87 protein-coding genes, 21 tRNA genes, 1 rRNA gene, 1 riboswitch and 1 other annotated feature are annotated in these 88,701 nt (G+C 43.0%); of the genes, 17 read left to right on the forward strand and 92 right to left on the reverse strand.

What is annotated here, in order from left to right; genetic code table 11:
• Nucleotides 1–135: 135 nt before the first annotated feature.
• The 12 genes from JI665_RS25250 to JI665_RS25305 all read right to left on the reverse strand — a co-directional run bounded on the left by JI665_RS25250 (nt 136) and on the right by JI665_RS25305 (nt 1,992).
• Nucleotides 136–209: transfer RNA gene (locus tag JI665_RS25250), tRNA-Gly, on the reverse strand.
• A gap of 23 nt (nt 210–232) precedes the next feature.
• Nucleotides 233–309 (reverse strand) — tRNA-Pro (locus tag JI665_RS25255).
• A gap of 5 nt (nt 310–314) precedes the next feature.
• Nucleotides 315–391 (reverse strand) — tRNA-Arg (locus JI665_RS25260).
• Nucleotides 392–450: 59 nt separating this feature from the next.
• Nucleotides 451–536: transfer RNA gene (locus JI665_RS25265), tRNA-Leu, on the reverse strand.
• A gap of 59 nt (nt 537–595) precedes the next feature.
• Nucleotides 596–680, reverse strand: a tRNA-Leu gene (locus JI665_RS25270).
• A 15-nt stretch (nt 681–695) separates the two neighbouring features.
• Nucleotides 696–771: transfer RNA gene (locus tag JI665_RS25275), tRNA-Lys, on the reverse strand.
• 146 nt (nt 772–917) lie between these two features.
• Nucleotides 918–992: transfer RNA gene (locus JI665_RS25280), tRNA-Gln, on the reverse strand.
• An 8-nt stretch (nt 993–1,000) separates the two neighbouring features.
• Nucleotides 1,001–1,076, reverse strand: a tRNA-Asp gene (locus tag JI665_RS25285).
• 32 nt (nt 1,077–1,108) lie between these two features.
• Nucleotides 1,109–1,180: transfer RNA gene (locus JI665_RS25290), tRNA-Glu, on the reverse strand.
• Nucleotides 1,181–1,195: 15 nt separating this feature from the next.
• Nucleotides 1,196–1,286 (reverse strand) — tRNA-Ser (locus JI665_RS25295).
• Between the two features lie 5 nt (nt 1,287–1,291).
• A tRNA-Asn gene (locus tag JI665_RS25300) sits at nt 1,292–1,366 on the reverse strand.
• A 164-nt stretch (nt 1,367–1,530) separates the two neighbouring features.
• Nucleotides 1,531–1,992 (reverse strand): SprT family protein, encoded by a 462-nt coding sequence (locus JI665_RS25305; protein ID WP_206845431.1) that lies wholly within the window; start codon nt 1,990–1,992, stop codon nt 1,531–1,533.
• Nucleotides 1,993–2,127: 135 nt separating this feature from the next.
• Between JI665_RS25305 and cmpA the strand changes: the two genes are divergently transcribed.
• On the forward strand, nt 2,128–2,241 hold the full coding sequence (gene cmpA / locus JI665_RS25310; protein WP_009336300.1) for a cortex morphogenetic protein CmpA: 114 nt from the start codon (nt 2,128–2,130) through the stop codon (nt 2,239–2,241).
• Between the two features lie 228 nt (nt 2,242–2,469).
• Here cmpA and JI665_RS25315 read toward each other — a convergent pair whose 3' ends face one another.
• From JI665_RS25315 to acpS, 14 genes are all read right to left on the reverse strand, one after another.
• Nucleotides 2,470–4,653, reverse strand: a complete 2,184-nt coding sequence (locus tag JI665_RS25315) for a Tex family protein (RefSeq protein ID WP_206845433.1) — start codon at nt 4,651–4,653, stop codon at nt 2,470–2,472.
• 63 nt (nt 4,654–4,716) lie between these two features.
• The gene (locus tag JI665_RS25320; RefSeq protein WP_206845435.1) at nt 4,717–5,313 is read right to left on the reverse strand and encodes a PP2C family serine/threonine-protein phosphatase; all 597 of its coding nucleotides are present in this window, start codon (nt 5,311–5,313) and stop codon (nt 4,717–4,719) included.
• The gene (sigB, locus tag JI665_RS25325) at nt 5,310–6,104 is read right to left on the reverse strand and encodes an RNA polymerase sigma factor SigB (RefSeq protein WP_206845436.1); all 795 of its coding nucleotides are present in this window, start codon (nt 6,102–6,104) and stop codon (nt 5,310–5,312) included. The genes JI665_RS25320 and sigB overlap by 4 nt, the downstream gene beginning before the upstream one ends.
• A complete protein-coding gene (gene rsbW / locus JI665_RS25330; protein ID WP_009336304.1) occupies nt 6,082–6,555 on the reverse strand; it encodes an anti-sigma B factor RsbW in 474 nt (157 codons plus the stop codon). Before rsbW ends, sigB begins: the two co-directional genes overlap by 23 nt.
• Nucleotides 6,552–6,884 carry an anti-sigma factor antagonist gene (locus JI665_RS25335; RefSeq protein WP_009336305.1) on the reverse strand — a complete coding sequence of 111 codons (333 nt, stop codon included), beginning with the start codon at nt 6,882–6,884 and terminating at the stop codon, nt 6,552–6,554. The genes rsbW and JI665_RS25335 overlap by 4 nt, the downstream gene beginning before the upstream one ends.
• A gap of 60 nt (nt 6,885–6,944) precedes the next feature.
• Nucleotides 6,945–7,955, reverse strand: a complete 1,011-nt coding sequence (locus JI665_RS25340; RefSeq protein WP_206845437.1) for a PP2C family protein-serine/threonine phosphatase — start codon at nt 7,953–7,955, stop codon at nt 6,945–6,947.
• Nucleotides 7,956–7,966: 11 nt separating this feature from the next.
• Nucleotides 7,967–8,368 carry an anti-sigma regulatory factor gene (locus JI665_RS25345; protein ID WP_026580738.1) on the reverse strand — a complete coding sequence of 134 codons (402 nt, stop codon included), beginning with the start codon at nt 8,366–8,368 and terminating at the stop codon, nt 7,967–7,969.
• A gap of 4 nt (nt 8,369–8,372) precedes the next feature.
• On the reverse strand, nt 8,373–8,735 hold the full coding sequence (locus tag JI665_RS25350; protein WP_009336309.1) for an STAS domain-containing protein: 363 nt from the start codon (nt 8,733–8,735) through the stop codon (nt 8,373–8,375).
• A complete protein-coding gene (locus tag JI665_RS25355; protein ID WP_206845439.1) occupies nt 8,732–9,565 on the reverse strand; it encodes an RsbT co-antagonist protein RsbRA in 834 nt (277 codons plus the stop codon). Before JI665_RS25355 ends, JI665_RS25350 begins: the two co-directional genes overlap by 4 nt.
• A 377-nt stretch (nt 9,566–9,942) precedes the next feature.
• Nucleotides 9,943–10,293: a type II toxin-antitoxin system endoribonuclease NdoA gene (gene ndoA, locus JI665_RS25360; RefSeq protein ID WP_009336311.1), complete on the reverse strand. Its 351-nt coding sequence runs from the start codon at nt 10,291–10,293 to the stop codon at nt 9,943–9,945.
• A gap of 4 nt (nt 10,294–10,297) precedes the next feature.
• The gene (locus tag JI665_RS25365; protein ID WP_206845441.1) at nt 10,298–10,579 is read right to left on the reverse strand and encodes a CopG family ribbon-helix-helix protein; all 282 of its coding nucleotides are present in this window, start codon (nt 10,577–10,579) and stop codon (nt 10,298–10,300) included.
• A gap of 363 nt (nt 10,580–10,942) precedes the next feature.
• Nucleotides 10,943–12,100 carry an alanine racemase gene (alr, locus tag JI665_RS25370; RefSeq protein ID WP_206845443.1) on the reverse strand — a complete coding sequence of 386 codons (1,158 nt, stop codon included), beginning with the start codon at nt 12,098–12,100 and terminating at the stop codon, nt 10,943–10,945.
• 177 nt (nt 12,101–12,277) lie between these two features.
• Nucleotides 12,278–13,291 (reverse strand): LolA family protein, encoded by a 1,014-nt coding sequence (locus JI665_RS25375; protein WP_206845444.1) that lies wholly within the window; start codon nt 13,289–13,291, stop codon nt 12,278–12,280.
• Between the two features lie 145 nt (nt 13,292–13,436).
• Nucleotides 13,437–13,790 carry a holo-ACP synthase gene (gene acpS, locus JI665_RS25380; protein WP_206845445.1) on the reverse strand — a complete coding sequence of 118 codons (354 nt, stop codon included), beginning with the start codon at nt 13,788–13,790 and terminating at the stop codon, nt 13,437–13,439.
• Between the two features lie 164 nt (nt 13,791–13,954).
• Between acpS and JI665_RS25385 the strand changes: the two genes are divergently transcribed.
• On the forward strand, nt 13,955–14,680 hold the full coding sequence (locus JI665_RS25385) for a rhomboid family intramembrane serine protease (RefSeq protein ID WP_206845446.1): 726 nt from the start codon (nt 13,955–13,957) through the stop codon (nt 14,678–14,680).
• A 15-nt stretch (nt 14,681–14,695) separates the two neighbouring features.
• Here JI665_RS25385 and JI665_RS25390 read toward each other — a convergent pair whose 3' ends face one another.
• From JI665_RS25390 to JI665_RS25420, 7 genes are all read right to left on the reverse strand, one after another.
• Nucleotides 14,696–16,165 (reverse strand): PH domain-containing protein, encoded by a 1,470-nt coding sequence (locus JI665_RS25390; RefSeq protein ID WP_414635284.1) that lies wholly within the window; start codon nt 16,163–16,165, stop codon nt 14,696–14,698.
• The gene (locus JI665_RS25395; protein ID WP_206845447.1) at nt 16,152–16,631 is read right to left on the reverse strand and encodes a PH domain-containing protein; all 480 of its coding nucleotides are present in this window, start codon (nt 16,629–16,631) and stop codon (nt 16,152–16,154) included. Before JI665_RS25395 ends, JI665_RS25390 begins: the two co-directional genes overlap by 14 nt.
• Before the next feature lie 173 nt (nt 16,632–16,804).
• Entirely contained in the window at nt 16,805–17,767 is a 963-nt protein-coding gene (gene uvsE / locus JI665_RS25400) for a UV DNA damage repair endonuclease UvsE (protein ID WP_206845449.1), read from the reverse strand.
• A 115-nt stretch (nt 17,768–17,882) separates the two neighbouring features.
• Nucleotides 17,883–19,358, reverse strand: coding sequence for a DEAD/DEAH box helicase (locus tag JI665_RS25405; protein ID WP_280516132.1), 1,476 nt, complete (start codon nt 19,356–19,358; stop codon nt 17,883–17,885).
• 505 nt (nt 19,359–19,863) lie between these two features.
• Nucleotides 19,864–20,559 (reverse strand): alpha/beta hydrolase, encoded by a 696-nt coding sequence (locus JI665_RS25410; RefSeq protein ID WP_206845452.1) that lies wholly within the window; start codon nt 20,557–20,559, stop codon nt 19,864–19,866.
• A 312-nt stretch (nt 20,560–20,871) separates the two neighbouring features.
• Nucleotides 20,872–22,245, reverse strand: a complete 1,374-nt coding sequence (locus JI665_RS25415) for a UDP-N-acetylmuramoyl-tripeptide--D-alanyl-D-alanine ligase (RefSeq protein ID WP_206845453.1) — start codon at nt 22,243–22,245, stop codon at nt 20,872–20,874.
• A 102-nt stretch (nt 22,246–22,347) separates the two neighbouring features.
• Nucleotides 22,348–23,424, reverse strand: a complete 1,077-nt coding sequence (locus JI665_RS25420; RefSeq protein WP_206845454.1) for a D-alanine--D-alanine ligase — start codon at nt 23,422–23,424, stop codon at nt 22,348–22,350.
• Nucleotides 23,425–23,894: 470 nt separating this feature from the next.
• Here JI665_RS25420 and JI665_RS25425 point away from each other — a divergent pair, with 470 nt between their 5' ends.
• Nucleotides 23,895–25,085, forward strand: coding sequence for a dicarboxylate/amino acid:cation symporter (locus tag JI665_RS25425; RefSeq protein ID WP_206845455.1), 1,191 nt, complete (start codon nt 23,895–23,897; stop codon nt 25,083–25,085).
• Nucleotides 25,086–25,332: 247 nt separating this feature from the next.
• Here the strand turns inward: JI665_RS25425 and JI665_RS25430 are convergent, their stop codons facing one another.
• From JI665_RS25430 to JI665_RS25440, 3 genes are all read right to left on the reverse strand, one after another.
• Nucleotides 25,333–25,752: a universal stress protein gene (locus JI665_RS25430; protein ID WP_206845456.1), complete on the reverse strand. Its 420-nt coding sequence runs from the start codon at nt 25,750–25,752 to the stop codon at nt 25,333–25,335.
• Nucleotides 25,753–25,826: 74 nt separating this feature from the next.
• Nucleotides 25,827–27,293 (reverse strand): SulP family inorganic anion transporter, encoded by a 1,467-nt coding sequence (locus tag JI665_RS25435; RefSeq protein WP_206845457.1) that lies wholly within the window; start codon nt 27,291–27,293, stop codon nt 25,827–25,829.
• Nucleotides 27,294–27,519: 226 nt separating this feature from the next.
• Complete coding sequence (locus JI665_RS25440; RefSeq protein WP_206845458.1) at nt 27,520–27,903, reverse strand: VOC family protein; 384 nt, start codon at nt 27,901–27,903, stop codon at nt 27,520–27,522.
• A gap of 113 nt (nt 27,904–28,016) precedes the next feature.
• On the opposite strand from JI665_RS25440, the gene JI665_RS25445 reads away from it, so the two are divergent.
• Together JI665_RS25445 and JI665_RS25450 are read left to right on the forward strand one after the other, a co-directional pair.
• Nucleotides 28,017–28,505 (forward strand): 8-oxo-dGTP diphosphatase, encoded by a 489-nt coding sequence (locus JI665_RS25445; RefSeq protein ID WP_206845459.1) that lies wholly within the window; start codon nt 28,017–28,019, stop codon nt 28,503–28,505.
• Nucleotides 28,506–28,521: 16 nt separating this feature from the next.
• The gene (locus JI665_RS25450) at nt 28,522–29,082 is read left to right on the forward strand and encodes a GNAT family N-acetyltransferase (protein WP_206845461.1); all 561 of its coding nucleotides are present in this window, start codon (nt 28,522–28,524) and stop codon (nt 29,080–29,082) included.
• Between the two features lie 25 nt (nt 29,083–29,107).
• Here the strand turns inward: JI665_RS25450 and JI665_RS25455 are convergent, their stop codons facing one another.
• The 15 genes from JI665_RS25455 to JI665_RS25525 form a co-directional block, all read right to left on the reverse strand.
• The gene (locus tag JI665_RS25455; RefSeq protein WP_244671323.1) at nt 29,108–29,716 is read right to left on the reverse strand and encodes a histidine phosphatase family protein; all 609 of its coding nucleotides are present in this window, start codon (nt 29,714–29,716) and stop codon (nt 29,108–29,110) included.
• Nucleotides 29,717–29,724: 8 nt separating this feature from the next.
• A complete protein-coding gene (locus JI665_RS25460; protein WP_206845467.1) occupies nt 29,725–30,444 on the reverse strand; it encodes an ATP-binding protein in 720 nt (239 codons plus the stop codon).
• Nucleotides 30,441–30,935, reverse strand: a complete 495-nt coding sequence (locus tag JI665_RS25465; RefSeq protein ID WP_206845469.1) for an ECF transporter S component — start codon at nt 30,933–30,935, stop codon at nt 30,441–30,443. Before JI665_RS25465 ends, JI665_RS25460 begins: the two co-directional genes overlap by 4 nt.
• Complete coding sequence (locus JI665_RS25470) at nt 30,932–31,519, reverse strand: cob(I)yrinic acid a,c-diamide adenosyltransferase (protein ID WP_206845471.1); 588 nt, start codon at nt 31,517–31,519, stop codon at nt 30,932–30,934. The genes JI665_RS25465 and JI665_RS25470 overlap by 4 nt, the downstream gene beginning before the upstream one ends.
• A gap of 15 nt (nt 31,520–31,534) precedes the next feature.
• The gene (locus tag JI665_RS25475; RefSeq protein ID WP_206845473.1) at nt 31,535–31,960 is read right to left on the reverse strand and encodes a bifunctional adenosylcobinamide kinase/adenosylcobinamide-phosphate guanylyltransferase; all 426 of its coding nucleotides are present in this window, start codon (nt 31,958–31,960) and stop codon (nt 31,535–31,537) included.
• Nucleotides 31,912–32,529: a histidine phosphatase family protein gene (locus tag JI665_RS25480; RefSeq protein WP_206845477.1), complete on the reverse strand. Its 618-nt coding sequence runs from the start codon at nt 32,527–32,529 to the stop codon at nt 31,912–31,914. Before JI665_RS25480 ends, JI665_RS25475 begins: the two co-directional genes overlap by 49 nt.
• Nucleotides 32,487–33,278, reverse strand: a complete 792-nt coding sequence (gene cobS, locus JI665_RS25485) for an adenosylcobinamide-GDP ribazoletransferase (RefSeq protein WP_206845479.1) — start codon at nt 33,276–33,278, stop codon at nt 32,487–32,489. Before cobS ends, JI665_RS25480 begins: the two co-directional genes overlap by 43 nt.
• Nucleotides 33,265–34,788 (reverse strand): cobyric acid synthase, encoded by a 1,524-nt coding sequence (locus JI665_RS25490; RefSeq protein WP_206845481.1) that lies wholly within the window; start codon nt 34,786–34,788, stop codon nt 33,265–33,267. The genes cobS and JI665_RS25490 overlap by 14 nt, the downstream gene beginning before the upstream one ends.
• Nucleotides 34,785–35,360, reverse strand: coding sequence for a bifunctional adenosylcobinamide kinase/adenosylcobinamide-phosphate guanylyltransferase (locus JI665_RS25495; RefSeq protein ID WP_206845483.1), 576 nt, complete (start codon nt 35,358–35,360; stop codon nt 34,785–34,787). Before JI665_RS25495 ends, JI665_RS25490 begins: the two co-directional genes overlap by 4 nt.
• A complete protein-coding gene (cobD, locus tag JI665_RS25500) occupies nt 35,342–36,418 on the reverse strand; it encodes a threonine-phosphate decarboxylase CobD (protein WP_206845486.1) in 1,077 nt (358 codons plus the stop codon). The genes JI665_RS25495 and cobD overlap by 19 nt, the downstream gene beginning before the upstream one ends.
• Entirely contained in the window at nt 36,393–37,358 is a 966-nt protein-coding gene (gene cbiB, locus JI665_RS25505; RefSeq protein WP_206845488.1) for an adenosylcobinamide-phosphate synthase CbiB, read from the reverse strand. Before cbiB ends, cobD begins: the two co-directional genes overlap by 26 nt.
• The gene (locus tag JI665_RS25510) at nt 37,355–38,827 is read right to left on the reverse strand and encodes an adenosylcobinamide amidohydrolase (protein ID WP_206845491.1); all 1,473 of its coding nucleotides are present in this window, start codon (nt 38,825–38,827) and stop codon (nt 37,355–37,357) included. Before JI665_RS25510 ends, cbiB begins: the two co-directional genes overlap by 4 nt.
• A 127-nt stretch (nt 38,828–38,954) precedes the next feature.
• Nucleotides 38,955–40,007 carry a FecCD family ABC transporter permease gene (locus JI665_RS25515; RefSeq protein ID WP_206845493.1) on the reverse strand — a complete coding sequence of 351 codons (1,053 nt, stop codon included), beginning with the start codon at nt 40,005–40,007 and terminating at the stop codon, nt 38,955–38,957.
• Nucleotides 39,973–40,947 carry an ABC transporter substrate-binding protein gene (locus tag JI665_RS25520; RefSeq protein ID WP_206845496.1) on the reverse strand — a complete coding sequence of 325 codons (975 nt, stop codon included), beginning with the start codon at nt 40,945–40,947 and terminating at the stop codon, nt 39,973–39,975. The genes JI665_RS25515 and JI665_RS25520 overlap by 35 nt, the downstream gene beginning before the upstream one ends.
• 166 nt (nt 40,948–41,113) lie before the next feature.
• Nucleotides 41,114–41,318: riboswitch (cobalamin riboswitch) on the reverse strand.
• 80 nt (nt 41,319–41,398) lie between these two features.
• Complete coding sequence (locus JI665_RS25525) at nt 41,399–42,175, reverse strand: hypothetical protein (protein ID WP_206845499.1); 777 nt, start codon at nt 42,173–42,175, stop codon at nt 41,399–41,401.
• Between the two features lie 363 nt (nt 42,176–42,538).
• Between JI665_RS25525 and JI665_RS25530 the strand changes: the two genes are divergently transcribed.
• Complete coding sequence (locus tag JI665_RS25530) at nt 42,539–43,723, forward strand: FtsW/RodA/SpoVE family cell cycle protein (RefSeq protein ID WP_206845501.1); 1,185 nt, start codon at nt 42,539–42,541, stop codon at nt 43,721–43,723.
• A gap of 30 nt (nt 43,724–43,753) precedes the next feature.
• Nucleotides 43,754–44,008: a binding site (T-box leader), on the forward strand.
• Between the two features lie 45 nt (nt 44,009–44,053).
• Nucleotides 44,054–45,739: an arginine--tRNA ligase gene (argS, locus tag JI665_RS25535; RefSeq protein ID WP_206845574.1), complete on the forward strand. Its 1,686-nt coding sequence runs from the start codon at nt 44,054–44,056 to the stop codon at nt 45,737–45,739.
• Between the two features lie 12 nt (nt 45,740–45,751).
• Here argS and JI665_RS25540 read toward each other — a convergent pair whose 3' ends face one another.
• The gene (locus JI665_RS25540) at nt 45,752–46,636 is read right to left on the reverse strand and encodes a sulfite exporter TauE/SafE family protein (protein ID WP_206845502.1); all 885 of its coding nucleotides are present in this window, start codon (nt 46,634–46,636) and stop codon (nt 45,752–45,754) included.
• Between the two features lie 183 nt (nt 46,637–46,819).
• Between JI665_RS25540 and JI665_RS25545 the strand changes: the two genes are divergently transcribed.
• The 5 genes from JI665_RS25545 (at nt 46,820) to JI665_RS25565 (ending at nt 51,827) form a co-directional block, all read left to right on the forward strand.
• Nucleotides 46,820–47,257: a Dps family protein gene (locus tag JI665_RS25545; protein WP_206845503.1), complete on the forward strand. Its 438-nt coding sequence runs from the start codon at nt 46,820–46,822 to the stop codon at nt 47,255–47,257.
• A 134-nt stretch (nt 47,258–47,391) separates the two neighbouring features.
• Entirely contained in the window at nt 47,392–48,285 is an 894-nt protein-coding gene (locus JI665_RS25550; protein ID WP_206845504.1) for an EamA family transporter, read from the forward strand.
• Between the two features lie 465 nt (nt 48,286–48,750).
• Nucleotides 48,751–50,436, forward strand: coding sequence for a mechanosensitive ion channel (locus JI665_RS25555; protein WP_206845505.1), 1,686 nt, complete (start codon nt 48,751–48,753; stop codon nt 50,434–50,436).
• A 121-nt stretch (nt 50,437–50,557) separates the two neighbouring features.
• Nucleotides 50,558–50,989: a DUF4395 domain-containing protein gene (locus JI665_RS25560; RefSeq protein ID WP_206845506.1), complete on the forward strand. Its 432-nt coding sequence runs from the start codon at nt 50,558–50,560 to the stop codon at nt 50,987–50,989.
• A 112-nt stretch (nt 50,990–51,101) separates the two neighbouring features.
• Nucleotides 51,102–51,827: a YqcI/YcgG family protein gene (locus JI665_RS25565; protein WP_206845508.1), complete on the forward strand. Its 726-nt coding sequence runs from the start codon at nt 51,102–51,104 to the stop codon at nt 51,825–51,827.
• A 118-nt stretch (nt 51,828–51,945) separates the two neighbouring features.
• Here JI665_RS25565 and JI665_RS25570 read toward each other — a convergent pair whose 3' ends face one another.
• The 12 genes from JI665_RS25570 to JI665_RS25625 form a co-directional block, all read right to left on the reverse strand.
• On the reverse strand, nt 51,946–52,731 hold the full coding sequence (locus JI665_RS25570; protein WP_206845509.1) for a serine hydrolase: 786 nt from the start codon (nt 52,729–52,731) through the stop codon (nt 51,946–51,948).
• A gap of 1 nt (nt 52,732) precedes the next feature.
• The gene (locus tag JI665_RS25575) at nt 52,733–53,743 is read right to left on the reverse strand and encodes an ABC transporter ATP-binding protein (protein WP_206845511.1); all 1,011 of its coding nucleotides are present in this window, start codon (nt 53,741–53,743) and stop codon (nt 52,733–52,735) included.
• A 2-nt stretch (nt 53,744–53,745) separates the two neighbouring features.
• On the reverse strand, nt 53,746–54,675 hold the full coding sequence (locus JI665_RS25580; protein ID WP_206845513.1) for a C40 family peptidase: 930 nt from the start codon (nt 54,673–54,675) through the stop codon (nt 53,746–53,748).
• Nucleotides 54,676–54,708: 33 nt separating this feature from the next.
• Nucleotides 54,709–55,815 carry a dipeptide epimerase gene (locus tag JI665_RS25585; RefSeq protein WP_206845514.1) on the reverse strand — a complete coding sequence of 369 codons (1,107 nt, stop codon included), beginning with the start codon at nt 55,813–55,815 and terminating at the stop codon, nt 54,709–54,711.
• Between the two features lie 13 nt (nt 55,816–55,828).
• The gene (locus JI665_RS25590; RefSeq protein ID WP_206845516.1) at nt 55,829–56,749 is read right to left on the reverse strand and encodes a S66 peptidase family protein; all 921 of its coding nucleotides are present in this window, start codon (nt 56,747–56,749) and stop codon (nt 55,829–55,831) included.
• A gap of 210 nt (nt 56,750–56,959) precedes the next feature.
• Nucleotides 56,960–58,588: a peptide ABC transporter substrate-binding protein gene (locus JI665_RS25595; RefSeq protein ID WP_206845517.1), complete on the reverse strand. Its 1,629-nt coding sequence runs from the start codon at nt 58,586–58,588 to the stop codon at nt 56,960–56,962.
• 108 nt (nt 58,589–58,696) lie between these two features.
• The gene (locus JI665_RS25600; protein WP_206845518.1) at nt 58,697–59,695 is read right to left on the reverse strand and encodes an ABC transporter ATP-binding protein; all 999 of its coding nucleotides are present in this window, start codon (nt 59,693–59,695) and stop codon (nt 58,697–58,699) included.
• A gap of 4 nt (nt 59,696–59,699) precedes the next feature.
• The gene (locus JI665_RS25605) at nt 59,700–60,656 is read right to left on the reverse strand and encodes an ABC transporter permease (RefSeq protein ID WP_206845519.1); all 957 of its coding nucleotides are present in this window, start codon (nt 60,654–60,656) and stop codon (nt 59,700–59,702) included.
• The gene (locus JI665_RS25610; RefSeq protein ID WP_206845521.1) at nt 60,656–61,588 is read right to left on the reverse strand and encodes an ABC transporter permease; all 933 of its coding nucleotides are present in this window, start codon (nt 61,586–61,588) and stop codon (nt 60,656–60,658) included. The genes JI665_RS25605 and JI665_RS25610 overlap by 1 nt, the downstream gene beginning before the upstream one ends.
• A gap of 13 nt (nt 61,589–61,601) precedes the next feature.
• The gene (locus JI665_RS25615; protein WP_206845524.1) at nt 61,602–62,426 is read right to left on the reverse strand and encodes a M55 family metallopeptidase; all 825 of its coding nucleotides are present in this window, start codon (nt 62,424–62,426) and stop codon (nt 61,602–61,604) included.
• 178 nt (nt 62,427–62,604) lie between these two features.
• Nucleotides 62,605–62,922 (reverse strand): DUF3870 domain-containing protein, encoded by a 318-nt coding sequence (locus JI665_RS25620; protein WP_206845526.1) that lies wholly within the window; start codon nt 62,920–62,922, stop codon nt 62,605–62,607.
• A 180-nt stretch (nt 62,923–63,102) separates the two neighbouring features.
• Nucleotides 63,103–64,305, reverse strand: a complete 1,203-nt coding sequence (locus JI665_RS25625; protein ID WP_206845529.1) for an alanyl-tRNA editing protein — start codon at nt 64,303–64,305, stop codon at nt 63,103–63,105.
• Nucleotides 64,306–64,485: 180 nt separating this feature from the next.
• On the opposite strand from JI665_RS25625, the gene JI665_RS25630 reads away from it, so the two are divergent.
• Together JI665_RS25630 and JI665_RS25635 are read left to right on the forward strand one after the other, a co-directional pair.
• Nucleotides 64,486–65,259: a general stress protein gene (locus JI665_RS25630; protein ID WP_206845532.1), complete on the forward strand. Its 774-nt coding sequence runs from the start codon at nt 64,486–64,488 to the stop codon at nt 65,257–65,259.
• Between the two features lie 197 nt (nt 65,260–65,456).
• Nucleotides 65,457–66,146: a hypothetical protein gene (locus tag JI665_RS25635; RefSeq protein WP_206845535.1), complete on the forward strand. Its 690-nt coding sequence runs from the start codon at nt 65,457–65,459 to the stop codon at nt 66,144–66,146.
• 45 nt (nt 66,147–66,191) lie between these two features.
• On the opposite strand, the gene JI665_RS25640 is transcribed toward JI665_RS25635, so the two are convergent.
• A complete protein-coding gene (locus JI665_RS25640) occupies nt 66,192–66,332 on the reverse strand; it encodes a BA3454 family stress response protein (protein ID WP_206845537.1) in 141 nt (46 codons plus the stop codon).
• Nucleotides 66,333–66,397: 65 nt separating this feature from the next.
• Nucleotides 66,398–66,964 (reverse strand): hypothetical protein, encoded by a 567-nt coding sequence (locus tag JI665_RS25645; RefSeq protein WP_206845540.1) that lies wholly within the window; start codon nt 66,962–66,964, stop codon nt 66,398–66,400.
• Between the two features lie 189 nt (nt 66,965–67,153).
• Between JI665_RS25645 and JI665_RS25650 the strand changes: the two genes are divergently transcribed.
• Nucleotides 67,154–68,377: an MFS transporter gene (locus tag JI665_RS25650; RefSeq protein WP_206845542.1), complete on the forward strand. Its 1,224-nt coding sequence runs from the start codon at nt 67,154–67,156 to the stop codon at nt 68,375–68,377.
• Between the two features lie 335 nt (nt 68,378–68,712).
• On the opposite strand, the gene JI665_RS25655 is transcribed toward JI665_RS25650, so the two are convergent.
• Entirely contained in the window at nt 68,713–71,796 is a 3,084-nt protein-coding gene (locus JI665_RS25655) for an efflux RND transporter permease subunit (protein ID WP_206845543.1), read from the reverse strand.
• A 94-nt stretch (nt 71,797–71,890) separates the two neighbouring features.
• On the opposite strand from JI665_RS25655, the gene JI665_RS25660 reads away from it, so the two are divergent.
• Nucleotides 71,891–72,727, forward strand: coding sequence for a TetR/AcrR family transcriptional regulator (locus JI665_RS25660; RefSeq protein ID WP_206845544.1), 837 nt, complete (start codon nt 71,891–71,893; stop codon nt 72,725–72,727).
• A gap of 65 nt (nt 72,728–72,792) precedes the next feature.
• Here the strand turns inward: JI665_RS25660 and JI665_RS25665 are convergent, their stop codons facing one another.
• The 13 genes from JI665_RS25665 to sigW all read right to left on the reverse strand — a co-directional run bounded on the left by JI665_RS25665 (nt 72,793) and on the right by sigW (nt 85,979).
• Entirely contained in the window at nt 72,793–73,431 is a 639-nt protein-coding gene (locus JI665_RS25665) for an O-methyltransferase (protein WP_206845545.1), read from the reverse strand.
• 130 nt (nt 73,432–73,561) lie between these two features.
• Nucleotides 73,562–74,599 carry a siderophore ABC transporter substrate-binding protein gene (locus tag JI665_RS25670; RefSeq protein WP_206845546.1) on the reverse strand — a complete coding sequence of 346 codons (1,038 nt, stop codon included), beginning with the start codon at nt 74,597–74,599 and terminating at the stop codon, nt 73,562–73,564.
• A gap of 210 nt (nt 74,600–74,809) precedes the next feature.
• Nucleotides 74,810–75,577, reverse strand: a complete 768-nt coding sequence (locus JI665_RS25675) for an ABC transporter ATP-binding protein (RefSeq protein ID WP_206845547.1) — start codon at nt 75,575–75,577, stop codon at nt 74,810–74,812.
• Nucleotides 75,574–76,527 (reverse strand): iron chelate uptake ABC transporter family permease subunit, encoded by a 954-nt coding sequence (locus JI665_RS25680; protein ID WP_206845549.1) that lies wholly within the window; start codon nt 76,525–76,527, stop codon nt 75,574–75,576. The genes JI665_RS25675 and JI665_RS25680 overlap by 4 nt, the downstream gene beginning before the upstream one ends.
• On the reverse strand, nt 76,517–77,470 hold the full coding sequence (locus JI665_RS25685; RefSeq protein WP_206845551.1) for an ABC transporter permease: 954 nt from the start codon (nt 77,468–77,470) through the stop codon (nt 76,517–76,519). Before JI665_RS25685 ends, JI665_RS25680 begins: the two co-directional genes overlap by 11 nt.
• Before the next feature lie 335 nt (nt 77,471–77,805).
• Entirely contained in the window at nt 77,806–78,195 is a 390-nt protein-coding gene (locus JI665_RS25690; RefSeq protein ID WP_206845553.1) for a ribbon-helix-helix protein, CopG family, read from the reverse strand.
• Between the two features lie 596 nt (nt 78,196–78,791).
• Nucleotides 78,792–80,594 (reverse strand): glutamine--fructose-6-phosphate transaminase (isomerizing), encoded by a 1,803-nt coding sequence (gene glmS / locus JI665_RS25695; protein ID WP_206845555.1) that lies wholly within the window; start codon nt 80,592–80,594, stop codon nt 78,792–78,794.
• A gap of 95 nt (nt 80,595–80,689) precedes the next feature.
• Nucleotides 80,690–80,815, reverse strand: coding sequence for a hypothetical protein (locus JI665_RS29060; protein WP_275724031.1), 126 nt, complete (start codon nt 80,813–80,815; stop codon nt 80,690–80,692).
• A 257-nt stretch (nt 80,816–81,072) separates the two neighbouring features.
• Entirely contained in the window at nt 81,073–82,422 is a 1,350-nt protein-coding gene (gene glmM, locus JI665_RS25700) for a phosphoglucosamine mutase (RefSeq protein WP_206845557.1), read from the reverse strand.
• 34 nt (nt 82,423–82,456) lie between these two features.
• Entirely contained in the window at nt 82,457–83,767 is a 1,311-nt protein-coding gene (locus tag JI665_RS25705) for a CdaR family protein (RefSeq protein WP_206845559.1), read from the reverse strand.
• Nucleotides 83,760–84,587 (reverse strand): diadenylate cyclase CdaA, encoded by an 828-nt coding sequence (gene cdaA / locus JI665_RS25710; protein ID WP_206845561.1) that lies wholly within the window; start codon nt 84,585–84,587, stop codon nt 83,760–83,762. The genes JI665_RS25705 and cdaA overlap by 8 nt, the downstream gene beginning before the upstream one ends.
• 176 nt (nt 84,588–84,763) lie before the next feature.
• Nucleotides 84,764–85,399, reverse strand: a complete 636-nt coding sequence (locus JI665_RS25715) for an anti-sigma factor family protein (protein ID WP_206845564.1) — start codon at nt 85,397–85,399, stop codon at nt 84,764–84,766.
• A 16-nt stretch (nt 85,400–85,415) separates the two neighbouring features.
• A complete protein-coding gene (gene sigW / locus JI665_RS25720; RefSeq protein ID WP_206845567.1) occupies nt 85,416–85,979 on the reverse strand; it encodes an RNA polymerase sigma factor SigW in 564 nt (187 codons plus the stop codon).
• A gap of 173 nt (nt 85,980–86,152) precedes the next feature.
• On the opposite strand from sigW, the gene JI665_RS28760 reads away from it, so the two are divergent.
• The gene (locus tag JI665_RS28760) at nt 86,153–86,311 is read left to right on the forward strand and encodes a Spo0E family sporulation regulatory protein-aspartic acid phosphatase (RefSeq protein WP_206845568.1); all 159 of its coding nucleotides are present in this window, start codon (nt 86,153–86,155) and stop codon (nt 86,309–86,311) included.
• A 38-nt stretch (nt 86,312–86,349) separates the two neighbouring features.
• Here JI665_RS28760 and rocF read toward each other — a convergent pair whose 3' ends face one another.
• The 12 genes from rocF to rrf all read right to left on the reverse strand — a co-directional run.
• On the reverse strand, nt 86,350–87,255 hold the full coding sequence (gene rocF / locus JI665_RS25730; protein WP_206845569.1) for an arginase: 906 nt from the start codon (nt 87,253–87,255) through the stop codon (nt 86,350–86,352).
• A 195-nt stretch (nt 87,256–87,450) separates the two neighbouring features.
• A tRNA-Ala gene (locus tag JI665_RS25735) sits at nt 87,451–87,526 on the reverse strand.
• 4 nt (nt 87,527–87,530) lie between these two features.
• Nucleotides 87,531–87,605 (reverse strand) — tRNA-Gly (locus JI665_RS25740).
• Between the two features lie 68 nt (nt 87,606–87,673).
• Nucleotides 87,674–87,746 (reverse strand) — tRNA-Lys (locus JI665_RS25745).
• A 155-nt stretch (nt 87,747–87,901) separates the two neighbouring features.
• A tRNA-Gln gene (locus JI665_RS25750) sits at nt 87,902–87,976 on the reverse strand.
• Between the two features lie 64 nt (nt 87,977–88,040).
• Nucleotides 88,041–88,124: transfer RNA gene (locus JI665_RS25755), tRNA-Tyr, on the reverse strand.
• A gap of 15 nt (nt 88,125–88,139) precedes the next feature.
• Nucleotides 88,140–88,215, reverse strand: a tRNA-Thr gene (locus JI665_RS25760).
• A gap of 5 nt (nt 88,216–88,220) precedes the next feature.
• A tRNA-Val gene (locus JI665_RS25765) sits at nt 88,221–88,296 on the reverse strand.
• 4 nt (nt 88,297–88,300) lie between these two features.
• A tRNA-Glu gene (locus tag JI665_RS25770) sits at nt 88,301–88,375 on the reverse strand.
• Nucleotides 88,376–88,402: 27 nt separating this feature from the next.
• A tRNA-Thr gene (locus JI665_RS25775) sits at nt 88,403–88,475 on the reverse strand.
• 36 nt (nt 88,476–88,511) lie between these two features.
• Nucleotides 88,512–88,586, reverse strand: a tRNA-Asn gene (locus JI665_RS25780).
• 21 nt (nt 88,587–88,607) lie between these two features.
• Nucleotides 88,608–88,701, reverse strand: a 5S ribosomal RNA gene (gene rrf, locus JI665_RS25785); the annotation flags it as partial.

Here is an 88,701-nt window from a genome sequence, read left to right on the forward strand (position 1 = left end):
AGCGTTCGTCCTGAGCCAGGATCAAACTCTCCATATAAGAGTTGATTAAGCTCATAAGTTGTCTTTTCAAAAAAGACTAAAGAATTAACGTTGACGTTTTTGTTCGTTCAGTTTTCAAAGATCAATCAGTAAGTTTGGAGCGGGTGAAGGGAATCGAACCCTCATCATCAGCTTGGAAGGCTGAGGTTTTACCACTAAACTACACCCGCATATAATATTATTGTTTCCCGAATGGTCGGGAAGACAGGATTCGAACCTGCGACCCCTTGGTCCCAAACCAAGTGCTCTACCAAGCTGAGCTACTCCCCGTAATATGGCGCGCCCGAGAGGAGTCGAACCCCTAACCTTTTGATCCGTAGTCAAACGCTCTATCCAATTGAGCTACGGGCGCATCTTTTAAAGCAACTCTTATATTATAACGACCTAAAATCAAAATGTCAACAACTTTTTTGGTGCGGCCGAGAGGACTTGAACCTCCACGGGGTTGCCCCCACTAGGCCCTCAACCTAGCGCGTCTGCCATTCCGCCACGACCGCTTAATGAAGCGACAAGTAACATCATACCAAAACGTGGTACTCATCTCAATGGTAATTAATGGTGCGGGTGAAGGGAGTCGAACCCCCACGCCTTGCGGCGCCAGATCCTAAGTCTGGTGCGTCTGCCAATTCCGCCACACCCGCAATTTGAAATTGAAATGGTGAGCCATGAAGGACTCGAACCTTCGACCCTCTGATTAAAAGTCAGATGCTCTACCGACTGAGCTAATGGCTCATACTTTTATGAGACTTCCTAAAGCCTGATAAGTGCAGTCAGATGTTCCAAAGCTAAACCGCTTTGTCACAGATTGCTATTCGGATGAAGAAATTCACTGATGCTGCAATCTGCTCTACCGACTGAGCTAATGGCTCATTTAAAAATGGCTGGGCTAGCAGGATTCGAACCTGCGAGTGACGGAGTCAAAGTCCGGTGCCTTACCGCTTGGCTATAGCCCAATAACAAATGGCGGTCCCGACGGGAATCGAACCCGCGATCTCCTGCGTGACAGGCAGGCATGTTAACCGCTACACCACGGGACCATCCATATAAATACCGTCGGAAACAAAAAAAGTGACCCGTACGGGATTCGAACCCGTGTTACCGCCGTGAAAGGGCGGTGTCTTAACCGCTTGACCAACGGGCCATTGTCAGAATTTTCTGGCGGAGAAGGAGGGATTTGAACCCTCGCGCCGCTTACGCGACCTACACCCTTAGCAGGGGCGCCTCTTCAGCCACTTGAGTACTTCCCCAAATATGGCTCCGCAGGCAGGATTCGAACCTGCGACCGTTCGGTTAACAGCCGAATGCTCTACCACTGAGCTACTGCGGAATAATAATGAACTTTATCGATAAAACAGTTAACACCTTATCGACTCTTCATATTATAAGGACGCTGACTATAAAAGTCAAGCTTGTTTTTTAGAAGAATTTATTAGCTGTTTGTCCTGTTTGTCCTGCGACAATTATTAAATATAATGCGTATTTAATCTATTGTCAATTCTTTTTAAATACTAATTTCCCCTTACATTTACCGCAGACATATTTATTCGTATCAACTATTCTTTTTCTTTGATAGGTTTGGCCGCATTCTTTACACATATAAACAAGAATCTTAGCAGCTTTATTTGTTTTTGGACGATCAGGCAAGGCAGAACAATATCGAGGTGCTCCCACTTTTTTCATTAGCATTCTGAAATCCTGATCACGATGTTTATACCCTTTACCTTCTAAATGCAAGTGATAATGACAGAGTTCGTGCTTAATAATCCCCTCTAATTCTTCGGCCCCAAGTTGTTCATAATACTTTTTATTTATTTCAACATGGTGTGAACTCAGCATATATCTTCCGCCAGTCGATCTAAGACGCAAATTAAAATAAGCCTGATGGCGAAAGGGCTTGCCGAAGCTTTCTAATGATATCTTTTCAACAAGTGTCTGAAGCTCCTGGTCATTCATAGCAATGTTTTTCCTCTCTTATCGTAAACATGACAACCTATTATAGCATACATTATATATACCTTTTATAGCTCTGAACTCCCTTAGCAGTCCAAGGGAGAATCATCAGATTCCAATACACGGGAGGTAAAACATATGCCTGTTTGGTTTCAAAATCAAATCCAGCGTGCCTTTTATGAAAAAGACCGCTATCAGATCAAACTGCTGAATCAGTGCTGGTTTTTCTATAGAAAGAAACACTGCTCATAAAATGCTGAGAGCCTGAGATGAATACCAGCTAATATCAGCCACAACCTCCACCCGGAACCGCAGTCGACACTTTGCTGACTGAAATTGCATAGTCCAGCAGAACACATTCTCTGCAAACCTTAAAAGAATAGGCCAAATCACGCTAGAAATATTGATTTCCGATGTGATTTGGCTTATGACTCGAGAAGTCAATCTTTGAAGACAGTAAAACAAAGCAATATTTTTCAGTTAATTAGAGTGTTCAAGCATAGTTAAGGCGACTCTTCCCTTGTGCTTATCAACTGAGTCAACCCAGACTGTTACTACATCCCCAACAGACACGACATCCAGCGGGTGTTTAACAAATTGGCGGCTAAGTTTGGAAATATGAACAAGGCCATCCTGTTTGACTCCGATATCAACAAATGCACCAAAGTCTACTACATTTCTCACTGTACCTTGAAGCTCCATCCCTTCCTGCAGATCTTCAAGTTTCAGCACTTCTTTCTTTAGCAGCGGCTTTGGCAGCTCATCACGCGGATCTCTTTCCGGTCTCATTAAAGCATCAATAATATCTTTCAGTGTAAGTTCACCAATTTCAAGCTCCCGCGCTGTCTGGCTGATATTTATGCCTTTTAGTGCTTCCCTCAATGATTGCGTTCCAAGGTCACTGGATTTAAAGCCGAGATTAGCAAGCAATTTATTTACTTCTGCATATGTTTCCGGGTGTATTCCAGTCCGGTCCAGAGGTTCTTTTCCATCGTTAATCCGCAGGAAGCCTATCGCCTGTTCATAAGTTTTGGCCCCAAGGCGCGGAATCTTTTTCAACTGCTTGCGGTCTGTAAATTTCCCTTCTTCTTCCCGTTTCTTGATTATATTAGCGGCAACTGTTTTCGAAAGGCCAGCTACATGCTGCAGCAATGAAGATGACGCTGTATTCACATTAACACCCACTTGGTTTACCGCTGTCTCAACAACAAAAGAGAGTGATTCTGACAGTTTTTTCTGGGATACGTCATGCTGATATTGACCAACCCCCACGGACTTGGGATCAATCTTAACCAATTCTGCAAGAGGATCCTGGAGTCGGCGGGCGATGGATACGGCACTTCTTTCCTCTACCTGAAGATCAGGAAACTCTTCTCTGGCAAGATCTGAGGCAGAGTATACGCTCGCCCCTGCTTCATTGACAATTAGGTAGAATATTTCCTCTTTCATGTCCTTTAAAATGTCAGCGATGAACTGCTCGGTTTCCCTTGAGGCGGTTCCATTGCCGATGGCAACCATTTCTACTTTAAAGGTGTTTAGAATATGCACTACTTTCTCTCGTGCTTGTTTCGTTTTGGAAACAGGCGGATGCGGATATATGACACCGATATCAAGTACTTTTCCTGTCTCATTTACCACAGCCAGCTTGCAGCCAGTTCTGTAGGCAGGGTCTACACCAAGTACCATCTTGCCTTTTAATGGGGGCTGAAGCAGCAATTTTCTGAGATTTTCAGAAAAAATCATGATTGCCTGTTCTTCTGCTTTTTCAGTTAGTTCATTGCGGATTTCACGTTCAATCGAAGGCATAATCAGACGCTTGTATCCATCTTCAATAGCTTCCTTTACAATTGGCCCTGCAGAGGAGCGTTCATCCTTCACCCACTTTTTATATAAGTATTTTAAAATCAATTCGGTATTTGGCTTAATGTTAATCCTTAAAACTTCTTCTTTTTCACCGCGGTTTAATGCAAGTGTGCGGTGTGGAACAATCTTGCTCACTGGTTCCTCATACTCGTAATACATTTCATAAACGCCTTTTTCATCAATCTCTTTATTCTTCACAGAAGACTCAATGGTTCCCTTTTTGACTGTTTCCATACGGATCCATTTTCTGCTTTCTGCTTCATCTGATACCCATTCTGCGATAATATCTTTGGCTCCGGCAATTGCCTCTTCGGCTGTAGTTACTTCCTTTTCATCAGATAAAAATTCTTTTGCCTTTGCAGCCAGGGTTTCATTAAGGGGAAAAGTGAGAAGCCATTCAGCAAACGGTTCAAGCCCTTTTTCCTTTGCTGCAGTTGCTTTTGTGCGGCGCTTTTGCTTATACGGCCGGTATAAGTCTTCTACCTCCTGCAGCTTCACCGCTTTTTCAATTTTGGATTTTAGCCCTTCTGTCAACTTGCCCTGTTCTTCAACTAGGCGGACTACCTCTTCTTTACGCTGATTGAGATTTTGTATGTATTGCCAGCGCTCCATAATATCCCGGATTTGCACTTCATCCAGTGCGCCTGTCTGTTCCTTTCTGTATCGGGCAATGAACGGGACTGTGTTCCCTTCTTCCAGTAAGCTGATTGTGTTTTTTACTTGTTTAATGGCTATTGATAATTCCCCAGCGATTAGGTTTAGTACTTGATTTTGTCTATCCAAAGTTTTTTCCAAGATCATTCCTCCATCATAGAGTCTCACTTTTCATTTTATCAAAAAGAAAAACAAAAAGCTTACCCTGTTCTAGAGTAAGCTTCCAAGTATGAAAGTAGCATCATCTGAGGTAGATGGATACTGCTTTTTTATATCTTCCGAGATAAGATCAATAGGGAGAAATGCTTTCAGCAAAGATTTAACCCCTTGAATATTTAAGCCATCTGAATATATCAAAAACTTAGATTCCGCTTCATACGTAAACCGCTGGGTATGAAACACCTGCGGCCTTCCTGACAGATATCCAGTTACAGGCAGGGGATAAGTGAGTTTTCCAGTAGATGAATAAAGGAAAAACCGAATATTCCCTACACAGCTGTATACAAATTCCCTGGAGGCAAAATGAACTTTAAACAGCGCAACTGCTGCTCCTCTTTTTTGTAAAAGAACATCGTTGCAAAGCTTCATGAGTGTATCTACATCCTTCTCATGATGCTGCTCTACGACAGTAACAACAGCAGAAGAAGCTTCATACGCGAATTCCCCGCTTCCAAGGCCATCTGCCAGCACACATACAAAGTATTCATCAGTTGCGGTGAAGTAATATCCATCACCGCAAAAAGCTTTACCATCTTTAGCTGTCTGGTGAGCAATCACTTCGATGTTATCTCCAACCAATTTGGTCATGAAAGGCACTCCGAGTTATTTGTTTCAGAGTGGATCGCTTCCTGAAGCTTTTTGATTGCACGGCGCTGAAGTCTCGAGACATGCATCTGGGAAATCCCCAGTTTATCTCCAGCTTCTTTTTGGCTCATATTCTCAAGATATGTGTATTGTATAATTAATTTCTCTCTCTCAGACAGGACATGCAGGACTTTTTCAAGAACAAGCATTTGGTTTACTTTTTCATAGCCCTCGTCTACATTTCCGACGATATCCAGCAATGTAACTGTTCCGCCATCAGAATCGGCCTCGATTGAATGGTCAACAGAAAGCGCCTGATAGCTTTTTCCCATTTCCATTGCTTCGAGCACTTCTTCTTCTGATACACCCAGCACATCGGCTATTTCGTCCACTCTTGGAGACCTATGAAGTTCTGTTGTGAGCTCTTCAACGGTCGCTTTAATTTTTGGGCCCAATTCCTTTATGCGGCGCGGAACATGAACGCTCCAAGTTTTATCCCTTAAAAAGCGCTTAATTTCGCCGATAACCGTAGGAACAGCAAAAGCCTCAAACGTTTTGCCGAAAGACTCATCATAGCGGCGGATAGCCCCTAATAAGCCTATAATGCCTACCTGGACAATATCCTCATGATAAGATCTTCCTTTTGAGTACTTACGGGCAATGGCTTCGACTAAATTCTGATATTGAAGGACCAGGGCGTTTTGAGCTTCTTCATCCTGGTGAAGCTGGTAGGCTTTAATTAAAGCATTTGTTTCTTCTTTGGATTTTTGATTAGGTTGAGATTGTTTTTGCATCCCTCTCCACCTGCTCTCCCTCTAGGTATTTGGTCATAAAGACCGTAACACCCTCTTTATGATGAATTCTTACTTCATCCATCAATGTTTCAATTAGGTATAGACCCAAGCCTCCTTCACGCAGGAATTCCACAGAATCAGTCTGGTCGTATGGCCCAATGCCTTGTCTTGCAGATTGGAAGTCAAAACTTTTTCCGCTGTCTGCGACCATTACCTCTAGACGGTCAGTGTATAAACCGAACCCGATGACTACTTCTCCTTGCTCATTCTGTTTGTATGCGTGTTGGACTGCATTGGTGCAAGCTTCACTTGTAGCGATTTTAAGATCTTCAATTTCTTCATATGCAAATCCCATTCTGCTGGCAATCCCTGATAGCGTCAGGCGGATTACCCCGACAAATTCCGGCTTAGCCGGAATTTTCACCTCTATATAATCAAATGGCTCGTTCATTGTACTCCACCTTCAATCCCGCTGTTAATATCAATAATATCGGCTAGGCCTGTAATTTCGAAAAGTCTCTTTAAACGGTCCGACAAGCCAACAATCTGAAATTTGCCGTTATTGGCGCGGACATTTTTAAATACACCAACAAATACACCTAAGCCGGTACTATCCATATAAGAGACTTCAGATAGGTTGACCACCATTTCTACGCCCTCTTTTTCTGTTAAAGGAAACAGCTCTTCACGGAGTTTAGGAGCTGTATACGCATCAATTTCTCCGCTTACCATTGCTTCAATCAGCATATCATTTTCTTTTACATCTATTGTAATATTCATAACTGACCCACCTCTTTACATGTCAACTGCTTTTTAATAGTTACCCGCTTTTAAAACCCATTAAACATTTCTTTTTAAAATAATTAAGGTAAAATCGTCCCGCAATTGAAAATGCTGAAGTTTTTCAAGTTCTTTATATACGTTATTAACAATTTCCTGTGCACTTAAATGAATGTATTTCTTGATTAATTCCAGCAATGATTCCTTTTCTATAAACCCTTCTTCTGTACGGCATTCAGTAACCCCATCTGACATTAATATAATCATATCTCCGGGATTTACTCCTTTTTCATACTGGCGGTATTTAGTTTTTTTATCAATGCCGAGAAGGAGGCCTTTCGCTGTCAGTTCGGTAAATTCACCCGTCTCAGCAGCAAAGAATAGTCCAGGTTCGTGTCCGGCAGAACCGTAAGAGAACATATGGCTGTTCGTATCATATATTCCATAAAACATAGTAATGAACATTGTTAAATCTACGTTCTGTTCTACGACCCGATTCAGATTTTCCAGAACCGTTTTAGGGTCATTACGGTTTTCAGGCAAACTGTCCATGGCATATTTAATCATGGACATACACAAGGCCGCCGGCAGCCCTTTACCGATTACATCAGCAATGGCTATGCTGATTGTGCTGTTTTCATCCTGAACAAAATGGAAATAATCACCGTTCATATGCTTGGCAGGAACACTTATGGCGCCAATATCCAAACCTTCAACAGAAGGAACCTGTGTTCCCAGCAAGGTCTGCTGGACATTCGCAGCTATTTCCATTTCTGTCCTGAGTTCCTGCTGAATATGCTTTAAGTTCTGGTGTTCCCGATAGGCAAAACCATAGCCTATCATGACTTCCAGAAGGATATCAAAAGAATGGTGAACATACTCAGGCAAGTCAGGATAAAGTTCGCCCATCAGACTTTTATGAACGCTGATAATCTCTTCAGGAGAGATTTTGTGCTCGATCGACTTCCTGCTGAACTTTTGGCCCTGATACAAAGCCTGTTCAGATTGTTCCTTAATATAATTCTCAAGAATATCCCGATACTTTGATTCCATCATTTCTCGGAAATCCATACCGCTTCCCCCTAACGAAGCCACTTAGTTGCTTTTATATCTGTTCCGGTTCCAGGATTGGAGTCAATTAAGAACTCATCCATTAACCGCTTCACACCCGGCAGGCCGGCTCCTAATCCCCCTGATGTAGAGAATCCATCTTCCATTACTTGGCGTAAATCATTGATTCCAGGGCCGCTGTCTACCGCAACTATACGCAATCCCGCTTTTCCGCCGTCGTATATTTTTTCAATACAGATTTGCCCTTGTCCGGCGTATAAGTATATATTCCGGGCAAGTTCACTAATGGCTGTAGTGATTCTAGCCTGGTCAACTGTACCAAAACCAAGCTCTTTAGCAACATTCCGCCCAAGCTGGCGGGCTGCAACGATGTCCCATTCGTTTATGATTTTAACGCAGGATTGGTTTTCCATACAGTTACTCCCCCAATTCCTGTTGTAATTTCTCCAAACCTTTTTCTAGATCTAATGCAGTAAGGACATCATCTAACCCAATACCTAACTCAATAAGCGTAATTGCTACGGCAGGCTGTATCCCGGTTATGACTACTTTTGCACCCATCAGTTTGGACATATTTATTACGTCGCCGAGAACTTTAGCGATGAATGAATCAATAAAGTCAATGGATGTTAAATCAATCACGACTCCATTTGCGCTGGTCTCATGGATTTTATGGAGCAGATCCTCCTGAAACTGCAAAGCAGTCTGGTCATCCAATTCCCACTGGATGGAGACTAATAGGCAATCGTTCAGCTTTAAAATTGGGATTCTCACTCTCATTCCGCTCCCTCCACACTCACAATTTTGCGGCTGGTTAACTCAAGCGCCGCTTCTACACCCTTTTTCAAGGTATTCTTTGTAGTAAACTGATTTAAATCAATTCCCAAGTTTACAATGGTTTGGGCAATTTCCGGACGGATGCCTACAAGCATGCATTTCGCTCCGACAAGCCTTACAGCATCTGCTGCCTGTATGATATGATGGGCTACCATCGTATCAACAACCGGCACACCTGTTATATCAATAAGCACCACTTCTGAACGGTGTTTTACTACTCCATTCAAAAGGTTCTCCATAATCTGTTTCGCCCGCTCTGTATCAATTGTTCCGACAAGAGGCATGACTGTAATTCCTTCGAATACTGGAATCAGCGGCGCAGATAGTTCCTGAAGCGCAATTTTTTGGAGAGATACAGTTCTTTCCCAAGTGGTTGAATACATATTTACCACTTCATTGACCATGGGAGTCATCCAGCTGTCAAACTCGTAAATGACTTTCATCTGGTTTTCCTGGGTAACAACCCCGGCTTCCTGCATGTCCTCAAATACAATCTTTCCGAATGTTTGGAGCCCTTTTGTCACAAAACTGAGAGGCCAGCCCAAACGTACGATTTTCTCAGAGAAGTCACTCAATTTTGAAGTGAATTCCTCATTTGAACTTTTTATATTAGAGATAATCAGGTCAATGAATTCCCGGCTTGTTCCGATAAATACCTGATCAGATACTACCTTCGTAACCCTTTCATCCGCATTTTCCTTTGTGGCCTCAAGCCACTCATTGAATATGGAATCTTTGTTGTTTTGTATATAATTCAATATTGTGGAATTCATTTGTTCCTCCCTATCTTAGCATATATCTATTATTAGCCTTCCAATTCTCCTTTATTGTAAAGAAGATAAAAAATCTTCCTGTCCCGTATATATCAATTAAATGATAACAGTGAATGCCAGTCAAATGATACCTATATGATGCGTAATGAATAAACTCCCATCGTTGGTTAATTCGACAATTTTTAATTAAATCCCTTTTTTCACTTCACATCTCAGCTGATTACCATCGAACATTGAAGTGTATTCTCATATGAAACGGGTATATTTACAATACCAGATAATTTTATATATTAAATGACTCTCTTTTTTACCCTCTTTATAAGGAACTAAACCTCTTTCCTGATAAAATAAAAAAACGCCCTTCAAAAGAGCGTTTGTTAAAATTCGATGAGGCCTAAGCTGATTTGCACGGCTTCATCCACTTTTTCCATCATTTCGTCATCGAGATGGGTTATTTTATCGGTTAAGCGTTGTTTATCAATTGTACGAATCTGTTCTAATAAGATGACCGAATCCCTTTCAAAACCATAACGCTTCGCATCAATTTCAACGTGAGTAGGCAGCTTCGCTTTTTGAATCTGAGCTGTGATTGCTGCAACAATTACTGTGGGACTAAACCGATTCCCGATGTCGTTTTGGATGACAAGCACTGGACGGACGCCGCCTTGTTCTGAACCAACAACTGGGGATAGGTCTGCAAAATAAACGTCACCACGTTTGACAATCAAAGGATTATCCTCCGCTTACTAGACGTTCAACTGTGTGTTCTGCCTCATATTCCGCTTGAAATGCTTCAGATGCAATCGTCAAATTTATTTTCGCCATCTCCATGTAGCCTCGTCTCATGGACTCGCGAATTTGTCTCTTTCTGCGTTCGCGCAAATACATTTTGGTTGCCTGATAAATGAATTCGCTCCGGTTAACGTTTTCCTGTTTTGCAAATCCGTCTAACTCGGTTAAAAGATGCTGCGGTAATTTCACCATTATCTCTGTTGTTGTGCTGGAATCAGACACAAACATACACCTCCACCATCACTACACACCATTTTTATATCTACCATTTTCAATATTACCATTAATAAAGCCCAATGCAAAGGGGATTCTTTAATTCTTCTGTATTATCGTCCAAAAAAATAGTATTTTATGCATGATTCCAGAAAAGCGGAAGCGCCTTGCTCACGATTGAACGCAGACTAAAAACGCAACGTCCTGTGGCAACGTCTGCATGACCCGCATCCTCCCAAATGCTCTCCTTTTGATCGTGCGATGTTTATGCTGACGAAGCCTTACATGTTTATCTTATCAGTATGCCTCATCGCTTATTCCATTTCTTTTTCCGGACGATAGCTCAACTGGGCAGCAAATAAAATTTACGCGTTATAGCAGATAATTAATTCCCCCGATAATTTTACCATCTCTTTTATATATGCGCGGAACCCGGGAAGATACCATGCAGGTTACTTCATAGTTGATGGTTTCAAGTTTTCCGGCGATTTCGTCAACCGGAATCTTTTCTTTCCCCTGCTCACCGATCAGGGTTACTTTTGTACCAACAGGCATTTCATGCGGAAGCTTAATCATGCATTGATCCATGCAAATTCTTCCAACAATTAGAACTCTCAATCCTTCAGCAATAACCTCCTGTCCCTGCAGCTTTCGGATCCAGCCATCTGCATAGCCAATCGGCAATGTCGCAATCCATTCATCTTCCTGTGCCTCATAAGTTGCACCATAGCTGACTTTCTCGCCTTTATGAAGCTTTTTCACATGCACAATAGAGGTATGGAGAGAAAAAGCTTCTTTCAGCTGGAAAGGAAGTTCAGGCTTAATTTCCATGGAAGGAGCCAGCCCGTACATACTGATCCCCATTCTGACAGCATTGAAGTGGGCTTTGGGGAATCTAAGGCCGGCCGCGCTGTTGCTGGTATGGATGCACTTCGGCAAAATCTCCAGCCAGCCGGTCATTTCCTCAAATCTGCTCAGCTGGTTTTCAAAATAAGCATTCTCCAATGAATCCGCTGTTGCGAAATGTGTAAACACTCCTTCAAGCAGAAAGCGCTTGTCCTTTTTAATAACGCTCTCAATTCCCTTAAGCTCATCAAAGCTTCGAATACCCAGGCGGCCCATTCCTGTATCAAACTTTATATGAATATTTAAGACTTCTCCCTCTTCCACATATTCTTTTGCTTGAGTGAGCCACTCCTTTTGAAAAACGGTCAGAGAAATATTCTTTGCCGCTGCTTCGCCTGCATGCTCCGGGCGGCTCGCTCCCATTACTAAAATCGGAGCTGCAATCTTTTTATTTCTCAAAGCCATCGCCTCATCCAGTGTGGCAACAGCCAGAGAGGATGCGCCCGCTTCCAGAGCAGCTTCGGCCACCGCAACATCTCCATGCCCGTACCCATTTGCCTTCACAACCGCAATGAGGTTTGTTCCTTCTTCTGCATGTTTTTTCATTGACTCTACATTATATGAAATATGATCCAGATTTATCTCTGCCCAAGTGTCCCTGTACATTTTTGTTTGTTCATACATCGATGTCTTCACGTCCTTTAGCCGTTGCTTCTCTACATGTCGATTATTAAACTCGGGCAGAGGGTTTGTCAAATGGTTATTTTTTATCAAAAAGCTTTGAAAGCTGATTTCCGATGCAGGCCAATCATCTCCATCAAAAAAACAGGCCCCCTATGAGACCTGCTTTTTGCCGGTGATTTATTTCACCATTTCCCCCTGTACAGAGCGGGCAATTTCGGACATTTCTTCAGGTGATAAATCGTTGGATGCAATCATATAATCCACACCCAGGTAGGTCCAGGAAATGGTGTTGTCAGAAAGTGCACCAATGGTAAAGCCAAGGTCAACAGGCTCGCCTTTAACTGAAGTAACGACGGATGATGTCGGCATGACAGCGGCCTTTTCCTGCACAAGAGTGAAGGATTTTTCTCCATCGTATGTCAATACAACACGTTTGCCATCTTCTGTTTGCACTTCCTGCTCATCAACCAGCTTTACATCTGCCATTTCCATCTGCGGATATTTAACCGCGAATTCCTGATCCTCCACCTCTGCCATCACCGGCACTTCGAGCTGGGCGCCTGTCATGTTCTTCTGCATGTCAAAATCTTTCTTATCGAAGCTTGCATTAAACTTTACATTTGAAAAATCTACTGTTACAAGTGCATTTTTATCAGGATCCATAACCTTTACACTGACTGGGGATAAATCTGACTTCTTGAGCTTGATTTCCTGGATAGGGAGCATCTGGTTATTTTGATAGCGTGTTTTTGTTTCAAACACATAATGATCTTTTGTAGCGGAGAACTTAGCTTCTTTATCCTCCATAATATCCTTGACTAATGATTCATATAAATAAGCCTGGCTGCTGTTTTGCGGCCAATCGCTCTGGAAACGGAAGCTCTTGTTCAGCGCAGGAGTAAGGACAAATACACCGTCATCGTTACGCAGAATCATTTGACTTTGTTCCTTTTGGGCGTTTTTCAGATTCACCCGGTAAAAGTCAGGCTCCTTATGCCATACTTCAATTTCGTAAGTTTGCGGGTCAGTCCCCATCTGCAGAGTCATCTTGGCCTCTGCCTTGTATCCTTTAATGTCTTCAAGCTTATTGTTAAGATCCTTTACGACATCTTCCTGTGACTTAGTTCCACAGGCAGACAATGCAAGAACTACCAAAAGCCCGGCAAGCAGCATGAACCACTTTTTCTTCATTCCTTCAGCCCCTTTGTCTCATTTCAGTGAGATCGGCCCAAACTTCCGGCCTGTCTCTCCTATCGCATTATGAATATATGAGACAACCTTAGGGAATATGCTAGGAGGAATGACAAGCATTTGAAATTCTTCAGCTTGCCAAATATCAAGTTTTTTCTATAACCACCTGAGCCACCGCATATTCTCTGCTATGGGAAATCGACAAGTGTATCCCATCTTTAAATGGCTTCGAAATATAAGGCTTTCCCTTTTCATCCTTTTCAATTTCAATATCCTGAAAGGAAAGTTCTTCCCCAATTCCAGTACCCCATGCCTTTGAAAAAGCTTCTTTTGCTGCGAACCTCCCGGCAAGATATTCAGCCCGTCTCTTTTCCGGCAAGCAGCGATAGCCTGCCTGCTCTTTTGGTGTCAAAATCCGTTCAGGAAACCGCTCCTGCCTGGCGATAATTTTTCGTATACGCTCCAGATCTGCAATATCAATCCCAATACCGGAAATCATCTCTCATCTTCCTTCTATTTATATTATTCGCTGCATAAAGAATACAGTAGAAGCAGTATTATGTACACATTATAAGATGAATAAGTGTTTTGGCATGCTGAAAAACCGCTTTTCAGGCTATGATGTAGATACACGGTCCAACAATTCAAGCACGGAGGAGAGCCATGTTTACAAGAACGGAAAGTTTTAAGGAATTTATCCGCTACTATCCTGTTGTTTCTGCTATCATTTGTATCCATATTATCATCTATCTATTAACAGTCATTCCCCTATTTCCAAATACACTTATTTTCGAAAAGCTTGCAGGTGTCAATTTATATATTGTTCAAGGTGAATACTGGCGGCTTCTGAGCCCAATCATACTGCACAGCGGTTTCCCCCATGTTTTGTTTAACAGCTTTTCTCTCGTTCTCTTTGGCCCTGTCCTGGAACGGCTGCTCGGAAAAACCAGATTCATCCTGCTTTACATCACAGCTGGGGCAGCAGCGAATATTGCAACACTGCTTCTTGAACCATTGACATATATTCATGTGGGTGCCAGTGGTGCGATTTTTGGCCTTTTCGGATACTTTGCGGCAATCATCGTATTCCGAAAAGAACTTTTATCCAGGGAAAACTCACAAATCATTCTGACCATTACGATAATCGGCGTAGTTATGACCTTTCTGCAGCCAAACATCAATATTACAGCCCATTTATTCGGCCTCCTTGCAGGTTTTCTGATTGGTGCGGCATCACTGGCCAAAGGCCGTACATCTTCTCCATCCAGCACAATACAGCCCGGACGACTTTCTGGCATCAGACCTACATTAAAAGGGGTCCCAGCCTCAAAGCTTGTTCTCTGGGGAATCATTATCATTTTGGCTGTACTGGGGTTTTTAGCCAGATAATTCAAAAAAAAGCGCTCATGGGCGCTTTTCCTTTTTCAAATAACTTCTGTTTAATCCAGTATAAGAGTACCACTTATAAATAGCATAAACTTCTTTCCGGTCAAGATCAGGGACCGTTCCTCCTGTCCCCCCAATCCCTGACATGGCCACAGCTTCTATGGTAGCCAGACTGCGCTTTTTCTGAAAATAACTTTCACTAATGGTGAGGGACTGTATTCTATTTCTTTTCATAAAGACCGTAGTCCTGACAATCCCGCGATATCTGAGAGCAAGCTGCTGAGGGCTGATATCCCAGCCTGCATCCCTGTATTTGAGATACGACCACCCCAATGAAAGGATCAGCAGCACTAAAGAAAAGTATCCCCATGGCCTGAAAAAGAGAAGCGGAACAGCCACAAAAGGCAGCACCCACATAAACCCTCTCCATAAATAGCGGTTAAGCGCCCTTTTCGGAGCTTTAAAGAATCCGGGCTGCAGTTCATAGTGCAACAAGTGGGGCTTTAACAGCCCGGCAATCCGTGTTTTTTTCACAATCGGCAGGATCATTAGGCGGGCGCTTTCATTATCCTCAATAGAGCCTCCTGCACTTTCAATATAGACAGTCGCCAGGCCAAGCGGCTGCCTAAGCAGATTTTCCCTGAACTGGATAGCCTGAATGCGATTCAGCGGAATCGTCATCTGCCTTTTCTCAAGCAGGCCTCTTGTGACAATTAATTCCTTCTCTGTCTTTATTAATGTAAAATCAGCATATTTCAGCATACTGCCTATAAGGGCTATCAGCCATGCAATAAAAAAGACGATGAAGACGAGGATACTTACAAATATAATTCCGTTGGCAATAAATCCTTCAAGCCCGGCAAACACCTTTTCATAGGGAATGATTTCTTCAAATTGAAAAACAAAAGCAAATACAGCCGAAATAACGACACCAGCCCCGCCTGAAGTTGATGCCAGAAGGAGCAGCTCGCCAGGAGAAATTTTATAAATCACTTCCCGGTTCTGCAATGCTGCTTCCATTTCGGAAGGATTCTTTTTAGCGGCTGAAAATGCCTGCTGAATTAACTCTGCCTCTTTTTTAGAAATAGCCGTCAATACCGCTTCTGCCTCACCAGCACCGCTTGATCCGGCTGTCTCCACTTTCATCTTTACAAGGCCAAATGGCCTTTGCAGCAAACCTTCCGATAAGTCAAGACTTTGAATTCTTTCAAGCGGAATATATCTCTTCTTCCTGATCAGAACACCATACTCGATTCGAAGCTCGCCTTCCTCCAGTCTATAGGTATATCTCCACCAGGTAAGGACCCCAATCAAAAAAACCGCGATTATGACCCCTAAAGACAGGACAAGCTGAACAATTTCCCCATTTCCTCCTCTGCTTCCAAAGACGACAAAAACAAGAAAAGGCACCAGCATTTCCTTAAGGTGTTTCAGGAAGTTCGCCACCGCTGATATTGGGTGCAGCCGTTTAGGATTATACATCCTCATCTGCAGCCCTTGCCAGCATGGAAATGCAAAAACGCAATTCCTCTGCTTCGTCCACATCCAATGCCGGTATTTCATGAACTGTCGCAGCTGTCGAGATGGTGACAGTTGCAAGACGATATTTACGCAATATCGGCCCTTGCTTGGTATCCACATGCTGCACCCGAATCATGGGAACAAGGGTCCTTTTAATCACAAATATCCCATGTTTAAGCTCTATTTCATTTTCCCGGACCTCATACCTCCATCTTTTCCACCTTAAAGAGGGGAAAGTCATAATGACCAGGTAGGCATAAGCGGAATAAAACATTAAGGAAGCTCCAATAACCCAAATAGGCCAATTAAACAGGAAAGCAGCAGCAATAGCGCCCCCTGATAACACAAAAGGAAAAACAGAGTGGATTGTGCCGGAGATTCTCCATGCAAGCAGCCCCCTTGCCGGTATCCTTTTATGCGGCTCTGTAATCATGCAGTACCCCCCGCAATTCCATAAAATTAATAGTATTCAAAAAGCCCAGAGTCAGTTCCTCGCTCAAAACCTCTTCAGTATATGGCGTTTTGAATCAGCTCTTTCACTTCTATAAGTATACATGACAGAAAAAAGAAGTGTCTCCCTTTTATGAAAAAAGTGGGGGGTGCTTCTTAGATTTCAAAGCTGGAAGAATCAATAAAAGTCAAATTGGGGTTCATTCTCAAATCTTCAGCAAGTTTAAATAATGCGCTGTCCTTCATTTTCGCTTCGATCATACAATGGATCTCAGGCACTGACCCCTTAATGTTCTGAAGAAACTCCATGAACATATCAGCATTAATATAATCGGCATGCGCTCTGAAATCTTTGTCTGATCTTGGACTGGAAATATGCATTTTCACAGGCAGTTCTGAATGGTCCCATGTCGCTGCGACCCTTTCCCATTGCCCCGTCCAGTTATCATTCTCAAAGTTGGCAAGGTGATGGTGGTAATCAAACACAAGCGGAATCCCAAGTTTTTCACAAAGGTAGAGTGTATCACCAAGTGTAAAGGTGGTATCGTCATTCTCGAGGATCATCATTTGCTGGATTCCTGAAGGTGTAAAGCCCCAATTATGGATAAATTGTTCGAGAGCCTTCTCTTTATCATCATATCCTCCGCCCACATGCAGAACACAGCGATGAGCAGGATTCAGCCTCATGCCTTTCAGCAGGGCTTCATGCATTGCCAGCGTTTTAATGGAAATATTCAATGTATCAACTTTCGGTGTATTAAGGAGCACAAAATGGTCCGGATGAAAATCCACCCGCATGGGATGTTCATCCAGAAAGTCCCCGATTTTGGATAGAGCTTCTTTAAGAGGGCGCATATACTTCCAATAAGAGAGTTCCTCATGATTGGCTAGAGGAATCAGCCGGGAACTAAAGCGGAAAAAGTGGATATCATGGGCTGCATTGTGCTTGAGAAGTCTCAGGCAGTTTTCAAGATTTGATACGGCGATCCGCTCCAGTCTTGCTATAGCTGCCTCGCGGTCTTTAATGGCCGAGAATTGCTTGAACGTCATCGTTTGCGATGGTGACGCGTTTTTCAGATTCATACTCATCGCTACATACCCAAGGCGTACAATCGTCATGTCGGTTCCTCCCGTACAGCATTTCCCTTAGTATGTACGGCTGCCGCTGAGAAATTGCAGCTCTTAATATTGAGGCCAAATAAAAAGAGAGCAGAATCTCTGCTCTCCAAATTTATTAACGATAGCTGCTGCTATTCGAACGATTATTGTGGCTTTGACGTTTTCCAGTGTGGCCTTGACGGGATTTGTATGCTCCCTTCTGGCCTCCTTGTCTACCTTTTCCGTTATAGCCTCCACGGCTGCGGTCATTCGGCTTTCTGTCACGCTTAGATGGAAGCGGCTTTTCCTCTGTTAATTTAACCGGAGTTGTATCCGGTTCTTTTGTCAGCATTTTCAGCACTGCCTGGACCACTGTTGAAGCGTCCTTTTGTGCCAGAAGCTCATCTGCTGCTTCTTTATAGCTGTCAAGATTGTTTTCCTCAATGGTTTGCATGATTTTTTCCATGACTGCTTTTTGCTGGCCTTCAAGCGCCTCATCCAGTGTTGGAGCATCCATGCGTTCCATTTTTCTCTTGGTTGTACGTTCTACGACATGCAGATACGATTTTTCGCGCGGATTGATGAATGTCATCGCAACGCCCGTTTTTCCAGCACGTCCTGTACGGCCGATGCGGTGAACATAGCTTTCAGGATCCTGCGGAATATCGAAATTGTACACATGTGTGACGCCGGAAATATCCAATCCGCGCGCAGCAACATCTGTTGCAACTAGGACGTCAATGCTTCCCTCTTTGAACTTGCGAAGAACAGAAATCCTCTTAGCCTGGCTTAAGTCACCGTGGATTCCTTCAGCCATGTATCCGCGAAGGTTCAAGGCTTCAGCCAGTTCATCGACACGGCGCTTTGTACGTCCGAACACAATTGCCAATTCAGGTGATTGTATATCGAGAAGTCTTGTCAGCACATCAAATTTATTCTTTTCATGCACTTCAATATAGTATTGTTCAATCGATGACACAGTCATTTCCTTTGCTTTTACACGGACAATTTGAGGGTCTTTCATGAAGCGTTCTGCCATTCTGCGGATTGGAGCAGGCATTGTAGCAGAGAAAAGCAGCGTCTGGCGTTCTTCAGGAATTTGTGCAAGGATCGCTTCAATATCGTCAATGAATCCCATGTTAAGCATTTCATCCGCTTCGTCAAGAATAGCAGTATGGACATGGTCAAGACGCAATGTTTTGCGGTTTATGTGGTCCAAAATACGTCCTGGCGTTCCAACGATGATATGAGGCTTGTTCTTCAAAGCGCGGATTTGGCGATTAATATCCTGGCCGCCATAAATAGATAGGACTTTCGTTCTTTTGCCGTAGCCGATTTTATACAATTCTTCCGATACTTGAATTGCCAGCTCACGAGTTGGAGCAATCACAATTCCCTGAATGAAATCCTTTGTGTTATCGATTTTATCAATCATCGGGATTCCGAATGCAGCAGTTTTTCCTGTTCCTGTCTGCGCCTGCCCGATCAGGTCTTTATTCTCTAAACTCAACGGAATGGTCTGGGTCTGAATAGGAGTCGCTTCTTCAAATCCCATTCGCTTCAGTGATTTCATTGTTTCCGGGCTGATGCCCAAGTCTTGAAACTTTGTCAATGTATTCATTCTCCTTCTAATCATAGAAAAATTTTGTCCCTGCAAACCTGCAGGCAGGAATTCTCCTGAAAATTGGCCTATGAGTCACTCTTCCGGACGATTATAAGAAAAGTTAGGGCACCCCGTAAGGAGCCTTTTAACCGGCAGTACCCGGTCTCTAGATGCTGTAACTTCTTATTTTTATAAAAAGTGCGGTTATGTTTCGTTAAGAAGAGTCCCACTCACTATGAAACCCGCTTGAGGAAAGGATGAGGGTAAATTCTATCCAAATTGTTCACGGACAATCAGGTCTCTAAAGATGAGTTCTAACATCGAGAAAGCACTCATCTATTTTGGCCATACTGAAGTATGACATTCTCAGCAATACCTCTGTATTTAATGAAAAAAGACATTCTCCTGCTGGAGCATGTCCGGGTTCTCAAAAGAAGTTCCTGTTGGCACTTTGGTGTTTATATTACCATTTTCAAGTAAGCATTGCAAACTTGAAGGCTGGCTGAAAACCTTATCATTCCGGCTTTTTTTGAAGAAAACCAAGGATCTCCCGAAAGAGGCGTTCCCCTTCCCCGCAATGGCAGATAAGATGTTTCGAGTCCTTTATAAAAATTAATTTTTTGGCAGATGAACTTATATTATTGTATAAATATCTGGCACTTCGCGGAGGCACAACTCCATCACTTTCCCCTTGCGCAATCAATGTCGGAACAGTGATCTGGTTTAAGATAGGTTTGATAGAGGCCACAAGCCTGCGGAATTGAAGAGTTGCCGTAATCGGTGTCGCACTTATTTTCCGCTTATACCTGACGAACATCTCATTGTCGGCCAGGTTTCCCTTGAAGGCATCCCTTGCCATCTCTTTAATATCGAAGAAAAGCTGTTTTGGATTTACGTAATAAGCAGCAGCACTAAGCAGAACCAGCTTTTCTACAGGATAATGTACTGTTAAGTAGCTGGCGATCAGGCCGCCCATCGAAAAGCCGACTACATACACCTTCTCACAGCGGCTTATCAGTCTTTTCAGCTCTTCCTCTGCATGCTCAATCCATTTGTTATAGGCAATCCCTTTCAGCTTCAGTTCATCGCCATGACCCGGCAATGTCGGCACGGAAATCTCCCAGTCTGTATGTTTTTTCAAATACTCTGCCAAAGGTTCTACTTCAAATGGAGCTCCTGTAAAACCATGTATGCACATGCAGCCAATCATCCTCGAGTCACCGCCATTTTTGATAATTTAATTCAATTCTATTTTACACTTTTTCCTTTTTGCCATACTAATCAAACCTGTTAGAAGATAAAAAATTATAACGAAGGAACTATATAAAAATAATTTAAACCCCTGTTCCACGTGGAACAGGGGTTTTTTTCCTATAATAACAGATATATGAATTTTATCCTTGGTAAAATTCATTCTCTGACTAAATAAGTTAATGAGTGCTGAAGAGCACAGGGTGTCTTCATGCTGTTTCAGCTGCAATAGTATTCTGTTAAAGACATATTGTTATTCTTTTCTTAGCAATTATTGAAGGGCTGAGACGACTTCTTCCAGCTTCATTCCCCTGGATGCCTTAACCAGTACAATCGTTTCCTGATCCACATGTTTCTTCAGCTCTTCGATCAGCGGCTGTTTGTCAATAAAGGCGGCTACCTGTTCATCAGGCAGGACCTCCTTCGCTCCCTTGGCGATAAATTCGCCAAGCTTGCCGAATGTAAATACATAATCAACCTTTTCAGGATCCACAGATTTTCCTATGGAGTAATGGAAATCTTCCTCTTGCGGACCAAGCTCCAGCATATCGCCCAGAACAAGAATTTTCTTTTTATATCCTGGCAGGTTGGCGATCAGTTCAATCGCTGCATTCATAGATGTTGGACTCGCATTATAAGCATCATTGATGATTTTTTCTCCACTTTGACCCTCGAGAAGTTCCATCCTCATGTTCGTCAGTTTTAGGCTCGCGAAGCCTGCGTTCATCTTTTCGTACGGAACACCGAAATGGGATGCTGCAATCATGGCTGCCAGGGCATTGAGAACATTATGGGTGCCTAAAACAGGCAAATAAAACTTCTCGCTGGACACATTGATTCCAAACGTGCTGCCGCTGTCATTCTGCTTGATATCCATCGGATACACATCATTTTCCCCGGTTCTTCCAAAGGTTCTTAAAGCTGCCGAACCAATGTAGGATTTCAGCTTTTCATCCAGGAGTGGCTCGTCGCCGTAATAAATAACCAGGCCATTTTCCTGAAGCCCATTTACGATCTCAAGCTTAGCTTCTGCAATCCCTTCTCTGGAACCTAAATCCTGCAGGTGGGATTCCCCTATATTCGTAATAATCACTGCGTCAGGGCGTGCAAGCTTCGTAAGGAAATCGATTTCTCCCCTGCCGCTCATCCCCATTTCCAGCACCGCGATTTCCGTATCTTCCTCAAGAGCCAGAATGGTTAAGGGCAAACCGATATGGTTGTTATAGTTACCTTCCGTTTTTTGAACTTTATATTGCAGGGAAAGAAGGTTTGCGGTTATATCCTTGGTTGTTGTTTTGCCGTTGCTTCCTGTAATGCCTGCGACTTTTATCTTTAATTCATCACGATAGCTTCTCGCCAATTCCTGAAGAGCCGTTAGTGTATCTTCAACGATCAGGATTGGAAGATGAAGCGGGGGATTGGGAACATCCTTTTGCCAAAAAGCCGCAGCTGCCCCTTTTTCGATGGCATCTTCTACAAATCGATGGCCGTCCGAATTTTCACCTTTGAATGGAACGAACAAATTGCCAGGATTGATTTTTCTGGAGTCAATGCTGACGCCCTGTATGGATGTATTGTGAAAAGATGAACCATCATTCTCAATCTTTATCATTTGTTCAATTTCCTGAAGTGTTTTCTTTATCATATGGCGCCTCCTATTTCGGCATTATGAGCTCATAATGCCAGTTATGTATGAACAAAAGGAACACGACAAAGATGCCGTGTTTCCTTCAACAATTATGTCTTATTACATTGTGTGTTTGATGCTTTGTTTCTCAGCATGGCGCTCGATGGCCAGGTTGACAAGCTTTTCGATCAACTGAGGATAATCTACTCCCGTATGCTTCCATAGAAGCGGGAACATGCTGAAAGGTGTAAAGCCTGGCATTGTATTAACCTCATTAATGTATAGTTTCCCCTCTCTTGTTAAAAAGAAATCAGCTCTGACCAGACCTGAGCAGTCAAGCGCTTTAAATGCTTTAATGGCCATGTCCCTCAGTTCACTGTACTCAACTTCTGAGATTTCAGCAGGAATGATTAACGCTGTGTCCCCATCTTCATATTTGGCTTTATAGTCATAGAATTCAACTTTCGGGACAATCTCACCGGCAACAGAACATTCCGGATAATCATTGCCCAATACGCCAGCTTCAATCTCTCTGGCTGTAACGCCTTCTTCAATGATAATTTTACGGTCAAATTGGAAAGCTTCTTTGAATGCTCCCTCAAGCTCTGACCGGTTCATGCACTTGCTGATTCCTACACTTGAACCCAGGTTGGCCGGTTTTACAAAACACGGGTATCCGAGTTCCTGTTCCACTTGATCATAGGCTGCCTCCGTCTCATTTTCCCACTCGCTGCGGATAAACCAGACATACTTTACCTGCGGCAGGCCTGCCTGCGCAAAGATATTCTTCATGATGACCTTATCCATTCCTGCAGATGAAGCCAATACTCCATTCCCCACATATGGCAGGTTAAGCAGCTCAAGCAAACCTTGAACCGTACCGTCTTCCCCGTTTGGACCATGAAGCAGCGGGAAGATTACATCAAATGGACCTTTATCCTGGGCACCCTGGAAAAGAGTCGGTGCCAAAGCCGTTGGAGGAAGTGCCTCCCCCTGGGAAAATTCCAGCTCCTTTACACTGGAAACAGGACCATGCAATTGAGGGCCCTTTACCCATTGCCCTTCTTCAGATATATAAATAGGATGGATTTCAAATTTCTCTAAATCCAATGCTTTAATCACAGCCATTGCAGTCTGCATGGATACTTTATGCTCTGCAGATTTTCCGCCGTACAAAAGGCCAACCTTTGTTTTCATAAAAGAACCTCCAATATTCAATCATGGACTAACCGGCTTCTCATGCCGCTTTATTCCGTTATTTTACCTTAACTGCTTTTTATGCTCTTTCAAGCTACTCTTTATTGTAACACTTTCATATTTAAGAAAGGGAGTGATTACATGTTCAATTCCACAGGAATTTTTTTCTCCGCATACGCCCATATTCCTATATGTATGAAAGGGCACTGAAAAAGGAAACTTTTCTTATCTAAACCAGTAAAATAATTTCCTTTTCTGGCATTAATTTAAACTCGCTTTCTTCTATTATTATCTTAAGAAAACGTTTAACCCCCTACGATAGAACGATTAACGAGAAAAACCCATAATCCCTAATAAATAATCAGACTTATTTTATTATTAAAACAAAAGCTTTAGCTATTAACTTTTAACGTAAAACAGGATATAATCCTCCTAACAAAAACAACTGTATTTTTTAGGAGGACATAAAAATGAAGTTCGGTTTGCTTCCCAGAATAATTGCAGCCATTGCACTGGGTATTTTATTAGGTTCTTTTTCTCCTGAATGGCTTATTCAGCTATTTGCTACTTTTAATGGATTGTTCGGAAACTTTCTTGGTTTTGCGATTCCATTAATTATTATCGGATTTATCGCGCCAGGTATCGGGAGCATGGGAAAAGGCGCAGGGAAACTGCTGGGGATTACAACTGGTTTTGCCTATGCTTCTACGATCACTGCTGGTTTAGTCGCCTATTTTTCTGCGACGGTGTTATATCCTGTTCTTTTAAAAAACCAAAGCTTCAAAGAGTTTGAGAATCCTGAGGATGCTTTGCTTTCACCCTTTTTCCAGGTGGACATGCCTCCTGTAATGGGGGTTATGACGGCACTGCTGATTTCATTCACTCTAGGCCTTGGATTGGCTGCGATTAAAGGAAACACTCTGCAAAATGCTATGAATGATTTCCGTGATATTATTGAAAAACTGATTGAAAAGGTCATCATTCCATTGCTTCCTGTCCATATCTTTGGGATTTTCGCCAATATGACGCAAGGCGGACAGGTTGGCGCCATTATTTCTGTATTTGCCAAAGTATTTGTCATGATTATTGCTCTTCATCTTTTATTTTTACTGCTTCAATATTCAGCGGCTGGCAGCCTTATGAAAGCCAACCCGCTTAGGCTCATGAAAAATATGATGCCTGCCTACTTTACGGCACTTGGAACCCAATCCTCTGCATCCACCATTCCTGTTACGCTTAAGCAGGTTAAAAAGCTTGGTGCACGTGAAAAAGTCGCGGATTTCTCTGTTCCATTACTGGCAACGATTCATCTCTCCGGAAGCACGATCACCATTGTGAGCTGTGCGATCGCCGTGATGATGCTGCAGGGTCAAACGGCATCATTTGCAGAAATCCTGCCTTTCATTTTAATGCTTGGCATCACAATGATTGCAGCTCCAGGTGTCCCTGGAGGAGCTGTCATGGCCGCATTGGGTCTGCTTGAAAGCATGCTCGGATTCAACGAAACTATGCTTGCGCTTATGATTGCCCTATACCTTGCCCAGGACAGCTTTGGAACTGCGTGTAATGTAACAGGTGACGGTGCTCTGACGTTGCTTTCTGATAAGGCAAGCGGCAAAGATAAGAAGCTTCAGCATCAATCTGCAGTGAAAGCCGGCTAATTGAAAAAAGATGACCCTGCTGGGGCATCTTTTTTTGGTTTAAGTGCTGTATTTATGAATTTTGCGGTACTAAGACGGCATATCGGTCACTTACCTTAGTTTATCGGTCAGTTTTAAATTTTATCGGTCACTTTGTAAATATATCGGTCCGAAAGGATTCGATATCGGTCACTTTTTTTATTTATCGGTCACCTGGCGCAGCATCAGCTTTACACGGTACTGATAGTGAAAAGTGCACAGTTGAACTCTACTTAACAATCAAAACAGGAGCCTTCACACGTTTGGCTATTTTGTGACTGACACTTCCGAGCACCATTTCCTGGAGCGTATTCAGACCCCGGCTGCCCACTACAGCAACATCAAAATCCATTTTGTTGGCAAATTCCACAATGGCTGGTCCAGGCTCTCCCTGCAGGATCTTTATTTCATATGAAATGCCCTTTTCTTTTAATAAATTTTCTATTGGCTCTAAACGCTTTTTCCTCACCTGGTCCACTATACTTTTATCAAAATGATGAAGGATATCTTCTTTTGAGGTCTGGCCATCAACAGCATACACCACGGTAATTTCAGAATCAGGATTCTGTTCAGCCAGTTGAATGGCTTTAGCGGCTGCACGAATGGAATGATCGGATCCATCTGCAGCAATCAGTATTTTTTTAAACACAGAGCCTCACCCCTAACATATTCTTATAAAAAAAATACCACAGTCAAAGCTGACTGTGGTATTAATTCCAGTTTTTAATGGCCGGATAATTTCGCACCAGGTTTTCGGTGAACGGCCAAACGCTCAATCAAGTTCGAGCTTGGCGCGTTTAATCCTGATAGGCGGACCAGCACACCGTTGTCACGAAGCTTTAATACAATCTTATCGATAGCAGCGACACCTGAGTCATCCCAGACATGCGCCTGTGTAAAATCAATTTCAACTTCTTTTAATTCTTCGTTAAAGTCGAATGCATCTACAAGTTCATCTACAGAAGCAAAGAAAACCTGGCCTGTTACAGCGTATATTTTCTTATCTTTTTCAATTCGTGAAGCAACATGCACTTTCGAAATTTTAGCGACAAAGAAGATCGCACTTAGGATAATCCCCGCGAAAACTCCTTTTGATAAGTCATGAGTGAAAACAGTTGTAACAGTCGTTGTCAACATAACAATCGAATCAGTGACAGGCGTCTTAGCAAGTCCTTTAATGGAAGACCAGTCAAAAGTGCCGATCGAAACCATGATCATAACTCCGACTAATGCAGCCATCGGTATTTGAACGACAATATTTCCTAATACTAAAATCAGAAACATAAGGAATGTCCCGGCTACCAAAGCAGACAGTCTTCCTCTTCCGCCAGACTTCACATTTATGACGGACTGTCCAATCATGGCACAGCCTGCCATTCCGCCGAATAGACCTGCCACGATATTCGCAATCCCCTGTCCGCGGCTTTCCATATTCTTATCACTGGCAGTATCGGTCATGTCATCAACAATGGATGCAGTCAGCAAAGATTCAAGCAAGCCCACGATCGCAAGGGCAATAGAGTACGGGAAAATAATCTTCAGAGTCTCAAGGTTAAATGGAACATCCGGTATAAAGAATGCCGGAAGAGCTGATGTTATAGCCCCCATGTCGCCAACAGTGCGCACATCACTCTTTGTCATGATGGCAATGATCGTAATAACAATAATAGCCACCAGAGGAGATGGCACTGCTTTAGTGAATCTCGGGAAAATATAAATAATCGCCAATGCACCCGCAACCATTGCATACATTACCCATGTAGCATCTACAAACTGTTCAAGCTGCGCCATAAAAATCAATATAGCCAGTGCATTAACAAACCCAATCATAACTGCACGCGGAATGAATTTCATAAAGCGGGCCAGCTTCAGCACACCAAATAAGATCTGCAGAACTCCCGTCAAAATGGTCGCAGCAAATAAATACTGCAGTCCGTGATCAGCTACTAATGTAACCATTAATAACGCCATCGCACCAGTTGCAGCAGAAATCATCCCAGGCCTTCCGCCAACTATTGAAATGGTTACAGCAATACAGAAAGAAGCATACAATCCAACCATTGGATCGACACCAGCAATAATCGAGAATGCAATCGCCTCAGGAATCAGCGCCAATGCCACTACGATTCCAGCAAGAATGTCTCCCTTAACATTGCCAAACCATTGTTCTTTTTTTGATAAAACTTTCAAATAAACACCTCTTTATTAATAGATTTATAGTAATGACTTTGAACTCTCATCAAAGTCGGGCCGACAAAAACATATAGAATCATAACACATTTACTTATATTTACAAACCCTTATGTAAGCGCTAAAAACACTTAAAATCTATGTTTTTCTTTTGAAATCAACAGATTACTATGCATATAAAGAATAAACTCCAAAAAAAAAATGACCCTGGAGCAGAGTCATTAAATTATCCAATAGGCGAACAAACCTCAATATAATGCCCATCCGGGTCTTGCACATATGCCACTTTCTGGCCCCAGGGCTTTACAACAGGCTCGAGCAGGACAGGCACTCCTGCGGCCTTCAGCTTTTCCACAGCCGCTTCTACCTCTTCTGTAACAAAACCCAGCTCAAATGTCTGCTCCTTTCTTAATCCATCCGGTATCGGAAGCCCGGTGACTTCCCGCCCGCCTTCTCTCGTATTAAAAGAAAGAATGGTGCTGCCTGTATCGTACTCAATATAAGTTCCAAATTCATTCCTTAGCTTCAGGCCCAGCAATTCACCATAAAAATGCTTCGTTCTTTCCAGGCTTTCCGCATATAAAATGACATAACCCATCTTCAATTCCACTTATGTTCACCTCTTCAATAATTCTATTCATGATATGATTTCAATAAAGGAGGTATTTTCTCCTTTTAAAAGAATGTATAAACTTTGGAAATATTCATGATAGAGGTGCAGCAATGAACTGGAAAGAAATCGAACATCAGATGTACACGATGTGCATGGTTGCAGACGGAGATCAGATCCTTCTCATAAAGCGGCCCAATCATAAAGGCTTCCCTGGCTATCTGGCACCAGGAGGAAAAGTAGAGTTTCCCGAGAGCATTACGGACGCAGCGAAACGCGAAGTGCTTGAGGAGACAGGGCTGCACGTCAAGAATGTTATTTTTAAAGGCTGGGATGAGTACGTAAATCCCCAGGCGAATGTCCGCTACATGGTATTTAACTATCTGGCAGATTCCTATGAAGGAAGCCTTCTTGCGGATCCTCCAGAAGGAGAACTGCAATGGGTTTCAAGACAAGATGCATTGGACCTTCCCATGCAGGATTGGTTCAAGCGAAAGCTGCCGCTTTTTTTCGAAGAAGGGACTTTTGAGATCCATTCCATTTGGGATGAAGAGCACAACACAGAAGGAACGAGCATGACAAGGGTTTTTACTAAGATTTAATGGAGGAGTACCTTCTATGAACAAGGATACAGCCCTAAAGGTGAAGATTCGTCCCATACAAGAAGATGATTTGACTATATTATGGGACTATATTTACGGAACAGACAACCCTGAGTGGAAAAAATGGGATGCTCCCTATTTTCCTCTTGAGCATAAAGTCTTTGAAACGTATAAACAGGAATTTCTCCAAAAGGCAGAAGAACATCCGCCTCTCAGCATGGTAATTGAAGCGTCTGAAAAGGTAATCGGTATTGTGGGATACTACTGGGAGCATCGAGATTCAAATTGGCTTGAAGCAGGAATTGTGATTTACAACCCCGAGTATTGGAATGGCGGGTATGGAACGGAAGCACTTACTCTTTGGGTGGACTTTCTATTTTCGTCTCTTCCGCTTGCCCGGGTAGGCATTACCACCTGGTCAGGCAACAAAAGAATGATGAAAGCCGCTGATAAGATTGGCATGCAGCTTGAAGGAAGAATGCGGAAATGCCGGATTGTAAATGGGAAGTATTATGACAGTATCCGGATGGGCGTTCTGAGGGAAGAGTGGGAAGAAAAGTACATTAGTAAAAAATAGGCTCGTTTATTAACGAGCCTGAGCCTTATTCGCAGTGAGCCATGCATCCTTCTAAGAGGAATTCCTTTTTATCCTGATCAACTTGCAGGATGGTCAGGCTGGTTCCATGAATGAAGGGCGGGTCCCAAATGCGTTCGACAGCAGCATTGCGGCAAAGCATATACAGAGCTTTGACAGCAACTGCATGGGTAACAATTAGCACACTGCCTTCTGATAAGGTGTTTTGCAGGTCTTCCAGAAAGGAAGCAACACGGTTTGCCACATCGTAAAAGCTTTCTCCTCCTGCACTTTCATAGGACTCCGGCCGGTTCCAATAGGCATCGAAGGCAGCCGGATAAAGCTCCCTTATTTCACTTTCCACTCTTCCCTGCCAATCGCCAAGATCTATTTCCATAAGCCTTTCATCTGTGTCGATAGGAATCTCCCTTGTTCCTCTTACAAGCTGGGCTGTATGTAAAGTCCGTTTGCTCGGTGAAGAGATTATACGCTTAAATTCTATATCCTCTACTCTCTCCCCCAGCAGATTCGCATCACGTCTGCCTTTCTCCGTTAAATCAGAGTCCAGGCGCCCCTGCATTCTTTTCTCTTTGTTCCATTCCGTTTCACCGTGCCGGATGATATATAAGGTCAGCATCCCTTTTTTCATGCCCTTCTTTTCAGTATATGAAAATAACTTCCTGCCAGCTTCCTGATTTCTTCCGATTTCGCTTCGGAAAAAACGGCTATAAAGCAAGTCGATGGACCTGATGATTTTTCCAGGTCTAATTCTGATTCAAGATTCTTAACCTCAAACTTCCTATTGGAGAACAGCCCGTTCAGCTCGGTCAGTATGCCTTTTGAACCTACAGGAAGCGTCTCAATTTCTTCAATGGAGTTGATTATTTTAAAAAGCTTCAGGGGTGCTGCCTCTGCCTCCCTTTCAATCAGCTCCTGGCCAACCAATGGGGAACCGATAACCGCTATCCTTGTATCATTTGTATACGTTAGGTTCTCAGAAGGAAGCGCTCCCTGCCTTTTGCCAAGTACAGATAACCCTACCGCAGATTGAAGCAGGTTAAAATTGCTTTCTGTACTGCCGGTGATTTGCAGTTCCGTAAGGCCTAATTCATCAGCCCCCTTCTTAATGCCCCGTATAAGCTGGTCCCAGGAATCATCTCCGCAGAAATTCTGAATGGCAGCTGCAAATGGCTGAGCACCTGCTGACATACATTCCATGACAGCGACTCGGAAGGAATAATACGAAACGGTCTCGTAAGGAACCTGGACAGCGTCCTGTTCTTTCTCACCGATTGCTCCGCTGTTATCACTTGCTATCACAATCATTTCTTCAGAATTAAAAGGGAAAGTTAAGACATCCCTCACTGCTCAGCACCCGCTTTGGTCATAGCCGGGCCCACAAGCTTGACAAGTCTCGGTATCGCTATATAAGCAATAACAGCATTTATCACAGAGCCTATAAAAAGAGAAGGCACAATTGCCAGGTAAAAGGCCTGGCCCATTATAAAGATAAATGGAAGCGGAGCTGCAAAGGCATTGCCCAACACAAAAAGAATTCCCGCCAGCCAGTGCCGGCCTCTCTGATACAATGAACTGAAAATAAAGGCTAACAGTGCCATTTCAACAGCAATCAGGAGATGAAGAGGCCCTAATGGCATGCCGCCCAATAACGACGACAGCAGATGTCCGATAGCCGCAACGGCCGCGCCGCCATAGCCTCCAAGCAGCACGGCTGCAAGCAAGGCAGGAAATGCATCCAGTGCCACGCTACCGATAATGGCCGGAACTTTAATCGCTGCACCGATTGCTGTCAACGCAACAAGCATGGCTGCCATGCCCAATCGCATGCTTTTCATTCTTTATCCTCCTTGCGCTTTCCTTCACGAAATACATTGGCACTGCGCACATACTCCACATCTTTCTGGTTTAGACGGAAATTAACCACTCTGGCCAGGGCAAAGAAATAGTCAGATAAACGATTCAGGAATTTCAGTGCCACTGCAGAGGTTTCCGGATCCGCTTTTTTTAGTGAGACCACGAGCCGCTCTGCTCTCCGGGTTACAGTCCTGGCAATATGAATGGATGCAGATGCAGGTGCTCCTCCGGGCAGAATGAACCTTTCAAGCTTTGGTGCTTCCTCAATCAATTGATCAATCTTAGTCTCCAAATAGTCTACAGATTCCTTCGTCAATTTCAGCTCCCGCTTTGTTGACACATTTGCAAGGTCGCCGCCACAGTCAAAAAGTTCATGCTGGATCTTCTCCAGATCCTCCAGGACATCCTGAAAAATGGACGGATCCAGCTGTGTCATAGCCTGCCCGACAAAACAGTTGACTTCATCCACTGTTCCGTAGGCTTCAACCCTTACATCATCCTTTTCCACCCTGCCTCCGATAATGCTTGTTTTTCCCTCATCACCAGTTCGTGTATAAAGTTTCATCAGCAATTCCCCATTTCATTTTATTTTTTGACTGATGCCATACCAAATCAAATCAACTCTGTCTGCAGCAGCAGCGGCATCCTGAAAGGTCCAGCCTGACGCATCCCGCCACTTTCGGTCAGCTGCTTCCATAGGAACAATGCCTTTAGAAATATCAGATCCGATTAAAACGATCCTTCGATTGACAGCTGTTTTTTCCCACTCCTGCCATTTTGCCAGCATCTCCTGCCATTTGTCCCGAATCTCTTCAAACTCCAGCGCTTGTGACCATTCCCGAATCATCAGTTCGATTCCCTCATAGACGATTAGATTTTGATCCAAATCGCCGGCCAACTCACCATGATAAGCTGAAATCCATTTATGAGGAGTATCATCCAATTGATAAAATCCCTTCACCCATCGGGATTTCCCGTTAAAGGCGCCTCCTGTAATGAAGTGCATCTCTCTCCCCTCCTAAACTCTTCCCGTGTCCATCTAAGCTCATAGCCTCTTCCAAACGGAACTTGCCATTCCCAGAACTCTTTTTTCTCCGGTGCATACTTTCCAAGAAGGTATCTTATGACTCCGCCATGTGTAATAACTGCGGCATCGCGCATATCCTTCCGAAGCAATTGATCGGTTAAATTCTGCCACCCTTTATCCACTCTTGCTGTAAATGCTGAAAAGGATTCCCCTCCGGGCACCACTCCTGAGAAAGGATTTTCCAGCCATTTTTGATAAGCCGGGTTATCTTTCAGCTCTTGATACGTCCTGCCTTCCCACTCGCCAAAATGCATTTCTCTCCATTCGGGACATGATTCAATAGAATGATCCGGGAAAAGAATAGCCGCCGTCTTCATGCACCTGCCTAAATCACTCGCGAAAATTCTGCAATAGTATTGAGGCGCCGCGGCAAGCTTCTCCCTATGTTCCTGACACAAAGGAGAATCTGTCCAGCCCAGATAAGCATGGGACTTATTGGCTTCTGTCAGCCCATGACGAAATAATGCAACAGCCACAGTATCATCCATAAAAGCACCTCCGTCCCTTCCACACTGGCCCCAAGTACATCCCCTGTCATTCCGCCAAACCAGGCAATGACTTTCCTTGATAAAAATGCGAATAACAATATTGAAAAAAGAACCATGATAAGAAACCCAACAATGGCCGGGTAACCTGCCAGCACGGCAGCTGCCGCGGCGGCCAGAAGGAAGATAGGGTAAATAGTTAAGGTGGTTTTCGAAGCAGCCTGCTGAAATAATGAGCCCAGCCCCTCTGTTTTGGCTGCCTTAACTTTTATCAGCAATACCCCCATTACCATCTTGCTTAAAAAAGGAATCACTGTGATTAAAAAATAGGAATATGGATTTGATAAAAGGACAATTTCATAGATAAATAGAAAACGGGTACTCAGCAATACGATGATGGACAGCACACCGAACGCCCCCACTCGGGGATCACTCATGATTTCCAGCCGCCTCTCCTGATCCCGATAGGAGAAGAACGCATCGCTCGCATCCATCCACCCATCAAGATGAATCCCGCCGGTCAGCAAAATGCCGGCCAGCCAGACGGCAAAAGCCGCAGCCAGGATTGAAAAAGGAGTCCATTCCAGAAAAGCATAGAGAATAAATGCGTATATGCTCCCCTGAATGAGGCCGGCTATAGGGAAGGTTCTGATTGCCTTCTCCAAGTGAGGCTTATCCATGGGCAGAGAAATTGGAATGGGAATGCTTGTGAAAAATTGAAGGTTGATCAATAATCCCTTAAGCCATTTCATTCTGTTTTCTCCAGCTAAAGACGATTTCCTTTAATTTTCCCCAATCAAGATGCTGAATCATATTTTCCGCCAGTCCGTTGTATTTCCTATCCTTCAGGGCTTTTATTCGGACAGGCTCCTTACTTGGAATGCCTTTTTGTTTTCTCAGGGAATTAAGCCACGCACCCCTCCATTCATCATTATGGAAGATGTGGTGCATATACGTCCCTACCAGACGGCCTTCATTTCCATAGAATCCATCTTCTTCGCCATTTTGAAGCAGAAGAAGGCGATTGCCTTCAAAGTCTTTTTCAAGAAATGTTTCACCTAAATGTATTTCATATCCATCCAAGATTTCTTTTACGGGAAGGTTCATACTTGAATGCAGACAGCCCTTCACCTGCACGGTCTTCTTGCGTTCATGAAAAATGGTATCTGCCGGTATTAAATTCAAGCCTTTTTCCTTTTCATTAGGATTACCGGTATCAGAACCCGCCATATCGATTAATCTCCTGCCGAGCATCTGGTATCCTCCGCAAATGCCGGCAATAGAACCTCCATCGGCAGCATAGCGCACAATCCAGTCCGCCAGACCTTTTTCCTTGAAATAGCGCAAATCGCGAATCGTGCTCTTTGTGCCGGGAATGATCACCGCATCAGGCGAGCCAGCCTCTGATAGATGTCTTACCCATCTTATGTTAACGTCATCTTCATAGTAAAACGGATCGATGTCACTAAAGTTTGAAATAAATGGCGGCCGCAGCACTGCAATATCCAGAATACCTCCTCCAGCTCTTGGAGCAGCAGACTGAATGGATAGGGAATCCTCTGCATCGATCATATGGTTATCCAAGTAAGGCAGAACGCCAAGGACAGGTATGCCCGTCTTTTCCTCAATCCAGCGGATGCCATCCTCAAACAGTGTGATATCTCCGCGGAATTTATTAATAATAATGCCCGCAACCCGCTGCCTTTCCTGTTTGGTGAAAAGCTCCAGGGTTCCAACAATGCTGGCAAAAACACCGCCCCTGTCAATATCAGCAACCAGGATGACCGGCACATCCGCCATTTCAGCGACTTTCATATTCACAAGCTCTTTATCTTTTAAATTAATTTCAACAGGGCTGCCAGCACCCTCTATCACAAGCAGCTCGTATTGAGCATCAAGCAGGCTCAGTGCCTCTCTGATGGTCTCCAGTCCCTTTTCATAATAGGTTTCCCGATAGCTTCTTCCTGATAGGGAATTGACTGCTTTTCCAAGGAGAATGACCTCCGCATTCTGAGCGGATTGCGGCTTAAGGAGAATGGGATTCATCCAGACAGCAGCTTCAGTTCTTGCCGCTTCAGCCTGAATGCCCTGTGCCCTGCCGATTTCATTTCCATCCTTTGTCACGTATGAATTATTAGACATATTCTGGGATTTAAAAGGAGCCGTGCGGAAACCTTCATTGGAGAAGGCCCGGCAAAGAGCCGTAGCAATCAGGCTTTTGCCGGCATCGGATGAAGTCCCCTGAATCATTATTCCTTTCATTCCGGTTCCCCTTTCATTTGTATGGGGATGCCAGCTTCAACAAGATAGGCTTCATCAGCCATACCTACTATATTCCTGTGAAGCGTCCCAAGTATTTTTGAATAGGTAATCACCAGTTCATTTTTGCCAATTGGCTCATTCAAGACTTCGTTGCTGACAACGATCAAGTACCTGCAATTTTTACGGATTTCAGTGATGGCCCTGAGAATATCAAATGACAGACTTTCCTGGAATTCTCTGTTCCGCCAATCGTCTTCCGCTCTAAAAAGTTCATTATTCAAGAGAGTAGTCAAGCAATCGAAAAGAACAATATCCTGATTATTAAAGTTTCCCGAGATCTCTTCAAGTGCGGAAGGCTTCTCCCAGGTTGTCCAGCTCAAACCGCTCTTTTCGCGGTCATCCTGGTGCCTCTGAATCCGTGCCTCCATCTCGGGATCGTATGCTTTTCCTGCAGCAATATAATGAAGCTTTCCTTCCGACTTCATTGCCAGCCCCGCAGCAGTCCTCTCTGCAAAGGAGCTCTTTCCGCTCCGCACTCCACCGGAGATAAAAATCAGCGATCCTCCCGCCATTGCCGCATCGCCTCCATCAGCACATCATTGTCTTTCGGCCCTTTAATCGCAAAGCGCAGCCATCTTCCTTCCAGGCCAAGGAAATTCATTGTGTGCCTTGGGATAATTCCTTTCTCAAGCAAAAATTGAAAGAGAGGCAGCTGCATATCAAGTTTCGGATCTCTTAACAAATAGAAATTAACTGAAGAAGGAGAAACCTCAAAATCAAATTGCTGATAAAATTGAACCAGCCGCTCTCTCTCCTGCCGTATCAAATTCTTTGTCAGCCTGACATGCTCTTTGCTGTCCAGACACCATTCTCCTGCTTTTAAAGCAAGAGCATTTACGCTCCAGTGCGGTTTCAGAGCATTCGCTCTTTCAATTAACCCCTCACTTCCCATCATGTATCCAAGGCGCAGGCCCGGTATAGAAAACATCTTTGTCATGGAGCGCAGCACCACAACATTCGAATCCTTTCCTATGAAAGGAACAATAGATTGATAGTCGCAGGCAAAGTCATAAAAAGCTTCATCCATAATAAGCAGGCAGCTGTGGATATGACACTTCTCAATCAATTCCTTCACAATGGAAGATGGGTAAAAAATACCTGTCGGATTATTCGGGTTACAGAAGAAAACAACATCAGCGGCTCTTAGCTTTTCAGATAGCGCTTCCATATTGAGATTCCAGGCTCCAGGCTCCAGCTGATGATAGGAGACTTTACAATGATTCACGCGGCAGGCCTCTTCATATTCCGAAAAAGCCGGCTGAATAATCAGCACCCTTTTTCCGGCTATCATCCGGCCAATCAGGGTGATTAGCTCGGCGCCTCCATTTCCCACCAAAATCTGTGTTTCTTTTATTCCCTCTGCAGCCGCCATTTTGCTTTTTAATAGAGTAGAATGGGGATCCGGATAATCGCTAATAAATTGAAATAAGTTTCCCCATCCTTCTTTTAATTCGCGGGGAGGGCCAAGGGGATTGATATTGGCACTGAAATCAATTCGCTCCTCGGGCATTGGTTTATCGATTGCTTTATATAAATATTGCGGGTTAGATCCATGTGAAGGCCAAATCAAGGAACATCCCTCCTGTCCATAATAAAAGCAAGAATAAGAAAACCGTCTTGTTCATAATCGAAATGGTTTTTATGATATGTTCTTTTTCAAGCTGCACCATCGGCTTTCCCATCGTTGCACGGTTTGAGATTACACCCTTATAAAAATTGATTCCTCCAAGCTGAACCCCCAGAAGGGCTGCAACAGCTGCTTCGCCCCAGCCGCTATTTGGGCTCGGGTGCTTTGGTGCATCTCTTAATAGAACTCTCCATACTTCCCCATATGAAGAATGCTCCGGGTTTTGTGTAAGCATGATGCAAACCGATGTCAGCCGGCTCGGGATCCAGTTCGCGATATCATCCACTTTGGCGGATGCCCATCCAAAATTCATATATCTATCATTTCTATGGCCAACCATTGAATCGCATGTATTAATGGCCCTGTAGATAAGGGCCATTGGAGCACCTCCAATCAAGGCCCAGAATAATGGAGCTGTAATGCCATCACTGGTGTTTTCAGCCACTGTCTCCACGGCAGCCCTGACAATGCCTGGCTCATCCAATCGATCTGTATCCCTGCCGACAATGTATGAAAGCTTCAATCTTGCTTCTTCCATATCTCCTTCTGCCAGAGGCTCATAGACCTCCAGTGCTGCATCTTTTAAACTCTTTTGTGCAATGGCTGTGAAGATAAAAATGCCCTCTGCCAGAATGCCGGCAATCGGGTGAATTCCATAGAAGAGGCGGATGATTAAAAAAGTTATTCCTCCTGCAGCCATCAGGACTATAAAAAGCATGATAATCCCATTTAATTTTCTAAAGCGCCCTTTATTAAGGCCTTGTTCAAGTTTATGTATCAGGGCACCCATCCATCTGACCGGATGCGGCCAGTTTGGCGGGTCTCCTATCAGCTTATCTATTATGCAGGCAAAGGATAGGGCAAGCAGGTGATTAAAAATCATCTCTTTATCCTTCTTTGCGATTTTTTTATCGCCTCTACAGTACATTCGTAGACACCTTTTCCGATCACTTTGCCTAGCGGTGTAATGGTACCCGCATACTCGAGGTTTTCTCCCTGCTGTGTGGCCGCAATCATAATACTGTCTGTCGATGTTCCGGTCGCAATCGTCCCTGTGACTGCATCCTTTACTTTCTGATCATATAAGGCTCTTGTCTTTGCCTCGGTTGCAGTCATAATGCATTGGATAAAGGATTCCTCTGTCAGATTGCCATTAACGAAAATCCATGTATTGATTGTACCCGGAGTCAGATGATAAGAATGTGCTTCACTTTTCGAGGCATCAACAGCATTGCCGACACCTGCTGTCACAACCACATACACAGAAAAGGTTCCCTCTTCATAAAATTTACTGCTATGATCTTCAACATATACAGCGGTCATCATCCCCACGGTTTCCCCGGGTTCAAAGCCAATCTCCCGGACAAAATCCGCCATCTCCGCCCGATGATCACTGCAATCATAATTCTTGCTCACATGCCGGTTTAGAAATATGCGATTCCAGCCGGTGCCAGATCCGGTTACACCTGATGACATGGTTTTCAGCGGAAATGGGGAACAAATGACAAGTAAGTCGTCCTTTACCTCAAGACTGGATTGATCAATTCGATTCACTGATTGACTTTCCGCCTGAGAGCGCTGGGGCACCAGCACCATCTGAGGGGCCGGGACTCTTGGATGCGGAAGCTTCTCAATCTTCGTCCTATAGACCTCGCGTATTCTGCTTTCTTTTAAAACCTCATTGGGTATGTGGTTAATATTGACTTCGCCATTCTCCAGCAGCAATAGGCGGTCACAATACAGGCCAGCCAAATTCAAATCATGAAAAATGGAAATGACCGTCAGCCCGCAGTCCTTTGACCATACAGAAAGGAGATCAAGCAATTCTTTTTGATAGGATAAATCAAGATGGTTAGTCGGCTCATCCAGCAATAATATTTCCGGCTCCTGGGCAAGGGCCTGGGCTAAAAACACCCTTTGTCTTTCGCCGCCGGATAATTGCTGTATATCATAATCCCGAAAATGGGAAATGCCTGTCTGCTCCATGACCCGATTGACCGCTTCTTCATCTTTGCCGGACCAGCTCTGGAACCACCCCTTTTGATGGGCATACCGCCCGAGAGAAACCGTTTCTTTTACGGTATAAGAAAAGGCCTGAGAGGAGTGCTGCGGCAGAACAGCAATAATTTTTGCAAGCTCTTTCGGTGTATACTGTGAAAGGTTCTTTCCTTTGATCAGTATATCTCCTGACTTATGAGGCAGAATTCCGCTCAGCATTTTTAGAATCGTGGTCTTGCCGCTTCCATTCGGCCCCAATATTCCGAAAAGCTCCCCTTTTTCTACTTCAAAGCTGATATTTTTCACAACCGGTGTACCGGCATATCCGCCAGTAACCTGATGAACGCTAAGCATGATTAACCACTTCTTTCTGAACTAAGATATGCCTTCAGAACAAGCAGAAACGTTTGTTCCAGCGAAGAAAATCCCGGAAGCCATCCCCTTGAATGGGTGGACGCTTATACTGGACAGTAATCGAAGTTCAAAGTTTATTCTTTCTTTTAATTAAAATAATGGCAAACGCAGGTGCACCGATGATCGCTGTAATCACACCGATTGGAAGCTCGGTAGGTGCAATGATCGTCCGTGAAACCAGATCGGCAATAATAAGAAAACCTGCACCCATAAGAATCGATAGCGGCAATAGGTGCCTATGATCCGGTCCCCATAACAGCCTGGTCAGATGAGGGATCACTAGCCCGACAAACCCTATCGTTCCAGACACAGCTACTGCCGCACCCGTTAAGACGGAGCCAGCTACCAGGACCATCATCTTTCTCTTCTGAACGTCCACCCCTATATGCTGGGCCTTTTCCTCTCCGAAGCTCATGGCATTCAGCTCTTTACTGTTCACTAACAGAAGGATGGCACCTATTACAAAAAACGGAAGGATAATGTTAATATACGCCCAGCCTCTCATGGATACACTGCCAAGAAGCCAGCCAATAATCTGTCTAAGCTCCTCTCCAGTAAGGGCTATCATTAGGGAAATTAGAGCGCCAAGAAAAGAACTGAAGATAATGCCTGTTAAAATAATCGTTTCCACTTTCATGGATCTTTCAATCTTTCTGGCAAATAGCAGAACGGCAAAAATGGTTAAAAAGGAAAACAAAATGCTGAATAACGGCAGCGTAAACATTCCTGCAAACGGAATGGATAAGCCTAAGAATAATGTTAAAACAGCACCGAGTGAAGCCCCGGACGAAACCCCAATTGTATATGGATCTGCCAGCGGATTTCTTAATAAACCTTGAAAGGCGGCTCCCGCAATTGCAAGAGACGCCCCTACTAGGCCAGCCAGCAATACGCGCGGCAGGCGAATATTCATAATGATATTTGAATGCATAGCATCCGTGTTTTCCAACGAAATAAAAGGAAATAGCTCAGCGCTTATTACTCTGATAATCGTCATGGGGTGAACAGACACTGTTCCAATTGATATCCCCAACAGCATGGCAAAAAGCAGGAAAGCCGCTGCTGTTATATAAGCTAAAAATTTATTATTTAAATACGTCCGGATATACTGCTTTTGCAAGTTCCTCGACTCCTTCAATAATACGAGGGCCAGAGCGGGTTACCATATCGGAATCAACATCGGCAACCTGCTTATTTTTCACTGCGGTTATATCCTGCCAGCCATCCCTGCCCATTACATTGCCGACAGCATCTTCAGTGTAATAGCCATGAGTTGTGATGATTACATCCGGATTCCGTTCGATAATCGCTTCCGGATCCATTTTTGGCCATCCTTCTTCCGTAATGATATTTTCTGCATTGATGGCACTTAGCATTTCGTCCATAAATGTTTTTGTACCTGCTGTATAGATTTCAGGAGCAGGTGAAACTTCCACGAATACGGATTTACGGTCTTCTTCTTTTATGCCCTGAGCTTTTGTTTTGATTTCCTCGAGCTTGCTTTTCATGTCTGAAACAAGCTGCTCTGCTTTATCTTTCTCTCCCGCTGCGGTTCCAACCATTTCAATGGATTCAAAAACCTGATCAAAGCTCTTCGCATCATTGACAACAAGGACGGTCACACCTGCATCCCTTAATTGCTGAAGACCAGCTTCGGAATTATGTGCGCTTGAAGCATGAGCAAGGACAAGATCCGGATTTAAAGAAATAATTTTCTCGACATTAAATTCCATGCCGCCAATCTTTTCTTTTTCTGTGGCTTCGGGCGGGTAATTATCAAAATCGGAGACACCGACAACTTCTTCTCCAAGCCCCAATTCAAAAGCAATTTCGGTGTTGCTTGGAATCATGGACACGATTCTTTCAGGCTTGGATTCAATGGTTATTTCATTATCAAGAGCATCCTTTATTGTTACAGGAAAAGCAGCTTCTTCCCCGCCGGCATTCTGCCCTTCCTCAACCTTGTTCTCTTCTTTAGGCTGTTCAGCACTCTCGCCGCAGCCTGCAAGCACTCCTGCAGCCAGAAGCAACGTTAATAAAAATGCATAAAACTTTTTCATACTCAGCAATCCTCCTAGAACTTTCGACAAAATTCGGGCGGTGCCTGTCACCACCTATAAAATAAAAAAACATCCCCTCGAACAGCAAGGAGATGTTGGTATGGTCATTTATCAATCAGTGCAAAAGGGATGGCCGGACCAAACACCTCCCTATCCTCGTAGGTTTATGGGTGCTAAGAATCAGGCAGGTCTCCTGGCTCATGGTCAATGCGTTCTGCTCCTTCCCATACATTCCTGTACAGTGGATTTGCAGACAGCTTCCATTTACAGTGGCGGGACCGCGCTGGACTTTCACCAGCTTCCCTATTAAGTCTTCAAAAGAGCCTGTTTTAAAGCTCTTTTGAGAAGACACCTGTTCTATGCGGATATAAAATTTTCTATCTCCGATTATACACCATCCCGCAGAAAAAGTAAGAGAAATTTGCTGAATGTTGTAAAAAAGTTCAGAATTCTAACGCGAGTATATTTTCCATTCTCTTGTTTTCTTATCGAACACAATCTTAGCCTCACATGGCTCTTTCACAATGGCTTCATACTCATCATACATATCATCCATATTCGCAAAATCACCAATGATCCAAATAGGAATTTCTATCCGGACCCGATTCTGTTCGATATCCTTAATGGAAAGGACCGCTCCTTCTTTCATAAGAGGCTTTAAGGAAAGCAGGACATCTCTGGTAATTGGAGGATACGTCTTTTTCTTTTTAATGCCAAGGAGCGTTTTTTCGACTTTCATCTGTCCCATTTTACCGGGGATTACTTCTCCAAGCATCCGGTAAAAATCGTTCAGATCGCGATAATATGTGCGGTTAAACCAGCCATCATCATGGGCAAGGTACACAAAGCGATTGCTCAGATAATTGTAAAAAGGCGGCTTAAGATGTTCCTTGACATGACCAAGATAAAGAAGCTCAGCAATTGTCTGGCCGGGAAGCTCATTCACCGCTTCCTCTTCCTCGAAGTCGATCCAGCAAAAATCGCCATAGCCGTATACATCATCCTCAACCAGCCTGCCCAGCTTGTCCCTTGACACATAATCGAACATCGTATGGGTATTAAAGTCCCCATGTTCAAAACGATGCTTTAACAGCAGCAGATTATTAATAGAATCTGAAAGAGTTTGGGCAAACTCTGCAAACTCAATTCCATAAGTCATCACATACTGATCCTGTTCATTAAGATGGATGTAGATGAGATCACGAATTGCATGATTCCTTCTTTTCAATGACGAAACCTCCGAACCGTTACCCAAAGTGGTGTTTTCAAAGAAAAGCACTGGGCTAGACAGATAAGAATAGCACAAGCACCTTCACAAATTAGTAAAAAGACAGCTTCCTTTGAAACTGCCTGTTAAACATCCAGTATTTTATTCTCTTATTGTAGCAAAAAAAGCTGAAAATATCTTTGCCGATGAGAAAAAATTTTAAATTGCAGCATGCCCGTTTTTTTGAAAATACAGGAAACCATCGTGCTGATTCATTCGTCTAACTACATGCAGAGAAAAAATGTAATCTGTTCTCCATTGTAAGGGTTATTTTTCTTTGTTAGGATAAAAATGTAAAAAGGTAAAGAAACCAGGTGTATACAAATGAACCAGAATAATAGATTCTCAGACCGATTCGATTGGACATTATGCTTTCTTCTGCTGCTATTTTTCCTCATCAGCTGCATCGCTATTTACAGCGGACAATCCTCCAATCAATATGAAGGGAATTTTGTCGTCTCACAAATAAAAAATTATGTTGTTGGAGCTATCATTGTGGCAATTGTCATGTATTTTGACAGCGAGCAAATCAGAAGGCTTACCTGGCTGCTGTATGGTTTAGGCATCCTATTGCTTGTCGGGTTATTCATTGCACCGGAAAGCATTGCACCAGAACGCAAAGGGGCTACATTGTGGTATATCATTCCTGGACTTGGTTCTGTGCAGCCCTCAGAGTTTGTTAAGGTATTCCTTATTATTGCCCTCAGCAAAATCATCGCTGACCACCATCTAAAATATCAGGCAAAGACTGCAGGAACTGACTTTTTCCTTCTAATCAAATTAGGGGCAGCCACATTGCCTCCATTAGGATTGATCATTATTGAAGACCTGGGTACCGCCCTTGTCATCATCGCCATATTAACAGGAATCATCCTGGTTTCCGGAATCACCTGGAAAATCCTTGTTCCGATTTATGGGATCCTTGGCGCCTTCGCGGGAACGGTGCTTTATCTGGTCATCATAGCACCAGAGATTTTGGAGAAGTACCTTGGGATAGACCCCTATCAGTTCAGCAGAATTTATTCCTGGCTTGACCCGGTTAATCACAAGCAGGGAGCCGGAATGCAGCTGTACAACTCCATGCTCGCAATCGGCTCAGGATTAATATCCGGAAAAGGGTTTACTGACAGACAGGTATATGTGCCTGATGCCCATACTGATTTTATTTTTAGCGTCATTGGCGAGGAGTACGGCTTCTTTGGTGCCAGTGTAGTAATCAGCCTTTTCTTTCTGCTTATCTATCACTTAACTAAAACCGGCTTGGAGACGACCGACCCCTTTAATACTTATATTTGTGTCGGGGTCATCAGTATGATCACCTTCCATGTATTTCAAAATATCGGTATGACTATTCAGGTACTGCCAATCACCGGCATTCCGCTGCCGTTTATCAGCTACGGCGGGAGCTCGCTTATGGGAAACATGATGGCGATGGGCCTGATTTTCAGCATTCGCTACCATCATAAGACTTATATGTTTTCAACGGATTCAAATTATGTTGCAAAATAATTCCAACCACGTATAATAACATTAATATATTTAGTGTCTATGATGAAGAGAGTAGCAAAGGGCTCTTTCCTAAAAGCGAGACAGGGACGGTGCAAGCCTGTCGGAAAATCCTTTTTGCGAAGCGCACTTCGGAGATGCATAGCTGAAAGAAAAGTAGGCTATGCCGGGTAAGGAGTCCCGTTACCAAACCCCATAAGGAAGTTCAAATATTAGGAAACGTCCTTTTGCAAGAGGTCCTTTGGACAATCAGAGTGGTACCGCGGGCAGATTCAGCTCGTCTCTATATTTATATAGAGACGGGCTTTTTTATTTTCCAGGAGGTGTAATATGATTAATTTTAAAGCTATTTTCACAGCCCAGCTGGCTTCAGTGCTGAATGGGCAGCTTTCAGACGAAGCAATTGCAGACTTAATCGAAACGCCAAAGAATCCGGCATATGGCGATCTTGCTTTTCCCTGTTTTACACTTGCAAAAGCATTGAGGAAGTCACCTGCCTCTATTGCTGAAGAGACAGCGTGCCTGATTCAGGGACCGCATATCGAAAAAGCAGAGGCTGCTGGTCCTTACATTAATATCTTCTTTTCCAAAGAGTCAGCCGGTGCAGTCATAATGGAAAAAATTTTGAACGAAGGAAAAGAATATGGACAGCTGAATGATGGCGCAGGCAAAACAGCCGTGCTTGATTTCTCTTCGCCAAACATCGCAAAGCCCTTCTCCATGGGCCATTTGCGGTCTACGGTCATTGGAAACGCCCTCGGCAGCCTGGCCGAAAAATGCGGTTATACAGCGGTCAGAATCAACCACTTAGGCGACTGGGGCACACAATTCGGCAAGCTGATCACCGCTTATACAAAGTGGGGCAGCCCGGATAAAGTGAAGGAAAATCCCATAAAGGAACTGCTTAGCCTATATATACGCTTCCATGAAGAAGCAGAAGCTAACCCAGCCCTTGAAGATGAAGCGCGTTCCTGGTTCAAAGAGCTTGAAAACGGAAATGAGCAAGCTCAGGCACTCTGGAGCTGGTTTAGAGATGAATCATTGAAAGAATTCCTGCGGGTTTATGATATGCTTGGTATTCATTTCGACTCATACAATGGTGAAGCTTTTTATAATGATAAAATGGAACCCGTCATAGAGGAACTCATGGCAAAAGACCTGCTGGCTGAGTCTAATGGCGCAGAGGTGGTTCAACTGCCTGATGAAGACCTCCCTCCATGCCTGATAAAAAAATCCGACGGAGCGACTCTGTATGCAACACGGGATCTCGCTGCAGCTTTTTACAGAAAAGAAACCTATCAGTTTGATCATTCCCTATACATTGTCGGTCAGGAACAGAGCATCCATTTCAGACAGGTTAAAAGCGTTATTAAAAAGATGGGTTATGAGTGGGCGGATAATATGACACATGTCCCTTTTGGCCTCTATTTAAAAGATGGGAAAAAGATGTCTACCCGAAAAGGCAGAGTCATCCTTCTTGAGGAGGTCCTGAATGAAGCAATCCTTCTGGCAAAGAACAATATCGAAGCTAAAAATCCCGGCTTGGAAAACAAAGATGAGGTCGCTGAAGCAGTCGGCATCGGGGCTATTCTGTTCCATGACCTGAAAAATGACCGCATGAATAATATTGAATTTTCACTTGAAGATATGCTGACATTTGAAGGAGAAACAGGACCCTATCTGCAATACACCAATGCCCGGGCCTATTCTCTGCTCCGCAAGGCAGACAATGTTCCATCTGCCGAAAATGGGCTATCTGATTCTTACAGCTGGGAAATTATCAAGCTGCTCTATCAGTATCCTGAAAAAATCAGACAATCTTATATGCAGCTTTCCCCTTCTGTCCTGGCTAAATATTTGATTGATGTGGCTCAAGCCTTCAATAAATATTACGGACAGGTAAGAATATTGGAGAAAGATAACGGCATCAAATCAAGACTTACCCTTGTCAAAGCAGTCACAATTGTCCTTACCGATGGCATGCAAACACTCGGCATGAAGGTGCCCCAGCAAATGTAAAAGGAGAGGCCGCTATGGTCTCTCCCTTTTTGCTTTTGTGCGGGCATTTGCTTTCTGCATTTTCACAAGGCTTCGTACTAAAAACCCGCCGACAAAGATGGCCATCAGCACTAAGCCGGTATAATTCAAATGTATTAATTTCAGAATCACACTTGCGACTGTCGCCATATATAAGGCTCCGAGCATATAGGTGATTTCTTCGTTCTCAAAATAGGAGGTAAGCTTCGCTCCAAATTGTGACCCTATGAGGCCTCCTCCTACCAGTGAAAGGCCAATCCAATAGTCAATGGATATAGTTGAAGAATAAGAAACAAAGCCTGCAGTGACAATCAGCAGAATAGCAAACAAGCTGGTCCCTACTGCTTTCTTCGGCATCATCCCTAAATAAGCAACCGATAAAGGCACCATAATAAAGCCGCCGCCCACACCTAAAGTCGTAGAAACAAAGCCAGCAAAAAATCCAATGAGCACCATCTTCACAATAGATGGAGATAGTTCAGAAGGCGGAACGGCGCCTGAGGCAGACTTTTTCCCGCTTTTTAACATACCTAAAGCAAAATAAGACAGGAGAATGATATAAAACAAAGGCACTGCCCACGTATCCCAGCCCTTTTCCTCAAGAAACAGCACAAAGGGGTGTGCAGCCTGAGTAGCTGCCATGCCGCTTAGTCCAAGTATCAGCCCTTGCTTAAGCCGTATATTCTTCATCCTGATATGAGCGAAGATGCCTGAAAGGGAGGTTCCAATTGAAAAAAGCAAACTCGTGGTGATCGCTTCTACAGGAGAAAAACCAAATAGCATGAGAGTGGGAGTAAGAATAAATCCCCCGCCTACTCCAAAAAAACCGGAAAGCACACTAATAAGCGCTCCGAGTGTAATAAATAAAACGTATTCCATTTCAAATCCTCACTAACCGTTATGTCTTCCCAATTAAGCGGTACTATATCACTTTACCATAATCGTTCAGGGTTATACTGCGGATTTCTAATTTATCTTATTTATAATTATTATAAATAAGTATTGATTTTAATTTAATATTTGTTATAATAAAAATATAAATGACATAGGGGGAATATAAAAATGGAAAAATTACATGCAGCATTAAATGTACAAATCGCAAACTGGAGTGTTCTTTATACTAAATTGCACCGCTACCACTGGTTTGTAAAAGGCCCGCTTTTCTTTACCCTTCATGAAAAGTTCGAAGAATTATATAATGAAGCAGCGGAAGTTGTGGATGAGGCAGCGGAACGCCTGCTTGCAATCGGTGGCTCACCGGCAGCGACATTAAAGGAGTTCTTAAGCATCACTACTCTTGAAGAGACTAATGGGGAAAAGAAAGCAGAAGATATGGTTGCCGCTCTTACTTCCGATTATAGACAGATTAAAGAACTATTAATTTCTTTAGCCCAGCTTGCTGAGGAGCAGGAAGATCAAGTGACAGGCGACTTCGCCATCGGCCTTATGGAGAAATTAGATACGCATATTTGGATGTTAAATGCCTACTTAGGAGAATAGACGATAATAAAGAAAGAGTCAGTGAGAAAAATCACTGGCTCTTATTTTTGTGAAAAAAAATCTTTCCCCTTTAGGATCACTGAGATGTTATGATTGACCTTGCCCCATATCCTCTTTAGAAAGGAGTATCCATAATGGCAAATTTAAAATATTCATTATTTATTTTTCTTGGCGCATGCAGTTATGGCATTCTGGCATCCATTGTAAAACTTGGACTCCAGGCCGGCCACTCTGTTCCTGAATTGACCGGAAGCCAATATTTATTTGGGCTCCTTTTGCTGTTGCTTTCTTTCCCATTTATCAAAAGAACGAAAATCACCCTTAAACAAACAGCAGCTTTGTTATTGACCGGTGCCTCCCTAAGTTTAACAGGCATTCTGTATGGAATGAGCCTCGACCGGAATCCGGCCTCCATCGCTGTTGTTCTCTTATTTCAGTTCACCTGGATAGGAATTCTTTTAGAAGCCCTATATGAAAGAAAGATGCCCAGTAAAGCAAAAGTCATTTCTTCGATCTTGCTTATTATAGGGACAGTATTTGCAAGCAACCTGATTAATTCCGGGTCACATCCTATTCAAGCTGATGGCCTGATCTATGGCTTATTATCTGCGGTAACATTTGCCGTATTCATTTTTGCGAGCGGCAAGGCAGGTAAGGGAATTCCAACCATTCAGAGGAGCATCTTCATCACATTTGGCGGACTTCTTCTGGTTGCAGCTGTTTCAGGCCCCGTCTTAATAAGCGGCGGCATTCAGCTTGAAGGCCTATGGAAATTCGGCCTGCTGATGGCATTGTTCGGAGCCATTTTCCCAATTTTATTTTTTGCAATCGGTTCACCCCATTTAGATTCAGGGCTTGCCACAATTGTAGGTTCTGCCGAACTCCCGGCTGCTGTTGCTGCGGCCATGCTGATTCTAGGCGAAAGAATTTCGGAAGCACAGACTTTCGGAATTGTGCTGATCCTGATTGGAATCAGTATTCCGCAATTCTCATTGAAAAAAGCAGCAAAGAATCGATTTAGCACGTAAGGAATTTACGAGGTAAGATTTATAGAAAAGAGACTTTGGAAATGACCTCCAACGTCTCTTTTCTATAAAGTCTGTTATCTCATCGATAGGTTTTTATCATGTATTATGCGTGTCTATAACAACTGCTGTGTTTTGGTGAAGAGGCAGGATTCATAAAGCTTCCTTCTGTGTTATATCTTCTCCTGTCCGAATGAGCGCCACATTCGGACTCTATCTACCTTTTTCCTCTTCCCCTGTCCGAATGAGCGCCACATTCGGACTCCATCTTCCTGTTTTCCTCTTCCCCTGTCCGAATGAGCGCCACATTCGGACTCCATCTTCCTGTTTTCCTCTTCTTCTGTCCGAATGGGGCAAGTCAAACGCCCCTTCTGCGAAAACAATCTTGATAAAAGGACTGTTTACTCCTAAAAGCAGTGGGTATATGAAAGTATGCAATTCTACAAATTCTTTTAAGGAGTGACAATATTGGACAATAATCGGTACTGGGGCGGATTTGATTACCTTTTGGCCAAACTGCCTGATTTATTATTAGCACTATTAGTATTATTAGTTGGGTGGATGATTGCAAAAGCAATCGAAAAAGCCATTTTAAAAGGGCTGCGCAAAACCAGCCTTGATGACAGAGTATTCCCTGATAAAGCAAATAGAAAGTATTCATCTGAGAAAATAATCAGCAAGATTATTTTCTATCTGCTGTTAGTGTTCGTATTTATCCTGTTCTTCAATATATTGGACCTCGATATTATCGCTGCACCGCTTGTGGGCATGTTCTCCTCCATAATGGCAGCAGTGCCGAGCATTTTAAAAGCAGCTCTAATTCTATTATTCGCATGGCTTATCGCCACCGGACTCAGCCTGCTGATCAGAAAGAGCGGCAGAACGCTCAAAGTTCATGAAAAGCTTAGCAAATGGAATTTAACAGACCATAAAGAGCAGCCTGCCAATGTTATTGATAACGCAGCTAAAATTGTGTTCTACCTGACATTGCTGGTATTCCTGCCGGCTGTATTGGGAGCTCTAAACATGAATGGAATCGCCGGACCGTTCACCGGCATGCTTGAAAGCATCCTGGCCATTTTGCCTAAGCTACTTGCAGCAGCCCTGATTTTATTTGTCGGCTGGTTCGTTGCGAAAATCGTCCGTGATATTGTAACGAATTTCCTGCAGGCTATTGGAAGTGAAAAACTAACCGCAAGACTTGGCTTAAACCGATTGTTTGAAGGGACAAGCCTGGCATCTGTGATTGGCACAGTTGTGTTTGTTCTTATTCTGATCCCAACAGTCATTGCCGCTCTAGAGAGATTGGATATTGAAGGCATTTCCGGACCTGCCATTGCCATGCTGAATGATGTCCTGACGATGCTGCCGAATATTGCTGTAGCTATATTCTTCGTGCTGATTGGAGTTTGGCTCGGAAAATGGGTACGCAAATTCGTCTCCAGTTTACTCGAACGCATTGGATTGAATTCTTACTTCTCCGGTATGGGATTAAATAAGTCTGCTGCTGCAGGCAATGGTTTAAGCTTCTCCCAGGTGATTGGCTATATTGCAGAAGTGATTATTGTCCTGTTGTTTGTGGTACAGGCTCTTAATATCCTTGGCCTTGACTTCCTGGTAACATTGGCGACAGGTGTAATTGCCTACCTGCCTCATGTGATTGCAGCTCTTGTCATTCTTGGCGTAGGTTTGTGGCTGGGAGGTCTGGTTAAGAAATTGCTAAGCACGGTTCTTCAAGGACCGCATTATAAATTCCTTGCCAATATCGCTCAGGCAGCCATTATCGCGATTTCAATCTTTATGGCACTCGATCAGCTTGGTCTCGCCGCTTCCATTGTAAATGCTGCGTTCATTCTAACGCTTGGTGCACTTGCCCTGGCATTCGGCTTATCATTTGGTCTTGGTGGAAAGGATTTTGCAGCCAAGTATCTTCAAAAGCTTGATCGTAAAATTGAAGAAACAACTATTAACAAAGATGCCGATACGAAAGCAGTGATGAAAGAAGCCATGCCTGAAATGAAACCAGGCAACGCCACTAGTACTTTTGATAAACCGATTAACCCAACAAGCCCAGATCCGTCTATGAATCCTGCAAACGACCCATTAAATCCGCGCAATAACCGGATGGATGAAAACAATGGGCCACTGAAATAATTTTTGAAGCACGTCCCTATGGCGTGCTTTTTTATTTTCCAGGCTTTTTCTCTTCACAAAAACCTGCAATTTAAGTAAACTAATAATACCTATAAAACCAATGAGAAAGGTCGGAAAATAATTGGCAAATACACCGGTTTCTATTCCCCGTCCGCTCGTAAGAACCAATCAATGGTCGATCGTATTAAGTGTTTTAGCTTCGTGGCTTATCGGAGAAGCATGGATTCTTGCCATCCCCCTACTTGCAGGTATAATGGGCTTATTGTTCAGCTACAATCCCATTATGCGTACAGCAAAACATTTTCTGAGAAAAAATCCTGCTGATTACATTCCCGAAGACTGGGAGCAGCAGCAATTTAATCAAGTGATTGCCGTTGCCTGCCTGGCGCTGGGCCTAATAAGCTTTCTTCTGGGCTGGACAGCTGCAGGGTATGTTTTTACAGCTATGGTAGCCCTATCAGCATTTGTTGCCATTCTGGGATTTTGCATAGGCTGTTTTATCCGCTTTCAGTTCAATCAATATAAATACCGAAAATCATTAGATAAAGCTTAAGGCAGCCAACACGGCTGTCTTTTTCTTTTTCTTTTTCGTTTCCACTCAGCTAGTTTCAAAGGACTTTTTAAGGGGTACATATTTCATAAGTAAATCATTCTGAGGTGAAAAAATGAAAACTGCCAGTAAGTTTCTCTTAACAAAAGAGGATATGACTAACCCCGAAATTGTGCCTGAGTGGGTTATTCAAGAATATAAAACATTTCATGATACGGTTACAGATAAAACCTTCCCGTGCTATTTTGGAATGACTGCTGAGATGCGCGGCGAATTGAGATATGCCTATATTACACAGGGGGACTGGTCTAACCTGCCGGAAGCCCTCGAATCCTTTATCGAGCTATTTGACGCACCAAAACTGATTCGACATGGCTTGTTTGTATTTGTGGAGCCGGAAACAGATGAAAAACCGCTTGAACATTACAGAAAATATTTTTGGAATATCCTTCAGTACCTGCATAAGGTTGATACAAAGCCTTGGCCAAAGGATTATCCGACAGATCCCGACCATCATTTATGGGCGTTTTCTTTTGCCGAGGAACCATTCTTTGTGTTTGGAAATGCGCCTGCCTACAAGCAGAGAAAGACGAGGGATTTGGGCAATAGCCTTGTGCTCGGTTTCCAGCCGCGCCGCATTTTTGAAGGCCTTGAAGGCACCTCTAAAGGCGGCATCATGTCCAGGGAAAAAGTAAGGGAACGGGTTGAAAAATGGGATGGCCTCCCTACCCATCCAAACATCAGCCATTATGGCGATTCCGAACACCGTGAGTGGAAACAATACTTTATCGGTGATGACATTAAACCAATCGAAGGGAAATGCCCTTTTCATCATAAATAATTTTGAAAGCGCAGCGCCTAACGCACGAATTATCTTCGAGGAACGTCCATCTCCTAATTTTACCTGAAAAGCAAAAACTGCATAAATAAATAAGGAACCGTTCTCAGTATACGGTTCCTTATTTTAGGGTTATATATTGATTAATGAGACTGCCGATTGCGGACAGTAATTCTCTGCCCGCTGCCTGGCTTTGAAGCTGGTCCACAAGTACAGCGGCGTAAACAGTTTTTCCTTTATGGGTAAATATGCAGCAATCATGCTCTATTCCTGGAAGTTCGCCTGTTTTGCTGGCAACCTTGACTTTTTCCGTGTCTATCGTGTTTGCAAGTTTGTTTTTGTACTGCTGTTTTTCCAATATATCCAGTGCTTTTTGTGTGTATTTCCCGGTTAAAAGTGACTGCTCTGCCAACGCCTTTATGCCAGACACCATATCCCTGGCAGTCGTAGTGTTGTCCATGCCGTTTTTCAATGCCTCAAAGTCCATCATCTTCCTGTTTAATTCTGTACAATTATACCCCAAACCTTTGATTAGCTGATTGATTTTCTCTATTCCCAGCCTCTCAATGATTAAATTAGTTGCTGTATTATCAGATACAATGATCATGAGCGTCATTAAGTCTATAAACTTCACCTTCAGACCCTTGCTCATGGACTGCAATACCCCGGCTCCTCCAACCCGGGCAGCATCCTTCACCTCTGCTTCTTCATCAAGCTGAAGCATCCCTTTTTCTGCCTGTGAAAGCCCCGCGAGTAAAATGGGAACCTTAATCAAGCTTGCGGAAGAGATAACATCATCGGCATTTGTTTCGATTACACCATCTTCTGTATGGATATATACGGAAACGCGGCCGTCACAGCAGCTGGCCAATTTAAGAATTTCCGCTTTGAAAGTATGAAAGTTCATTTTATTTCGCAGCGGCTACTTGCGGCCGGTTATGGTCGCCCGTTACCTTTTCATTATATAAATGGCAGGCCACAAAGTGATCCTTCTCAATCTCCTGCCACTCAGGCTTCATGGAAGCACAGGCCTCCATCGCATAAGGGCAGCGCGTGCGGAATACGCAGCCGCTAGGAGGATTCATCGGACTCGGGAGTTCCCCTTCCAAAATAATTCTTTCCCGGTGATCCTCGACATCAGGGTCAGGGATGGGAATCGCCGACAGCAAGGCCTGTGTATAAGGGTGAAGCGGATTTTTATATAAGTTTTCGCTAGTGGTTAATTCCACTATATTCCCCAAATACATAACGCTAATTCTGTCGCTGATATGTTTGACCATCGAGAGATCATGGGCGATAAATAAGTAGGTTAGACCTTTTTTCTTTTGAAGCCCTTTAAGCAGATTGACTACCTGGGCTTGTACCGATACATCAAGTGCGGAGATCGGCTCATCAGCAATAATAAATTCCGGATCAAGCGCCAAAGCCCGGGCAATTCCAATTCTTTGCCTCTGTCCGCCGCTGAATTCATGCGGATAGCGGTTGGCATGATCGCGGTTAAGACCCACATCCTCCAGAAGCTGATAGACCCGCTCAAGCCGTTCCTTTTTGTTCGGATATAATCCATGCACTTCCATGGGCTCCGAAATAATCTCCTGGACGGTTGACCGCGGATTTAACGAAGCATATGGATCCTGAAAGATCATCTGCATCTTCCTGTGAAAAGCAAATCTTTCTTTTTCAGTCATGGTATGGACATTCTTTCCGTCATAAAGGACTTCGCCTTCTGTACGGTTGTATAAACCAATAATTGTACGCCCTGCGGTTGATTTTCCGCAGCCGGATTCGCCGACAATCCCGAAAGTTTCGCCTTGTTTGATATGAAAGGAGACATCATCAACTGCCTTCAGAGTCTGGCCTTTCCCCATTGAAAAATGCTTTTTTAAATGATTGACCTGTAAGAGTGCTTCTTTTGACATATTTATTCCCCCGTCTCTTGCCAGTAACGTCTAGCTGCACATAATTCCTTTTCATAGATAGTATCTTTCAAGTCGATAATTTCGATGGTTTTACCGGTATTAGGAGAATGAAGCAGCTTTCCATCACCATAATAGATGCCTACATGATGGAGTTTGCCTTTTCCTTCTTCATAAGCAAAAAATAATAAGTCCCCGGGTTCAATGGCGTCAAGTTCAACCAGATTCCCTGCTTCCGCCTGATCATGGGCATCACGGGGGATGATATATCCATTTGCTTTGCACATAGAATAGCTGAAGCCTGAGCAGTCATATCCAAAGCTGCTCATGCCGCCCCATAGATATGGCAGGCCTAAAAATTGTCCCCCCGCATCGATGATGTCTTTTCCGTTGCCTTTCCGTATAGCCCCGATTGATTCATACACCTGCACATCTTCAGGTTTTAGACATCCTGTTCCCTCAGGTGTCTGCACCTGAATCCACTCGGCTTCTTCTTTTAACACCGGGAGTATAGTTTGATAGCTTAGAACAAGTTCAGGCTCTCTATCATTAGAATAGAGCGTTGCCTTTTTCTTCTGAATGACCACAGCCTTTCTGCTATCAAGCTTCCAATCTTCATTTTTTGTCAGCTGGGCTATCGGCACCCATCCAGGGTATCCTCTCCGATCCTTAGAAGAAGGCTGGCTCGGCACAACAACATGAACCCACCCATCCTTCTCCTCCAATACAATTACTTCTTCTCCGTACAGAACTTGTGATTGAACAAGATTCCCATTGCAAAGTTCCAGCCTGGGTTCATATGTGAGTTTTTCAAGCCAGGAATCCAGATGAACTGGATTGGTGATGGCGTCAAGGTCTATTTCTCTTGATGAATCACTTGCTGTCCACAAGGTTGCAGCAGGAACCGAAACCAGCCATTTTTGCTGAATTGCCAAAACGAATTCCTCCTTTAAATTATCCATACTTTATCAGGAAGTTAGTTCCTGCTTGTTTACGATTAACGATACATTCCTGATGCCAAGGCCGTGTTCGGATGGCAGGGTGATTTTGCGGCCGGAATATTGAATTCCGCCTTCTACAATTTCTTTTGCCATCATCAATGGGGCGTCAAAATCAAAACGGGTTATATTCTTTTTGCTTGCGGCAAAGTGGGCTGCGGCCGTAATGCCGATCTTGGTTTCAATCATGCTGCCTACCATGCACTCCATCCCGCATACTTCAGCGAGCTGATTGATGATCTGCGCCTGATAAATACCGCCTGATTTCATCAGCTTAATATTAATCAAATCAGCACTTCGCGTTTTAATGATTTCAAATGCCTGCTTCGGAGAAAAGACGCTTTCATCTGCCATAATCGGTGTATCAACCGCATCGGTAACTTGCTTAAGGCCCTCTATATCCCATGCCTTCACAGGCTGTTCGACAAGCTCAATATTCAAGTCCAAAGCTTCCATTTTTCGAATGGCATAGATAGCATCCTTTGATTTCCAGCCCTGATTGGCATCCAGGCGGATTTTAATCTTAGGTCCGACTCGTGTGCGTATTTCTCTAATTCTCTCAATATCTGTTAAAATATCATCCTTGCCGACTTTCACCTTAAGGACATTAAAGCCTTGCTGAACATAGGAAACAGCATCTTCCCCCATTTCCTCCGGGCCATTGACGCTTACCGTATAATCCGTTTCCACCTCATTTTTATGCCCGCCTAAAAATTGGTAAAGAGGCAGTTTGCACTGCTGTGCAAGACAATCATACAATGCCATATCCACCGCTGCCTTTGCACTCGAATTTCCTATCAAAGCTGACTGAATTCCCTGGAAGATATCCTCATAGTTTAGAAGGCTCTTATTGACCAGCATCGGCTTTAATACATGATGAATGGCGGATTCGATGCTTGATAGGCTGTCTCCTGTGATCACCACAGTTGGAGGGGCCTCCCCCCAGCCGGCAATACCGTTATCGCAAGTTACTTTTACAACAATCGTTTCAGCTGTCTCAACCGTTCTCAAAGCTGTTTTAAATGGTTTTTTCAGTGGTACCGCAGCTCTAAATGTTTCGATCGTGTTTATTTTCATCCATACCACCCTTTTACTTAACGCCGCTTTCGATTATCAGCTTTTTACCGGCCGCATCCAATTTTGCACTTACACCTAATGGCACAGAAATATGCGGAGAGCAATGGCCGATATTAAAGCCCTTTACAGCCGGCTTATTCACCCTTTTTATATACGTATCAAGCACTTCATCCAGTTCTAAGGAAAGTTCTCTTTCCGGGACGCAATTATTAAAGTCCCCGATGATAAAGCCGGCCGCATCCTCAAGCTTCCCGGCCATATGCAGCTGGTTTAGCATGCGGTCGACCGCACGGGGCTCTTCATTGATGTCTTCAATAAGCACAAGCTTATCTTTTGTATCAATTTCATATGGTGTTCCAATCGTGCTGGACAGGAGAGACAGATTGCCGCCCGTTAAGATTCCTGAAGCACTCCCGCTCACCAGCGTCTCCAGATTCGAAATCCCTTCCGGATAGTCAAGCGTTACAGGCTTAAATAACTGGTTAAAATACTGCTTTGATAGTGGATCCGCATCCTCCTTGCCAATATCGGATGCCAGCATCGGGCCATGGAAGGTGACCAATCCTGTCTGCTGGCGGATTGCAGTATGCAGGAATGTAATATCACTATAGCCCCAGAAAATTTTCGGGTTTTCTTTAATAAGGCTGTAGTCAATTTGGGATGCAATTCTCCCTGTGCCATAGCCGCCGCCTGCGCAAATGATTGCTTTGACTTCCTTATCCAGAAACATTTTATGTAAATCTGCCAGCCGGTCCTCGTCATTTCCGGCAAGGTATCCATATTGATCAGTCACATGATCGCCCATTTTTACCTTTACGCCAAGCTCCTCCAAAAAGGCCAGGGATCGCTTTAGGTTTTCCTGATTGGGCGGGCTTGCCGGTGCTATAATTCCAATAGCATCGCCTTTTTCCAAGCGTTGAGGTTTCATTGCCATGCTGCCACATCCTTTTAGTTGTTTATTAGCATTATATGCTCCTTAAGTAAAAGCATTGTTTGGGAAATGAAATAATTGTCGAGGATATAAGCTAAAATTCGGGAAAATATATTATTTTTCGGGAAATAATTCAGAATGCTACTCTGAAAAAAAGGGATGTTCACACGAACACCCCTTTTCCTGTCACTTTCACGTCAAGCCGAAGAAGTATTACTTTTTATCTGCCCATTTAAGCTCCAGGTATCCAACCGGATGGCGGACGATTCCTGAAACTGCATCATTATAGAGATAAACCTGGTTGTAGTAATGGATAGGGATAATCGGCATTTCTTCGAATAAGATTTTTTCAGCTTCATACATCAGTTCAAAGCGTTTTGCTTCGTCTGCTTCATTCTTTGCATCTTTAATCAGCTGATCGTATTTCTCGTTGCTCCAGCCAGTGCGGTTCATGGAATGTCCTGTCTGGAAGTTTTCAAGGAAGTTGATTGGGTCAGCATAGTCAGCAAGGAATGAGCTGCGTGATAATTGGAATTTAAGCGCTTTTTGTTCTTCAGCAAATACATTCCATTCCATGTTGGCAAGCTTTACTTCAACGCCAAGGTTTTCTTTGAACATTTGCTGAAGTGCTTCAGCTATTTTCTTATGTGTATCATCCGTGCTGTATGTTAAGGTAACTTCCGGAAGCTTATCATATCCTTCTTCTTCCATGCCTTTTTCAAGTAATGCCTTCGCTTCTTCTGCATTTGTTTTTACAAGGTCACCCGATACTTCACGGAAATCTTTTCCTGTAGGATCAGCAAAACCATATGAAACAAATCCATATGCTGGCTTTTCACCATTCTTTGTGACGAAATCAACAATTTGCTGCTGGTCCACTGCCATCGCAAATGCTTTACGGATGTTTAGATTCTGGAATGGCTCCATGTTTACATTAAATCGATAGAAATAATCTCCAGCCTGGTCTTCAACCTTTGCTTCTCCCAGCAGCTGCTCGCTTAGCTCAGAAGGTACATCAGATACATCCAGTTCTCCCGATTGATACATTTGATATTCTGTATTTGTATCATCAATGATTGCCCAGTGAATTTTATCAAGCTTTACAGTCTCAGCATCCCAATACTGATCGTTTTTCTCCATCACAAAATGGCTGTCATGCTCCCATTCCGTTAAGTTGAAAGGCCCATTTCCGACAAAGGATTCAGCTTCAGCAAACCACTTCGGATTTTCTGTTGCAACTTTTTCGTTAATTGGGAAAAACGCAGGATTAGTAATCACACTTAAGAAGTAAGCTTGCGGACTAACTAAAGTAACTTCAAATGTTTTGTCATCAACTGCTTTTACTTTTACCTCATCAGCTGATCCTTCCCCATTGTTATAAGCTTCTCCGCCTTCAATGAAGTAGCCGAGGAAAGCGGCTGAAGAACCAGTATCAGGATTTAAAAGGCGCTTCCATGCAAATTCGAAGTCACCTGCAGTTACAGGATCACCATTTGACCATTTTGCATCCTCACGGATATGAAAGGTGTAAGTCTTTCCATCTTCTGAGATATCCCATTTTTCAGCAATTGCTGCTTCTGGTTCATGATCTTGCCCAAGACGGGTCAAACCTTCCATCAAGTTGTTCAGTGCGCTCCAGGAAACAGAGTCAAAGCCGATAGGAGGGTCAAACGAAGTCGGCTCCTGGCCATTGTTCAAATAAAGTACTTTTTCAGCACTTTCTTCTTCTTTCTTGCCATCATCCTTGCTGTCTGATTCATTGCCGGCATTTTCATTTGCCGTACAGGCTGCCATGACAAATAGCAATACGCCCGCCAGCAGCAGTGATAAAAACTTTTTCATTCTTTTTCCCCCTCTTAAAATATATTTCTTTATCTATCAGCTGGCTGTTTGACAGCTGATAGAATCATAACTTTCAAAGTACCGGTCCGGCACTTTGAAAGGAAAAACCTATTTTACACCTGCAAGCATTTTCTGTGCCCGCTCATCCTGGAGCCAGCAATCTACATGATGATCCTTGCTTAAATGAGTTTTATATGGATAGACCCGGTCACATACTTCCATTGCGAAGCCGCATCTGGCAGCAAATGGGCAGCCAGCCGGCGGAGCGAATAAATCCGGAGGTGATCCGCCAATGGGAACAAGATCAGCTCCGTCCAAATCAAGACGCGGAACTGAATTCAGCAGGCCCTTCGTATAGGGATGCTGAGGATTATAGAAGATTTCCCTTCTTTCACCGGCTTCCACTATTTTTCCTGCATACATCACGGCAATGCGATCCGCTACTTGAGCGACAACCCCCAGGTCATGGGTAATGATGATTATAGATACCCCTGTTTTCCTCTGTATATCTTTAAACAAATCCAATATTTGAGCTTGAATCGTTACATCAAGTGCTGTAGTGGGTTCATCGGCAATCAGCACTTCCGGTTCACAGACAAGGGCCATGGCAATCACAATCCGCTGCCTCATCCCTCCGCTGAACTGGTGCGGATAATGCTTCAATCTTTCGGACGGATTTGGAATCCCAACTAAATTTAGCATTTCCAGGGCCTTTTTACGGGCATCCTGCCGGGAAATGGATTCATGCTGCATAATTCCTTCAATAATTTGCTCCCCAATGGTAATCGTAGGGTTCAAAGCGGTCATTGGATCCTGAAAGATCATCGAAATGTCTGCACCGCGAATATCCCGCATCTCAGACTCTTTTAATTTAGTCAAATCCTTCCCTTTAAAAAGGACAGCGCCATCAGCTATTCTCCCTGGCGGGGATGGAATCAGCCGCATGATGCTCTGGGAAGTCACGCTTTTTCCGCAGCCGGATTCACCGACTATCGCAAGGGTTTCTCCCTTATACAAATCAAATGTTACTCCCCTTACAGCCTGGACTTCACCGCCATAAGTGGTAAATGTGACATGCAGGTCTTTTACTTCCAGTACTTTCTCCATGCTGCTACCTCCTTAACTTCGGATCGAGGGCATCCTGCAATCCATCTCCGAGCACATTAAATGAAAACATGGTCAGGGAGATGAAAAAGGCAGGGAAGAACAGGCGCCACCAGTGACCTGATAGGATTGTAGACAGCCCATCATTAGCCATGGATCCCCAGCTGGCAAAAGGAGGCTGAATGCCTAATCCCAGAAAGCTCAGGAACGCCTCTGCAAAGATGGCTGACGGAACGGTAAGTGTCATCTGTACAATAATAGGGCCCATTGTATTCGGCAGCAGGTTTTTCTTAATAATCCTCGAAGTTTTTGTCCCAAAAGTCTTTGATGCCAGTACAAATTCATAGTTCTTAATCTGCAGAACCTGCCCGCGGACAATCCGGGCCATCCCAACCCAGCCCGTCACAGAAAGGGCAAATATAATCGTGAATAAACCTGGTCCCATTACGACGCTGATTAAAATAACAACAAGCAAATAAGGAAGTCCATATAGAATTTCCACAACCCTCATCATGGCATTATCTGTTCTGCCGCCTTTATAGCCGGCGATACCGCCATAGATGACTCCGATTGCAAAATCAATCATGGCAGCAACGATTCCCACGAATAAGGAAATTCTTGCCCCATACCATGTTCTGGCGAATACATCTCTGCCAAGCTCGTCAGTGCCGAACCAATATTTCGATGATGGCGGAAGGTTCTGATTGGTCAGAGACTGCTCAGATACACTATGCAGAGAAATCATCGGTCCAAAAATAGACATAAAGGCTAAAGCAATAAGAAAGAATAGACCTGCCATTGCCAGCTTATTTTTCAAGAGCCGGCGCCATGCATCCTGCCAATAGGAAAGGCTCGGCCTTACAACTGCTTCCGCTGCATCCTGGTCCTTGGCCTTAGGCACAAACCAATCATCCGGAATATCGGGTGCAAGATTGCGGTCATCATGCTGTTTTCGCAGTTCCATTAGCTCGCCTCCTTTTTGTGCAGCTTAATTCTCGGGTCTAAAATTCCGTATGCAATGTCCACAAGGAACAGCATAATAATCAATATTGAACTGTAAAAAACGGTGGTTCCCATTATGACGGGATAATCACGTGTATTGATGCTTTCTACAAAATACTTTCCCATTCCAGGAATGGCAAAGATTTTTTCAATGACAAACGTACCTGTCAAAATGCTCGCTGCCAAGGATCCCAGTACAGTTACGACAGGCAGAAGGGCATTCCTCAGTGCATGCTTAAACACAATTTTCACCGGTGATAAGCCTTTTGCTTTGGCTGTTTTTATGTAATCCTGAGTCAGCACCTCCAGCATGCTTGAACGTGTCAGACGGGCGATAATCGCCATGGGCCCGGTCGCAAGCGCCAGAGTCGGCAGGATCATATGCTTCGGACTTGACCAGGTAGCCACCGGCAGGATTGCCAGGTTGACAGCAAGCTGCTGAATTAACAGTGTGGCAAGCACAAAGTTTGGCACTGATATGCCCAGAACAGCAATGGTCATCGCTAAATAATCAATAAAGCCATTGTGCCGGAGGGCAGCTATGATTCCGAGGGCAATTCCCGAAAAAACTGCCACGATCAATGTGACCATTCCCAGTTCGAAAGACACCGGAAAACCCCGTCCGAGCATTTCATTAACCGTCTGGGAAGATTTTTTAATAGATGGCCCAAAGTCGAATGTCACAACGGACTTCAAATACATCCCATATTGGACATAGAGCGGCTCATCCAAATGGTAGAATTTTTCCAGATTCCGCTGGACCGCTTCACTTGTATTTCTTTCTTCATTAAAAGGCGACCCCGGTATGGAATGCATTAAGAAAAAAGTCAGAGTGATAATGAACCAAAGTGTGACGACCATTGCGATAAGGCGTTTTATTATGTATCCAGTCATTCATTAACACTTCCTAACAGAATGTAGTTCTCATGGCCAGCTCAGTCATCACCAGCATCGCCTGGTATGCTTCAAGAATATCTTTAGCCTGATAGCGGACAATGGTTGTATTCTCTTCTATCTCCGCACCAGGCATTAAAGCAGCCCACTCAGCCTGGCCATAGTTGGCAAATTCAATTTTCAATACAGGGTTTTCTGGCGGAACAAGCGGTTCTACAAGTTCCTTCCTGCTAAGAGCCTCTGCTGCTTTTTCTCTTAAAAGCTGTCCGGCTTTTGCAGGTGTCAGCGATTTCACGCTTGAACGGGATATCGTCTCCTTTACAACCGCAGTGGTGACATTCGAAATTAATTTTTCTGCTTCCAGAGCCGCCTGGTCATCTCCGGCCACCATAAGGACCGGTACGCCATGATAACCTGCCACATAAGCATTAAAGCCCATTTCCCCAATGGCATGGTCATTGATGTACATATGCCTAACACCGAATATCATGGAGTGGGACATCACTCCCTTCATGGAAGCACGTGCATGATAACCAACAAACATGGCACCGCTAAAGGTTGAGTCAAGCCCCTGAACCATTGAGTATGGCTTCACATCGCCCGTAATCAGCTGTGTTTCAGGATGCATCCTTTCAATCAGCAGGTTATTCATTTTCGAGTGGCTGTCATTTACAATAACCTCGCTGCAGCCCTCATCAAAGGCAGCTGTTATCACATGATTTGCTTCATCAGTCATGATTACCCTGCTTCGTTCATAATTGTGCTTCGAAGAGTCTACATGTGTGTGATCAGCCAGACCCGTTATTCCTTCCATATCAACAGATAGATAAAGCTTCATTTGAATCCCCCAAATATTATATTGTTATAGTTTTATATTATAGATTATTTGATATTTTCTGTAAAATTTACCTCCAATCTGCCTTATACAGGCAGAATGCAAAAAATCCAGCTATCGGAGAAAATAATGCTCTTCTCTGATAGCTGGATTTCATCTGCGGAAAACAGAAAAAGCAGCTTTACTTATTCATAATTTGTGTATATTTTATATGGGCATTTTTAAAGGCAACCATTAGCGCCTTTTGCGAGGAGCCGAAGTAGCGGCTTTCGATTTCTTCCATTACCTTGTCTGCTTCCAGTATGGATTTGCCGACAAATATAGATTTAATAAATAATGAGGTTAAGTTAATGGTAGATGAGCATTCTGCATCTACAATTTCATCTGTGTCCCTGTCAATTACAAGACCTATAAAGAAGCCATTGTATTTTTGCATAATCGGATTGTTCAATGATGTTTTGCTGTCTCCGATGATATAGACGGTATTTTGTCTGTACATGAACTTGCCTCCTGCAGAACCGGATATTATATGAGGCGTTTATGAGGCTATCATAAACATTCATTATAATGCATGGCCCGTACCAAAATTGTAATACAACAGAGGCTCTATTACAATCACTTTTCAATACTTTTCTAAATATTTTATCAATTAAAGCTGTTCCTTTTAAATTTTACTTAATTAGTTTTCAGTGCTGCTTTGCCCGGCAAGTCTCAATGCATACTGCAGGAGGTCCTCCCCGCTCATAAGCTTGTCTCCCCCACCCTGTGCAAATTGAGGGTTCCCCCCGCCTTTGCCATTAATTTTCTGCAGAAGTTCTGCGGAAAGGCTCTTCATATCAGGCCCGGAATCCTTTCCTCTGGCACATACAAATTGGAGCTTATCAGCGGTTTCATTGATTAGAATAGCAACTGCATTTTCAGATTGGGAGGCGATTAGGCGCGCCAGTTTCTGCAGCTCCTGAATGGAGCGTCCCTCAGAGACTTTGCTGATCCACTCTCCGTTCCCTGTTGTGAACATTTCTTTTGCTTCATAAGCTAACAGTGCTTCCTTTGCTGCTTCCAGTTGTTTCTCCAGGTCCTTTCCATTTTCAATCAAACGGCTGGCCGCTGACGGCAAGTCCTTTTCAGGTGCATTAAGAAGCTGGCTAAGATTTTTGGTAATCTCATGTTTGGTCTGAAGCTGCGCAAGGATTCGGCCCCCACAGATAAACTGCACACGGATTTTCTTTTTTTGGCGTTCCCAGTCTAATACTTTAATGCCTGCAACCTGGCCGGTTGAAGATGGATGGGTTCCGCCGCATCCGTTATAATCAAATTCCGGAATCATCACAAGCCGAATGTCTTCACTTACAGACAGCTGCTTGCGAAGGGGAAATTGGGAAGCTTCTTCCGCACTCACCCACCTGGCTTCAATTGGACGGTTCTCAAGGATGATGCTATTTGCCAGCCTCTCCGCTTCCTCTGCATGCTGGACCCGCAATTCACTGATTTCCAGGTCAATGGTTAATGTTTCTTTGCCTAAATGAAAGCTGACCGTTTTATAGCCGTAAAGCTCTTCAAAGGCAGCCGATAATATATGCTGTCCTGCATGCTGCTGCATATGGTCAAACCGTCTGTTCCAATCAATTTCTCCTGATACACTGGACCTGGACGGGTCTAGCTCCCTTTCTATATAGTGACGGATTTCCCCATCCACCTCGTCGACATCCACTACTTTTACGCCATTTAGTGTTCCCTCATCATGTGGCTGTCCTCCGCCAGTTGGATAAAAGGCCGTTTCTTTCAGGACGGCATATATCCTTTCCATGTCATCTGCTGCCTGATATACAAGTTCCGTTTCAAATGTTTGGATATATGGGTCTTCATAATAAAGTTTATTCAAAGCGAACCAACCTTCCTTGTGACTATTCTATTTTTAAACTACCGATTATGCAGTTACAGGTCAAGCCACTTATTAGTCAAGGGTAAATTATTAGTAATTTTATCCACGCGGTTTATGGCTGTGATGAAAAAGGTATGTACACCAATAGATAAGCAATAAATTATAAGGAGGATGATGAACATGGCAACAAACAAGCATATTGTAGGTGCATATGATACAGAGCAGGAAGCTATACAAGCGGTTGAAAAGTTAAGAGCGGAGGGATACCGTCCTGAAGACATTTCCGTAATCAGCAAAAATAAAGATGATGTAGATGCCGTTACAGAAGAAACAGGCACAAAAACGGAAGAAGGATTAGCTGCCGGAGCGGCAACAGGCGGAATTCTGGGAGGACTAACAGGTCTTCTGGCCGGTGTAGGCGCATTGGCGATTCCCGGAATCGGGCCGATTGTGGCAGCAGGACCAATCGCTGCTACATTAACAGGCGCTGCTGTTGGCGCAGGAGCCGGCGGTATAGCAGGAGCACTTATCGGCATGGGCATTCCTGAAGAGGAAGCACATCGTTATGAAGCTGATGTCAAATCAGGGAAAATCCTTGTGTTAGTTGACCCTGAGACTAAGTCCGCAGATTTTACTGACGGCTATACAGATACAAACCGTTCTGTTCTGGAAGGAGACAGGACAACCTATACAAACGCTGATCCTTTAAATCCCGGAGAGCTTGACCGCGGAACGAATGCTTTTAAGGATAACACCAGAAACAGCAGCAGTGTTTGGACAGATGAGAACCTGGACTCAAACCGTCCGCTTAGCGAAAAGCTTGACGACACGAAAACAGATGACTATACAGACCGTACTGTTTCGGCCTACAACGATGATGTGGATACCCGCTACAGAGATGCTTATGATTTTAATAACGTAAGGGAGAACCGCAATAACCCTTATAAAGGATAAAGAAATAGGAGCTTTTCCCAAGAAAGGGATGAGCTCCTTTTTTGCGTACATATAGATAATGGCAGCAGTTCTCACATTTCAATACTGGATTTGGATTGAATAAATTCCAGATTTTTCAGGTTTGTCCGAATTATTTTCAAAGTTATACTTAAATGTAATGGAATGGAAAAACAGAAATCTAGCGGGGGGAAATGATAATGAGAAGAGTGTTGCCAGCACAAATTATTTCTCATAGTCAATTTGGTTACAAAAAGATACCATCAAGTGTCCAATGCGAGTGCCCTAAATGCAGTAAACCGAGCCTTTTTACGATAAAGGCAAATTATAATCATACAAGCAAGTCCAGCATACTTTCGCATGGAAGTTGTTCTGCCTGCAAAAAGGAATCCGTTTTTATCATGATTCTTAACCAAGCTGAACAATCCAGTGACGAGACTATTCTCTATATCTATGATCCCAATTCAGCGAAAGAGCTCCTGACTCAGCTTGAGAAAATAAAGGAAGTGCCGGGAGACCTGACAAGAGCCTACCGATCGGCTTTAAATGTCAGCTACTCCAAAGATACGGTTGCTACTGCCGTGATGTCCAAACGGGTACTTGAAAGCATACTGAAGAACTTCCTCGGCGAGGAGGTCAAGGGGCAAAACCTTTCAAAGCAGTTTGAACAGCTGCCAGAGCATGTTGATTTAGCAAGGCCTCTGCAGTCTTTAAGCCAGCTGGCACAGCCAGGCAGCGCTTTTTACCAGATGCTTGATCTTGAAAAGGATATTGATCAGGAAATGGCTTCTCTGCTGATGGAGCTTTTAGAAAGTTTAATAGAGTACTTATTTGTCCTGCCGAATAAAATTGAATTGCTGCAGCAAAAACTTAATCAAAAACTGCACTAACCCCACAATTAACCCCCTTATCTTTTCTGATTAAGGGGGTTAATTTTATTCTAAATTATTCAGCTGTTTCCTGATCTGGTCTTCTGCCTGCTTTAAAATTTCTTCGTCGCCGGCTTCTTTATTTGTAAGGATATTCGTTTGATATTTTAAACCTTCATAGTCAACAGTTACTGTAATTTCTTTCATCTCTCTTGATCCTTTCCTGATGTTTTATTATATAAATACCAACAAAAGGACGATTTAAAACTTCACTATGCTGGTTTCACATACTCTTCGAAAATACTTGCCAGCCTTTCCTTCATTTCCTCTTCCGTTACAACTAGGCTATGGCTGCCCATTTTTGTTTTAAGAATAAGTTCAAAGCCTTCATTTACTTCTTGAGAAAAACCATAGTATTTATGATCAAGATCGATTTTTTTGAAATGGAAGGATTGCAGCTTATTCCATGGAATAAACTTGCTTCCGCTTATAAAGCCGTCATCATAGACTGCAAATACATTCAGCAGATCCCTGGCATTGATTAGAGGGATAAACAGCAGATAGAGATACGTCCAGCTGAATTTCATATTATATTTTCCGAATATAAACATAGCGATTAGAAAAACCAGCATGACAGCATACATCGTTAGTCCCAGCTTATTTTTTGAGATAACAGGTGCATCTGCAGATTTCTGGGGGAATTTCCTTACGGTTTTCAGGTCCGTCTTGTCAAAAGGAATAAGGGCTGTTTTCTTCTTCATTTTCGTTATTAAAATGATGTAATGATAGCTGTAATAGATAACAATTAACAGAAATAGAACCTCGAAAATTAATTTCATCAAACCCGCCTCCTTAATAATCTTTACGTTTAACCAAAAGAAAAAGTTTCATCTCTATAAGAAATGTCAAATTTATGATTGTGAAAACAAACTAATTCGAATATAATCTAATTAGATGATTATCTAATTATTTTTTTTGTTAGTAAATTAGACATATATCGAATTAACACTCACTGAGGTGCGGAAAAAATGACGAATTGGACTGTATGGAAACAGGAAAAAAATTATCAAAAGCTCTTTTGGGCTGGCGTCATTAATGGAATCGGTAATCGATTCACACAGGTAGCGCTGCTTGCCCTGCTATACCACGTAACAGGTTCCGGAGTGGCGATCGGGCTGTTATTCGCCATTCGCATGGCACCTTTTTTCTTTATTGCGCCAATAGGCGGAATGCTCGCAGACCGTTTTTCCAAAAAAACCATTCTGGTGACAGTAGACTTGTTGAGAGTGCCTGCGGTCCTGGGGCTGCTTTTCGTAGGGGAAGCAGGGGATTTATGGATTGTTTACGCAAGTGCATTCCTCATCTCAATGGGAGAAGCGATCTACTCCCCGGCCAGGATGTCTGCGATACCTGCTCTTGTAAAATCAGATAGACTCATATATGTGAACGCGATTGAACAAATCATGATCGGAGCCGTCCTCATTATTGGTTCAAGCACCGGAGGAATCCTTGCCTACTTTCTGGGAAACAATGCTGCTTTCATGCTTAACGGCCTTACCTTCCTGTTATCGGCATATCTAATCTCAAGGATGGTTTTTCCGGCTGTTTCTGAGGAAAATAGGAAAAAAACGAAAACATCCGCTTCGGTTTCACCAGCGAGACTTATTCTTGGCTCTTCTGCACTGATTGCCTTTTTTATCATGATGCTGACCATGCCGCTCGCCAATGGAATTGACAATATTCTTGTAAGCATTTATGGGCTGGAAGTTTTTAATATGGGAGAATTGGGCGTTGGGTTTATGTATGGCGCATTGGGGATTGGGCTCATTCTAAGTTCATTTTTTTCTCATATCATCAAGAAGGGCCTCCTGATACTCGCGATTCTCTTTATTGCTTTAGAAGGCACTGGCCATATTTTATTAAGCCTCGCACCAAGCTTTTATGCAGCACTTTTCACCGTTGTGCTGATCACCTTTGCGGGCGGCCTTGGCAACATATGCCTGGACACGGTCATGATGAAATTTATACCCCGATCCAAACAGGGAACCTTTTTTGGTTTAATGCAGATGGTTTCAAACCTTTCACTGGCTATCTCCATGGGCACAGCAGGATTCCTGCTGGAGATTTTTGCTCCGAGGACTCTTAGCCTGATTATTGGCGTATCGTATCTTATTTTTACTATTATGTATGCACTTCTGTTTGCAAGAGTGGATCTTGTAAAAGAAAAGAGGGAGTTCATTAGGGGTATTTAAGATTTTGTTAAGTGTCTGAGTAATGTTTGCACTATGATCTGGCTGGAAAGCTGATGTAACGCGAAGTGACCGATATAGTAGGAACCTGACCGATAACTATGGTGAGGTGACCGATAAAATAAAAATCTGACCGATATCCATGGTGAGGTGACCGATAAAAAGGAAAATTGACCGATATCCTCGCACATGATATGAAAATATTAAATATTGGCAGTAAAAGACAGCCCAAATTCAATGAAAAATTTAATCCCAACTAAAATCGCAGAAAAGAATAATTATAGCCCCTTAAAAGACGGAAAAGCCCTGCAGACTATTATATCCTGCAGGGCTTCCTTTTAGTTTTCTTCGATTTCTCTGCGGTTCTTCTTAAACATTTTAGATAATACTTCGTACACGATTGGCACAATGATAAGAGTCAATAGCGTCGAACTTGTCAGACCCCCGATAACGGTAATGGCAAGACCTTTAGAGATTAGCCCTCCGCCTCCAGAGCCGATAGCCAATGGAATTAATGCACCAATTGTAGCAATGGCTGTCATCAGGATTGGGCGAAGTCGGGTTGCTCCCGCTTCCAGCACCGCTTCCCTCATGACCAGACCGTCACGTTCCATATGGATGATCCTGTCAACCAGAACGATGGCATTGGTTACGACAATACCAATTAGCATTAATAGTCCCATCATGACCGATACAGAAATGGTTTCACCGGCAATTAATAAGCCAACGAAAGAACCAATAACGGCAAATGGAAGGGAGAAGAGAATCGCAAATGGCGCCACTCCTTCACGGAATGTAACGACCAGAATGAAGTACACAATCGCGATGGCTGCAAGCATCGCAGCGCCAAGCTGTGTGAACGTCTCGGTCATATCTGCCTGAACACCCGCAACTCCGACTGTTACACCCTTAGGCAGATCCAATTCATCAATTGCTTCATCTGTTTTAGAAGTAGCCTTTGTGATGTCATCACCTTTTACCGTACCTGACACAGTTGCGTAGTACTCGCCTTTACTGCGGGCAAGCGTACTATGAGTTGTACCTTCTTTCACTGTGACAAGCTCAGAAAGAGGCATAGTTGTACCCATTGCTGTCGGCACCTGTGTTGCCAGGATATCATCAATGGATTTCGGCTGTTCCGCCTGCTCCTGCTGGACAATGACTTCAAGCGTCTCACCGTCTTTTTCAATCGTTGTCAGAACATCCTTGGTGTTTGACGGATTCAGCATCATGACAATTTGTCCGGCTGTCAGACCGTACTGCAGCAGTTCATCCTGCTCAACATTGAAGGTATATTCAACAAAGGCGTCTTCTGCACTGGAAGAAACGTCCTCCAATTCTTCATTTTCCTTCATTACGTCTTCTACCATTTTGACAGAGTCATTCAGTTTATCTAAATCTTCACTGTAGAATGTGTAGCTGACTTCATTGGTTGAACCGGACATAGATGAGAAGTTCTGGCTCTTCCATTCACCTGATTGTCCGATATTAAACACATAATCTTCAATTTCTTCACGGACTTCAGGAAAATTATCCATTTCAGGGTCAAAGATCAGGTACATTAAGGCTCCGCCTGCTCCTCCGCCCATCATGGCAGCCATTTGATCCGCTTCTTCGGTTACAGATATTTGAACGATGTCAATATCATCACGCTTCAGCATCTCTTCTTCTACTGCTTCAACGTTCTTTAAAGTTTCATCTTTAAGTTCTCCAGCTTCAGGCGTGTAAGTTAGATACATTACTTTATCTTCTTCACTGCCCATAAAGCTGAATCCGATCATTGGTGTCAGAGCTAAGCTTCCCGCCAGCAATACAACCGCAATGATGGAGGTAATAATCTTATGATTAAGAGACTTCTCAAGAATGCCTTTATACCATTTTGATAGCTTTCCAGCTTCTTTATGGCTGCCTTCCGTTTTTTCGCTGTACAATTTCTTTCTAAACAGGAAGTGAGACAGCGCTGGAACGATTGTAATGGCCACAAGGAGTGAAGCGCCAAGTGCAAACGTCATCGTCAAAGCGAATGGCATAAACAGCTCGCCGACCATGCCTCCTACAAAAATGAGCGGTGCAAATACGGCAACCGTTACTAATGTTGAGGAAAGAATTGGCTTGAACATCTCTATCGTAGCTTCACGAATAAGAGCCCGCCCTGTTAGTTTTTCTTCTTTTAAATGCAGGCGGCGGTAAATATTTTCAACCACAACGATAGAGTCATCGATCACACGGCCGATAGCAACCGTGATGGCTCCAAGCGTCATAATATTCAAGGTAATATTCATCCAGTTCAGCAGCAGCAAAGCCATGAAAATCGAAACTGGAATAGATACGATTGAGATAATCGTGGATTTAAAATCACGCAGGAACAGCAAAATAATCAAGACTGCAATCAGCCCGCCAAACACGGCTTTTTCAATCATGGTTGAAACAGACTCTTCAATCGGCTTGCCCTGATCAAGTGAAAGATCTATAACAAGGCCCTCGACCTTTTCTTTTTCTTCCTTGATTAATTCCTTGACGCTGTTGACAACTTCAACGGTGTTTGCCTGCTGTTCTTTCACAATTTGGATCGCAATGGCATCATCACCATTTGTACGGGAAACGGATTGCACTCTGCCGACAGTATCAACCTCGGCAATGTCACTCAGCTTCACAAAAGGTGACTGGTTTTGTGCGGTTGGTGTTACCGGGATGAGCATGTTCTTTAATTCATCCTCGGTCATGAACTTGCCGTCTACTGCGACAGCCTGCTCTCCTTCCTCAAACTCGTAAAGTCCCAATGATACAGCCATGTTGCTCGCCTGGATCATTTCCTTTACTTTATCTTCGGTCAGCTCAAGCTCAGCCAGTTTTTCTTCGTTGTATGTGAGCTGCACCTCTTCCACATGCTGACCAGTGATGGTCGCTGATGCTACACCCTCAATTTTCTCAATTTTTGGCAGTATGATATCTTCTACAGTTGAGGTTAACTCAATAATATCCTCTGATTTACTGCTTACGCTCAGTGCAGCAACCGGCATCATATTCATGCTGATGGCCGTGATGGAAGGTTCCTGTGCTCCTTCCGGAAGCTCCACTGCATCAAGAGCTGATTGGAGAGCGCGCTTGGCTTCGTCCATATCAATACCATATTCATATTCCACTTGGATATTTGACATGTTAGAATATGAATTTGAGTAAACTGATTTAACATTTTCAAGGCCTTCTACGGCTTTTTCAATTGGGATGGAAACATCTTCCATCACTTTTTCAGGAGTCGCCCCCGGATATACGTCCATTACCATTAAGTAAGGAATTGAGACATCCGGAATGGTCTCCATATTCATTCGTGTACCTGAATAGATGCCAGATACCGTGATAATAATTGTTAACAGCCAGACTGCAAGTTTATTCTGCAGGACAAAATTCACTAAACCTTTCACTTGTGCACCTACCCTTAATTGACTTGTTAGACTCAATTACATATAATAATGACTGATTGGTCATTTGTCAATCAAAAAGGAGTGACACCATTACATGAACAAAAAGCAATTAATTATGGAAAGCGCACTTGAACTCTTTGCGAAGCAAGGATTTGAAGCTACCTCTGTACAGCAGATCACAGAGCACTCCGGTATATCCAAAGGAGCTTTCTACTTATCATTCAAATCAAAAGATGAATTGATCATGGCTTTGATTGATCATTTTATGGAGCAATTCATTTCAGATATTGACCACATAGTCAAAGACCCGAATAACAATGGTGAAGAGCTTTTAGTGAAGTTTTTTTACACAACATTCCACTCCTTTCAAAAGCATTCAGACTTCGCCAAAATTTTCATTAAAGAACAGGCGCATACATTCAACGAAGAACTGATATCAAAAGGGCGTCACTTTGACCAATTAATCGATGACATCACCCTTTCCATGCTTGATCAGTTATACGGAAAGACTGTCCAGCATACAAAATACGATTTAATCTATTGCATCAAAGGCTTTATGCATGTGTACTCTCATTTATTTTTATTTTTCAATGTTCCTTTGGATCTGGACCTTCTGTGCCGATCACTTGCGGAGAAGACAGAACTTCTTGCCAAGCATTCGACTATCCCGTTTATAAACGATGAGCTATACGAGATGTTCAGGAAGACGGGACATGAAGAGATGACTCACGGACAAATAATTGAAATTATGGAGCAAAAAATCGAGGAATTAGAAGACTCGATTGAAAAAGAATCCCTCATCCTGCTAAAGCAGGATGTGCAGGAGCGCAGCCTGAATCCTGCTATCGTAAAAGGGCTGATTACAAATATCAGAAACAACCCTCATTGCAGATGGATTGCTTATCTGCTTTTCCATTACTATGAGGTTTAAACAATAAAAGGCAGAATGCATTTAGCAAGCATCCTGCTTTTTGTGTATTGTGTTAATATATTTTTTTATTTTTTTACTTTTGAAACAGTCAGCCCATCACCAATAGGAATAAGCACAGATTCCAATTGAGGATGGCTGGCCACTGTTTCATTAAATTTTTTCATAAATTCAGTATGACGTTCAGGTTCAGCACTCTCGTCTGCTACAGTGCCTCTGGCCAGTACATTATCACAAACAATTAATGCTCCATTTTCCGCTAGTCTGATGCAATAATTCAGATAGTTTTCGTAATTTTCTTTATCTGCATCGATAAAGAAAAAATCAAATTGTCTATTATCGCTAACAAGCTGTTCGAGACTTTGCAAAGCTGGTCCGATTAAATATGATACTTGACTGCCAAAACCAGCTTTAACTAGATTACTATTTGCTATATTTGCGTAGCTCTCCACCAGCTCAAGTGAAGTTAATTTTCCTGCCATATCGAATCCCCTGGCTAAACAAATTCCGCTATATCCTCCAAGCGCCCCGATCTCAAGGACATTTTTTGCCCCTGACATCGATACTAGCAGCGTGAGAAGCTTACCAGTAGAAGGAGATACAGAAATGGATCGCATACCATTCTCTTTTATGGAAAGAAGAACTTCCTCTAAAATATCATCCTGGCTATAAAAAACTGAATCGATATATCTGTTAATTTGTTTCATTCTCCTGCCCCTTTATTAGAAATTGATTATTTTTTCTTTCTCTTCTTTGGAATCTATCATTAAATTTCAATAATAAGGGACTGCCAAAGGGTCAGTTTTCACTGACATTCTGGACAGCCCCTTTCATAAATTATTTCAACTCAGCTAAAACTTCTTCAATTTTAGCAAGCTCGGATTGTAAACCGCCTCCACTTAGATACCATAGTGGTCCATCTAAGTAAACGATTTTTTCATTTTTAAAAGCATCTGTTTTCTTAATGATATCATTTTCCATATCATCTTCAATATTAGAGTCGCCTCCAACAGCTGCTGTACGGTCAATTACAAATAGCACTTGTGGATTAAATTCCAGGATGGCTTCAAAACCGAAGTTAGAACCGTGAGAAGAAGACTCGATATCTTCTGTTACAGGCTTGAATCCATAAATGTCATAAATGTAGCCGAAACGGGAATTTGCTGCAAAACCAGATAATTTACCTTCATTGTACATTGTTACTAAAGAGGTTTCGTAGTTTCCAGCTAAAGCTTTGATTTCTTCTAAAGCTGAATCAAATTTTGCCGTGTATTCTTCGGCTTCCGCTTCTTTACCAAACATTTTCGCCGCTAGATCTACAGAAGATTGGAATGTGTTCCAGTAGTCATCCTGAGAAGTACCAACAAACACGACAGGAGCGATTTCTTTTAATTCTTCATAGAAAGCTGACTGACGCCCAGAGATAAAGATAACATCCGGATCCATTTCAGCGATATCTTCAAGTAAAGGTTCCTTTAATCCACCAACGCTTTTATACTCATCAGAAGCGTATTTTTCAAGGTGAGCAGGCAGGGTAGAATCTTTTGCAACCCCAACAATTCCTTCAACACCTAGAGCATCTAATGTATCTAAGAACCCATAATCGAATACGGCAATTTTTTCTGGCATCTTTTCAAATTCTACATCTTCAAAATTAGTTGTACCACCCTCACTGCCTTCTGTTGAAGCAACCGTCGGAGAAACAGTCATTGGATATGCAGGGCTTCCTTCTGTTTCAGCTGCACTCGTTTCTTCAGATTGGCCTTCAGCTGCAGCTTTATCAGTTGGTTCTTCTTTTGAAGCTTCTTCGTTAGATCCACATGCGGCAAGCAATAATACCATAGCTGCTACCATCGCCAAAAATAGTTTTTTCATCTTTCTTAACTCTCCCTTATTATTTATTTATTGATATTGATTATCATTATCAACTATGATGATAATTATTATCGAATAATCTTTATTAGTCAATAACTTTTTGTGAACTTTTTTAAATTATCTTCCAATTTTTCAAATATCTTACACGCAATAAGCTGATCCCTGAAGAAATACGATAGATTTCTCCAGGGTTTTTTATTACTTCAATGTTTATGTATGCGAATTAAAATAGACACAGATCCTGCAGCCATTCTGTTCTTGAATTGGAATATCCATATCATAGATTTCACGAAGCACATCAGAATTTATGATTTCATGGGTCGGCCCATTTTTCATCAGCCTGCCATTTTTTAACGCTACAATGCGATCAGAATAAACAGATGCAAAATTTATGTCATGCAAAACAATGACAACCGTCTTTCCTAGTTCATCAACTAATTTGCGCAAAATTTTCATAATTTGAACAGAATGCTTCATATCCAGGTTATTTAAAGGCTCATCCAGCAGGATATAATCCGTATCCTGCGCGATGACCATTGCTATAAATGCCCGTTGCTTTTGACCACCTGATAGTTCATCTAAATATTTGTCTTGCATATCAGCCAAATTCATGTATTCAATGGCTTGATCAACAAAATTTTCGTCCTCAGCTGTTAAACGCCCTCTTGAATAGGGATAACGCCCAAATGATACAAGCTCACGCACCGTTAATCTCACATTAAGGTAATTGGCTTGTTTCAATATGGATACTCTCTTTGCAAAGTCCGAAGACTTCCACTTTCTCACATTATTCTGATCGAGCAATACTTCACCTGTATCTGCTTCCAATAAACGGCTTACCATAGAAAGAAGTGTTGATTTACCAGCACCATTCGGTCCAATAAAAGAGGTTATGGCTCCCGGCTCAATTGTGACCGTAACATCCTCTACAACAGGCTTTTTACCAAATTGCTTTGTTAATCCTTTGATTTCAATCATCCTGCTGCCCTACTTTCCTTAAGTAATAGATAAATAAAGTAAATACCACCGATAAAATTAATAATGACACTTAATGTTGTACGCAATTCAAAAATATGCTCCACAAGGAAATTTCCGCCAACCAATGCAATAATACTGATTAAACTGGCTCCCAATATATGAATAGAGTGCTTATACGTCACAAGATATTGATAAGAAAGGTTTGCAACGATTAATCCAAAGAATGTAATTGGACCAACTAGTGCTGTAGATGTGGCAATTAAAACAGACGATAAAATTAAAATTCTCATAACCATACCGTCATAATTAATGCCTAGATTCATCGCATTTTCGCGGCCCAGTGACATAACATCCAGTTTATCCATAATAAGGTATCCATAAAAGAATGCAAGGAACAGGATGCCAATTGAAATAAATAATAACTCCGCTTTTACGTTTGTAAAGGTCGCGAATAAACGACTTTGAAGGCTTAAATATTCGACTGGATCAATCAATACTTGCAGAAATGTAACAAAGCTTCCCAGGAGTGTTCCTATAATCATCCCTATTAATAGAAGAAAATATATTGGGTGCTTATCAGCTCTGAATAAAAATCGATATAAAATCAAGGCAAAGACGACCATGGCAAAAATGGCTGCACCAAAGTTTAAGTATTTATTTAACACCCACACTGACATTGATCCTGCAAAGAAGTAGATTAATGTCTGTACTACTTGATACATAGAATCAAGGCCCATGATAGAAGGTGTTAAAATACGATTATGTGTAATTGTCTGGAACACAATTGTGGAATAAGCAATCGCAATACCTGTTATAATCATCGCTGTAACTCGGAGCATACGCTTTGGAAAAGCATAATCAAAGCCGCCTTTAATATCATAAAAGCCATATAGCAAAACAAACACAATGGCAATAGCTGCTAATATTATCAGTTTTGTACTATTTCGCATATGCTCTCCCCCTAAGCAGCATCGTTAAGAAGATTGCACTGCCAATCACTGCCACTGTTACATTAACTGGAATTTCATATGGATGAATAATGATGCGTCCTAGAATGTCACATATTAATAAGAAGACAACCCCTAACACCGCTGTGTGCGGAATCGTTTTGCGCAAGTTATCACCCAAATAAAGAGATACAATATTTGGCACAATCAGACCTAAAAATGGAATAACCCCTACAGTAAGGACAACCGTGGTCGAAATAATCGCAACAAGAATCAGGCCAATATTTAGTACCATCTTATAACTTAAACCTAGATTTCTCGCAAAATCTTCACCCATTCCTGCTACTGTAAATTTATTCGCATATAGATACGCTAAAATAATAGCCGGAATACTAACATACAAAAGCTCATAACGGCCAGCAATAATCAAAGTGAAACTTCCCATAAGCCAAGAAGATATATTTTGCAGAAGATCTGCTTCATATCCAAAGAAGGTTGTAATGGAAGATAAAATATTTCCATACATAATTCCAACTAATGGAACAAAAATAACATCTTTAAATTTTATACGATCTAAGATCTGCATAAAAAGAAATGTACCTGCTAAAGCAAAGGCAAAACTAAAAATAACTTGCTGTGTATAGGTTACATTCGTAAAAAACAGCATGGAAATTAAAATACCCAGCTTTGCTGCATCCAATGTTCCAGCCGTAGTTGGTGATACAAACTTATTTCGGCTTAAAGATTGCATAATTAAACCGGCAATACTCATCCCTGCCCCCGCTAATATAATCGCCAATAGCCGTGGAATGCGGCTAATAAGGAAGATATGTGTTTCATCTGATTCCCAATTAAGCAGATCCTTAGGCGTTATATCTATTGCACCGATAAACAGTGAGATAAAAGACAGAACGATGGCTGCAATTCCTAACATCCATAATCTCATTAATAACCCTCATAACATGTTTATTATCAATTCAACAACTGAAAAGACCTTTATTCCAATTAAAGGAGTAGAAGTAAATCTTTAAATCTACTTTAAATATAATGATAATCATTATCATCAAAAAGCAAAAAAAAGAACCTTGATATGTATAGCTTTTTCGTTTATTGAAAATGATTATCAACTTACTAACACAATTAATGTATCACAAAAAATATTAAAAGAAAAGAGGCAGATTGTAAATTCCGGTAATTGTCTAAATTTATTTTCACTTTAATAAGGGAACTTAAACTAAAAGAAGATTCAAACCAAAAAGTTGAATCCCCCATTTTTTGCTTCTATAGTGTTTTAATTAGAACACGAATAGCTTCAGATACGTCAATCTGATTCTCCTGGCAGTGATTGGTGAGCTGCCGATATGTTTCCTCATCCAGCCTTACATGAACAGTGTGCAAATATTTTTCAGAATCTAGCTTTTTCGGCCTTCCTCTTGTAACTTTTCTTTTGCCGCTCCCGTCTTTCCAGACATTTATGATGACATATCCGTGTTTTTGAAGCCAAAGATCACAATCATACTCTTTCCACATGGTTTTGGCTCTTTGCAGAAATTCAAGCTTGAATTTCTCCAGCTCATCTCCTTGAAGTCCCTTCATGACCGCTTTTTCCATCGCCTTATGCTCGTTAAATTGGAGAAATTGGTCGTAAGATTTGAATGTTAATTCTTTCATTTTTCCGCTCCCATAATCTATTATCTTTCTATAAAAATCATACCCTTTAAGAAAACAGTTGTAAATCCTGACTGAATCCGTCAATTCCTTCATTTTTACACTGACTGCAAAGTTTTCACAGCTTAAACGAATGCTAAATTATGCCTGTCTTATTTATAATAATCTTTTAAAAAAAAAGCTCTTTTCGTGTAAATTGTTGTTTTTCGCCTATTAATGTTGTCCGTTGATTTCCGCTCCAGGCTGCTCGCTTTCCGCGGGGCGGGCGGTGAGCCTCCTCGACGCTGCGCGTCTGCGGGGTCTCACCTGTCCCGCTACTCCCGCAGGACTTTGAATAAGCATCCTCGAATAAGCATCCTCGAATAAGCAACCGCACGAAGGAAATGCGCCAGCATTTTCGAGGATCTCGCACCTTCCGCTACAATCAACTCAGTAAATCATATACAAAAAGCAACGAAATAGCCTTAAAAAAAAGACCCAATCCTGCAATTGGATTGAGTCTAACTTGATCAAATTTTTAATAATGTTGTGGAGCAGTAATTTTTGAAGTCGGCACCCCAACTTTACTGGTCCAACGTTATTTTCAGTATAGAATTTCCTTACTCCACAGTAACCGACTTAGCCAGGTTACGCGGCTTATCTACGTCACACTCGCGGTGCAGCGCAGCAAAATAAGAGATTAATTGTAAAGGTATTACAGAGATAAGAGGTGTTAATAGCTCGTTCACTTCCGGAATGATAAAGCTGTCTTCTTCTGTTTCCAGCCCTTTCATGGAAATGATACAAGGGTTTGCTCCGCGGGCAACAACCTCTTTGACATTGCCGCGAATGCTTAAGTTAACACTTTCTTGAGTTGCCAAGGCAATGATTGGCGTACCGTTCTCAATTAAGGCGATCGTTCCATGCTTTAATTCTCCGCCTGCAAAGCCTTCAGCTTGAATATATGAAATTTCCTTCAGTTTAAGTGCACCCTCAAGACCAACATAGTAGTCGATACCACGGCCAATGAAGAAAGCATTGCGTGTAGTGGAAAGGAATTTGCGTGCAATGTCTTCGAACTCTTCTTTCGCATCGCAAAGGACTTCCATTGCGTTAGCAACAATGCCCAGCTCCTGAACAAGGTTGAAGTCCATTTCCAATCCGCGGCTCTTCGCTGTAACTTCTGCAAGAATGGATAATACAGCAATCTGAGCTGTATAAGCCTTGGTAGAAGCAACAGCAATTTCAGGACCCGCATGAAGCAATAGCGTGTAATCCGCTTCACGGGATAGAGTAGAACCAGGAACATTTGTAATCGTTAACGCCTTATGGCCCATTTCCTTTACATTCACAAGCACGGCACGGCTGTCTGCTGTTTCACCGCTTTGAGAGATAAAGATAAATAACGGCTTCTCTGAAAGCAGCGGAATATTGTAGCCAAACTCACTTGAAATATGAACTTCAACTGGAATTTTTGCGATTTTTTCAATAAACTGCTTTCCAACAAGACCTGCATGATAAGAAGTCCCGGCAGCAATGATATAAATGCGGTCTGCATCGTTCATTGCTTCAACGATTTCCTGGTCGATTGTCAGCTCGCCATTATCATTTTGATACTTCTGGATGATTTTGCGCATCACTAAAGGCTGCTCATCGATTTCTTTCAGCATGTAGTGAGGATATGTTCCTTTTTCAATATCGCTTGCATCCAATTCGGCGGTATACGGATCCCGGCTGATTTCCTCGCCATTCAGCGTCTGGATTTTTACAGCATCTTTTGTGACAATAACGATTTCTTTATCCATTAATTCAACATATTGATCTGTAACTTGCAGCATCGCCATTGCGTCAGAAGCGACTACATTGAATGTTTCACCTAATCCAACCAGAAGAGGGCTTTTGTTTTTTGCAACAAAAATCGTTTCATCGTTTTCTGCATCCAAAAGGGCGATCGCATATGAGCCTTTTAAAAGTGTCAGCGTTTTGCGGAACGCTTCTTCAGTATTAGAACCTTCGTTCAAGAATAATTCAATAAGCTGAACGATGATTTCTGTATCTGTATCACTTTTAAGGGAAACTCCCTGCAAATATTCGCGCTTTAAAATGTCATAGTTCTCAATTACGCCATTGTGGACAAGCGTTAAACGGCCGGAGTTGCTTTGATGAGGGTGAGCATTTACTTTGCTTGGAACACCATGAGTTGCCCAGCGGGTGTGCCCAATCCCTGTGTTTGCCATCACATCTTCATCAACAATGCTGCGAAGATCCGCAATACGGCCTTTTTCCTTGAAAACCTGAACGCCGTTATCATTCATAACCGCGATGCCAGCTGAATCATAGCCTCTATATTCAAGCTTCTCCAAGCCCTTTAATAAAATTTCCTTTGAATCTAAGTTTCCAATATATCCAACGATACCACACATACTTCTCTTCCTCCTAATAATGAAGGGGCAAGAAGCCTTTTCGGGGCACTCCTGCCCCTTATCTCTGTTTTTTATATTCGCCGCTCTAAGGGGCATTACAGCCTCTTGGGTGAGCGTTTCTTAGTTTTAGCATTCCCTTCTCTTTGTGCATTCAGTTGCCCGAATGTTTTAAAGAAGAAATCATCGGTTGTGCTTTCAACCGGGAGGCATCCGCCGAACATTCGATAAACCTCCTCCTCGTCAACTAATCCTTACGTCCAGGATCAGTTCAGGCGCTTTAAATTAATTTGTTCACTATCCACCTTTCTCTTTTTGAATGAAGCTGTCTTGTATTCTTAAATACAAAAACAGGATTATCATACATCAAAGTCAGACTTCCGTCAACAGATAAATGAATATGGAGAGGATGGAAGCTCCCACAAATTAAAATATGCATAAGGGAGTTCAGGAGTTCCCTTATGCATATGAATTGTGCTGCTTATTCTTTTAATCCCATTTCACTTTCAACAACAGCAGAGATGCGCTCTACATAAGACGCACACAGCTCACCTGTTGGCGCTTCTGCCATTACACGGACAAGCGGCTCTGTACCGGAAGGGCGGACAAGGATCCGGCCGTTTCCGTTCATTTCTTCTTCAACCTGCGCAATGACTTCTTTCACTTTTTCATTGTCTGTCACATGGTGTTTATCTGTAACACGGATGTTCACAAGCTTCTGCGGGAATTTCTGCATTTCGTTTGCAAGCTCAGATAGCGGCTTTTTGGTTACTTTCATGATGTTAACAAGCTGAAGGCCTGTCAAAAGCCCATCTCCAGTTGTGATGTAGTCCAGGAAAATGATATGTCCTGACTGTTCTCCGCCAAGGTTGTAACCGTTCTTCTTCATTTCCTCCACAACATAGCGGTCGCCTACAGCTGTCTGAACACTTTCCACACCGTTGGCTTCAAGCCCTTTATAGAATCCAAGGTTGCTCATCACAGTGGAAACTACTGTGTTTTGCTTAAGCCTTCCCTGCTCTTTCATATATTTTCCGCAGATATACATGATCTGGTCGCCATCTACAATATCGCCATTTTCATCAATGGCAATTAAACGGTCTCCATCGCCATCAAATGCCAAACCTACATCTGCTTCTTTTTCCTTAACAAAGGCAGATAGTGCCTCAGGATGAGTAGAACCGACTCCTGCATTGATATTTAATCCGTTAGGAGATGCTCCCATCATTGAAAGATCAGCATCAAGATCAGCAAATAGGTGTGTTGCCAGAGGAGAAGTGGCACCATGTGCACAATCAAGCGCAATGTGGATGCCAGAGAAATCTTCATCAACCGTCTGCTTTAGGTATTGAAGATACTTCTGTCCGCCTTCAAAATAATCATTTACCTGTCCCAGGCTGCCTCCGACCGGTCTTGGAAGCTGGTCTGCTTCCATATCCATTAATTCCTCAATCTCAGCTTCCTGAGCATCAGAAAGTTTAAATCCATCCGGGCCAAAGAACTTGATTCCGTTATCTTCAACAGGATTATGGGATGCAGAAATCATTACGCCAGCTTCTGCACCCAGTGCTTTTGTTAAATAAGCGACGCCAGGCGTTGAAATGACTCCGAGACGCATAACTTCTGCTCCGATTGATAATAGCCCCGCTACAAGTGCGCCTTCCAGCATATGGCCCGAAATACGGGTATCACGGCCGATTAATACTTTCGGACGATCATGGTCCTTTGTTAATACATAACCCCCAAAGCGGCCCAGTTTAAAAGCCAGCTCCGGTGTCAGTTCACTATTTGCAACTCCTCGTACTCCATCTGTACCGAAATATTTACCCATTTTATAATCGCTCCTTCTAACTTTAAAAACTATATTAAGCTTCTTCTTTTTGCGTAATCGTTATGGTCGCTTTGCCTGTTGCAGGTTTTATATCCACCCCTGAAGGGCCATCGACGCTGATTGGCACCTCATGGTCACCTTCACCAAGGTCTGCCAGGCTCAAATATATATTAAAATCTTCTGCTTTGAGATCCTGAACCGTGCTGCTTTTACCGGTAACCGTAATACTTGTCCGTCCGGAAGCTGGGTTTTTAAGGACCGCTTCATATTCTTCAGCTAAGTCCACTAAGTTGATGGGGAGGCTTGAAAAGGTTTTGGTTTCCTCTTGTTCCTGTGCCTCTGTTTCTTCAGCAGGCTCTTCTGTATTATCCTCTTCATTCACATTCTCCTCAGTGCTGACGTCTACAGTCGCCTTCACTGTCTTAGGATCGACTGCAGAAATCCCATCCGGAATAATAACCGGCAGGGTGAGCACGGTATCTTTTTCAATCTTGCTGACATCCACCTCTACCCTGACACTTTCAGTCTCATTTAATATTTCTTCCCGGCCCGTAATAGAAGCCTCGTCAACATCGAGTTCAATCGAATTAATGGTAACACCATCTTGAGGTTCTCCCTTCCGGACGATCGTAACGGGAACCGTCTTGCTTAACTGCTTAACAGGTACTGTTACTTGAATCACTTCGGGTTCCACAATAACATCAAGCTTATTCATCTCACGGTCCAATACCCTGACAGTTGCTTCATTAGTGATTGTCTCGGTTATTGGCCCCTTTACATCAAGAGTTGCTTTAACAAAGCTGATCCGCTCAATCACTTCTTTTGCTCCCGTGATTTTTACCGTCTTTGGTTCTGCAGATGCCGCTTCGGCGGTATAGCCCTCACCAAGCAGGCCATTATTAAATTCTGCATCCACTTTAAATTCCTGGGTCACTTTTTCATGGACTGTCACATCTGCATATTGCGGATTGATCGTCACATCAAGTTTATCTGAGATATCGCGGATCTTAATTTCCACTCGTTGAGAGCCAGTTTCTGCATTTGTCAAATCTACATATACTTCAAAATTCTGCTGTTTTTTTGCTGGCTCAAGGTGGCTCTTGGGACCCTCTATGCTCAAATCAACAGTATCCGGAATACCGGTAACAACCAGATTTTCCGTATCATAATAGCTTTTCACAGGGACATCTTCAATAATGTCTGAATCCTGCTGGCCTGGAACGTTAATGTCCTTTAATTCCTTATCTGCATCATATACTGAATCAAATAGAAAAAGTGCCAGAATCAAAGCAACAATTTTCATGAACCAGCGGGTGTCTACCAATTTATCAATTAACTTATCCATTCTTTTTCCCCCTCCAGTTCCAAAGACCTGAAGAAGTCTGCTTTATTTTATGTTGAACAAGCAACTCATTTGAAAGCATATCTTTAAAAGCTTCAGCTTTTAAATCACGGTGCAGCTCACCGTTTTTGGTTAAGGAAACACTTCCTGTTTCCTCTGAAACGATAATGGTAATACTGTCAGTTACTTCACTTATACCTAAAGCAGCCCTGTGTCTGGTGCCCAGCTCTTTTGAGATGAATGGACTTTCTGACAGCGGCAGATAACACGCTGCTGCAGCCACACAATTCTTTTGAATGATAACGGCTCCGTCATGCAGCGGTGTATTCGGTATAAATATATTAATCAGGAGCTCAGATGAAATTTTGGAATCCAGCTGAATACCGGTTTCAATATAATCGTTCATCCCTGTTTCCCGCTCAACTGAAATAAGCGCCCCAATGCGGCGTTTAGCCATATAATCCACAGCCTTTGCAATGGATTCGACCAGTTTCTCCTGATTTTCCTCCTCCTGATTAGCCGTCCTTGAGAAGAATCTTCCTCTTCCCAATTGCTCCAGTGCTCTTCGCAGCTCCGGCTGGAAAATGATTATGATGGCCAGAAATCCCCAAAGAAGCACTTGTTCCATCATCCATCCTAATGTTTGCAGGTGGAACTTGTCGCTTGCTACTTTAACCAGAATAATGACAAAAATCCCCTTCAGCAATTGGACAGCCTTTGTTCCTTTAACAATCATTATGAGCTTATAGATGACGTACCAGACAAGGAGAATGTCTATTGTATTAGCCAACAATTTCAAAATAGAGAAATCTGCAAACGACATTATCCTTCCTCCAATTATATATTTCAAAAGCAAAAATGCTTAAAGTTCTTTTATGTAACTTTCATATTATATCATATTTAACGCTAATTCCAATTTTGAGACAACAGACACCATCTGGAAAAATAAGCACACTAAGAATCCCTGCCTTAAAGCAGGGATTCTTACTATGGTTATGCCTATTTCTCTTTTTCTGTTTCTCCGCTTTCAAATACATTAACAGCATCCTTGGCTGCCTTTTTGATGTGATACCAAAGCCATTCGAAAATGGCATCAACCTCTTCGATTTCTCCGGTAACATTACCGGCTGAAGCCATGTACTGCTGGCCATTGATGACCGTAACATTTCCCTCTATTTCGCCCTGGATTTCCAAGTCACCGTTCTTAACCACTACATCGCCTTTTACCACTTCTCCTTCCGGTACGATCACCTTATCGTTTTGCACCACAAGGTTTGGCTGCTTAGAAACCGATAATTGGTGATCCTGATCCCAGGAAGAAGCGACGCTTCCCATCATCAGAACAAGAAAGAGGGACGCCGCAGTTAAAAGCGGATGATGCCTGAACCAGCGCTGGACACCGACTTTCCGCTTTTCTTTGGGCAATTTCGCCATAACGTTTGCCGTAAAATTTTCAGGTGCCTGTATATGTGAAGTGCTTTGGACTAAAGCGATCGTCTTCTTTAATTCATGGAAATGAATTTGGCATTCCTCACAATTCTGCAAGTGTGCCCTTAATTCCATCTCATGTTCGGCTGAGATCTCTTCATCTAGGTACTCATGCATATAAACAACCATTTCTGCTGGACATTTCAAAGTTCTCACCCTCTTTTTAAACGTATCTTAATTGATTCCTAAGTGCTTCCCGGCCCCGGTGAATCCTGGTTTTAACCGTTCCCAGAGGAAGGTCGAGCGTTTCACTGATCTCGTTCAGCGATAATTCTTCAATATATTTTAAAACAATAACCGAACGATATTTCTCCGGAAGCTTCGATATCTCCCTTTGGATTGTTTCCTGCAATTCCAGACTTTCTACATCTTCCTCAGGCAGCCTCGCATCGGAAGCAATTTGAGAATACATGTTCAGTCCATCCGTTCCTGCGACCTCTGCATCCAGATAATAATCAGGCTTCTTTTTTCTGATTCTGTCTATACATAGGTTTGTGGCAATCCGAAAAAGCCACGTGGAAAACTTCAAGTCAATATTAAAGCTGGCAATGTTTACATAGGCTCTTAAGAAAGCCTCCTGAGCGATATCCTCTGCCTCATGCCTGTTTCCCAGCATTCTGTAGCATATCTGAAAAACTTTATCTTTGTATATTTCAACAACTTCAGCATAAGCATCCTGGTCGCCCTTTAATACTTGCTTTATCCTCTTCTTTACGATTGTCTCCATTTTTTACCTCAGCTCCAGTGCGGCTAATCGATAATACGAACCGATAGCGGAAAAGGTTTCATTTTAATAAAAAAACATTCAATTTCTATATTAGCAAATTTTTACTTATTCTGGTTTAATTTTTTTCTTTTAGGGTATAAAAGTACTAAATTATTCGAAAAGGGTTGGTTACGGTGTGTGTTAAGGAATTATTGAGAGATATTGAGGATTGCCGGTCAAGAATGATGCAGTTAGCAGCTTCCGCTTCTTTTACAGATCACATGGTAGTTGATACGAGCACGAAACTCGATCAGCTTCTAAATAAATATTATACACTCACAGCAAAAAAATGAGCAGAACTTGTTTACGTTCTGCTCATTTTTATTTTCTATTATAGAAGCTTTTCGCCAAATAATGAACCCATTAGCGCGACTGCCACGGTAGCTGTTTTATTTTTGTCATCCAAAATTGGATTAACCTCTACAAATTCAGCCGATGTTATGATCTGAGCTTCTGCAAGCATCTCCATGGCCAAATGGCTTTCACGATAGCTGATGCCGCCAATAACGGGAGTTCCAACACCCGGTGCATCATGCGGATCCAGTCCATCCAAATCCAGAGACAGATGAACACCATCTGTATTTCTTTCTTTTAAATATGTAATAGACTCCTCCATAACTTTGGTCATCCCAAGCCGGTCAATTTCGTGCATGGTATATACTTTAATGCCTTTTTCCTTAATTAGCTCCCGTTCTCCTTCATCCAAAGATCTTGCTCCAATAATAACAATATTCTCCGGCTTAACCTTTGGAGCATATCCTCCTACATTGGTTAAAAGCGGGTGCCCAATTCCCAGGCTTACTGCAAGTGGCATGCCATGAATGTTCCCTGAAGGTGAAGTTTCAGCTGTATTTAAGTCCCCGTGGGCATCATACCAGATTACTCCAAGATTTTTGTAGTGCTTCGAAACACCGGCTAATGTTCCAATTGCGATGCTGTGATCGCCGCCAAGTACTAATGGAAAAGAACCACTTTCTATTGCTTTATCAACTTCTTCTCCTAGTTTTTCTGTCTTTTCAGCAATAAGGTCCAAGTTTCTAAGATTTGAATTTGGATCGATTTGAACTTCCGGACGGCCGATGGCAATATCACCCTGGTCATGGACTTCTTCGAATAAACACTTTAATCGCTCATTTACACCTGCATATCGGATCGCACTTGGTCCCATGTCCACACCGCGTCTCATCTGGCCAAGATCCATCGGCATTCCAATTATCGATAATTTCTGTCTTTTCATATTACAAGTCCTCCCTTTCCCTTCATACTCTTATTTTAACCGCTTTCAAACACATGACTCAACTCGACAAAATCGTGTATATATATGCGGCTGCCGGGGAAGGTAATCTTAAAAATCAAGGTGTTAACTTTCCAATAAGGAGAAATAAAAAATCCCTAAACCATGCTGGTTTAAGGATTGTCGAATTATGTATAATGGTGGAGCCTAGCGGGATCGAACCGCTGACCTCCTGCGTGCAAAGCAGGCGCTCTCCCAGCTGAGCTAAGGCCCCATTTTGGAGCGGAAGACGGGATTCGAACCCGCGACCCCCACCTTGGCAAGGTGATGTTCTACCACTGAACTACTTCCGCAAAAATATTTATATTTACAAGTAAGACCTTCAGGAGTCGATTCCCAAGGTCTGTGTTTTTCTATAAAGTGAGCCATGAAGGACTCGAACCTTCGACCCTCTGATTAAAAGTCAGATGCTCTACCGACTGAGCTAATGGCTCAAAATATAATTCTGATGCCTAAACTTAATTTGCAGATGTGCTTCAAAGCCCTGCGGTCTTTGTCGCAGATTTTAAAAGCTTGCCATTCAGGGATGTAACGCTTCGATGCTGCATTCTTTTAAAATCCTCTACCAACTGAGCTAATGGCTCGAAAATGGCTGGGCTAGCAGGATTCGAACCTGCGAGTGACGGAGTCAAAGTCCGGTGCCTTACCGCTTGGCTATAGCCCAATAATTACAAAATAAAAAGGACATTCATAGCTTGTCCAGTTTTTTGTGTTTTATTAAGAATAAATGGTGGAGGGGGGCAGATTCGAACTGCCGAACCCGAAGGAGCGGATTTACAGTCCGCCGCGTTTAGCCACTTCGCTACCCCTCCATCTATAAAAAAAGATGGTGCCGGCGAGAGGACTTGAACCCCCAACCTACTGATTACAAGTCAGTTGCTCTACCAATTGAGCTACACCGGCAAATATGGTGGAGGATGACGGGATCGAACCGCCGACCCTCTGCTTGTAAGGCAGATGCTCTCCCAGCTGAGCTAATCCTCCATTATGGTGACCCCTACGGGATTCGAACCCGTGTTACCGCCGTGAAAGGGCGGTGTCTTAACCGCTTGACCAAGGGGCCTAGAACTCTAGTTGTCTACATTAAGAGAGCTTCCAACCGGGCTCGAACCGGTGACCTCTTCCTTACCATGGAAGTGCTCTACCTGCTGAGCTATGGAAGCAACAGCTCATAATTCCCAAAAGGGGCTTTATGAAAATGGCTCCGCAGGCAGGATTCGAACCTGCGACCGTTCGGTTAACAGCCGAATGCTCTACCACTGAGCTACTGCGGAAAAGTGGTATTTTAGTAAACAGCCCGGCAGCGTCCTACTCTCACAAGGGGACAGCCCCTAACTACCATCGGCGCTGAGAAGCTTAACTTCCGTGTTCGGTATGGGAACGGGTGTG

Source organism: Bacillus sp. NTK034 (assembly GCF_017303275.1).
Taxonomy (GTDB): domain Bacteria; phylum Bacillota; class Bacilli; order Bacillales; family Cytobacillaceae; genus Cytobacillus.

Bases quoted from the DNA above. Each gene is read 5' to 3' on its own strand.
- JI665_RS25305 (WP_206845431.1), bottom strand. From the start codon at position 1,992: ATGAATGACCAGGAGCTTCAGACACTTGTTGAAAAGATATCATTAGAA.
- cmpA (WP_009336300.1), top strand. From the start codon at position 2,128: ATGCCTGTTTGGTTTCAAAATCAAATCCAGCGTGCCTTTTATGAAAAA.
- JI665_RS25315 (WP_206845433.1), bottom strand. From the start codon at position 4,653: ATGATCTTGGAAAAAACTTTGGATAGACAAAATCAAGTACTAAACCTA.
- JI665_RS25320 (WP_206845435.1), bottom strand. From the start codon at position 5,313: ATGACCAAATTGGTTGGAGATAACATCGAAGTGATTGCTCACCAGACA.
- sigB (WP_206845436.1), bottom strand. From the start codon at position 6,104: ATGCAAAAACAATCTCAACCTAATCAAAAATCCAAAGAAGAAACAAAT.
- rsbW (WP_009336304.1), bottom strand. From the start codon at position 6,555: ATGAACGAGCCATTTGATTATATAGAGGTGAAAATTCCGGCTAAGCCG.
- JI665_RS25335 (WP_009336305.1), bottom strand. From the start codon at position 6,884: ATGAATATTACAATAGATGTAAAAGAAAATGATATGCTGATTGAAGCA.
- JI665_RS25340 (WP_206845437.1), bottom strand. From the start codon at position 7,955: ATGGATTTCCGAGAAATGATGGAATCAAAGTATCGGGATATTCTTGAG.
- JI665_RS25345 (WP_026580738.1), bottom strand. From the start codon at position 8,368: ATGGAAAACCAATCCTGCGTTAAAATCATAAACGAATGGGACATCGTT.
- JI665_RS25350 (WP_009336309.1), bottom strand. From the start codon at position 8,735: ATGAGAGTGAGAATCCCAATTTTAAAGCTGAACGATTGCCTATTAGTC.
- JI665_RS25355 (WP_206845439.1), bottom strand. From the start codon at position 9,565: ATGAATTCCACAATATTGAATTATATACAAAACAACAAAGATTCCATA.
- alr (WP_206845443.1), bottom strand. From the start codon at position 12,100: ATGTATGAACAAACAAAAATGTACAGGGACACTTGGGCAGAGATAAAT.
- JI665_RS25375 (WP_206845444.1), bottom strand. From the start codon at position 13,291: ATGAAGAAAAAGTGGTTCATGCTGCTTGCCGGGCTTTTGGTAGTTCTT.
- acpS (WP_206845445.1), bottom strand. From the start codon at position 13,790: ATGATTTCCGGTATTGGGATTGATATTGCAGATCTGGAGCGTATACGA.
- JI665_RS25385 (WP_206845446.1), top strand. From the start codon at position 13,955: ATGTTTACAAGAACGGAAAGTTTTAAGGAATTTATCCGCTACTATCCT.
- JI665_RS25390 (WP_414635284.1), bottom strand. From the start codon at position 16,165: ATGAGGATGTATAATCCTAAACGGCTGCACCCAATATCAGCGGTGGCG.
- JI665_RS25395 (WP_206845447.1), bottom strand. From the start codon at position 16,631: ATGATTACAGAGCCGCATAAAAGGATACCGGCAAGGGGGCTGCTTGCA.
- uvsE (WP_206845449.1), bottom strand. From the start codon at position 17,767: ATGACGATTGTACGCCTTGGGTATGTAGCGATGAGTATGAATCTGAAA.
- JI665_RS25410 (WP_206845452.1), bottom strand. From the start codon at position 20,559: ATGATTGGCTGCATGTGCATACATGGTTTTACAGGAGCTCCATTTGAA.
- JI665_RS25415 (WP_206845453.1), bottom strand. From the start codon at position 22,245: ATGATAAAGAAAACACTTCAGGAAATTGAACAAATGATAAAGATTGAG.
- JI665_RS25420 (WP_206845454.1), bottom strand. From the start codon at position 23,424: ATGAAAACAAAGGTTGGCCTTTTGTACGGCGGAAAATCTGCAGAGCAT.
- JI665_RS25425 (WP_206845455.1), top strand. From the start codon at position 23,895: ATGAAGTTCGGTTTGCTTCCCAGAATAATTGCAGCCATTGCACTGGGT.
- JI665_RS25445 (WP_206845459.1), top strand. From the start codon at position 28,017: ATGAACTGGAAAGAAATCGAACATCAGATGTACACGATGTGCATGGTT.
- JI665_RS25450 (WP_206845461.1), top strand. From the start codon at position 28,522: ATGAACAAGGATACAGCCCTAAAGGTGAAGATTCGTCCCATACAAGAA.
- JI665_RS25455 (WP_244671323.1), bottom strand. From the start codon at position 29,716: ATGCTGACCTTATATATCATCCGGCACGGTGAAACGGAATGGAACAAA.
- JI665_RS25465 (WP_206845469.1), bottom strand. From the start codon at position 30,935: ATGAAAAGCATGCGATTGGGCATGGCAGCCATGCTTGTTGCGTTGACA.
- JI665_RS25470 (WP_206845471.1), bottom strand. From the start codon at position 31,519: ATGAAACTTTATACACGAACTGGTGATGAGGGAAAAACAAGCATTATC.
- JI665_RS25475 (WP_206845473.1), bottom strand. From the start codon at position 31,960: ATGCACTTCATTACAGGAGGCGCCTTTAACGGGAAATCCCGATGGGTG.
- JI665_RS25480 (WP_206845477.1), bottom strand. From the start codon at position 32,529: ATGGATGATACTGTGGCTGTTGCATTATTTCGTCATGGGCTGACAGAA.
- cobS (WP_206845479.1), bottom strand. From the start codon at position 33,278: ATGAAATGGCTTAAGGGATTATTGATCAACCTTCAATTTTTCACAAGC.
- JI665_RS25490 (WP_206845481.1), bottom strand. From the start codon at position 34,788: ATGAAAGGAATAATGATTCAGGGGACTTCATCCGATGCCGGCAAAAGC.
- JI665_RS25495 (WP_206845483.1), bottom strand. From the start codon at position 35,360: ATGGCGGGAGGATCGCTGATTTTTATCTCCGGTGGAGTGCGGAGCGGA.
- cbiB (WP_206845488.1), bottom strand. From the start codon at position 37,358: ATGATTTTTAATCACCTGCTTGCCCTATCCTTTGCCTGCATAATAGAT.
- JI665_RS25510 (WP_206845491.1), bottom strand. From the start codon at position 38,827: ATGCTTAGCGTTCATCAGGTTACTGGCGGATATGCCGGTACACCGGTT.
- JI665_RS25520 (WP_206845496.1), bottom strand. From the start codon at position 40,947: ATGAAAAAGTTTTATGCATTTTTATTAACGTTGCTTCTGGCTGCAGGA.
- JI665_RS25530 (WP_206845501.1), top strand. From the start codon at position 42,539: ATGAACCAGAATAATAGATTCTCAGACCGATTCGATTGGACATTATGC.
- JI665_RS25540 (WP_206845502.1), bottom strand. From the start codon at position 46,636: ATGGAATACGTTTTATTTATTACACTCGGAGCGCTTATTAGTGTGCTT.
- JI665_RS25545 (WP_206845503.1), top strand. From the start codon at position 46,820: ATGGAAAAATTACATGCAGCATTAAATGTACAAATCGCAAACTGGAGT.
- JI665_RS25550 (WP_206845504.1), top strand. From the start codon at position 47,392: ATGGCAAATTTAAAATATTCATTATTTATTTTTCTTGGCGCATGCAGT.
- JI665_RS25565 (WP_206845508.1), top strand. From the start codon at position 51,102: ATGAAAACTGCCAGTAAGTTTCTCTTAACAAAAGAGGATATGACTAAC.
- JI665_RS25570 (WP_206845509.1), bottom strand. From the start codon at position 52,731: ATGAACTTTCATACTTTCAAAGCGGAAATTCTTAAATTGGCCAGCTGC.
- JI665_RS25575 (WP_206845511.1), bottom strand. From the start codon at position 53,743: ATGTCAAAAGAAGCACTCTTACAGGTCAATCATTTAAAAAAGCATTTT.
- JI665_RS25585 (WP_206845514.1), bottom strand. From the start codon at position 55,815: ATGAAAATAAACACGATCGAAACATTTAGAGCTGCGGTACCACTGAAA.
- JI665_RS25590 (WP_206845516.1), bottom strand. From the start codon at position 56,749: ATGGCAATGAAACCTCAACGCTTGGAAAAAGGCGATGCTATTGGAATT.
- JI665_RS25595 (WP_206845517.1), bottom strand. From the start codon at position 58,588: ATGAAAAAGTTTTTATCACTGCTGCTGGCGGGCGTATTGCTATTTGTC.
- JI665_RS25600 (WP_206845518.1), bottom strand. From the start codon at position 59,695: ATGGAGAAAGTACTGGAAGTAAAAGACCTGCATGTCACATTTACCACT.
- JI665_RS25605 (WP_206845519.1), bottom strand. From the start codon at position 60,656: ATGGAACTGCGAAAACAGCATGATGACCGCAATCTTGCACCCGATATT.
- JI665_RS25610 (WP_206845521.1), bottom strand. From the start codon at position 61,588: ATGACTGGATACATAATAAAACGCCTTATCGCAATGGTCGTCACACTT.
- JI665_RS25615 (WP_206845524.1), bottom strand. From the start codon at position 62,426: ATGAAGCTTTATCTATCTGTTGATATGGAAGGAATAACGGGTCTGGCT.
- JI665_RS25620 (WP_206845526.1), bottom strand. From the start codon at position 62,922: ATGTACAGACAAAATACCGTCTATATCATCGGAGACAGCAAAACATCA.
- JI665_RS25630 (WP_206845532.1), top strand. From the start codon at position 64,486: ATGGCAACAAACAAGCATATTGTAGGTGCATATGATACAGAGCAGGAA.
- JI665_RS25635 (WP_206845535.1), top strand. From the start codon at position 65,457: ATGAGAAGAGTGTTGCCAGCACAAATTATTTCTCATAGTCAATTTGGT.
- JI665_RS25640 (WP_206845537.1), bottom strand. From the start codon at position 66,332: ATGAAAGAAATTACAGTAACTGTTGACTATGAAGGTTTAAAATATCAA.
- JI665_RS25645 (WP_206845540.1), bottom strand. From the start codon at position 66,964: ATGAAATTAATTTTCGAGGTTCTATTTCTGTTAATTGTTATCTATTAC.
- JI665_RS25650 (WP_206845542.1), top strand. From the start codon at position 67,154: ATGACGAATTGGACTGTATGGAAACAGGAAAAAAATTATCAAAAGCTC.
- JI665_RS25660 (WP_206845544.1), top strand. From the start codon at position 71,891: ATGAACAAAAAGCAATTAATTATGGAAAGCGCACTTGAACTCTTTGCG.
- JI665_RS25665 (WP_206845545.1), bottom strand. From the start codon at position 73,431: ATGAAACAAATTAACAGATATATCGATTCAGTTTTTTATAGCCAGGAT.
- JI665_RS25670 (WP_206845546.1), bottom strand. From the start codon at position 74,599: ATGAAAAAACTATTTTTGGCGATGGTAGCAGCTATGGTATTATTGCTT.
- JI665_RS25675 (WP_206845547.1), bottom strand. From the start codon at position 75,577: ATGATTGAAATCAAAGGATTAACAAAGCAATTTGGTAAAAAGCCTGTT.
- JI665_RS25680 (WP_206845549.1), bottom strand. From the start codon at position 76,527: ATGCGAAATAGTACAAAACTGATAATATTAGCAGCTATTGCCATTGTG.
- JI665_RS25685 (WP_206845551.1), bottom strand. From the start codon at position 77,470: ATGAGATTATGGATGTTAGGAATTGCAGCCATCGTTCTGTCTTTTATC.
- JI665_RS25690 (WP_206845553.1), bottom strand. From the start codon at position 78,195: ATGAAAGAATTAACATTCAAATCTTACGACCAATTTCTCCAATTTAAC.
- glmS (WP_206845555.1), bottom strand. From the start codon at position 80,594: ATGTGTGGTATCGTTGGATATATTGGAAACTTAGATTCAAAGGAAATT.
- JI665_RS29060 (WP_275724031.1), bottom strand. From the start codon at position 80,815: ATGTTCGGCGGATGCCTCCCGGTTGAAAGCACAACCGATGATTTCTTC.
- glmM (WP_206845557.1), bottom strand. From the start codon at position 82,422: ATGGGTAAATATTTCGGTACAGATGGAGTACGAGGAGTTGCAAATAGT.
- JI665_RS25705 (WP_206845559.1), bottom strand. From the start codon at position 83,767: ATGGATAAGTTAATTGATAAATTGGTAGACACCCGCTGGTTCATGAAA.
- cdaA (WP_206845561.1), bottom strand. From the start codon at position 84,587: ATGTCGTTTGCAGATTTCTCTATTTTGAAATTGTTGGCTAATACAATA.
- sigW (WP_206845567.1), bottom strand. From the start codon at position 85,979: ATGGAGACAATCGTAAAGAAGAGGATAAAGCAAGTATTAAAGGGCGAC.
- rocF (WP_206845569.1), bottom strand. From the start codon at position 87,255: ATGAAAAGACAGAAATTATCGATAATTGGAATGCCGATGGATCTTGGC.